Genomic DNA, 96,790 nt, shown 5'->3' on the forward strand with positions numbered 1-96,790 from the left:
GTCTTTTCGCTCGAGTAAGGCTTTGGTTGCCGAAAGCCTCATCTGTTCAATATGAGCGTTCACAGACGCATCTTTCTCGATGAACGTGTCCGTGGTTGGAACGTAGGCTTCAGGTTGGTAGTAATCGTAGTAAGAAACGAAATACTCAACGGCATTGTTTGGAAAGAAAGATTTCATCTCACCGTAAAGTTGAGCCGCCAATGTCTTATTAGGCGCTAACAGGATCGCAGGTCTTTGAGATTGGGAAATGACGTTGGCAAGAGTAAAGGTTTTACCAGAGCCTGTTACCCCTAATAAAGTTTGATGTGCCAAACCGGAATCTAGTCCGTCCAATAATTTGGTTATCGCAGTCGGCTGGTCACCGGACGGGCTGTAGTCCGATACCAAGTCAAAGAGTTTACTCATAGGTCGCCATTTCCATACTGTTTTTATAATCAGGTCATTGTCACTCTAGGAGGAGTGTCGTTGCAACTATTATCTAGAGAAACGCATCTTAAGATCTGATATCAGTTATAGCTTTTATTTTTATAACTTGGTATTATCCGTGCCCCTGCAAAGTTTCTTCAGCTATATTACTCTAATTTTAATCCACTACTTTTCCCCAAAAAATCTAAAAATACCGCTTGTTCTGCTGTTTTCTTTATAATCTAAAAAAGTTATACAACAGCGATATTTCAATACAAACTCTTTAAATACATTACTTTATTTGTATTTTTTACATTTTCAGATTTATCCCGATTATTGTTGTTAAGATTTCACACACACACTTATCCACAATTTTGGTGGATAACTAAAGCAAAGCTAAATCCGATAAGGTGTTCAAGAAAGTAAAGTTTTTTATCTTACTTTTTTCTGCTATTTTTTGTTGACAGAAAATCGGACTATTATTAAAATCCGCATCGCTAACAAGTAATTCCCCTTTAGTTCAGTTGGTAGAACGGCGGACTGTTAATCCGTATGTCGCAAGTTCAAGTCTTGCAAGGGGAGCCAAATTCAGAAAAGAGCCCAATCGAAAGATTGGGCTCTTTTCGTATATAACTGCGACTAACTTGTTCCAAGTTAATGTCACACCCGAATCGCCGGACCTTGCTACACGCCCGTTTACGAGCCTCAGAAAAGAGGCCAAACTTAAGAAGCCGCATCACTCGATGCGGCTTTTTGCGTTTTAGTTACAGCAGAACTCGGTGAACTCAGTATTAATAATTAACATCCATAAAAAACGCCTCACTAGGAGGCGTTGGAGCTTAGTGACTAAACTGAGTTTTATTCTAGATTAGACGTCGTTTAGCGGTTATGCTTCTGCAGTAATAACATTTACCGGAGTTTCTTTATCAGCTTGGTCTTTATCAAAACCTTCGTGTAGATGGTAGTAACGTTTATAAACAAGAGCACTTACCGTCATTAGAATCGCAGGGACTCCTACCATCATGAACTGTAAACCCATAATTGTACTGTCAGACTGTTCAACGTTTGGTACATAACCTACCACCGACAACCCCATACCAACAATAAAACCACCAGCCGCGCCTGCAAACTTAACAAGCATCGTTTGAACAGAGAAGATAACACTCTCACTGCGACGACCTGTTTTGTGCTCACCGTAATCCACGACATCGGCAAGCATTACAGTTTGCAGTGCGTTAGCGATACCGACACCAAACTTGATTGCAGCGCCTGCGATACCGATTAGAATCGCGCTACCTGGTGCGATAAAGCCCATGATAAGTAGCGTGATACAAGACAGCACTGGGAAGCCACAAGCAATAACCCATAAGTGCTTGCGTGGTAACACTGATGCAATACGAGGGAACAAGAAAACACCAGCGACTTCAGCGACACCTGCGACCATCATATATACTGGGAACAGGTCAGCATTGCCTAAGGCATAAGAAAAGTAGTAAATCGCAAAACCACCAACTAGCAAGTTTGCTATTTGGAACGACAATACGGTACCAATAAGTGCTTTTAGCTGGTCATTCTTACCAATGATAACCAGTACATCTTTAAAACTGAAGCGTTCTGCTGGTTTAGCATTCGCCGGTGCAGATTTTTCTTTCACGTTACGAGCAATCAAAAACGCACTCATCACGAACAATACCGCAATCAAAATAGCTACGTTGAAGAAGCCTTGCCCTTGGTCACCATCACCAAGCTTACCAACAATGTGTAAACCATAAGTACCAGTGACAAACCACGCTAAGCTAGCAAACAGTCTCGGCCACACAACAAGCTTTTCACGTTCTTGACGAGAGCTAGATAACGCAGGAATCATAGACCAGTATGGAATATCCATAATGGTGTACGTAAGCCCCCACAGAATATAAGCAGCGGCTGCATAAATGTATAACGTAGTGCCTTCAAACATATGCGTACTAAAAAGACCCACTAGCACTACAGCATTTAATAAGGTACCAATAACAATCCAAGGACGAAATTTACCAAATCTAGAGCGCGTGTTATCAACGATAACGCCCATCATTGGGTCGGTGACCGCATCGACAATGCGCGCGGCCAAAAAAATAGTACCCACAAATGCCGCTGACAACCCAGCAACGTCGGTAAAGTAAAACATTAAGAAAATGTAGATCGGAGCACAGGCAAAATCTTTACCTAAAGCCCCAAGTCCATAAGATAATTTGGTTTGTAGAGTAATTTGATCAGACATAGTATTTCCTTCAGGCGCGTAACTTCATCTCCTAACAGACGTTGAAACGCTTACCTTTTATTTATAATAATTTATCCACTCAAGTTCTGTTTTAGAGCCACTCTATGGTCGCTTCTTAAAACACTCAAGTATCAAGTCCGACGCTAATGTAACCATTCCAACGAACAGATACTGTGATCAACAACCATTCAAATGGAAACGTTTTCAGTCAACTATCTAAAGTGAGAGATCGAACAATAAAAAAAAACATTTTCTAGGAAATACCGGTAATTAAAACGCTAAAAACAGCTAACAAGGCAAGATTAAGCATGAGAACGATTACACTACGTCATATCAAATTGTGTATTACCTAGCCCCCCTTACGCTAGTAAGGTCGCTTTAAGCCTATTAGATAATTATTGATGACTTATTGAAGGCAATAAAAAACCGCGTAAGTGCACCTACGCGGTTCGTCAAATATAAAAGTCGAAGCTAAAACTTAGTCGATACGTTCAAACTTAATCAGCATCGCTGTTTCTGCATCAAGTATTGGCATCGTTAGACCAACCTCAGCACACCAAGCACCTGATAGCTCACAGCCAGCTTCTGTCCATGGTGGTTGATAATTCACAATATCGTCGTAGTTTAACGGTTTATCAATCACAGAAACTTTGTATAAGCTTTGTGGATCTAGCCCAGGTATGCGCAAATGACCGCTCAACGAATTAGTTGGCATTACCAGCTGTGCAATCATCACAACAGCTTCTGACACATCTTCGGAAACGACCGCATGGATTTGATGGGCACTATCGTCCGTTGGAACTCGCCAAGTTCTCCCGCTATGCAGTAACGGACGCAGCATCTTATGTAGCTTTATGTAGTGCTCAAAACCCTGTTTCTCTTCTTGAACTTCTTTTACAGGGTCTAATTCAATCCCCATATGACCAAACAGTGCTGTCAGGCCACGAAACTCAATACTATGACGACGACGGGTGCTGTGGCAGTGGCTCGCACCTATATGACTTCCCATTACCTCAGGAGGGAAGAAGTAGCCCATCCCGCGCTGAATAGTTTGCCTTTCTAATGCATCATTGTTATCTGAAGCCCAAAAACGTTGCGTACGCTTAAGAACCTCAAAATCGATACGACCACCTCCAGCCGCACAAGATTCAATATCAACCATAGGGTGCTTATCTCGGACTTTATCGACCAACTCATAATAGCGAGCGGTTTGTTGATGAGCTGCAGCCCTGCCTAAATGCGCAGGTTGTACAACTTCTCGGTTCATATCCCACTTAATGTAAGCAATGTTGTACTTACTTAAGAAATGATCAAGACGTTCAAACAGAAAGTCGAATGCTTGTTGATTCTGAAGATTGATAACATATTGATTGCGACCAGTTGGTTGGTCATAGCCGTCCACCGCGAGCAACCAGTCTGAGTGGGTTCGGTATAAGTCAGAATCCTTATTGATCATCTCAGGTTCAAACCACAATCCAAACTCCATACCTAATTGATTAACGTGTTCAACTATCGGCTCTAAACCACTTGGGTATTTTTTTTCATCTAAGAACCAATCCCCTAGTGCGGCCTTGTCTCCACAGCGCCCTTTGAACCAGCCATCATCAATGATAAAGCGCTCTACTCCCATATCCGCGGCTTGGCTAGCCATCGACATAATATAATCAGGATCATGGTCAAAATAGATGCCTTCCCATGTATTAAGATGGATAGGTCGAGGCTTTTGTACGAAAGACTCCGGCAAGATGGAACCTCTCACGTGGGAGTGGAATTGGTGGCTCATTCCATTTAGGCCTTCCGAGCTGAAACTGGCATATAACCAAGGTGTCGTTAAGCTTTCACCTTCATCCAATGCAATCTCGCCCGGTAGATAAATAACTTCCGCTTGCACGTAGCGACGACCGTCTGCTTTTACATCCGCGCGCAGTCTGTGATTACCACTCCAAGCGAAGTGAATACCCCACACATCACCTGCCATTTCATTAAAGTTAGCGGTACCAACAACCATCGCTGGATAATGTTCATGAGACGTTCGTCCGCGGCGATTTTCTTGTTGATAGCCCCCTTGCTGTAAGGGTTGACGCACCGTTTGGAACTCATGTACCCAGCGGCCGTAGTACGTCATCAACTCATTAGCTCTTGCTGGTAATGGTAATGTATTGGCGAGACGGCTCACCTGATAAAGGCCGGCTTTAACGTTGCTTAAGGTGTGACGAGATTTCACAACATCATGTTTATCAAGGCATAACTCGGTTGTTAAACGTAAGCCTGCACGTACATCTTCACTCTCAATGATTAAGTTAGATGGTGTTTGTTGAATATCCGTAATAGAGAACACAGGCGCCCAGTCCAATCCGTCTCGGTGTCCTTCTAATGCCGGACTGCTGAACACACCGCGCCCGAGTTCTGGGCTCAGCGACATAGCAACATCATTATCAAGGCGACCGTAAGGAACAGGCCTTTGAAGAGAAACACGAAAGTTTGCTAGATCGCCACGAACTGGAACTCCCCAATGCAGAATTTCCGCGAAATCACCAAGTTCAACGATCAGTTGCGAGTCTTTGCCCGTAATTTCTACTAGGGATTTATTCGTCATTTTATTTAACCTTAAGGCGTTTAATTACCCCGTATCATAATTATTGAGCTGAGAGTTTCTGTGATCAAACCCAAAATCATGAAAACGTTTCCATTAAATATTAATGGATTAATAGGTTCAAATAATACCTCCTAATTCAAAGATTTATACCAACAATCACCTCAACACATATACTCCAGATCCCAAAAAATAGGGGTATTCCACATTAAATAAAGCGTTATAATATTAAAATAAACAGGAGTTTAACAACAATCAAACCCATAAAATTCAATGGGTTATGATATAGCTGTAATTTGAAAATTAGCTCAGACACATTTCCTCTTGAACTCGCCACACCACACTCGTATTCTTAACCTTTAGAGTACAACTATGAAGTGTCTCCCTGGGTCCTAACTTTTACATTCCAGCTTGACGGTATAGAACTCAATGCCTGTAGCCTAGCTTCAGCATTGAATTTGATACTTGCTTCCTTGTCTCACATGCCCAGTTATCATTGACTGGGCTGCTTTTCCCCTCAAAAAATCCCCAAGACACTGATAGCCCTAGCCTCGCATCACTATTACCTACGTCCGAACACAACGAACAACTTCAGCTCTAACGCACGGTCAACCTCCACAACCCCTTAAATAGAAAACGATTCCACTAAAAATCCACAGAAATCTCTATAAAACCTCCACTACAAGCTCAATAATCAGATCAAAATCACACAAAATAGTCACAAACCCATCAATAGAGCAAAAATGCCAACCTCATCATGAAAACGTTTCCATTGTTTATTTACACTCTCGCTCGAGTTAGGACTCAAACATAAAAATATCCATAAAAAAATAATGGAGACACTTCATGAAACAAAAAATGCTAGTTAAAGCATTAGGATTCACTCTGGCCCTCACCCCATTAATCAGCTCCGCTGCAGTGGAAAACGTAACGTATTTTGGTTATGCGAAATGGGGCAACATCTACACCGACAATGACCAACATAACGATGGAAAAGGAGAACGAAGCGACGTTATTCGAGCAAGCCAAGGTTACGGTAACTATCGTTTAGGCAATGAATTGAACTGGTGGGAAGCCGGTGTTAAAGCGGATGTATGGCGCGACAATGACGCCTATTTTGATACCACTATCTACCTGGGTAGTGGAGATAGCTGGGGGGATGTCAGCACGATCCAACTTTGGTCGGCAGGTCATGGGCTTATAGACGGACAACCCAACGCAAAAATTTGGGCAGGTGAACGTTTTTACCGTCGCCACGAAGTCCACATGATAGATGTGAAGTACTGGGATACATCTAGTACCGGTGTTGGTATTGAAGATTGGGATCTCGGCTTTGCTGATGCTCACTTAGCCTGGATGGCACCAAATTCCAGTGACGATGGGCGTAGTCTTCATAACATTGATGCTCGCTTGAGCGGCATTGAATTGAGTGACACAGCAGATCTTACTCTTGGTTTGAACTACGTAACCACGCAGAACTCGAGCTACGACGATAAAGACATTACTACTTCTGGCGCAATGCTCTCTGCACTTTACCGTCAAGCTTGGAACTACGGTTCAAACACCTTGGCCTTCCAATATGGTACCGATGCGTTGGCAGGCGGATTAATGAGTGCTGAAGGTGGCTCAAACAGAAAATACAGCACGGGCGTTGAACACGATGGCTCTAGCTGGCGACTGTTTAACCACGGTGACTTGAATATCAGTGAAGATGTTCAAGTGATGTACTCCATCGCTTATCAAGACAAAAACCTAGATAACAACGATGGTGAGAAGTGGTTCAGTGTGGGTGCGCGCCCTCAATATGCTTGGACAGATTACATGTCGACAGCATTAGAGGTGGGTTACGAAACGGTAGAAGCTCAAAACGGAGCCGGCACCAACGATATGTATAAAGTGACCGTGGCTCAAATGTTCCAAGCTGGCAAAGGGGTATGGGCTCGCCCATCAATCCGTATCTTTGCAACTTACTCTGAATCAAATAACGAGTGGGATCGTGGTAACGAAGTGTATGGCACGGCGACGAGCATAAACGCAGAGACCGTCGATGAGATTACCTTTGGTTTCAACGTAGAAACTTGGTGGTAAACCACAACCTCCGAGCGTCTATTCAATTAACGAATTGACGCTCTACACTGGAATAGCAATTTAACGGGGAAAGCCGCTGTTTTCCCCCTTTACTAAGGTAGCAATCAGATGAAATTAAAATCATTGGTGACCATTGTCGCTGCACTCACCGTTAGCGCATGCAGCGGAATACCAGAAAATGAACTCAATACTGATTTCAATAACAGTGCATGCTGTTCTCAATTAAATGCGCTGCCAACGACTCAATTGCCTATTCCATTTCACCAACAAGTGATTATGGATGGTCATTTACCGACCCTCTCCTCTTCATTGTTAAACCAAAATACACAGGCAAGTAGGCAGCGCTTTCCAACTATCGCGTATCAAATCAGTAACACGACAGAATCGCTGTCTTTATTAATTCGCTCATACATTAAAGATGACGCGCTTTTCGCTCCGTCTGTTTATGTCTTTGACAAACAATGGCAACTGCTAGGTCATTACAACGCTAACGACTTCACTTACCACCCTACCTCTATGCAAGGCCTAGAAAGAATTGAGGTATCCATTTCACTTATGCCCCAACGAGACAATGCACAATATGTTGTTGTCAGTACCGATAGCACAAAATTAGACAGCACTATCAGCCGTATTCACCCGGAAGAATTGTATTCAGAATCTCAGCAAATCATAGGCAATAAGCAACTGCCTCTGACTGCCACGTTGAGCAGCGTAGGTGTCATTGATGTCACGGCGAGCAAATCAACAAACAACGCCGTTTTGACTCTATTGGCTGAGCTTGGCGTTTCATCCAACAATGAGCCCGATACCTTAGGTTCAAAGCAAGTTTCTCAACCATCAACTCAGGCAGTTGAAACCAATCAAAAGGCGCAATGGCTGAATATCCAAAAGGACATCGACCAAGCCCTAAACAACAATGACATCAAACAAGCCGCATTTATTGCTAATCAAGCGGCCGAACAGGGCATGCCCGAAGCAAAAGGTTATTTATTAAAACAGCTAGCTGAATAAGCCAACAGAACAATACGTAGAACCAACTATTTGATAACGGTCATCACGGTTTAAAAAACTGATGACTTAATAGAATTATTACCAATATTGAACACTTTAAGAGTAGGAATACCATGAAGGCATTTTCAAACATCATCCAAAGACGCGATTGGGAAAACCCGCAGTCTGTGAATATCCACTGCCTAAATGCGCACAGCCCATTATCAAGCTACCGCAATCTCGAACACGCCCGAGACGGCATTGAATCACGACGTAAATCTCTTAATGGACAATGGAAGTTCAAATACTTTGACACACCGGAAAACGTTAACGGTGAGTTCATCGAAACAAGTTTTGATGACTCACAATGGGACGAAATAACTGTTCCTGCTAACTGGCAACTTCAAGGCTACGATAAGCCGATTTACGCTAACGTAAAATACCCATTTGAAGTCAATCCACCGTTCGTTCCAGCAGACAACCCAACCGGTTGTTACCGTACTCAAGTTACATTAACGGAACAAGATTTAGAGAACACACAACGTATTATCTTTGATGGTGTAAATTCTGCTTTTCATCTTTGGTGTAACGGTGACTGGGTTGGCTACAGCCAAGATAGCCGCTTGCCTGCCGAGTTTGACCTAACTCAGTACCTAACAGTTGGCGAAAACACACTTTCAGTAATGGTGATGCGTTGGTGTGATGGTAGTTATCTTGAAGACCAAGATATGTGGTGGCTAAGCGGTATTTTCCGTGATGTAACCTTGCTAGCAAAACCAAAGCAGTGCATTGAAGATGTGTTCGTTACACCAGACTTAGACTCGTGCTACCGCGATGGTTCGCTATCTATCGTGACAAAAATTACTGCACCAGACATCTTCCAAGTTCAGGTTCAATTGTTTGAAGGCAACCACGCGGTGACCGAACCGATTATCGATCGCCCACACAATCGCCGCATTGATGAGCGTGGGACATACAATGATGTGGTATTCCAAACTCTTCATGTCCGAGAGCCAAAGAAGTGGAGCGCAGAAGTTCCTAATCTCTATCGAATTGTCGTTTCATTGCTTGATGAACAAGGTAAACACCTAGAAAGTGAAGCTTATCAAGTTGGTTTCCGAAAAATAGAAATGACCGACGGTCAGCTAAAGCTAAACGGCAAACCGCTATTGATTCGCGGCGTAAACCGTCATGAGCATCACCCAGAGTTGGGGCATGTGATGACGGAAGAAGATATGATCCGTGATATCTGTCTAATGAAGCAGTACAACTTCAACGCTGTACGCACAGCTCACTATCCTAACCACCCTAGATGGTATGAACTGTGTGATGAATACGGTTTATATGTGTGTGATGAAGCAAACATCGAGACACACGGCATGCAGCCTATGAACCGCTTGTCTGCCGACCCGCAATGGGCACACGCTTATATGAGTCGATACACACAAATGGTGATGCGTGATAAAAACCACGCTTCAATTATCATTTGGTCTTTGGGCAACGAGTCAGGGCACGGCAGCAGCCACAATGCGATGTATGCTTGGTCGAAACAGTACGACCCTTCTCGCCCTATACAGTACGAAGGCGGCGGTTCGAACACCACAGCAACTGACATCATTGCTCCAATGTACGCACGTGTTAACAGCACTATCGAAGACGATGCGGTTCCGAAGTGGTCTATCAAAAAATGGGTTTCTTTACCTAATGAGCAACGCCCGCTGATCCTTTGCGAATACGCGCACGCAATGGGTAACAGCTTAGGTAGCTTTAACGATTACTGGGATGCATTCAGAGACTACCCTCGCCTGCAAGGCGGCTTCATCTGGGATTGGGTTGACCAAGGCCTAAGCCAATGGGATGAAAACGGTGAACACTTCTGGGCATACGGTGGCGACTTCGGTGACACGATCAACGACCGTCAATTCTGCATCAATGGTTTGATCTTCCCAGATCGCAGCATACATCCAACCTTGGAAGAAGCGAAGTACTGCCAAAGAATGATCAGCGTGACATTGGATGATCAAACTGAAAACCAAGTCCGCCTAACGGTGACCAATGAAAACCTATTCCGTGCGACTGATAATGAAACACTGAACTGGCAATTGCTCGAAAACGGCATCGCGATTCAATCGGGCAAACAAATTTTAGCAATTGCGGCAGACAGCTCGCAAGCTCTTGAAATAGATCTGATGTTCGTACCAAAAACAGAGGCTCAATATCATCTCGACACAGATATCACTCTGACTCATTCAACCCAATGGGCGAAAGAAGGCCATGTTTGTGCAACGGAACAGTTTGCCTTGCGTAACCAAGCTGGATTACAAATTCCTGAGCCGAAGAACGCCCTCGCACCTCAAGTAAAACAAAACGACACTCACGTGATGGTGTCTAGCCTAGATGAAACACATCAATGGCAATGGGATACACAAAGCGGATTACTTACGAATTGGATTGTCGATGGACAACCTCAGGTACTCAAAGCACCAGAAGATAATTTCTATCGTGCGCCACTAGATAACGACATTGGCATCAGTGAAATAGACAACATCGACCCGAACGCATGGGCTTGTCGATGGGAACTTGCAGGTATTGGTCAATGGGAACGTCAGTGTACAAGTTGTATCGTGCAAGCACTCGCAGATTCAGTACAAGTGGCGTCAGTATTCGCCTACCAATTTAATGGCCAAATCCAAGCGATTACAAAATGGCAATACACCTTAAATAACCTAGGTGAAATGAATATCGCGGTTGATGTCACCTTAGCCGATCACTTACCACCGATGCCGCGTATTGGTCTTGAAATGGAGCTGCCTTTACCAATCGAAACCGCGAATAAAACACCGATTTCATGGCAAGGTTTAGGGCCGTTTGAAAACTACCCTGACCGCTTAGCCGCTGCGCGATTCGGTTTACACAAACAAACACTGGATCAGATGCACACGCCGTATATATTCCCAACCGATAGCGGGTTACGTTGTGGAACCAAAAACTTGAATGTGGGAAGTATCGGGATCGAAGGCGATTTTTCATTCAGTGTGAGTCAGTACAGCCAGCAACAATTAACGGATGCTAAGCATATCAATAACCTGACTCGTGAAGATAAAATCTATGTACGCGTTGATCACCAACATATGGGCGTTGGTGGTGATGATTCTTGGAGCCCAAGTGTTCACCAAGAGTTTCAACTCACCGACAATCAATATCGTTATCAGGTTACGCTAACAAGCACATCATAAGTAAAATTAAAGCCAACGGCTCGACCTTAAGCCGCTTGGTTTTGCGATGCTCTGACTAGCTTGATTCACACGCCAATGTGATTCCAAAGCCGAGCTCTTGACTAGAGCTTGGCTTTTTATTTTCAAACGAATAAGTCAATCAGAAATAAACCATTAAACCTCGTCATATTTGATGTTTAGCATTTGAATTGCCTAACTATCCGTTGTTAAATGTCCAACCATCAGCACACAGCATTATATTTAGAATAAGAGAGCGGAATGGCTACCATCAAAGATGTTGCGAAGGAAGCAGGCGTATCAATCGCGACCACCTCTCGAGTAATCAACAATGCACCTCACACAAGTGAAACCGCGATTGCAGCAGTAAAAGCCGCTATGGAAAAACTCGGCTATCGCCCAAATGCCAACGCCCGAGCATTAGTCAGCAAATCTTCAAATGCGATTGGTGTACTAGTTAATGATGTCTCTGCTCCGTTCTTTGGCTCGATGATCAAAGCCATTGATACCGTGGCAAGCGAGCAAGAAAAACAGTTATTGATTGGCAGTGGCTATCATGACGCCACCAAAGAGCGTAATGCCATTAATCTACTGATTAACAGCCGCTGCGAATCACTCGTTGTTCATAGTAAAGGCATTAATGATGAAGAATTAGTAAAACTGGCAAACGAAGTACCCGGAATGGTGTTGATCAATCGTATTGTGCCCGATATCGAAAACCGCTGTATTGCACTCGATAATCGCCGAGGCTCTTACATTGCAACCGAACACTTGATTAAAAATGGCCACAAACACATCGGCTACATTTGCTCGAGTCACAATATTGAAGATGCTCATGACCGTTTAGGTGGCTACTTAGACGCGCTCAAAGAATACGGCATTGAATCGAACGATGAATACATCGAGTATGGAGAACCTGATGAGCTCGGCGGCGAGCAAGCCATGGTTAACTTGATGGCAAAAAACACTGATATAACTGCCATTGCAACGTATAACGACTATATGGCGGCAGGCTGTTTGGCACTATTACAAGAAAATGGGGTTCATATTCCAGAAGATATGTCAGTTATTGGGTTTGACGACGGCCACATTGCACGTTTCATCTATCCTCGATTAACCACTATTCGCTATCCAATCCAAGTTATGGCAAACCAAGCAGTTAAGCTCTCTCTTCAACTCGCAAGTGACGAACCTAAAGAGCATCCGGAGCACAAATTATTTATGCCAATTTTGGTGCGTAGAGCCTCTGTCCGAAATATTAATTGAGAAAACTCAAACTTTTGAAGACTACGTAATTTTGCCCCTCAATACTGTTTACAAAAAATAGGATTGATTAGATGAGTTATCATTGAGTTAATCTTATTTTTTATTACGATCAAATACCCACCTATACTTAACCTGACCCATCTTAATTAAACGATTACCTGGTTATTTTTTCACCAAGCATCTAAATCCCTAGTGATCCTTGGTTGTTATTAGGCGAGCAAAGCAGGATAATATCGGGATCGGAATCTCAAGAATTAATCCATTATGACCGAATACCTTTTGTTGTTGGTTGGCACAGTGCTGGTCAATAACTTTGTGCTAGTGAAGTTTTTAGGGCTATGTCCTTTCATGGGAGTCTCCAAGAAACTGGAGACTGCGATTGGCATGGGCCTCGCGACGACTTTCGTTCTGACGTTAGCGTCGGTATCTGCATACCTAGTAGAAACCTACATCCTTACCCCTCTGGGTATTGAATACCTGCGTACCATGAGCTTCATTTTGGTTATCGCGGTGGTCGTTCAATTTACGGAAATGGTCGTTCACAAAACCAGCCCGACTCTTTATCGCCTATTGGGTATCTTCCTGCCTCTTATCACCACCAACTGTGCGGTATTAGGTGTGGCACTTTTGAACATCAATGAAAACCACAACTTCATTCAGTCGATCATCTATGGTTTTGGCGCTGCGGTGGGTTTCTCTCTTGTATTGATCCTATTTGCTGCGATGCGTGAACGTATTGCGGTTGCTGATGTTCCAATGCCCTTCAAAGGCGCATCGATTGCGATGATCACAGCAGGCTTAATGTCTCTGGCATTTATGGGCTTTACTGGGTTGGTGAAATAAGCATGAGTACCATTTTAATTGCGATCATTGCGCTAGCCGTTTTAGCCGCTGTTTTTGGCGCTATTTTGGGCTTTGCTTCTATCCGCTTTAAAGTTGAAGCCGATCCTATCGTCGATCAAATCGACACCATCTTACCGCAAACTCAATGTGGTCAATGTGGCTACCCAGGTTGTCGCCCATACGCAGAGGCGATCGCTAACGGAGACAAGATCAACAAATGTCCTCCGGGCGGCCAAGCAACTATTGAGAAGCTAGCAGACTTAATGGGCGTAGAAGTTGAAGACTCCGCTCATGATTTAGATAACAAAGTAAAAACCGTTGCCTTCATTCATGAAGATATGTGTATCGGCTGTACTAAGTGTATTCAAGCCTGCCCTGTTGACGCCATTGTTGGTGGTACCAAGGCACTACACACAGTAATTAAAGATGAATGTACAGGTTGTGATCTATGTGTCGCACCGTGCCCTACTGACTGTATCGAAATGATTCCAGTGGCAACAACGACTGAAAATTGGAAATGGCAGATGAACATCATTCCTGTTACTGATATCACTAACCAAGCCACTGATGCGACTGCATCAGAGCCGAAAGCATAGGGTTAGTTGGTATGATCTCTTTAATTGAACAAATTCGCACGGGCTCTATTTGGGATTTCCCGGGCGGCGTGCATCCTGCTGAAAACAAAAAACAGTCAAATACTACCGATATCACCCATGCAAGGCTTCCTGAAGAAATCGTTCTTCCAGTGAAACAGCACATCGGTAAGCCCGGTAACCTATTGGTTGCTGTTGGTGACACCGTACTAAAAGGTCAACAACTGACGGCCTTAGATACGGGTTTTACTTTGCCAGTACATGCACCAACTTCGGGTGTGATTACCGCTATTGAACCAAGAACCACCGCTCACCCTTCAGGTCTGAGCGAAATGTGCGTGGTTATTAAACCTGATGGCTTAGACACTTGGATTGAAAAAAATCCAGTTGAAGACTTTTCTAAAAAAACCTCTGACGAACTGCTGGATGTGATTCGCCAAGCCGGTATTTCAGGCATGGGCGGCGCGGGCTTCCCTACGGCTAAGAAGCTTCAATCAGGTTTAGGTCGTACCGACATTTTGATCGTCAACGCTGCTGAGTGTGAACCTTACATCACCTCAGATGACAAGTTGCTTCAAGAGCATGCCAACGAAGTTTTAAAAGGCATTGAAGTGGTTGAACATATCCTTCGACCAAAGCTGACCGTTATCGGTATTGAAGACAACAAACCTGATGCAATAAAAGCACTTGAGGTTGCAGCGAAAAACAAAGACATCGTCATTCGAGTTATCCCAACTAAATACCCTTCGGGTGGTGAGAAACAGCTCATCAAGATCCTCACCAATAAAGAGGTTCCAGCTGGTGGTATACCTGCAGATATTGGTGTTTTGGTTCAAAACGTCGGTTCTCTCTACTCTATTAAAAGAGCAGTGGTTGACGGCGAGCCCGTTATCAACCGTGTTGTGACTTTAACAGGGAAGACCTTTAAGCAACCTCGCAACGTATGGGCACTATTAGGTACACCAGTACACGAGTTACTGGAAGAGTTTGGCTACAAAGCGGATAAAAAGCTGCCGCGATTGATTTTGGGCGGCCCTATGATGGGCTTCACTTTACCACATGCTAATGTGCCAATTACCAAAACGTCCAACTGTATTTTAGCGCCGACACGCCGTGAAATTTCGCCAAGCACTTATGAAATGGAATGTATTCGATGCAGTGCTTGTGCCGAAGCATGTCCTGCGTCATTGCTCCCTCAACAACTGCAATGGCATGCGAAAGCCAACGAGTTGGATAAGTGTGAAGAACTAAATATTAAAGACTGCATTGAATGTGGTGCTTGTGCCTTTGTCTGCCCAAGTGAAATTCCTCTTGTTCAGTACTATCGCCAAGCGAAAGCAGAAATCAAAACAAGAAAAGACGAAGCAACAGCTGCAGAACGCGCCAAGATTCGTTTCGAAGAAAAAAACGCTCGCATGGAGCGTGACAAAGCAGAGCGTGAAAACCGCTTCAAGAAAGCCGCTGACAACCGTCGTAAAGACATGAAGTCTACGGATGGTGATGATGCGATTGCAGCTGCGATTGCTCGCGTTAAAGCGCAAAAAGCCGCGGCAGACCAAGCTCCTAATGCGGAACCGGCTGTAAAACCTGCGGTTGCAGCGGCTATTGCTAGAGCAAAAGCAAAACAAGCTGCGGCCCAGAAAGCAAATGACGCAGAACCAGATAACTCTGAAATGTCTAAGCTACGTGAAGAGCGTAAACGTCAAGCACGAGAACGTAAAGCACAGCAAGCTGCAACGGATAATCCAACAGAAAGCTCTGGTGACGGTAAGAAAGATGCTGTCGCTGCTGCAATAGCTCGCGCTAAAGCGAAGAAAACTCAAAAAACGGAATCTACTTCTGAAGCTCCAGCTGAAAGCTCTGGCGATGCTAAGAAAGATGCTGTCGCTGCTGCAATAGCTCGCGCTAAAGCGAAGAAAGCACAACAAACAGAGTCTGCTTCTGAAGCTCCGGTTGAAAAATCAGGTGACGCTAAGAAAGATGCGGTTGCTGCTGCAATAGCTCGCGCCAAAGCCAAGAAAGCGCAACAAGCTGAATCAGCTTCTGACGCTCCAAGTGAAAGTAGTGGCGATGCTAAGAAAGATGCTGTCGCTGCAGCGATTGCTCGAGCTAAAGCGAAGAAAGCACAGCAAGCTAAACAGGAAGAGACAACTGAAACTCCTGAGCCCGAGGCTCCAGAAGAATCTGTCGATCCTAAAAAAGCTGCCGTTGCCGCTGCAATAGCTCGCGCTAAAGCGAAGAAAGCACAACAAGCTAAACAGGAAGAGACAACTGAAACTCCTGAGCCCGAGGCTCCAGAAGAATCTGTCGATCCTAAAAAAGTTGCCGTTGCCGCTGCAATAGCTCGCGCTAAAGCCAAGAAAGCACAACAAACAGAGTCTGCTTCTGAAGCTCCAGTTGAAAAATCAGGTGACGCTAAGAAAGATGCGGTTGCTGCTGCAATAGCTCGCGCTAAAGCGAAGAAAGCACAACAAGCTAAGCAGATCGAAACAGAAGCAACGACTACTGAACCTGTAATTGAAATTGAAATTGAAGCTGATATTCAGTCAGAACCAATCGATCCTAAAAAAGCAGCAGTTGCTGCCGCAATAGCTCGCGCTAAAGCGAAGAAAGCACAACAAGCTAAGCAGATCGAAACAGAAGCAACGACTACTGAACCTGTAATTGAAATTGAAATTGAAATTGAAATTGAAGTGGAAGCTGATATTCAGTCAGAACCAATCGATCCTAAAAAAGCAGCAGTTGCTGCCGCAATAGCTCGTGCTAAAGCAAGAAAGGCGCAGCAAGAGCAAGACAAAAAGAATAATGAGGAGAAAGAGTAGTGGCCTTCTTTATCGCCAGCTCACCGCACGCGCACAATCGTAGAAGCACCCCTGATCTCATGAAATGGGTCGCTATTTGTGCGTTGCCAGGTCTACTAGCTCAAACCTACTTCTTTGGATGGGGTACGCTCATCCAATTAGTATTTGCTATTGCACTTGCTGTTACCTTTGAAACCGCTGTAATGTTGCTAAGAAAACGTCCGCCAGTGATGGCATTGCGTGATTACAGTGCGGTTGTTACCGCTTGGCTGCTGAGCGTCGCGATTCCCCCACACTCTCCATGGTGGATTCTAGTCATAGGTATGTTTTTCGCGATTGTTATTGCGAAACACCTCTACGGTGGTCTTGGGCAAAATCCGTTTAATCCCGCGATGGTGGCTTACGTTGTTTTGCTGATCTCATTCCCAGTTCAAATGACGAGTTGGAATGCGCCGACTAGCTTAACCGCTGAAACAACAAGCTTTGTTGACTCATTTTTGATGATCTTTACCGGTTTCAATAATGAAGGTTTGTCACTGCAACAAGCGCGCCTTGGTATTGATGGCACCACGATGGCAACGCCGCTCGATGCATTCAAAACCGCTTTAACGGCGGGTAACACAGCTTCTGAAGCTCTGTCTCAACCACAATTCAGCTGGTTAGCTGGCGTAGGTTGGGAATGGGTTAACCTTGCTTATTTAATAGGTGGCTTAGTGCTCATTAAACAACGTGTGATTCAATGGTATATTCCGGTCGCTTTTATCGGCAGCCTTACGTTGTTTAGTTTGGTCTTCTTGATCCTAACTCCGGGTGAAACCGCTTCTCCAACCATTCATCTATTGTCTGGCGCAACCATGCTTGGTGCTTTCTTCATAGCAACTGATCCGGTTTCAGCCTCGACGACAGTAAAAGGTCGCTTGGTATTTGGTGCTCTGATTGGCGGGTTAGTCTTTATTATTCGCAGTTGGGGTGGCTTCCCTGATGGTGTGGCGTTTGCTGTATTGTTAGCTAACATGTGTGTTCCACTAATTGACTACTACACCAAACCTCGTACATACGGCCACTAAGGAGCGGATACCATGCTAAATGCAATTAAAAAAAATGGCCTTGTACTCGCGGTTTTTGCTTGTGCTTCGACAGGATTAGTGGCGGTAACTCACTACCTCACCAAAGATCAGATTAAGCAACAAGAACAGGCTCAACTATTATCTGTGCTTAACCAGGTGATTCCGCACGACCTGCATGATAATGAACTATTTTCAGCCTGCACTCTGGTTCAAGCAGAAGAGTTGGGGACGCAACAAGCGATGCCTGCTTACATTGCTAAACTCAATGGTGAGCCAAGTGCGATTGCGATCGAAGCGATTGCACCCGATGGCTACAACGGGGCGATTAAGGTCATTGTTGGAATGAAAATCGACGGTACTATTTTAGGTACTCGCGTTCTTTCACACCAAGAAACTCCAGGTCTGGGTGATAAAATTGATTTACGAGTGACTGATTGGATACTCTCATTTTCGGGTAAACAAGTAACTGACTCTAACCTTGAGCGTTGGAAAGTTCGTAAAGATGGTGGCGATTTTGACCAATTTACCGGCGCAACCATTACACCGAGAGCCGTCGTAAAATCAGTGAAACAAGCGGTTCAGTACGTTAACCAAAACAACCAAGCATTGCTTGCTCAACCTCTAAATTGTGGCGGTGAATAATGAGTGACCATAAAACACTAATTAAAAATGGCATGTGGGCCAACAACCCTGCCCTAGTGCAACTTCTTGGGCTGTGTCCATTACTGGCTGTGTCGTCAACGGTGACCAACGCGCTTGGGTTAGGCATTGCTACATTGCTTGTATTAGTCGGTTCGAACGTCTGTGTATCTTTGGTTCGTCACCATGTACCAAAAGAAATTCGAATCCCAGTATTCGTGATGATCATTGCTTCACTGGTAACCTGTGTTCAACTTCTGATGAATGCTTACGCGTATGGCCTTTACCTATCTTTGGGTATCTTCATACCACTGATTGTAACCAACTGTATCATCATTGGCCGAGCGGAAGCCTTTGCTTCAAAAAATGCAGTTTTACCTGCTGCTCAAGATGGTTTTTGGATGGGTCTTGGCATGACATCGGTACTGGTTGTATTGGGTGCGATGCGTGAGGTTATTGGTAACGGAACCCTTTTTGATGGTGCAGACCTACTTCTTGGCGACTGGGCTTCAGTGTTACGAATCCAGATATTCCAATTTGATAACAGCTTCTTGCTAGCCCTGCTTCCACCAGGTGCCTTTATTGGTGTTGGTTTCTTGATTGCTTTGAAAAACATCATCGACAACCAAGTAAAATCTAGACAGCCAAAACAAGAAAAACCAGCCATTGAACGCGCTCGCGTTACCAATGCTTAATAAGTTACAGTAGCTTAAACCCTGCTGAGTAGCTCAACCGCTCAGCAGATAATTAGATTGACCAAGTACACATAATAATGACGCTCATAAGAGCGCGTAACCGATGATAAAGCCTGAGCATTTAGAGTTTATTGAATACCAACTCCGGAGCTCAAGCCCTAACTATTTGAAAGTAATGTCGCTATGAACAATGTAAAACGAGTAGAAATACTTGAGCGTTTAAGAGAAAACAATCCAAAGCCAGAAACCGAGCTTAACTGGAACAGCCCTTTCGAGTTGCTGATCGCCGTGCTCTTATCTGCGCAGGCAACTGATGTCAGCGTCAACAAAGCCACTGATAAGCTTTACCCAGTGGCTAATACTCCACAAGCTATTTTCGACCTAGGTGTCGATGGCTTAAAAGAGTACATCAAGACAATCGGCCTCTTTAATTCGAAAGCAGAAAACACCATTAAAACGTGTCGCATGCTGCTTGACCTACATAATGGTGAAGTACCGGAAGATCGCGCTGCATTAGAAGCCCTTCCTGGTGTTGGCCGTAAAACAGCCAACGTGGTATTGAATACTGCTTTCGGTTGGCCAACCATTGCCGTTGATACCCACATCTACCGCGTATCAAACCGCACTAAATTAGCGATGGGCAAAACGGTCGACGATGTTGAAGCTAAGCTGCTCAAAGTCATTCCCAAAGAATTCAAACTGGATGTCCACCATTGGCTCATTCTTCATGGACGTTATACCTGTGTCGCGCGTAAACCACGTTGTGGCAGCTGTATCATTGAGGATTTGTGTGAGTTCAAGGAAAAAACAGACGTCTAAGCTAAGAAGCTAAGAAGCTAAGAAGCTAAGAAGCTAAGAAGCTAAGAAGCTAAACCGTGCCGCACTTTTCTGGCGGCATAAAACAGAATTACAAAAAACGTAAACATAGTTAACGCTAGGAGCAAATCATGTCAAACGGTCGTATTTTACACACCATGCTACGAGTTGGTGATCTAGATAAATCTATCGAGTTCTACACCAACGTAATGGGCATGCAACTATTACGTAAGAACGAAAATAAAGAGTACGAATACACACTGGCTTTTGTTGGCTTTGGTGACGAATCTAAAGGTGCTGTTATTGAGTTAACTTACAATTGGGGCACAACTGAATACGACCTAGGCTCAGCTTTCGGTCACGTAGCGATCGGTGTTGATGATATCTACACTACGTGTGACGCGATTAAAGCCGCTGGCGGTAACGTGACTCGTGAAGCCGGCCCTGTAAAAGGCGGTTCTACTCACATTGCATTCGTAAAAGACCCTGACGGCTACATGATTGAGCTTATTCAGAACAAACAAGCAAGTGCAGGCCTCGAAGGTTAGTCACTAACCATTGCGATACTAGGCTTTGAAAGCAAAAGCTAAATTAATGCACAAGAGAAGCGAGCACTATGCTCGCTTCTTTTTTATCAATTCATTCATAATCAATATTCTTTACCCAGTATTATTCACAATCTAATCGATGAAACTTTACATGATAATGATTATTATTTAAATTAAACCCATCTTGATTAGTGAGGTTATACAATGATTAGCGAATGGGAAAAACACACGTTACTTGCCGATACTGCATTGCAACTCGACGATCCTGTACGAAGCATTCTTCACTATCAGCAGGCGTTGAATTTAAGCGAAGAAATTACTGAGCGTACTGATATTCAGGCCGATGAACGCTTACTGATTTCGGTCATCTCTTGCCACAACCTTGCTCAGTTTTGGCGATGGGCGGGCGATACAGAATATGAACTTAAGTACCTTCAGCTTGCCTCTGAAAAGGTCCTGACACTGATTCCTCAGTGCCCTAATACGCAATGCTCTAGCTTTATAGATTCTATTGGTTGTTGTAAAAAAGCCCTTATCGATTTCATGAAACGTCATCCAAATCCTAAAATAGCCTCTATGGTTGAAAAAATCGATACTGCGACCAACTGTGAAATGATTGCTCGGTTCCGCTTGAATTAATGGTTGCCTCGAATAATTAGAGCCAAATCGACATGTTATCCAAACAAAAAATGCCCATCACGTAGATAGGCATTTTTATCTTTATCTTTATCTTTATCTAGACAAGCTATTCAGTTTAAACCTGTGTACGGCCTAAAGAGATCACAACGCGTCGGTTTTTATCTTTACCAATTGGCGAGTTGTTGTCAGCAATCGGGCGACGCTTACCATATCCTTGAACTTGAATACGGTCTTCTGGCAAACCGAGTGACTTAAAGTACTCTCTTAGTGATTCAGCTCTTCGTTCTGAAAGGTTTTGGCTGATGCCTTTACTGTCAGCAGAATCGGTATACGTGGCCACTAGCACAAGATCAATATCTTGGTTGTAGCGAACGTAATCAGCAATCTGGCTTAGCCTGTTACGTGACGATTTGTTCAACTGGTCGCTGTTACGATCGTAGTGCAAAATGGTAAAAGAGATATCTTCAAAGCTATAAGGCAACAAATTGGCAATACAGTCACTAAACACATTGTACTTTTCTTGAAATAGCACTGACGATAAAGATACCTCAATCCGCTGATCTCGGCTCTGCCATTCTTGATAACTGAATGTCGGGTAGCGACCTTTCTCCAACTCGCTCAATATCCCCCAAGCTGTTTGACCACCTACATAGCCGTCAAATTGTTGGAAGAACTTGATGGTTGTCATGCGATCAGCACTCTCGCCCGGACGCCAAGGTGGCGGCATAGAAATCAAGCTAACATTACGTGTTGCTCCCATTGGACGACGCATTTTAAGTTCAAAGTCCAAAATAATTTTTTTGCTTGCACGAGATGAAAACTCAGCATCACCGAAATTGGGAATCGGATGAACTAAACGACATTCGAGTGGTGTATTGGCCACCATCTCCCATTCCGACTGTTGAGGAGATGCTCCGTAACGCTTTTCTTGTGCCAATACCGATGACGACATAAGTAGCGAAAATAACATTGAACCTGTTATGAGTTGTTTCTTCATAAAGTGGAGTATCTCTTAAGCAATTCGTTTAACAATGCAGCCAATTGCCGCATATTTCTATCGAGTTTAAATATGCAAATATCAAGCCGCAATAGAGTGGCTAATTTATTAATTATTGCCGTTCCCTAGTTTTTATCACTGCTATTATCTGCAATAATGTAGCCTTAATCACACTTATTTGGGCTAACATGACTGTAGAAAACGAAGCTCTGACCCTAAAAAACCGCTTTCGTGGCTATTTTCCCGTGGTCATCGACGTGGAAACCGCAGGGTTTAACGCAGAAACAGATGCATTATTAGAGATCTGTGCCATTACATTAAGAATGGATGAGAACGGAGATCTGCAACCTGCATCAACGCTTCATTTTCACATTGAGCCTTTTGAAGGCGCAAATATAGAGCAGGCAGCATTAGACTTTAACGGAATTAAAGACCCATTTAGCCCATTACGTGGTGCTGTGTCGGAGCAAGAAGCCCTTAAAGAAATCTACAAGCTAGTGAGAAAAGAACAAAAAGCTTCAGATTGCAGTCGCGCAATCATGGTCGCTCACAATGCTACATTCGATTTAAACTTCGTAAATGCAGCAAGTGAGCGTTGTAAGCTTAAACGCGTCCCTTTCCATCCATTTGCAACTTTTGATACTGCAGCTCTTAGTGGTCTTGCCTACGGTCAAACCGTTTTGGCTAAAGCTTGCCGCACTGCTGGGATGGAATTTGACAACAAAGAAGCACACTCTGCTTTGTATGATACGCAAAAAACCACAGAGTTATTTTGCGGCATTGTAAACAAATGGAAAGCCCTTGGTGGTTGGCCTCTTGTTGACGAACAACAAAAATAGAATCGGTAAACGTTCGTTCGTATTGCCTTCATAAAAAACACAACATCTCGAGAATAATATGAATCCTGTTGTAATTTCAGTTTGCATCATGCTTGTTTTAGCTTTGATGCGCGTAAATGTAGTTGTTGCTCTCACGTTCAGTGCAATTATCGGTGGCGTAGCCTCTGGTATGGGTCTGAACGATGCTGTAGCTGCTTTCGAAAGTGGATTAGGTGGCGGTGCAACTATCGCACTTAGCTACGCAATGCTTGGTACTTTTGCTGTTGCTATCTCTAGGTCTGGTATCACAGACCTACTAGCTCAAAGCGTAATCAAGCGTATTCACGGCAAAGAGAACAGCGCGGCATCTAATGGTCTTAAGTACGGTATCCTTGCGTCTTTGATCTTAGTGACCATGTCTTCACAAAACGTGATTCCTGTACATATCGCCTTTATCCCAATCTTAATCCCACCTCTATTAGGCGTATTCGCAAAAATGAACCTAGACCGTCGTCTAGTTGCGTGTGTACTTACTTTTGGTCTAATCACACCTTACATGGTGTTACCGATTGGTTTTGGCGGTATCTTCTTAAACAACATCCTACTAAAAAACCTTCATGACAACGGTCTTGAAAGCGTAGTAGCAAGCCAAGTACCAATGGCAATGTTGTTACCAGCAGCCGGCATGATCTTCGGCCTTCTAACGGCGGTATTCTTTACTTACCGTAAACCTCGCCAATACAAAGAAACGTCTCACACTGTTGTTTCAACAGAAGTAAAAGAGATCAACAAGAAGCACATCCTAGTAGCGGCAGCTGGTATCGTTGCTGCATTAACCGTTCAACTGTCGACGGGCTCTATGATCATCGGTGCTCTGGCTGGTTTCATGGTATTCACCTTCGGTGGCGTAATTGCTTGGAAAGAGACACACGATGTCTTCACTAAGGGTGTTCACATGATGGCAATGATCGGCTTTATCATGATTGCAGCAGCAGGTTTTGCAGCAGTGATGAAACAGACTGGTGGTGTTGAATCTCTAGTTGAAGCACTTTCAACAAGTATCGGTGACAACAAGCCTCTAGCAGCTCTGCTTATGCTGGTAGTCGGCTTATTAGTAACAATGGGTATTGGCTCTTCGTTCTCGACGATTCCAATCCTTGCAACTATCTACGTTCCTCTAGCGGCGGCATTTGGTTTCTCACCAATGGCCACTATCGCGCTAGTGGGTACAGCGGCAGCGCTAGGTGATGCTGGTTCTCCGGCTTCTGACTCAACATTAGGTCCAACATCTGGTCTAAATGCTGATGGTCAACACGAACACGTATGGGAAACCGTCGTACCAACATTCTTGCACTACAACATCCCACTGATCGTATTCGGTTGGATTGCAGCTATGGTTCTGTAATTAGGTTCTGTAGTAAAGAACCTAAGCTATTATTACAAAGACCGCCTCGTGCGGTCTTTTTTGTATCTGGGATATATCTTGCTCTTTTATTCTCTCTTACCCTTTACCACCTCAATAAACTCATTGCGCCAGATAAAAGAAAAGGCTTACTGTTGTAAGTAAGCCTTCAAAGTAGTGTGAACTAATTGAGAGTTAGAGCTCTCATTGAACTAAGCAGTAGGAGCGCTATTCACAAGTACTTCACGAATAGATTTAAGCGTCGTCTCCGACGAATGGTAATCCAACGCAACCTCAGTGAAGATACCGTTAACTTCAAGCATTAACGTTGGGTAAGAATGTACGCCTATCGCTTCTTTAAAGCCTAACTGGTCATCCAATTCACTTTCCAATAGTTTGCTAGAAAGATCATTTTCAAACTGTTGTACGTTCATACCCAACTCTTCAGCGAGTTGCAGATGAGTATCTTGGCTGTGTGGCAACATCGCACGCAAATAGTAAGCATGTTGAATCGCTTCAAGCATGGCTTCATAGTGGTCTTGAAAACCAGCAGCTATCACAGCGCGGCACGCTGGATAGGTGCTTCGCACAGGTTTGCACTCAGTCCAAAATTCGTGGTTAAACTCAGTACCCAGCTTAGCTTCGATCTGCTTCCAGATAGCCTGAAGCTTGCCTTTCATCTCCTCAGACATTGGCTCATCAGAATCAGGAGCTAAACCTCCAACTACGTAATTAAACTCAATGCTCGCAGGCAATTGTTGTTTCAATAACTCAAGTGTTGGCTTGTATCCCCAACACCAGCTGCACATTGGGTCATGTACATAATGAAGTTTCACGTCCATTGTTCATTCCTTATTGAGTCAATGACTCAATCAATTAAAACAAAAAAGGAGCCTAATTAAGGCCCCTCATTTTATCTATTCAAGCAAAAAAGCGAGAACTTACTCAGCGTCATCGCCAGCAACTTTAGCCGCTGCTTCTTTAACGATTGGCTGAAGTTCACCTTTTTGGAACATCTCAAGAATGATGTCACAACCACCGATTAGCTCACCTTCAACCCAAAGTTGTGGGAAAGTTGGCCATTGTGCGTAAGCTGGAAGCTCTGCACGGATATCAGGGTTTTGTAGAATGTCTACATATGCAAATTTTTCGCCACACGCCATTAGAGCTTGAGATGCTTGAGAAGAAAAACCACAGCTTGGCAGCTTAGGAGAACCTTTCATGTAAAGTAGAATGGTGTTTTCTTCAATTTGCTGTTTGATTTTATCGATAGTTTCCATTGCTTCCTCGTTAATGGATTACGGCTTTCATTGCCTTTATTCTACCCCAAACCAAAAGAATAAAAACCATATAAAAAAAATGGTTAACAAGTTAAGCTAACAATTCACACAAAAGTGATGAATTAAGCTTTTAATAAAGTAAAAACTTGCTAAACTATATCGCAAGTCAGCAAATTGACCATGGTTGTCAGTATAGCCAGCCATGAATAATAATATCACTGGAAGCAATCGAAAGAGTTAACTCTTTCATATCAATGGAGAATTGAGCAATGGCATTTGAACTACCGGCTCTTCCTTACGCGAAAGACGCGCTAGAACCACATATCTCAGCAGAAACGCTAGATTTCCACCACGGTAAGCACCACAACACTTACGTTGTTAAACTAAATGGTCTTATCCCAGGTACTGAGTTTGAAGGCAAAACACTAGAAGAAATCATTAAGACTTCTACTGGTGGTGTTTTCAATAACGCTGCTCAAATCTGGAACCACACGTTCTACTGGCACTGTCTTGCTCCTAAAGCAGGCGGCGAACCAACTGGCGCTGTTGCAGAAGCTATCAACACCGCATTCGGTTCTTTCGAAGAATTCAAAGCAAAATTCACTGATTCAGCAATCAACAACTTCGGTTCTTCTTGGACTTGGTTAGTAAAAAAAGCTGACGGTTCTCTAGACATCGTTAACACTTCTAACGCTGCAACTCCTCTAACAGAAGAAGGTGTTACTCCACTTCTAACTGTTGACCTATGGGAACACGCTTACTACATCGATTTCCGCAATGTTCGCCCAGACTACATGGCTGCATTCTGGAACCTAGTAAACTGGTCTTTCGTAGAAGAGAACCTAGCTAAGTAATTTTTACTTATGCTGCGCTATTAATAGCGAGTGACTTATTAAAAGCTCATGCCTCGGCGTGAGCTTTTTTGTATCCGTCGTATTTTCAGCTTGAACATGGAAGGTGAAATGAGTTAACAGAGCTTGTTTTATCACTGACTCCTTCAGTTACCCCTAATCGAAACTAAGCTCTTATCTGCTCTACATAGATTATGTATTTGTCTGTAATTAAACACTAAAGTTTGCCGACTCCGTGCCGTTAAAGGTGTATCAAATGAGAGGCAACATGCAAATACACACTTTAGACAAAGCAGGAATCATAAACGAACTAAAGTTCGGCATCGGGATCAGCCAAGCGGTTGAACAAGGTCGCCGTGCAGATTTCGCGTTGCTGCTATCCATGTTCTCTAATGATGTCCGCGATTGTACTCCTATAAATACTATCGAGGTAACCGAGACTAGCGAAGATCGCCTGCGCAAACAATTTGGTGTCGCTGAACCTCAACAATTGCGTTCTGATCAATCCTCATACGAAATTTCTGCACAACAGTCGAATTACTTTCATCAAGCAAGCCTTGCTAGTGCAAAACTAAGTCATTACTTAAAACCAGAAGCACTGGCTTTTATGCCTGAAGATACTGGCGATTTTCCCGAAGACGTCTACCAAAACCTTTCAGGTCACGACCGACGGAAACTTGCAAATAAGCACTTACCTGAATTACCTAATGCGACTCTTTACAACGATCTCTCTACCGCTCAACGTCAGTATCAAATTCAGGCCCAAGTATAGTCACAACAAACCTTACCTCACTGCCTGCTCATCAGCTCCTAAATTGTATCCCTTAAGCAATTGATGTGAGTGATATGAACCACTAGTCTTAGGCACACTCAAAATACAAATTGTGGGTTACGTCTTGAAGTTACTACAAAATGTGAGCTGCCACTAAGTTCATACAAACTTATCAATTGGTACGTCTTAGTTTGAACCAATTCACACCCGTTGTATGAAATTTAACCCATCCTTAAACGACATAGATTATTTTCTTAGGTGTTTGGATGGAAATAAAAAGCTCAATCATATTGGTGACATCAGCAGGCTCGCGCTTGGGAGGAACGATTGCGAACCACTTTGTTAACCTTGGAGCCACCGTTATCCTTTGTGATAAAGATCCTACAGCACTGCAAGAAACCTATACCCAATGCTCTCGACTCTCTGATTCGGTCTACCGCTATACGCTCGAAAGTAATCATAACCAAGCCATACTAGCGGTCTTCGATTTTGTCCAGCACACCTTCAATACGACACCTGATGTGTTAGTTAACAACTGGATCAGCGTTCCAATGCCAAGTTTGATTGGCGACCAACCCGTCAGTAGTTATATTGATGATTTGTCTTCGAAAGCCTCTACCCTTTTTGCATTTGGCCAGATAAGTGCTGAGCGATTACGAGAAGAAGATAAAGAAGGCGTGATCGTCAATGTGATCTCTCATGATGATTTCAGTGATGTATCAGGTTTAGAAAGTGCTAACTCAATGATTACCGGCTTTACCCATAGTTGGGCTAAGGAACTCACCCCATTCGGGATACGAGTTGGTGGGGTCGTTCCTGCCGTTCACAATGCAGACGGAAAACTCAACCGATGTCATTGGGCTCAACTACAAGATGAACTGACCAGAACAACCGAGTACATCATTTCTAATGACTACTTCAGCGGACGTGTCGTCGCTGCCGAAGTGTAGATCCTTTTTATTTTCTTACTTTTTATATTGTTAGTTTTAACCTAACCGACCACATAAAAAAGCCCCAGTCTCTCGACTGGGGCTTTGTTCTTTTCCCGATTAGATAAGGTTCGTGCTAGCGAAAACTTATCTCAAAACTAATGCTTACTTATTATGCGTTAGCTTTTTCTTTTTTAGCTTTTGGCGCTTTCGCGTCAGCTGGCTTTTGATCTGCTTTCTTAAGGATAACTGTAGTACCTTCGAAAGTTTCGCCTTCAACGTATGGTTGGCCGAAGTAAGAAGTTGTTAGAACTTCTTTTAGCTCAGTGATTAGAGGGTAACGTGGGTTAGCACCTGTACACTGGTCATCGAACGCTTCAACAGCTAGCTCGTCTAGTTTAGCGATGAAGTCAGACTCGTTAACACCCGCAGCTTGGATAGATAGTGGGATGTCTAGGTCAACTTTAAGCTCTTCTAACCAAGTCAGTAGACGTTCAATCTTCTGAGCAGTACGGTCACCAGCTTGGCTTAGGCCTAGGTGGTCAGCAACTTCAGCGTAACGACGACGTGCTTGTGGACGATCGTACTGAGAGAATGCAGTCTGCTTAGTTGGGTTATCGTTCGCGTTGTAACGTACAACGTTAGAGATAAGCAGTGCGTTAGCAAGACCGTGTGGTAGGTGGAACTCAGCACCAATTTTGTGAGCCATTGAGTGACACACACCTAGGAATGCGTTCGCAAATGCTACACCAGCGATAGTTGCTGCGTTGTGTACTTTCTCACGAGCGATTGGGTCAGCTGCACCATTTTTGTAGCTTGATGGTAGGTATTCTTTAAGCATCTTAAGAGCTTGAAGAGCTTGGCCGTCTGAGTATTCGTTCGCAAGAACAGATACGTAAGCTTCAAGAGCGTGAGTTACTGCATCGTAACCACCGAATGCTGTTAGAGACTTAGGCATGTTCATTACTAGGTTAGCATCAACAACAGCCATGTTTGGCGTAATTTCGTAATCAGCTAGTGGGTACTTAGCACCAGTCTTGTCGTCTGTAACAACCGCGAATGGAGTAACCTCTGAACCCGTACCAGAAGTCGTAGTGATACATACAAGCTCAGCTTTTTTACCCATTTTAGGGAACTTGTAGATACGTTTACGGATATCCATAAAGCGCATTGCTAGTTCCGCGAAGTGAGTTTCTGGGTGCTCGTACATAACCCACATGATCTTAGCAGCATCCATTGGAGAACCGCCACCTAGAGCAAGGATTACGTCAGGTTGGAAGCTCTTCATTGCTTCAGCGCCTTTCTCAACAACAGACAGTGTTGGATCCGCTTCTACATCGAAGAATACTTGAACTTCAATACCTTGTGCTTTAAGGATTTGTACTACGTCGTCTGCGTAACCGTTGTTGAATAGGAAACGGTCCGTTACTAGGAATGCGCGTTTCTTACCTTCTAGGTCGCTCATAGCGATTGGAAGGCTGCCACGACGGAAGTAGATAGACTTAGGTAGTTTGTGCCACAACATATTTTCAGCTCGCTTCGCTACAGTTTTCTTGTTGATAAGGTGCTTAGGACCTACGTTCTCAGAGATAGAGTTACCACCCCATGAACCACAACCAAGAGTTAGAGAAGGTGCAACGTTGAAGTTGTACAGGTCACCGATACCACCGTGAGTAGTAGGGATGTTGATTAAGATACGAGCCGTCTTCATCTTGTCACCGAAGTAACGAATGCGGTCTGCGTTAGTATCTTGGTTAGTGTAAAGACCAGATGTGTGACCGATACCACCGATTTCAACCATTGTTACAGCTTGAGCGACAGCATCTTCGAAATCGTCTGCGCGGAATAGACCTAGAGTCGGAGACAGTTTTTCATGAGCGAATTCGTCATCGTAAGAAACTTTACCAAGGCCTTCACCAACAAGTACTTTTGTATCAGCAGGAACTTTAACACCCGCCATTTCAGCGATTGCTGGAGCAGGTTGACCTACGATTTTAGCGTTTAGGTTGCCGTCGATAAGAAGAACTTTACGAACTTTATCTGCGTCAGTTTTAGATAGAACGTGAGCTTTGTGAGAAGCAAAACGCGCTTTAACTTCGTCATATACTTCGCTAACTACGATTGCAGCTTGCTCAGAAGCACATACAACACCGTTATCGAATGTTTTAGACATAAGGATAGATGCTACAGCACGTTTGATGTCAGCTGTTTCATCGATAACTACAGGAACGTTACCAGCACCAACACCGATCGCAGGCTTACCAGAAGAGTATGCTGCTTTAACCATGCCTGGACCACCAGTAGCAAGGATAAGTGCGATACCGTCATGCTTCATCAGCGCGTTAGAAAGCTCTACCGATGGTTGGTCGATCCAACCGATGATGTCTTTTGGAGCACCAGCTGCTACCGCTGCGTCTAAAACCAGTTTAGCTGCATCGTTTGTTGAATTCTTTGCACGTGGGTGTGGCGAGAAGATGATGCCGTTACGTGTCTTAAGAGAGATTAGAGATTTGAAGATTGCTGTTGAAGTTGGGTTCGTTGTTGGAACGATACCACAGATGATACCTACAGGCTCAGCGATAGTCATAGTGCCTAGGCTTTCATCTTCTTCTAAGATGCCACATGTTTTTTCGTCTTTGTATTTGTTGTAGATAAATTCTGAAGCGAAGTGGTTTTTGATAACTTTATCTTCAACAATACCCATTCCAGATTCAGCAACGGCTTGTTGAGCCAAAGGAATACGAGCATGGTTAGCAGCAAGAGAAGCTGCACGGAAGATTGCGTCTACTTTCTCTTGAGAGAATGTTGCGAACTCTTCTTGAGCTGCTTTAACGCGAGCTACTAGAGCATCAAGTTCCGCTAAGTTAGTTACAGGCATGGTGGATCTCCTAAAATAATAAATATTAAAAACTTTTTATTAATTTCACTGCTTGTCTTTAACCCTAATTCACAGCGTTCTTAGTAAATTGCTTTCAGGGCTGAGTATATTATTTCACAGTGTGAAAAAAATTGACCCAGATCAGTTACCCAAAAATAATTAACCAGAAAGTAGTAAGGCAATCGCAAAAACAAACTTAAGAGTCTGATTTATATAGATTAAAGTCACACTTTTCGTTAGCGCAAAAAACAAGCAAACAGACAAAGTTTTTTTACATAGAGTCATAACTTGTAAAAAACTTTCATTTTTAGTCCGTTAAATTACATGTATACAGCTGTATTCGTGCTACTGAGAGTATATCCATAGCGTTGCACGGGCTAGATTCTGACATATTTTTTATTAATTTCGTGCGACAGTTAACATTTACTCAATAAGATATTACAAAATGAAACACCAACGACTAGCTTGCAACAAGGCTAGTACAAAAGTGAGATTCAATTAGTTTTTCTAAGAAAAATCCCCTATTTCGCGTTAGTTTTTTTCATTCGTGAAATTTAGAATTGTCACTTACATTACGCGCTCTGACTATGTACAGATCAAACCCCTCAATCCTAAGAACGCTATCTGGAGATCGCTCTCATGCAAGGTTTAGAACTCGCAATTTTTATGCAATTCTTCCTTGGGCTTGTTGCTGCCGTAAACCCAATCGGCATAATGCCTGTTTTTGTTTCTCTTACTGCTCATATGCCCCCAGAAGAGAGGAATAGGACAGCCTTACAAGCCAACGTTGCTGTTGCCGTTATCTTGATTGTGTCGCTTGTCGCGGGACAATTGCTTTTAGACATGTTCAGCATCTCTCTCGACTCATTTCGAGTTGCAGGCGGCTTGCTATTATTGAGCATCGCATTTTCGATGATGAGCGGTAAGCTCGGTGAAGATAAGCAGAACAAGCAAGAGAAGTCTGAATACATTAGCAAAGAGCAAATTGGGGTCGTTCCTCTAGCGATGCCTTTAATGGCTGGCCCTGGTGCAATCAGTTCGACCATTGTTTATGGTTCTCGCTATCCAGCCGCGATTGATACAGTAGGAATCGGCCTTAGCATTATTGCTTTCGCGACTTGCTCTTGGCTTCTGTTCCGTTCTGCGCCAGTTATCGTTCGCTTTCTTGGTCAAACAGGAATTAATGTTATCACCCGTATCATGGGCTTGATTCTGGGAGCACTCGGCATCGAATTCATTGCAAACGGGTTACGTAACCTATTTCCAGGATTAGCATAACAATATCGGTATAACCCGCCGTTGTGGGGACTCAGCATTGATATTAACGAGGCGAGTAAAGTGGTTAGGCTTTCACTCGCCTCATGATTATGAAGCTTGTATAATCACAGTTAATACATTTAACAAAAGGTGAACTTCACCCTATGTCACGTCAGCCTCTTAAGCATCATTTGTACGTCATTATTTTTGGTACTCATACTCCAGCAGGACGTGCATTTGATATCTCTCTGATCATTGCGATCGTCGTTTCATTGATCGTGCTAATCTTAGAGTCAATCCCGAGCGTGATGACCGAATGGTCACAGCAGTTACGTTACATCGAATACAGCTTCACAGCACTATTCACACTAGAATACTTATTGAGGCTTTATTGCTCCCCAAAACCTAAGTCCTATGCCACCAGCTTCTATGGAGTGGTTGACCTACTCGCCATTCTTCCAACATACCTTGCAATCATCTTCCCAGGTGCTTCGTTCATGGGTGTGGTCAGGCTGTTACGTGTCATGCGCATATTCAGAATTCTTAAGCTGGTTCGTTATTTACAAGACTCCAATATCCTGCTGCGTTCGCTATTAATGGCAAGAAGAAAAATACTTATCTTTTTCAGCACTGTTGGCATCCTCGTCACTATCTTTGGGTCACTAATTTTTGTCATTGAGGGGCCTGAAAATGGCTTCACAAGTATCCCTCAAAGTATCTACTGGGCAATTGTGACAATCACGACGGTGGGTTACGGAGACATCACCCCACAAACCGCGTTTGGCAAAGCTATCGCATCACTGACCATGCTATTGGGTTACTCTATTTTAGCGGTGCCTACAGGGATAATTACCGCAGAACTCAGCAATGAAATGAACTCTCATAAAGAGTTGGTTAAGTGCCCTAACTGTAACCGTGCAGGCCATGATTCGGATGCCATGTATTGCAAGCACTGTGCAAGTGAGTTAGCAGATCCAGACAAACGAGTCGTCGCCAAAGATCCAGACTAAGCATCAGATACAAAAAAAGCGCCTTAAGGCGCTTCTTCTTTAATTATTATCAGAGATGAGGCAGTTACGCTTTCTCAGAAAGAATAATACGTAATGTACGACGTAGTGGTTCTGCAGCACCCCACAGCAGTTGGTCACCAACAGTGAATGCGTTCAGGAAGTCGTTACCCATAGACATCTTACGTAGACGACCTACTGGTACAGACATCGTGCCTGTTACTTTCGCTGGTGTTAGTTCCTGTGCCGTAATATCACGGTCATTAGGAATCACTTTAACCCAATCATTGTGTGTCGCGATTATCTCTTCAATCTCGTCCATTGGAACGTCTTGCTTAAGCTTGATTGTTAGTGCTTGAGCGTGACAACGCATTGCGCCGATTCGCACACAAGTACCGTCAATTGGGATTGGCTGACCATCTAAGCCGAGAATCTTATTCGCTTCAACGCCCGCTTTCCACTCTTCTTTACTTTGACCATTTTCACGTTTCACATCGATCCAAGGAATCAACGAGCCTGCAAGAGGTGCACCAAATTGATCAGTTGGGAATGAAGATGAACGAATGGTGTCTGCCACTTTTTTATCAATATCAAGAATTGAGCTTGAAGGGTTAGCTAACTCAGAGCTAACGCTATCGTTGATAACACCCATTTGCGAAATCAGTTCGCGCATGTTCTTAGCACCAGCGCCGGATGCCGCCTGGTACGTCATGGCACTCATCCACTCAACCATGCCTTTCTCATATAAACCACCCAAAGCCATAAGCATTAAGCTCACGGTACAGTTACCACCAACGAAAGTGTTAGTGCCACCGTGGATGCCTTGTTGGATTTGAGCCAAGTTAACAGGATCAAGAGTGATGATTGAATCAGCGTCCATACGTAAAGTAGAAGCTGCATCAATCCAGTAACCTTTCCAACCTGCTTGACGCAATGCTGGGTATACTTTTGATGTGTAATCGCCACCTTGACAGGTAATCACGGCATCAAGCTGTTTTAGGCTATCAATATCAAAAGCGTCTTGAAGTAGACCCGCATCTTTACCACCTAAAACAGGGGCAGGAATACCAATCTGAGATGTGCTGTAATAAACAGGCTCAATTAGGTCGAAATCTTTCTCTTCAACCATACGTTGCATCAGTACAGAACCAACCATACCGCGCCAACCAACTAGACCTACTCTCATCGCTCACTCTCCATGTATAAATTAAAAATTGCTCTCCCCCATCTATAAGTTTTTCAGAAACAGAACTCAAGTGCTTTTTGTCAAAAAGTGTAACTTTTTCGTTTCTTTTAAGTGAACGCGATGAATCACGCAGTTATCTCTTGTTGTTCATTCCGCCGCTTAGTCACTGATAAAACACCGACTATCACCAAACTTATGTGTTTATTGATATGAATTGTTCAATTTACGAGCAATTAGATCCTGCTTGCAACAGTAATTACCACTATTTAACAAAGGTTAACCAGAATAATATTTTACACAACGAAAACAACGTGCGACAGAATTCAACATGTAACAATCATGAATTTAACAAATTTTCAGACCATGAAACCACGAAACATTTATTTAGCAGTCAAATATCACAACTTAGACGCATTTTTTCGATATAATAAACTAATTACTGTAGTGTCCGTTTTGCACCACACACTATAACGAAGCACTATAAATGCTCGAAATAACAAGAGGCTTTTATGAAGCAGAGTAAAACTCGTCTACCGAACCTATTGCAGGTATTCATCGCGTTAGGACTATTTCTATCCCTTGCTTTTTCCTTTACAGCAAAGCTTGACCTACCAATCCAACTTGCCTTGTACATTGGCTGGTTCATTATCATGGTTTTGGGTATTCGTCTTGGACACCAATACAAAGACTTAGAAAAAGCAGCACTCAAAGGAATATCCAATGGCTTAGGCGCGGTTTTAATACTTTTAGCCGTTGGCGCTCTTGTTGGTACTTGGATCTCTGGCGGGATCGTACCCACTATCATTTACTATGGTCTGAAAGCTATCCACCCTTCTATCTTCCTTTTAGCGACCATGATCATCTGTTCTCTGACTGCACTGGCGACCGGCACGTCATGGGGCGCTGCAGGTACAGCAGGTATAGCGATGATGGGTATCGGCCAAGGTCTAGGTGTTCCAGCACCGATTACTGCCGGTGCAGTGCTGTCAGGTTGTTATTTCGGTGACAAAATGTCTCCGCTTTCTGATTCAGTGATTTTGGCTTCTTCAATGTCTGGTGTTGAAGTAGTTGAACACATCAAGGGCATGCTTCCAGTTGCGTTAATCAGCTACGTGATTACAGGCATCATGTTTACTGCGTTTGGTTTCCACTACGCGGGTAACGTTGACATGAGCCAAGTTGATTCTGTAATCAAAGCGATGGAAGTTCAGTTCTACATCACGCCTTACTCATTCGTTCCGGTACTTATTGTGCTTGGTTTGTTGGCTTTCCGCATGCCTTCATTCCCAGTCATCAGTTTTGGTTCTCTGCTGGGTATTATCTGGGCAGTCATGATCCAAGAGATCGACTTCCTAACGGCATTCAACACTGCTTGGGCACCTTTCTCCATCTCATCTGGCGTAGAGTTCATTGATTCGATTCTTAACCGTGGCGGTATGTCTTCCATGCTGGGTTCGGTTGCGGTCATCGTATTTGGTCTAGGTTTCGGCGGCTTGCTGGATAAAGTGGGCGTACTAGAGACAATTGCTAAAGTGTTCGAGCGCCGAGTAAACAGCGCTGGCTCACTAGCAACTAGCACAATTGGTACGGCTTTCATGGGTAACGTGTTCGGTTCAGCAATGTATGTATCACTCATCCTTACGCCAAAAATCTGTGCGAAAAACTACGACCGTTTAGGCTACAAACGTAAGAACTTATCTCGTAATGCTGAGTTTGGTGGCACGCTGACCTCTGGCATGGTGCCTTGGAGTGACAATGGTATCTACATGGCGAGTATTCTAGGTGTCGCGACACTATCTTACGCACCATTCATGTGGTTAAGCTTCATCTGTATCATCGTGACTATCGTGACTTCTTACATGGGTTGGTTCGTTGATAAGTGTGAACCAACGGCACCTGCGTTTGAAGCTGAAGAGGCGACAGAGTTAAGTAAGCAACAGGCTTAAGTTTATGAGCTAATGCTTTAGGGCATAACTCAAAACGTTAATAGAGAAATGCAAAAAGAGCGCCCTAGAGCGCTCTTTTTTAACCTTCTAATTCATCTATTTACATGTTTACTATTTATTTATGGTTCGCTTACCCAACCAGTAACCGATTCCTAAAGGTGCAAAGAACACGACTAAGATAAACAGGATGAAGTAGATAACCACACCTTTGATTAACTCCATCAGCTTATCAATTGCAAGCACAACCACATCTTGAGAAACACGGTCTAGATCTTGAGTGAACAACTCTCTTTCTGATGCCACAATACCAGCAATTTCAATCCGCTCTTTCGCAACCATCTCTATCAGAGCTTCTCTCTCTCGTGTCACCATATTTTCTAGTGCCACGCGTTCATCGCTTAGTCTCTCTAATTTTTGGTCTGTCTTATCGCTCAAGTCATTCAGTAGCGGCTGCATTTCTGTCGACATAATCGAAGCTAGCGTTTGCATGTACTCAGGGTTATTTTCAATAAAGTCCTGCATGCTTGCTGATGTTTGACGAAGGCTTGCGAGCGTCATAGACAGGTCTTCACCCGTTAGCGAGCTATTCAGAGCGACTAACTCTGCTTTCCACGACATCAATTTTGGTGTTTGATCCGCCATCAAGCTTAAACGGTCTGACGCATCGTTCATCGCCTCTGGCATCGTTCCTAAGCTCTGAACGATTTGCGACTCGTCTTTCCCTAGGTAACTCAGCCATTCACGGTAAGCGGGTGTGCTTCTGAATGTGAGGTCTTTAAATGGGTGGCTAGCAACAAACTGCGCAACGAAATCTTTGCTCTGATCGAAATCGCTCGAGCTCAATACGCCTTTTGCGAGTTTCTTTACTTCTTGATCAAGAAAAATAGCGGTTTCTACCGCATCATTTGTCTCGAACAAATCAGCCCCTTGACTTTGAGCATAGAATTGATTCATTTGCGCAGTAAATACCCAAGAATCAATCAACGCTGACATCGGTGAAGTTTGGTAAGCCGCTTGTTGTAAGCCCTGCTCCGCATGGATCTTCCAAAGCAAAACATAGGATTGATGTAGGGTGTCATCGTCAGAGTAAGATTGCGCGATCAAGTCCGCGGAGCCTTCTACTCGTGTAAAAAACATCTTGGCGTATTCACGCGTCATAATTCGAGCGTTTAGCTCTTGCTGAGTGAGAGGTGTCGACTGACTGTCTAACTTAACTTCTAATAGAGAACAACCACTTAACGCAATGCTAAGCAACAATACCATCCAACTTCGACTCAACACTAGTAACATATAAACCTCTGACAAAGACTAAGGGCGCGGATTGTATGAGCACTTCGTCAGAGTATTGTCAAAATTTCTATGAAAGTTAATTCCGACTATCTAAATAATCTACAGCGGCGTCAACAGAAGCTTTTATTGCCAATTCTAATTCTTCTAAATCGTGCTCACTGATGGCTCTAGATTGTTTCATTGTCATTTCAACGCTCGCTGCAATAATGGCTAATCTCGATGCTTTGATACTACCAGCCACACCTTTCAAGCTATGCACAACACGCGCGGCAGAAGTTTCATCATTAACCAATAAAGATTTGAACTTCGTGTAATCATCAGCATGGTCTTGTACAAAAACTCCAAGCAGCAATTCTACAGATTCAGCGTCACCATCGAGCGTTTCTAACATATCTTCGATATCAATCGCAGGTTTTGAATCGGTCACACTAGCGATATGTTTCCCGGCCATCGACACTTCTTCCAGATTTTGTGAGCTTGTAACACTTGCTGTTAATACATTTTTGTCTAAATTAACACTTGGAATTGTTGGATTAGCGCTTTGAACTTTTAGATTAGAGCTCTGTTGTGATTGCGGTTCTGAGTGTGGGTTAAGTGACGCTTTTCTCTTAGTGTGTGTGTTATTGTTAGATTGTTTGAGGCTCGGAGAAATCGCATTGTCTTTAGACTTTTGAAACACGTGCTCTTCTTCACCAGAAAGCGATATAAAGTCTTTGTTATCAGATTCGTCCTCAGTGTCTAGTCCCAAATTTTCCGCTGATTCTTGCACGACCATTTTTGAGCGAACACATAATAAGACTAGCGCTATCATAGCGACCAAACTCAAGCCTAACATCACAACCAAAAGGTTGAATTGACGATCATGAAATTCAGCTTCGAGTTTAATGATCTGCTCATTAACCGAGTTTTTCTTAATTTTATCGACCAAATAATGGAGCTTAGCGTAATCACCTAATAAGGCTGAAGCATCCACCAACAGTTGTTGGATTGCGTCTTGCTCTTCAGTTTTTAATGAGTAAGATTTTTTTAGAATAGAGTCAAAGGCTCGATAGGTGGCTGATGAGCTTTGACTATCGGAATACATAGCTTCAAAGACAACAACACCAAATTCGTTCATCAGAGGTTTTAATTCAGAAGAAAGATTATTATCTGCACGCATTGCTTTAACCGTATCAACAATATCTTGAACCTGACTTTCGATTGGAATGAACTCGTCAAACTTCTCTAAAAACTGATCGGCTACGTAAAGCAGTTGATTTACATCAGGGCGAAACAAGGCATGTTGGAAATCAGACTCAATCTGCAATCGGATCGAGTAAACAAGTTGTGCATCAAGTGCTAAATCATTAATTCGAGACACTCGCAGCGGTTCAGAGAAATAAAGCGATTGCCTCAATTCATTGACGCGAATACCAAGTTCTTCAATTTGAGCGAGAGAAGTAGTGTAAGAACGGCTTAAATTCAGAAGGGTCAATGAAGGCAATAGCCACAGAGCCAAGAGCACAACCAAGAAAGTGGTTGGTTTTTTAAAGCGACTGGGCTTTGCTACTGATTGTTCCATCTATATTCCTTGTGCGTGTCGTCGATAAGCCATTATCCTGGCTAAGAATACCAAGCACAAAACAAGCGACAGCATCCTGCTGTCGCTTTTCACCATTAACTCAGGACTATGACTTATTGCGAGTCAGTTGGTCACGTAAGTTAGGTGGTGTGCCTTTAATGGTTAGTGTGTCAGTCTCTGGATCGTAAAAGATACGTTCACCAAGAAGTAGACTATCAAAACTAACATTCAAACCGCCACCAGCACCAACAAATTTTGTTAGTTTACGCATAGTTGCGCGATCAGCTGGAAAACTTTCTTCTAACTCGTAGCCTTGCTCACTAGTATAGTCAAAGAAGCTTGTGCCATCAGTGCTCGCTGGCAGTTCTCCAGAAAGCTCACGAACTTGAACCTCATCACCCGCTTTTAGCTGTTCGTTACAGTAATCCGCAACTTGCTTTTTGTAGCTGATCGCCTCTTCTTTCTCTAACTTAGAGTCAGAAACAAAATCTTCTACCGCTTGCATCAATACCTGGTTTTGTTGCTTGGCGTCTAAACCCACTTCAGCTTGTAGAAAATCTAAGAAAAAATCTGCGACTTTACGACCAATACGCCCCTTTATATAAGTAAGGTAACGGTTTGACTCTTTGTCTGTATCGTATGTTGAAAGATCAAGGCGTGCCACGATGTCCATCTTTGAAATATCAAGATAGTCAGTCGCGCTAATGTCGAGACCTTCTGTGACTTTCAAACTTTGGTTCGAAGGCAGTAAGCCAATGAAAAGGTAGTCTGTTGCCAGTGATTGATATTCAGCTAACACCAACGTGCCTTCATCAGCAAATGGATACTTTGAAAGTTCATCTTTTAGACGTAGAGCACTTTTTTGAGAGAAATCATAGAAACTTTGCTCCCCAGCTCGAAATTCATGCAACGACTGCTGGAATTCGCTGTCGGATTTGAAAGAACCAAACCCTTTGCCTGCTTTTGAGTTGAACACGCGGTGAAGCTCAGCCACTAGGCTTTCAGATGAAGCATCGTTCTCTAGAGATTCAGCACGATAGTTAACAATCAGCTCTTCCTGATCGTTCTTGCTTAGTTGGTGTAAAATTACGTTGGAAAGGTGAAGGCTCATAGTGAAAATATTACCGTTCAGGTTTCAGTTGTCATGCATAGTAGGTTATCATAAGCCGCTTTTACTATCATTATTAGAGTCCTTATGCCGATTATATCTAAATACACAGATGCACAAGTTGAAAAAATCCTAGCTGAAGTGGGTGCTGTTCTATCTAAGCACAAAGCTTCACCAGAACTTTCACTGATGATCGCTGGAAATATCGCAACCAATGTCTTAAATCAGAACGTTGCTGCTTCACAACGCAAAGGAATTGCTGAAAAATTTGCCGAGGCTTTAATTTCTTCTCTTGAAGATAAAAAGTCTCACTAAATTTGATTGACGGATAAAAGAATTATAAATGGTAGACAGCGCAAACTCATATAGCGATCGTGTATCTCGACTGGTTGGTTGGGGTCATTGGTTTGCATTTTTCAACATCATTGCGGCGATGTTGATCGGTACTCGTTATATTACTCAATCGGCTTGGCCTGAAACCCTATTGGGTCAGTTTTATTTAGCTGCATCGTGGGTTGGTCATTTTGGCTTTTTAGTCTTCGCTCTCTATCTATTAGTGCTGTTCCCACTCACTTTTATTCTTCCGTCGAGGAAGTTACTACGTTTGGTTGCCGTTTGCTTCGCGACCATAGGTTTAACTGTCCTGTTAATTGATACCCAAACGTATCAAAATATAAACCTCCACCTGACACCTGTCGTGTGGGAGGTTTTATTCAGTGGCGAGGAATCTGCATTCACTTCTGATTTGCAGCACCTGTTCATTGTTATGCCGCTCATCTTCTTATTACAGCTAGGCCTATCTGAATGGGTTTGGCGTAAGCAACGTAAACTGTCTCATAAGCACATCGGCCGACCAATTACGGCAGTGTTCTTTTTGTGTTTCATCAGTAGCCACCTAACTTATATGTGGGCTGATGCGTTTTTCTATAATCCAATTACAAGCCAAAAAGCCAACTTCCCACTGTCTTACCCTATGACAGCGAAAAGCTTTATGGAAAAACATGGCCTACTAGACCGTGAAGAGTACCTCCAGCGCTTAGAAGAGAACAAAGAAAACGTAAATCTAGTTAGCTACCCGCTAGAAAAGATTCAATACAATCGACGCAGTGATGATCTCAACATCCTGATGGTCAGCGTAAATAACCTGCGTTCTGATGCGCTAAACGCTGCAGCAATGCCAAACAGCTACGCTTTCTCTCAACAAGCAATCAACTTTACTAACCATTACAGTTCTAGTAATGACATGTTTGGTATTTTTGGCTTGTTCTATGGGCTGCCAAGTAGCTACTCAAGCAGCATCCGAGCTCAAGGCTCAAATGCCGTACTGTTCGATGTTTTAGACAATCATAATTATAAGTTCGCAGCATTCAGTGGCGATAATTTCGACGATCCACTTTACTCGGAAATCATTTTCCGTGGTCGTGATGTTATGCCAGAGCAAGCAACTTATGATGACCAAAGTGCTATCCAAGCTTGGTCTGATTGGGTGCAATCACCAGACACTAAGGGTCCTTGGTTCAACTTTATTGAGCTAACGACACTCGACAACTTTTCGAATTACGATGCAAGCTCTGATCCTGCGTTAAGTACTGAAGAGCGCTTTGCGGCCGATTACAAAAAATCAGCACAAGCAGCCGATAGCCAGTTAGCGACTATTTACGCGGAATTAGAACGCCTAGAGCTTAGCGATAATACTGTAGTGGTCATCACTTCGAATCACGGTACTGAATTTAACGAAACCAAGACAAACAGCTGGGGTGCAAACTCGAACTACAGTCGCTATCAGTTGCAGGTTCCTTTAGTTATCAGCTGGCCAGGTAAGTCTCCCTCTGAGTACACACATCGTTCAAGTCACTTAGATGTGTCTGTCACATTGATGCAAGAACTACTGGGTGTGTCTTCAAACCCAACAGACTTCAGCAGCGGTCGCAGCCTGTTTGATGAGCGTAAGAGAAAATGGATACTAGCGGGCGATTCTCGTGAATTGGCGCTTGTTACCGACAAGCAAACAACAGTGCTCGACAAGTTTGGCAACTATAAACTGTACGACCAGGATTATAAGCGCTTAAAAGACGTAAGCCCGCGCTTACCAGTGTTGATGCAAGGCCTAACTGAGCTACAGCGTTTCTACACAAAAAATGACTAAATGATCATCAATTAAAAAAGGGAAGCCAACGGCTTCCCTTTTTTATTGCCATCAATGATTAGAAAACAAGCAACAAAACAAAATTATGTAAATTAAGGGTTTACAAGATCCTCCGCCCCTTATATTATTCACGCCACTGGAGGGATGGCTGAGTGGTCGAAAGCACCGGTCTTGAAAACCGGCAACCGTTAATAGCGGTTCTAGGGTTCAAATCCCTATCCCTCCACCACATTAAAGAAAGCCGCTGAGAAATCAGCGGCTTTTTTGCATCTGAAGTTTATGCCCAAACTTGCAAGCCTTCGCCCTAATCATTTTAAAATCTCAAGCTTCAAGTTCTCGCTATATTTATTCTCCTCCCCTAAGTTCCACCCATCGTGGTAAATAACTGATCACTCTAGCGAATGAAGAAACTCGATAACTGCGTTAGGGCTTTTGATTGCAAATACTCGCTTATCAGGAATAAACTGAACTTTTCATCGAAAATAACGCGCAAAAAATTACCAATAGAAATAAAAATATTAAAAAGCGTTCATAAAAAAAGCAGTCAGTTGGTAAGGGTATTTACAAGCGAAAGCCAGCCTTATATTATACGCGCCATTGGAGGGATGGCTGAGTGGTCGAAAGCACCGGTCTTGAAAACCGGCAACCGTTAATAGCGGTTCTAGGGTTCAAATCCCTATCCCTCCACCACATTAAAAAAAGCCGCTGAGAAATCAGCGGCTTTTTTGTATCTAAGGTTTATGTATCTAAGTTGAAGCTTATGCACTCAACTTATCAAGCCTGTGCATCAAGCAACTTTTCTGCTCACTTCAAAGCGTCCGATTAATTGATCCAATCGGCTTAACGCATTCCCCATTAAAGACACTCTACGTGCTAATTGTTTAGTAGAGAGTTGCAAGTCAGATATAGACCGTTGTGCCTTATCGGCAGTTTGCCCATTCTGCTGACTATTTTCATCTAGGTTAGACATCGTGGTAAAGAGCTCAGAAACCGCCGCTTGAATTTGTTCACTGCGAGCGTTTGAGTCTACTGTTAAGTTTCCTTTACTCACATTCTCAACGCCTTGCTCCATAGACTCAACAGCACTACGAGACTTACTATGTAGCTCTTTCATTAGGTCACTAATATGATTAGCGGCTTGGGATGTCCGGTCAGCCAGAGTTCTGACTTCAGATGCGACGACAGAGAATCCTCTCCCGTGTTCACCCGCTCTTGCCGACTCGATGGCCGCATTCAAGGCTAAAAGATTAGTCTGCGCGGTAATGTCAGTAATGATGTCTATAATGTCAGACACTTTGGACATTTCATTATTCACCTCATTAACACTGTTCGCTGAGCTTTCTACGATATTCCGAACAATCTCCATACCTTCGACAGACTGATTGTATTCCTCTTCCGCATTAAGAACAGCTTGCTTCATTACCACATCCATTTGCGTTGCCGATACAGTCGCATGGGTAATTTCACTCTGTTGATACTGACTCAATTGCAGCATATTACTTAACGCCTGTGATGCCTCGTCGCTAGTTTGGCTCATTACCACACTGCGGCGGAACATAGACTCTGAAACTTCTCTGACTTCATGACTAGCATGAACCAACTCACTAACCGTATTATCCAAATTATCGATAAAACTGTTGGTCCAACGCCCCAAATTACCAAGTTCATTATGACTGAATGTGGTTGGGTCGAGTCTCCGACTTAAATTGCCATCGCCTTCCGCTAAGGTTTGCATTACCCCTGTCATCTCATGAACTTTATCCGCTAACGGTTTGGCGCTGATCCATCTGAATAGGCCTAAGCTCACTATTGCGCAAGCGAACATAAGGCCACTTTGTAAGTAAGGCGAAAGTGAATAAAGGTTGGAGAGCAATAGCGGAATAAAGATGGGTAACGACATACACCCGATAAAATGCTTAGATAGGGTATAACTCAAGCTTCGGTCTCTATAGACTTCTTCCAAATCGGATTCACACATCATCCCAAAGGTGTCTGGAGATCCGTCCAGCTGAAATGTAAGCCCTTTTCCAATAACTGGTATATGACGGTAGTCTGAATAACCGGGGTATCCAACAAACAGGTTGCTCCCATTTTCAATGGTTTCCCTGACCCCCGGATGAAGTTGATTAGTGGCCGGATCGGTAAAGCGAATTTCGAACTCAGTGTGTTGTTGAATCTTGACCGTTCCCCAGTCAGTACTGATTCCTTGCTTTAAATTCTCACCATGAGAAAAAGTGTTATCTTCAAAACGAGAACGAGATAGTGCAACACCTGGTTGAATATGTGGATCATGAATCGAGTCCACCATAAAGATATAGTTATCACCCGACTCACTGTAGATATGCCCAGCTTCTCGTTGAATGATATCGCTAATCACATCATTGGGCACTCTGCCACACAAGAACTGCTGTGTGTTATCGTCTCGAGAGAACGGCACATAAAACATCAATGTGACTTGGTCATGAAACGAAGAGCTTGATGCTCCTACATTCAAAGTGCGCGAGTCCATATACGGCCCGTGTAGATAGCGCTGCTTTGCATTTGATATTGCTTTTTTATCTCCGATAGCAATACCGACATGCTCTTGAAAACTCGAAGCTTGTGCGATGCCTTTGCCATCAATGATCGCCAACTCAGAAAAATCCGAACTGCGTTTGAGCAGGCTCGCTAACGTATCCTCAGCTTGCTCTTCATTTCGACTCGCTAAATAAACAGCAGAGTCCTCTAGGAAATCCCATTGATTCTTGACCCAATTGTGAAGCAGTTTAACGCGAGTGTGAGCGATGCTTTCAAATGCTTGCTCAAGCTCTCTTGTTCTACTTCGATTTAGAAAACAGGCTCTTCGCATTGCCAGTTTACCTGTCACACCAAACCAATTAAGCCAACTGCGTTCCTTGTCCGTCAGGTTCATTTACATCCCTTGTATTTTTTATAGACACAGAGGATAAGCAATTTATAGACCATAAATAGTCGCAAAAATAAGTAACTATCTAATAAGAAAGTACTTTATTTAAGCCAAACTGGTGCAATTCCATGTCTTTTTTGGTGCAGGTGAGAACCATTATGGTGCAAGGGGTTTTTAGATAGCCGGTTTCTTTAATAGGTTTTTGGGGGACGTTTAACCATAAATTTCATAAGCTGCTTTCAATAATTGCATGTGAATAGGAACCAGATCTTGATGCTGAGTCCGATATCCACCACCAACCACACACGCCATAGGAATAGACTCTAATTTTGCGAGACTGACCATCAAACAGTCGCGCTCAAATATCCCTTGTGTCGAGACATTCAAATAGCCCAGCTCATCGTCTTGGTGAATATCAATGCCCGCATCATAAACGATCAGATCAGGTTGGTGATGAGCAATAGCCAACTTGGTAACTTGTTCGAAACAGCGCAGAAACTCTTCATCTCCGGTTTCACGGCTTAATGGCACATCCAAATCGGATAGCGGTTTACGTGCAGGAAAGTTTTTATCGCAATGGAACGATAGAGTAATAATATCGTCATTCTCTTGGCATAGAGTCGCTGTACCATCACCATGATGAACATCGCTGTCGACGATAAGCACTTTATCGATATGTTCAAAGGTCAGCGCATGTTTTGCCGCTAACACCAGATCGTTCAACAAACAAAAGCCGCTACCAAAATCATGGTGTGCGTGATGATAACCACCACTCAAATGAATCGCGAAACCACTCTCTATCGCCATTTCAGCGGCCAAGCAAGTTCCACCGCTTGAGTAGAGTGTTCTCTCAATAAGTTGTTCACTCCACGGGAAACCGATGCGTCTCATTTTCGCCGCGGGCAAATTACCTGAAATAAGCAAATCCACATACTCACTATCGTGAACCTGTTTTACCTGTTCAACCGAAACTGGCATTGGTTGGAAGACTTCAAACTGACTCTTCCATAGAGGATCGCTATCCATTAGTGCTTCAACAGCACCGTGTAACAACTGATATTTGTTGATTGGGTAGCGGTGCCCTTCTGGCAAAGGTAACTGCGAATAAATTGGGTGGTAAATTAAAGGAATCATAATCAGACTAATTGCGTATTTTTATCAAAATCATAACAGCATCAGACTTGGCGACAACCCCAAATAATGATAACAATTATCATTACCTAGAATTATATTCAAAGACCACTATGAAAAACGTAATACTCCTCTTTGGGGTGATCTGCAGGTCCATAGCATCAGTAATGATTTTGTGGAAATGATGATGGCCAGTTGGTGGACCGTTGCTTTTCTTGTGTTAAGCAATCAAACTTAACTAATTGAACTGAAAGGAATCACCATGAGCGTTATTTTTATTACTGGAGCGAACCGCGGCATTGGCTTAAGCCTGACTCAACAATACTTGAAAGGTAATCACAAGGTGTACGCAACTTACCGTGACGCCTCTTCAGCCAAAGGCCTGATCTCACTTGCAGACCACAACACCAACCTAACCTGCATTCAGTTAGAAATAACCGATTACCAAGCGGTGAGCCAACTTCCCTCTCAAATTCCTGCGATCGATATATTGATTAACAATGCTGGCTACTACGGGCCAAAAGGCTACGGTCTGGGCAATACCGATGTTGAAGAGTGGCGCCGTGTTTTTGAAGTCAACACCATTGCGCCATTGAAGCTTGTCGAAACGCTATTACCTGTTCTAGAAAACAGTGACGTGAAAAAGGTCGCTTGCTTGTCTTCTCGAGTGGGCAGCATGACAGAAAACACCTCTGGCGGCGGCTACATCTATCGTTCCTCTAAAGCCGCGCTAAACTCCGTGGTGAAGAGCTTAAGCAACGACTTAACCAATAACGGCTTCACTGTATTAGCACTGCATCCAGGCTGGGTACAGACAGAAATGGGCGGGCCGAATGCTCTGATCGACACTGACATTTCTGCTTCTGGCCTTATTGAAGTCATCGAGTCAGCGAATACCGAAGTCAGTGGTCACTTCTTCAATTTCGATGGCAGCGAAATCGACTGGTAACCCACAGATGAATGTAGGCCCTCTCTCAAACCTAGTAAAGCACTCAGCGCTGTTTTGTCTGACGGTAATACTAGCTGGCTGCTTCAGTGATGGCCCCGGAGACTTATTCGACGACTACCAAACCAAGATAGCCAGAGTACAAGATGTTGACGAGATAAAAGAGGAATGGGAATTTGAAAACCTACCGAGAAAAAGAGAACTGTTGATTGACGTGCCATCGCTTTCTATCGGTCTCATCGACAGTTACCAGCTTCGTCAGTGTGGATTGTTCAACCTGATTGCAGAAAGAAACTCCGTACTTGGAAAAGTAGCCGACGAGTTTCGCAATTATGATTATCAAGTCGCCCTACTTGCAGGTGTTGGGAAATGTTTATCCGGTAGAGAATTAGACTCTGAGGTCGTAGAACTACTCAAAGAAATCGAGCAGCAAAAACTCGCACAATTTCCACTGCACCAATGGAATCTCATCTATGCAAGCGATGCCATGCAATCACAAATGCGTGGTAGTCAGTGGTTACGTGCAGATGTCGGCGATCAGGTACGACAAACCAGTGATGCATTAGGACATATCAATCAAGCGTTAAACACATCGCTCGTTTCGGGCAAAACCATTGAGGTTCAAGAAGTATTAGAGAAGAGTTCGACCCTTGGGGATTTGTATTACTCACTCGCTCGTGCATCGGTTGAGCTTGATACCATCACCAAACAACTCACTACTTTCGATGACAGTATAATCTGTGGTAAACAACGAGACACCACTAAGTTTCGCTATCTCAACAATGTGTTCGAGCAGCAATATATAGGCAAAGTTCAGCCCTACATGGCGCAGCTGGATGGCTACTATCAGCAGTTAGCCCCGCAACTAGGGATGTTTGACGCGCAACCTGAACTGCACAATTATTACTTTCCCATTCAAGATGCACATCAGGCCTTTCGATCATCAACTCGTCGCCACGTGGACTATTGGCAGCAGCTGTTTAAGCGCTGCGGACGAAAGGTCGGGCGCTAATCCTAACCTCAATAAGTCTTAGCTTTTAGTGCCCTTCCTAGCGTAAGTCCCTTTTTTAGCATACGTACCTTTGTTAGCAGAAGACTTCGCACCACCGCCTTTGCGACGTTTAAAAGCCGGTCTTTCGACTTTAGGAAGATGACGCAGAGACTCAGGAACTTCGCCTGTTTTTACCTTGCCCATCAAACCATCAATCTTGCTTTCTAGCGCTTGCATGAAAGGTTGATACGCTTGATTTCGTTCAGCCATGCCTTGCAACTGATGCTCCCAGTGAGCTGTCATGTCGGGAAAGGTCGAGTCCTCAGGTAAAGCATGAATCAAACCTCTGCCCGCAGGGCTACTATGAATGCTCTTACCTTGGCGCGTTAGCAGTTGCCTTTTGAATAGAGTATCTAAAATGCCCGCACGGGTTGCTTCTGTGCCAAGGCCGTCGGTCTCTTTCAAAATGGCTTTAAGGTCTTTGTTCGCGACAAAGCGCGCGATACCTGTCATCGCTTGTAGCAAGGTCGCTTCCGTGAAGTGTTTTGGCGGCTCGGTTTTCTTATCGCCAATCACACCTTCACGACACGTCAACACAGAACCTTTATCTAGCGGTGGAACCGCATCAGTTCCATCCCCCTTCTCTTCGGTATCTGTTTTACCCATCAACGCCTTCCAACCAGGGTTAATAAGCTGACGCCCTTTCGCAATGAACACGCCACCAGCAATATCAAAGACTAACTTGGCATCGGCAAAAATAGCAGGTGGGTAGAATTGCATTAGATACTGACGAGCGATTTGCTGATAGATCTTCATCTCATTGGCAGATAGGCCGTTCACCGATGACTTTTTCGGAGTAGGAATTATCGCGTGGTGAGCGTCGACCTTGCTGTCGTTCCATGCTTTGGATTTAAGAGAAAGGTCCGCACCTTGAGCACCACTTTGCAGCTCTTTCGCATTGTTAGCGATAGCATCCACGACCGACTCTCGTTGTGAGTAGTGATCTTTCGGTAAATAGCGGCTATCAGAACGCGGGTAAGTGATGAGTTTGTGTTTCTCGTACAACGACTGACACGTATCTAACACCTGCTGAGCACTCATACCAAAACGCTTAGACGCATCAATCTGCAGTGCTGACAGCGAATAAGGCAGTGGGGCAGCTTGTTTACTTTGTTTTTGCTCTGATTCCGTTACCGTCGCGGGTTGATTCGCAATTCGGTTAGCCACGTTCTCAACCAGCTTTCGATTGAGCACTCGGCCTTCTTCATCTTGCCATGGTTTACATGCTTCGCTTGGTTTCCAACGCGCTCGAATATCAAAGCTCTGGCCGTTGTTTTGATAAGGGATCAAAGCGTGCAGAGTGAAGTAATCTTTAGGAATGAAATTCTCAATTTCTTCATCACGTCTTACAACCAAACCAAGTACTGGCGTTTGCACTCGCCCTACCGACAACACGCCTTGGTAACCCGCCTTTTGACCCAGCAAGGTGTAAGCTCGGGTCATGTTCATGCCATACAGCCAATCGGCTCTAGAGCGTGCTAAAGCAGAAATAGACAGTGGAATAAAGTCTCGGTTACTGCGCATTTGAGAGAGCGCACGCTTTACCGCTGGTAAGTTCAAATCGCTGATCAGCAGCCTGTCCATCGACTCTTTCTTGGCCTTGGATACCTTGCAATAGTCGATCACTTCATCGACTAGCAGTTGCCCTTCTCTATCTGGGTCACCCGCATGGACAATTTGTGTGGCGTCTTTCAATAGCTTTCGGATCACCGTAAGCTGTTTGCTTGAAGTCTTACGCGGTCTCAGTTGCCATTGCTCTGGCACAATAGGCAGATCAGCTAAGTTCCACTTCTTATAACGGTCATCATAAGCATCCGGTTCAACCTGTTCCAATAAGTGTCCAATGCACCAAGTCACCACGTCCCCATTTCCACATTTGATAAACCCTTGGTCTTTCTTCTGTGGATTCGGTAATGCGGCGGCAATCGCGCGGCCTAGGCTTGGTTTTTCAGCAATGATAAGACGAGACATGTTTTTCCAGGTGCTACAAACAATTAGGGCCACATTATCTAATGTGGCCCTAATAAATCAAGGAAAACTGGTTGTTTATACAGTTAGTATTCCACTATTCAGCTTCAACGTACTCTATAAGAACTCGACGAACTTTGAGAATTCACGCTCTGGCACTTTCATTGGCGTACAGCCCGGAGTACCCAAATATAAAAAACCAACAATTTCGTCATCACCTTCCATGCCAAATGCTTGGTGAACTTCTGGATGGAACATCCATTTCCCTGAACGCCAAAAACCTTGGAAACCTTGCGCGACAGCGGCCATTTGCATTGCTTGTGCAGCGCAACCCGCAGACAGGTGTTGTTCGAACGCTGGCACTTTTTCGTGCTCAGTTACCTTTGCGATGATTGTGATCACCATTGGAGCTCGAAACGGCGCTTTCTTTACTTTCTCAATCACCGCTTCTTCGCTTTGGTCAGCTTGTGCTGCACGAACTAAAATGTCAGAGAGTTTTTGTAAACCTGAACCTTGCGCGATAACAAAACGCCAAGGTGTCAATGCACCATGGTCTGGAGCTCGTAAGCCCGCTTTGATGATATTTTCTAACGCGGCACCTTCAGGTGCTGGATCAGAGAGTTTGGCGATTGAGCGTCTGTTGAGCAATAGATCCAAAGCATCCATTTGAAGTCCTTACTAATTCTTTATTATTTATATACTTGAACTGTAGCATAAAATGCAAACGATAATAAATCTCAACGACAGTCCATTTGAAATAATAGTTAGTGCTACTAGAAACAATAAAGGCTCCTAAATCTGTGACTTAGGAGCCTTATTTACCTTTCAATCTACAGCGAGTTGAGCAAAGTCATTCAACTGTTTTCTAAAGCTTAATAGCCAACTCTACACCTTGGCGAATTGCACGCACCGCGTCCAGTTCACCTGCATAATCAGCACCGCCTATCACGTGCAGTTTGCCGCCAAACTCTTGCCACATGTCTTCGAATGGACGAACAGAAACTTGCCCCGCACATACAATAACGGAATCGGCATCGAGTACCTGCTCTTTCTTACCAACGCTGATGTGCAGACCTTGGTCGTCAATCTTGCTGTAGCTCACGCCGCCAAGTAAGTTAACACCACGTTTTTCCAATGTGCGTTTATGAATCCAACCTGTAGTCTTACCCGGACCTTTACCGACACGACCTGCTTTACGTTGCATCACCCAAACGGTCTTATCGCTAAATGAATCAGGATAAGGGTAAAGCCCACCTGGGTGCTCCATATTCTTATCAATGCCCCACTCATGTAGCCAGTCGTCCAAGCTGTGAGAAGTCGGCTCGGTCAGCATAGTTGCCACATCAATACCAATACCACCGGCACCAACAATTGCAACTTTTTCGCCTACTGGTGTCTTTTCGCGAATCAAGGTTTGATAGTCGACTACGTTTTCTTGATCGATGCCTTCAATATCAAGCTTTCTTGGTTCAACACCAGCAGCCATCACAACTTCATCGTACTTCAACAGCATTTCAAACGTTGCTTCAGTATCAAGTTTCAGATTCACGCCTGATGCATCAATTTGGTTAGCAAAGTAACGAATGGTTTCTCTGAACTCTTCTTTACCCGGAATCTGCATTGCCAATCTGAATTGGCCGCCGATACGATCGTTTTTCTCAATCAAGTCAACCTTATGTCCACGTTGTGCCAAGGTCGTAGCACAAGCTAAACCAGCAGGCCCAGCACCAACAACAGCAATCGTTTTGGTCGCTTCGGCAGGCTGAACAATAATTTCAGTTTCATAACAAGCACGTGGGTTAACTAAACAACTCGCTCTTTTACCTTTAAACACGTTATCAAGGCAGGCTTGATTACAGCCGATACAAGTATTAATAAAACGCGCTTGATCTTGAGCGGCTTTATTGACGAAGTCTGGATCAGCCAAGAAAGGACGAGCCATGGAGACCATATCCGCCTGCCCGGAACTGAGAATGCGTTCTGCTTCTTCAGGCGTATTAATTCGGTTACAGGTAATCACCGGAATAGAAACGTGAGGTTTTACTTTTTCCGTCACCCAAGAGAATGCGCCTCTTGGCACTTGTGTCGCGATGGTCGGAATACGAGCTTCATGCCAACCGATGCCGGTGTTGATAATGGTGACACCCGCTTCTTCGAGTTTTTGAGCCAACAGCACAACATCTTCAAAGGTACTGCCTTGCTCAACCAAATCCAGCATCGACAGTCTAAAAATAATAATGAAATCATCACCAACCGCTTCACGAATCGATTTGACTACCTCTAACGGGAAGCGCATGCGTTTTTCATACGAGCCACCCCATTCATCGTAACGCATATTGGTACGCTTACAGATGAATTGGTTAATCAGGTACCCCTCAGAACCCATGATCTCAATGCCATCATAGCCAGCAACTTGCGCCAACTCAGCACTATTGGCAAAGGCACCAATGGTCTTTTTAATTTGGCGAGGGCTCATCTCACTCGGTGCAAACTTAGCGATCGGCGCTTTAATGCCAGAAGCACTCTGCGCGAAGGGGTGCATTGCATAGCGACCAGCATGCAACAACTGAAGAGCAATTTTACCACCATGCTTATGTACGGCTTCAGTAACAACTTGGTGCGCTCTAGCGTGCTTAACTTTACTAAATTCAGCACTGAATGGGGTTAATCTGCCACGTAAATTAGGAGAGAAACCACCGGTAACAATAAGGCCAACGCCTCCTTTTGCTCGCTCTTCATAAAATGCGGCGAGTTTGTGCAGGCCTTCTTTATTTTCTTCTAAACCTGTGTGCATTGATCCCATCAATACACGGTTACGTAACTGAGTAAATCCAAGATCGAGTGGTTCAAGTAAATGTGGGTACATGGCAGACATCACTTCTATTATTTTATCCTTGTGGTCTGACCACATTATAGTTCAATCACCAAAATTTCAAACAACCGTTTACATTTTTGTAACACCGATCATAATGCAGGCCGCATTAATCGTTCAACACCCCCTAATATGACTACACTTAATGAGAATATATATCGATTAACAATTCTTGGTGTAGTTTGAGCTAGGGAATTATCGTAGGATACTAAGCAGTTCATATTATTGAGATTAATAGTACTGCTGCTTGTTAAAGCGACGTGATCTCACTGCGGAGACAGAATGAAAAAAATATTCAAATTTATAGGCATGATCTTTAAAGGGATTTGGAAGCTCATCACGTTTGTGCGTCTTGCGCTTGTTAACCTCTTCTTTTTACTCAGTATCGCCATCATCTACTTTGTGTACTTTCACTCAGATACGACTCAACCGACAGTCCCACAACAATCGGCTCTAGTGCTTAACCTTTCTGGTCCGATTGTCGAACAAAGTCGCTACATTAACCCAATGGATTCCGTAACAGGTTCATTACTGGGTAAAGACCTTCCAAAAGAGAACGTCCTGTTTGATATCGTTAAAACGATTCGCTATGCCAAAGATGATGATAACGTCACCGGTATCGTTCTTGCGCTCAGAGAATTGCCAGAAACCAACCTAACTAAACTTCGTTACATTGCTAAAGCGCTAAATGAATTTAAGGCAACGGGTAAACCTATTTATGCAGTGGGTGATTTTTACAACCAAAGCCAATATTACTTAGCCAGCTACGCCGATAAGGTCTTCCTATCACCAGACGGTGGTGTGCTCCTTAAAGGTTACAGCGCTTACTCACTTTACTACAAAAGCTTATTAGAGAAGCTAGACGTGAACACACATGTGTTCCGTGTGGGTACTTATAAGTCTGCAATAGAACCTTTCATTCGCGACGATATGTCGGATGCTGCCAAAGAGTCCGCTTCTCGTTGGTTAAGCCAACTATGGGGAGCCTATGTTGATGACGTGAGCAACAACCGTCAGATCGATGCTAAAACGCTGAACCCAAGCATGGACTCTTTCTTAAAAGACCTTGAATCAGTAGATGGCGATATTGCAAAACTGGCAGAGAAGTTAGGGTTAGTCGACGAACTAGCAACTCGCCAGCAAGTTCGACTTGAGCTTGCTGATGTATTCGGTAGTGATGGTCAAGACAGCTACAACGCACTTGGCTACTACGAGTACCGAACAACCATGCTTCCTGATCTAACAAGCGAGTCACACGATGTTGCGGTGATTGTTGCCAGCGGCGCGATTATGGATGGTAAACAACCACGTGGTACGGTTGGTGGTGATACAACTGCAGCCCTACTTCGCCAAGCGCGCAACGACGATCAAGTGAAAGCGGTAGTACTTAGAGTAGATAGCCCAGGTGGCAGTGCATTTGCTTCAGAAGTGATCCGCAATGAAATAGAAGCGATCAAACAAGCAGGTAAGCCAGTCGTCGTTTCGATGTCTAGCCTTGCTGCTTCTGGTGGTTACTGGATCTCAATGGGCGCAGACAAGATCCTAGCTCAACCAACCACGCTGACCGGTTCGATTGGTATCTTCAGCGTCATCACAACTTTCGAGAAAGGCTTGAATGACATTGGCGTTTATACTGACGGTGTTGGAACTTCACCTTTCTCTGGCCTAGGTATAACCACCGGATTAAGCGACGGTGCGAAGGATGCATTCCAAATGGGTATTGAAAATGGTTACCGCCGTTTCATCAGCTTGGTTGGAGAAAATCGAGGTATAGAAGTTGATGCTGTCGACAAGATCGCTCAAGGCCGAGTATGGACAGGTCAAGATGCGATGCAAAAAGGACTCGTGGATGAAATCGGTGATTTTGACGATGCAATCGCGGCAGCAGCTTCACTAGCAGACCTTGAAACCTACAACATCTACTGGGTAGAAGAGCCACTCTCTGCCACTGAACAATTTATTCAAGAATTTATGAATCAAGTTCAGATGTCGATAGGCCTAGATATCCAATCGATGATACCGAGCAGTTTACGACCTGTTACTCAGCAGTTAGCCCAAGATAGCCAGTTGTTAGGCAACTTTAACGACCCACAAGGCCGATATGCTTTTTGCTTAAACTGCCAAGTTCAATAAGTTAAACCAATAACTCAATAATCAAGAGGCGCCTCTGTGTAAGGCGCCTCTTTTTATTGCATGATAATTCGCTATAATCGCCTCCCTGTTCCCTATATCACACTAAGTATTAATCGCCATGGAAAGAAAACACATCTATATCGCGTATACCGGCGGCACAATTGGCATGCAGAAGTCTATTGATCACGGCTATGTTCCTGTCGCTGGTTTTATGGATAAGCAGCTAGCAGGTATGCCAGAGTTTCATCGTCCAGAGATGCCTGAATACACCATTCATGAATACTCTCCATTGATGGATTCTTCCGATATGACGCCACTTGATTGGCAAACTATCGCTGATGATATTCGCGCGAACTACGATAAGTACGATGGTTTCGTTATCCTGCATGGTACAGACACTATGGCTTACACGGCTTCGGCGCTGTCTTTCATGCTTGAAAACCTAGGCAAACCTGTGATTGTTACGGGCTCTCAGATCCCACTAGCTGAGCTTCGTTCAGATGGACAAGCAAACCTGCTGAATGCGTTACACCTTGCAGCTAACTACCCTATCAATGAAGTAACCCTGTTCTTCAACAACAAGTTGATGCGCGGTAACCGCAGTACAAAATCACATGCAGATGGCTTCAATGCCTTTACGTCGCCAAACCTAAGCCCATTGCTTGAAGCAGGTATTAATATCCAGCTTAGCAATAACGTAAAAGTCAACGAACAACCTGAAGGAGCTTTCAAGGTTCATAACATTACGCCGCAACCCATCGGCGTAATCACTATGTATCCAGGCATCTCACATGAAGTAATCCGCAACACGCTGCTACAGCCTGTTAACGCGATGATCCTACTGACTTTTGGTGTCGGTAATGCACCACAAAATCCAGAGCTGCTTCAGCATCTGAAAGATGCGTCAGAGCGTGGTGTGATTGTGGTGAATCTAACGCAATGTTTGGCAGGTAAAGTCAACATGGGCGGTTACGCAACAGGATGTGCACTTGCAGAAGCTGGCGTAGTTAGTGGCTTTGATATGACGCCAGAAGCGGCGTTGGCTAAGCTACACTACTTATTAAGCCAAAACCTAAGCTATGAAGAAGTGAAGGCTCAGATGCTACAAGTGCTTCGTGGTGAGATGAGCTTATAAGCTTGTTTTGCTGTGGATTGAGCCAAGATCTTCGTGTTGGTAATAAGTTTCATGGTTAACAATAGGTTTCATGGTTAACAATAGGTTTCGTAGTCAATAGGAGCTTTCGTCGTTAACAGAAGCTTTCATCATACAAAGAAAGCTCCGCGAGAGCATGAACCTTCAATGGGTTCAAAAGTATTTAACGTGAGCTAAATCGTTTAACTGCTTATAAATAAGCGGCTTAAAATTAAAAGGGGTGGCACAGTGCCACCCCTTTGTTGTAATTTAGCTTAGTGATTCGGGTTGACCCTAACAATATCTTCTTGGTCTGACTTAAACTGTTTTTTCAGTTCAGACTTAGATTTAAAGCTAATTTCACCACCAGCTGCAATTGTCATATGTTGAGCTTCAGAGTTATGTTTAGATTGGTATAACATCACCGCCTGCATACACGAGTCGCGCTGTTCTTTTGAGAGCGCCGTACCTTCTGGCCATTTACCTGTTTCAACAGCGTAGGTTAAACGTTCGTAGACTTCGGGAGTCATTGCGCTAAGAAGTTGTTCTGCATCCATGGTAAAAAGCCTTAGTTTTAACAATTTTCACCAGAAAATAACCCGTAACGAAATTGAGTCAAGAACCTGACCGAAAATAAGTGTATTTGATCACAAGTGAAGGAATATGAAAATTATGAAATGGTTGGCGGTTGGCATATTGCCTTTCACTCTGGTTGGGTGCCTTGAAGGAAACAAAAACACGGATCAGCTATGCCAAAGTAACCCAACGTTACAATGTGAGCTGCTGAACATGAACGACGGACAATGTCGTGTTGCACGTACCGACCTCATATGGCATCGATTTGAAGTTCAAAAACAACCAACCGAAACCAATAAGATTAAAGAATTCGAGTTAGTCACTGCATATAAAAAGTGTTTAGAACTTGCCGCACAGATCGAGACCATTGACCAATCCCAACTTCAAGAACGTCGCTTTACGGCATTAATGCACAGTATTGAAGAGTCAGAACGAATCGTTAGTGAGCTATCTCAATCAGACACACCAGAAACACTCTACTTCTTGTGGTCACAAACTGGTGATACTAATGCAAGACGCAGCTTCTTACAGTTAGAAGGAACTGAAGCATTAAATACGGCGGAGATGCAATATGCTCTAGCGACTTTCTATACCACGAGAGATCATGCCAAGACATTGAAGCTACTCAATAATGCGCTAACCTTGTCGAATAACTCGGTTGTTAATACTGAGATATTTAAGTCCATGGCTAGCATCAATCACAGCTTAGGCCATAGAGAAAAGGCGTACGTATGGGCAATGGTAGCCAAAGAGTTTGATGTGCCGATTGCTTCTGAAGCGGAGTTGGCCGTTCTCTATAACTTCGACGCCCCAAGATACAAGCAGTTAAATAAAGACGCAGACAAAATTGTCGAAGCCATTGAAGATGGGGTTTACAGCCCTTCGGTCGTCCCTAATTACTGATCGAACACTTATTGATTTCTAACCTAGACTTCCTATTCATCAGCCTAAAAAAACAGCTACCTTTCTGGTAGCTGTTTTTATTTGTACTAGAATTAATTCTGAAATCTTGGGCAGTTCAGTATTCCTAAATCGGCAAATGCAATCTGTAAGGATTAAACAATAGTTACAAGTTATTTCGTAATTTTGTCATTTTTGTTGAAAATTAACGACACTGAATTAACACAGAAGCGCTCGCCAGTTGTCTGTGGGCCATCAGGGAAAACGTGACCTAAATGGCTATCACAAGCAGTACAACGGATCTCTACACGCTTCATTCCGTGACTTAGATCTTCTATATAGCGTACCGCTTCATCATTCACTGGGGCGTCAAAACTAGGCCATCCACACCCAGAGTCATATTTGTTATCCGACAGAAACAAAGGGCTTTCACAGCATGTGCAGCTATAGACACCCGTCTTCTGATTATGCAGTAACTTACCGCTATAAGGGGCTTCAGTTCCACGTAGACGACACACTTCAAATTCATCGTCTGATAGGCGTTCACGCCAGTATTCATCAGGCTTTAACATATTTCCTTCCTTTTGAATCACGTTAATATCTCTCCACATTCTCATTTATTATATTTACTTTTTACCATAAAGGCTTGCATATGAGTCGTTTTGTAGCACATACTTTCTCACCAGGAAACATTGTACATATACACTCATAAGTGAATCATCATTTAGGGGTATTTTACCCAACTGGAAGGGTACAGAGCCACTCGCAATGGTCAATTTTCAACCACTTACACCCAATTGTTAAGAAAAGCGTCGCTTTTTTTTGACATTAAACAAGTTAAGTCGGATTATCTATTGCAGATGTATACTGGATTCTGTAATTTTACTACCAGTTATCTTTAATCAGAAATTAAGTTGTGGAGCAACTACAATGACTATCAAAGTAGGTATTAACGGTTTTGGCCGTATCGGCCGTTTCGTATTCCGCGCAGCTCAAGAGCGTGCAGACATCGAAGTAGTAGGTATTAACGATCTAATCGACGTAGAGTACATGGCATACATGCTTAAGTACGACTCAACTCACGGCCGTTTCAACGGTACTGTTGAAGTTGAAGGCGGTAACCTAATCGTTAACGGTAAAACTGTACGTGTTACAGCTGAGCGTAACCCAGAAGACCTTAAGTGGGATGCTATCGAAGTAGACGTAGTTGCTGAAGCAACTGGTCTTTTCCTAACTGATGAGACTGCACGTAAGCACATCACTGCTGGCGCTAAGAAAGTAGTTCTTACTGGTCCTTCTAAAGATGCAACTCCAATGTTCGTAATGGGCGTTAACCAAGCATCTTACGCTGGTCAAGACATCGTTTCTAACGCTTCTTGTACTACTAACTGTCTTGCACCTATCGCTAAAGTACTTAACGATAAGTGGGGCATTGAGTCTGGTCTTATGACTACAGTTCACGCTACTACAGCAACTCAAAAAACTGTAGATGGTCCTTCTGCTAAAGACTGGCGCGGTGGCCGTGGTGCTTCTCAAAACATCATCCCATCTTCAACTGGTGCTGCTAAAGCTGTAGGCGTTGTTCTTCCAGAACTAAACGGCCTTCTAACTGGTATGGCTTTCCGTGTACCAACTGCTAACGTATCTGTAGTTGACCTAACTGTTAACCTAAAAGAAGCTGCATCTTACGAAGAAATTTGTGCTGCAATGAAAGAAGCTTCTGAAGGCGAAATGGCTGGCGTTCTTGGTTACACTGAAGACCAAGTAGTATCACAAGATTTCATCGGTGAAGTTCAAACTTCAGTATTCGATGCTAAAGCTGGTGTTGCTCTAACTGACAAATTCGTTAAAGTTGTATCTTGGTACGACAACGAAATCGGTTACTCAAACAAAGTTCTAGACCTAATCGCTCACATCTCTAAGTAATTTCTTTTTAGAAATCGCTTTAGATAAGCATTGGCGAAGACTTTCATTGAGAAAGACTTTGAAAAAGGCGACCTTAGTGTCGCCTTTTTAATACCTGCTATATTTTGAGCGTCTTTTGAATGAAGTTGATTAAAAAACAACGAAGTTCAATTCTAATACTGTCTGAGCTTGTTACTCGTCATATCACAAGCATCACTCTAGTCAGCATTTGAATTCAATTTCCTTAGAAGGATCATGTAATGGATTTATCTACTCTACCCACACTGACTGTACTTTCTGACAACGTGACTATCGTAGAACACGAAGGCGTAAAACTAGTTCGCGTTATCCACGATAAAGCAAACGCAGCCATTTCATTGTTTGGCGGCCATGTCGTGTCATTCCAACCACAAGGCCAAGAAGACCTAATTTGGATGAGTCAACAAGCTAAGTTTGATGGCAAAACGGCTCTACGTGGCGGTATTCCGGTATGTTGGCCTTGGTTTGGTCGCATTGCAGCACCTGCTCATGGTTTTGCACGTTCAAGCGAATGGCAATTAGTTGAGCACCGTGAAAGCGAAGCGGGTGTGATAGTAAGCTTAGGTCTAAAGCCAAACGAAGAGACGTTAACTGTCTGGCCTCATCAATTCGATGCTCGTTTGAATGTTGAAATCGGCGAGCAACTAAAAGTGACCTTGGATGTGAAGAACACTGATTCTCAGCCATGGACTTTCTCTGGTGCGCTGCACTCTTACCTAAACGTTGGAAATATTCACAACACAACCACGACAGGTATGGGCGCTGAATACATTGATAGCCTACAAGGTGGTAAGATCTGCCAAGGTGGTTCTGAGCTTGTCCTGACTGACACCATCGATCGTGTTTACACACAACCAGAAGCGCAAATTTTTGTTGCTGACAAAAAATTGGATCGCACTTTAACGGTTGAGAACCACGGTCATAACTCTGCTGTATTATGGAACCCGTGGGCTGAAGGCGCTGCGAGTATGGGCGATATGCAAGACGACGGTTACCTCACTATGATGTGTGTAGAATCAACGCTGCATGCACCAAGCCTAGAAGCAGGTAAAACGTTACAGCCAGGCGAGAGCCACCAACTGATTACGGTTATCTCTTCGAATTAAGCGTCTAGCTAATTCGAAGAAAAAACAATAAATGCAGCCTTCACAAGCTGCATTTTTTATTGTCTACAATCTCACCACTCCCCAGAGCAATGGCATGTATCCAATAAGGAGTAGCGTATATCCTGAAAAGTCATAGCGCATAGCCACAACAGCCTTCCTCGTATTGGTTCAAATCAACACCAGATCACCATTTATCAGTTTAATTTATAAAAATAACCATCAATTCATTAATTATTATCAATCCATGCCGATAAATAAGTTCTTATGATATAAAACTCAATAGTAAAACCAAATCTAACAACACCTAAATGAAGACAGGATAGTGAATTCATGTTCGATAAATACAAAAATCAAAGTGTTGGTTTCCAACTTAAGCTAGTGATTTTACTTTGCTTGCTGATCGCCTTTGGTTCAATTGCGACCCTCGTGTATCGAAATGCCTCACAGGTATTATTAGACAACACACTGAAAGAGCATCAGTCAAAAGTCGAAGCAATGGCCAAAACAATATCTGGTCAATTTGATGCCTACCTGCATACCGCCGAAGTTTTAGAATCAACTTTTCGTAACGGTTACCTAGCAGGTGTTTATGTTGAAAGTTATGACGTTGAGTTCAACGGCCATTCGATTCCTAACATGACGCAATATGGTGAAAGCCTGATCAACGACACCAAACTCGTTGATAGCTTTACTCGTGATACAGGCGCAGTAGCAACATTGTTTGCCCCATTCGGTGAGGACTTCATTCGTGTATCAACATCTCTTAAAAACCCTTCAGGTGATCGAGTAGTTGCTACTACGCTAGGACGAAACCACCCAGGCTATAACAAACTCAAAAGTGGCCAGCCTTATTACGCTCAAGTAAAACTATTCGGCCAGCGTTACATCACCTACTACGCTCCCTTAACCAATGCTCAAGGTAAAGTTAATGGTGTGTCTTTCATTGGCTTACCCGTTGAAGAAGCAACTCAGAGCTTATTTGAATCTTTGCGCTCGGTATCATGGGGAGACACCGGATACACCATCATTGTTGATAATGAAAAAGAACATCAAGGTCAGTACTTATTGCATCCTACCCTTGCTGGCGGTGGCAAATCGATTATTGATGTCGCCGATTACGATGGCAACAAACCTTTCTATCAACTCTTCGAACAATCATCAGGCCTGATCCTATACCCATATGAGTATCAAGGAACAGTAGGTGAAAAATATCTGGTATACACCGACGTTCCGGGTTGGGGATGGAAGCTACTTGGCGGCACGTTCATTAAGGAAGTGACCAAAGGCAGTGACGAGCTTCTGAAGCTTATCGCTATCATTGCGACCTTGATTGCCGCCGCTACAATCGTAGTGTTAACTTTCGTTTTGAACCATACACTAACACCGCTAACAACCTTAAACGAATACATGATGCGTTTAGGGAAAGGCGAAGTCAGCCTACATATTCCAAACTCAGGTAAGCAAACAAAGAATGAAATCAGTAACCTAAATACAGGGGTTGCAACCATGGCTGCCCAGTTGAATACATTAGTGGGTGAAATTCGCGCGACCAGTGATCAAGTTCAAAATAGCTCAAGCAGTGTTTCTCAAGATGCAAGCCACAACTTAACGCAATCTGACCGTCAACAGGCGCAAGTAGAACAAGTAGTAACAGCAATAGAAGAGATGGCGACGTCGGCTGAATCCGTAGCTCAACAAGTCAACAGCATTGCTGAAAACGTCCGTCTGGCAAATGACGATAGTCAGCAAGGCTTAGAGGTTGTTGAAGGTGTGTGTATTGATGTTGCTCAGCTCAACGATCAGCTAGATAAATCAGCATCAGCGATTGAGCAAGTAAGCGCTGATAGCGAAAGCATCCAAACTGTTACCAAAATGATTGATGACATCGCAGAACAAACCAACTTACTTGCGTTGAATGCTGCGATTGAAGCTGCACGTGCTGGAGAACAAGGCCGTGGCTTTGCCGTTGTTGCTGACGAAGTGAGAACGCTGGCTCATCGTACTCAAACCTCAGTACAAGACGTGGTAAGCATTATTGAGAAACTAAAAGCTTCCACTAATAATGCCGTAAATCTAATGACGCAGAGCCAATCGAATGCCAACCAAGTACTCGATAAAGCGCAAGAAGCCGGTACAGCACTAGAATCCATTGCTTCTCAGGTTGAGTCTATTGCTTCTCAAGCTGAAACTATTGCTGCAACATCTGAAGAGCAAGCTCAAGTTTCTCAAGAAATAGCAGCGAACGCGCATGCGATCAGCGATTTGAACCAACAAAGCCGTGAAACCAGCGCTAAGACTTCTCACAGTGCTGATGAACTTCAAAAACAAGCTGAGTCGTTAAAGAACCAAGTTAACTTCTTTAGCTAGAAGCCGAGTTCACTGTTTCTATCAGTGACCGGCTCATAACCAATAGAGCCAGCCATACGTTGGCTCTATCTCTTCACTGACTGGCTCTACCTATTTACGGATGCCGTTAGCCAAGACAGCTGCGTTTATTCTAGCGCCCCACTATGCTTCCTGTTAAAATTTCGCCCTTAAGATATCTACCTCGAGTTCGCAATGACTTACCAATGCCCTTTGTGTCACCAACCTTTATCTCAAAACGATCGTACGTTTAAGTGTGAAAAGAACCATCAGTTCGACCTAGCGAAAGAAGGCTATGTCAATTTGATGCCAGCACACCACAAACGCTCAAAAGATCCAGGTGACAACAAAGAGATGATGCAGGCTCGTCGCCGCTTCCTTGAAGGCAACCACTATGACCCAATGCGCCAAGCGGTGGTGACATTGTGTTCTCATTATCTACCAGCAGAGGCACCTGCCCTATTGGATATTGGTTGTGGCGAAGGTTATTACACCAACGAAATTGCGGTAAACCTAAAAGAAAAGAATGGTGCTACTTTTGGCCTAGACATTTCTAAGATCGCTATCAAATACGCGGCTAAACGCTACCCTGCAGTCGACTTCTCGGTTGCATCAAGCCATCGCCTACCCTTTGCTGAAAACAGCTTAGACGGCATTCTACGCATTTACGCGCCTTGCAAGGCTGAAGAGCTGCAACGCACCATCAAAGATAATGGTGTGGTGATCACCGTGACACCCGCTAACCGACACCTGTATCAACTGCGTGATGCAATTTATGATGGCGTTCGCTTACATGACGAAGATCCAGAAGTGATCGAAGGTTTTACGCTTGAACACCAAGAACAACTAAACTATATGATGGAACTATCGGGGTCAGATGCATTCGACCTGCTACAGATGACGCCATTTGCTTGGAAAGCGAGTGAAGAGTTTAAACGACAACTCACCGATGCAGAGCAATTCAACTGTGAAGCTGACTTTATGTTGAGAGTGTACCGCAAACAAATTTAATTGATATTGATTATCGTTTGCATTGAAATCTCATCTTGCCTCCTTTAGTATGCGTGTTCTTCAAGGAGGCATTTCATGCAACGTATTATTCTTATCGGATTAGCTACCCTGCTTACAGCTTGTGCTACTCAACCTTCAAACAACACTTCTCAAACAGTGGCTAACACGCAAACAAAAACCGTTTTCACATTTTATGATTACCAGTTTGCTTCCCCACAAGGTAAAACACTTTCCCTCGATGCGTTACCCAAGCAACTGACAGAAGCTGACGTCGTTCTTATTGGAGAATGGCACACTCACTCTGCTATCCATCGCTTCCAAACCCATTTCCTAAAAGTGCGTCGAAACGCAACGCCAAACATTGCGTTATCAATGGAACAATTCACTCGAGAGCATCAAGACACATTAAACCAATATCTAAACGGTGAGATTGGCGAACAAGTTCTTATGTCTCAAGCCGCTGCTTGGCCAAATTACGAAAGTGATTATCGTGCGCTGGTTGAATTCGCAAAAGCCAACGATGTCGATATCATTGCGGCAAACGCACCAAAACCCTTTGTACAGTGTATCGGCCGTAAAGGATTATCCTATCTAGATCAGCTAACGACGGAACAACGCCAATGGATTGCTTCAGAAGTCGATACTGGCGATAGCCCTTACAAAGAAAAGTTCATGGCTTCAATGCATCACGGCACACCAGAGCAAACAGAAAAGCAATTTTCCGCTCAGGTAACCTGGGACGAAACTATGGCTGAATCGATTGTGGATTACCTAGCATCAAACCCTGAACAACAGGTGATCCATGTGGCTGGTAAATTCCACACCGAAGGTGGTTTAGGCACTGCAGCGTCGATTCTACGTCGTAACCCTGATTTGAAAATTGCCATCATCAGTCCAGTTGAAGAAATCTCATCGAATAGCAGTGACTACCAACTAAAAGTGCTTTCTCCACCGGCTCGTTTTGTTAAGAAAGAGAACCGAATGAAGGCATACAAGCACCTATCTCAGCGCGGATCCGATCTCAAGTGCGACTAAACTCGCTATCCAGACTTAATCTTATCCAAGTTTAGGTCTGGCATGCTACAAGTCTGGCAAACTAAAAGCTTGTTCAATCGCGCCCTAAGATAAATATTGATATCGGCATAGGAATTGCTTAATTACCAAGCAGTTTTGATTAAGCAGATGAAAATGTAATGTGCGAATAAAAAAACATCACCATGGTGATTAAATGCACAAGTTTTTCACACCTCTGCCGATACTATATTTAAGGATAGGTAAGGAGAGCTATATGACGCCGGTAGGAACGAGTAATACCCAGCTATATTCACCTTCGCAAATGAACTCACAGAGTAAAAACAGTGAAGCTGAAAAGCCCGCGCCTCTTAAGGTTGAACAAAACACTGTTAAGCTTTCTAATGAAGGCAAAGCGCTCTTATCTGCCCTGAAAGAAATCGATAAAGAAGCAAAAAAAATTGAAGCAGAGAATGAAACCGTTACCGATAAGGTTGAATCATTTGCTCATGGCGCTCTAGGTATGGATCACCCAGACAAGATCGAAGAAGAAGACGACGGTTCGTATTCAGCTGGGCAATATTTGTCCGCAGCGGCAACCGTTGGTGGAATCCTTCTCGCTCTGGTCTAACACTTTATCGTTCTCCACTGTATCCCATCCCTTACGCTGCATCTCTTGCATTTCCCCTTTGCATAGAGTCTTTTCTATTGTAAAAAGTGATTTGTCGTCACGACAACAGACCTGATTTGTCCTAAAAAACGAGTTCACTCCATAATTCCGCTCTCATTTTAATGGAATAATACTCGTGAAAAACACTTTTGAGCTTATTGACAAGCCGACCTTTTTTGGTGCGATAGCACTCCTACTCACGATCGTCTTCCCGCTGATTATGTTCCCTACTCAAGGAGCAGACTGGATTGCGGTAGCTAAAACTTTTATGACCGATCAACTCGGCTTTCTATATTTAGCGCTTGGCCTAGCAGCGTGTGCGTTCATGGTTTATGTTGTCTTCAGCGATATGGGACAAATCAAACTTGGCGAAGCGGACGAAGAGCCAGAATTTAAAACAGCATCATGGGCAGCAATGCTGTTCTGTGGTGGTATCGGTGCAAGTATCTTGTACTGGGGCTGTATTGAGTGGGCTTATTACTATCAATCACCTCCTTTCCAACTGGAGCCAGGCAGTGAGGAAGCCGTTCGTTGGGCAGCGACTTATGGTCTGTTCCACTGGGGACCAATCGCATGGTCTATCTACTTGATCCCTGCGATTCCTATTGCTTACTTCTTCTATGTTCGTAAACAACCTGTTCTAAAAATCTCTAGCGCTCTAATGCCCGTTCTTGGTGAACACCGTAGTAAGGGCGTACCGGGAAAGATCGTCGATATCCTATTCATTTTCGGTCTATTAGGCGGCGCAGCCACAACTTTAGGTTTAGCAGCTCCTCTTATCACTGAAGGCCTTAACCACCTATTCGGTCTGCCTAAAAACAACCTAACTCAAGTGATGGTACTTCTGGTTTGTACTGCTATTTTTGCGTACTCATCTTATGCGGGTTTAGAAAAAGGCATCAAGATCCTCAGCAACATCAACTTCTGGGGTGCGATGGGGCTATTGGCTTTCGTTCTGATTGCTGGCCCTACGATTTTCATGCTGGAAACAGGCCTAGATTCAATTGGTCGCCTACTGTCTAACTTTTTCGTGATGGCAACATGGGCGGAACCATTTGGTGGTTACGGAACCTTTGAAAACACGCACTTCCCACAAGATTGGACCATTTTCTATTGGGCATGGTGGCTAGTTTTCGCACCGAGTATGGGCCTATTTGTTGCACGAATCTCTCGTGGCAGAACCATTAAACAAATGGTGTCAGGCTCAATCTTCTTTGGTTCATTAGGCTGTTTCTTATTCTTCATGATCTTAGGTAACTACGGTTTATCTCTACAGTTGTCTGGTGAGCTCGATGTCGTTGCTATCTTGAACGAAGAAGGCGCAACTAAAGCGATCTTCTCGATGCTGGCACAACTGCCAATGAGCACATTGGTGATCGCAGTATTCACACTGCTATGTATCATTTTCACTGCGACAACCTTTGATTCTATCTCTTATATTCTGGCTTCTGTAGTTCAGAACAACGTGACAGAAGAGCCGATGCGTTGGAACCGTATGTTCTGGGCATTTACACTTTCGTTCTTACCAACAATCCTGATGTTCTTGGGGGGGTTAAGTACACTACAAACCGCAGCAATCGTAGGTGGTTTACCACTACTAGCGATCTCTGTGATGTTGATGATTTCAGCCGTTCGAGCCACTAGCCTAGATCTACGTCATCAAGACGCGTACATCGAACCAACGATTAACATCGAAGAACTACCAGACATGGATCCATGGTCGGCAGAAGGTATGGCATTAGCACAGTTTGAAAAAGAGAAAGATGCCGCACAAGAGGCAGCTGAACATGAACGTGAAGCTTACAAAGCGCTAGCGGATGTTAAGAAAGAAATTCGTGCTTATGTTCTTGAACAAGGTGCGCAAATGGAAACACATGAACTTCCAGAAAATCTACAACAAGCTCTTGAGCAGGCTGAAAACGACTTAAGTACAGCTCAAGCGAAGAAAGTAGAGTTATCTGAGCAAGCTCAAAAAGCTCGAGTCGCGTTCAACCAGGTGGTTGCAGAACTGCCGCTTGCTTGACATTAGCCATGACATCGTCCGTTAATCTGGACGCTCCTAAATAAGACCAAGGCTCACAGAAATGTGAGCCTTTTTTTATGTTTTTCTAAAAACTTGAGTTATTGCTCACTTTCATGTTGATGAAACAAATATGAAACGACTTTGACATAAATCGGTGTTCTAATCATCCCGCTTATATAAAAAGGGATAACTAATGAAGCACTTTATGAAACCAATTGTTACCGCAGTGGTAACCTCTACACTCTCATTCAACGTACTTTCAGCAGAAATCAAAAATGTCATTCTGATGATCGGCGACGGCATGGGTCCTCAGCAAGTTGGCTTATTGGAAACCTACGCAAACCAAGCGCCAAATTCCATCTATAAAGGGAACAAAACGGCCATTTATCAACTTGCTCAAGAAGGGGTTATTGGTTCATCCCTAACGCATCCGAAAGACGCAATCGTAGTGGATTCAGCTTGCTCTGCGACCATGCTTGCAACGGGTATCTACAGCGGTTCAGAAGTGATCGGTATCGATTCACAGGGTAACCATGTTGAGACCGTACTTGAGAAAGCGAAAAAAGCAGGCAAAGCGACCGGCTTAGTGTCCGACACACGCTTAACTCACGCGACCCCGGCTTCTTTCGCCGCTCACCAACCTCACCGTTCTTTAGAGAATCAAATTGCATCTGATATGTTAGCAACGGGCGCTGATGTGATGCTCTCTGGAGGGCTACGTCATTGGATTCCTAAATCGACCAACGACAAAGGTGAAACCTATAAGCAACTTGAGAAACTGACTCAAGGTGATGTTTATCTCAAATCGAAGCGTAAAGACGACCGTAACCTGCTGACTGAAGCAGAGAAAGACGGCTACCAACTGGTGTTTAATCGCAACATGCTAGACGACGCTAAGGGCGATAAACTACTTGGCCTATTCGCCTACTCAGGCATGGATGATGGCATCGCTTACAGCAACAAGAAAAAGAGTAGCGAACGAACTCAGCCAAGCCTGAAAGAGATGACAAAAAAAGCGCTCAACATCCTATCCAAAGATGAAGATGGCTTTTTCCTAATGGTTGAAGGTGGCCAAATCGATTGGGCGGGTCACAGTAACGATGCCGGCACGATGCTGCATGAACTGCTCAAGTTTGATGAAGCGATCCAAACTGTGTATGAATGGGCAAAAGATCGTGAAGACACGATCGTGATTGTGACCGCAGACCACGAAACAGGATCTTTCGGTTTCAGCTACTCTTCTAACGACTTACCAAAACCACAGAAACGTTCTGGCGAAGCCTTCGCTGATCGCGACTATGCACCCAACTTTAACTTTGGCGCATTCGATATTCTTGATGGTCTATACAATCAGAAGCAAAGCTACTACGGCATGATCAGCGAATTTCAAAAGCTAGATAAAGCACAGCAAACATCTGAAAAACTGGCCGAAATAGTCAACAAAAACAGTGAGTTCCCTATTACAGCGGAACAAGCGAAAAACGTATTAGCCAGTAAGCCGAACCCATACCGATTGGCTCAGCACAAATACTTGTCAGCAGAAGAAGTACCTGCTATCAACGATTTCGATGCATTCTTCCCATATAACGACCGTGGCAACCTGCTTGCTCGTGAACAAGCAACGGGTCAAAACATTGTTTGGGGTACAGGTACACATACTCACACACCTGTGAACGTGTTTGCTTGGGGCCCTGCTGAGAAAATACTGCCGGTTTCGAAAATCATGCACCACTCAGAATTGGGTGAGTACATTAAACAACAAGTAAACTAGCCTGAATCTTTTTTGCTCGTTTAACTTTAGCGCCCTCCGGGGCGTTTTTTGTTTTAAGCCTTTAAGTTAAGTAATTAAGTAAGTTTTAAATTTAGGCGACGCAAAACAGCCGCTCAAAAGCGGCTGTTTTTAGAATAACTAACGGTTCGGGTGGTTTAAAATGTGGTCTTCCCAATCGACAACATCAATTTCATACACCACTTTATTACGAACACTTTCGCCTGCTGCATGCATCTCTGTTTTTGATCCCGTGATCAATGGGTGCCATTCAGGAATAGGCTTAGATTCTGATAAAAGGCGATAAGCACAAGTATCTGGTAGCCAGTGAAACTCGTCGATCTTGTCACGAGTCAGCTTCAAGCACTCTTCACCAGAAGTGAAACGGTTCGGGTAGTCTTTACACGAACATGTTTTGTCGTTTAACCAGCTACACGCCACATTGGTGTAGTAAACTTCATCGCTATCTTCATCCATTAGTTTATGCAGGCAACACTTACCACAACCATCACACAGTGATTCCCACTCTTGCTCTGTCATCTGTTCTAGTGTTTTTTCTTGCCAAAATGGATTCGTCATAGGATTACTTCTTACTCATTTACTGGGGTGCGTGTTATACCGCTAGCCCATAAAAAGTTCAAGGATAATCATTGTTCATTCTTTGATTCAATCAACAGCTGTCACTCTCATCATTTTTTGCTACTATCGCGCCCCCTGCTATTTAGTGAGTTTAATTTGATGGAATGTCGTTTAGGTTGTGGAGCATGTTGTGTCGCTCCAAGTATTACATCAGCTATTCCTGGAATGCCCAATGGCAAGCCTGCGGGCGTGCGATGCATTCAATTAAATGAGCAAAATCTTTGTAAGCTGTTTGGTCTATCTTCGCGCCCTAAGGTGTGCCACCAATTCAAAGCCTGCCCTGTCATTTGTGGCAAGACCGACCAAGAAGCCCTTGATAACCTGATCGAATTAGAAGCGATTACCTAAGCGCATCTGCCCTTTTCTGCCTTCTATATGCTCAAGATTTCACAAAGTTACGAAATCTAAACTATCTTGTTGATACTGGTACAGATTAATAAGGATCGTTATGAATAGGTATATCGCAGAAATGTTTGGTACGTTTTGGTTGGTGTTGGGCGGTTGTGGTAGTGCCGTCTTAGCCGCGGCTTTCCCTGATGTGGGAATTGGCCTACTCGGAGTTTCCCTTGCCTTTGGTTTAACCGTACTCACTATGGCTTTCGCTATTGGTCATATATCCGGTTGCCACCTCAACCCTGCTGTCACCATCGGCCTATGGAGTGGTGGTCGCTTTGATGGCAAAGATGTTGCGCCTTATATTATTGCCCAAGTGATTGGCGGTATTATCGCGGGCGGCGTGCTATTTGTGATTGCTTCTGGCCAAGCAGGTTTTGACGTTGTCTCATCAGGCTTTGCTTCGAATGGTTACGGTGAACACTCACCGGGTGACTATTCGCTAACCGCAGCACTCGTGTGTGAAGTGGTCATGACCATGGTGTTCCTATTCGTGATCATGGGGGCAACCGATTCAAAAGCACCGGCTGGATTTGCACCTATCGCGATTGGTCTTTGTTTAACCTTGATCCACCTTATCAGTATCCCCGTCACTAATACCTCTGTGAATCCTGCTCGAAGTACTGGTGTAGCCGTATTTGTTGGAGACTGGGCTGTTTCGCAATTATGGCTATTCTGGATTGCACCGATTATTGGTGCCGTGATTGGCGCTGCGATTTACAAAGCCGTGCGCGGCTCTGATTAATCGTTTGAAAGGTTTTAGAATAGACACGTTCAAGGACAAAGCTTTATAACAAAAGAAGAAAAAGCCGCTTAGTGATTATTCACCAAGCGGCTTTTTTATATCTTATGACGACCGAGTAAGGAGTGCGAAAGCGTGGTGCCATCCACCAGCTCTAGCTCACCACCAACGGGAACACCATGGGCGATTCGACTTGCGTTCACTTCATGGGCATTGCATAGCTCAGCAATGTAATGGGCCGTTGCTTCGCCTTCAACCGTTGGGTTGGTCGCGAGAATAACCTCTGTGATATCACCACGACGTAAGCGGTAATCCAAAACATCGAGGCCAATATCACTTGGACCAATCCCATCAAGTGGCGAAAGGTGGCCCATCAACACAAAGTAACGGCCTGAATATTGGCCAGTTGCTTCAATTGCTGCAATGTCTGCAGGGCTCTCTACTACACAGATTTGACCATTTTCCTGACGTTTAGGGTTGGTACAAATATGGCAGGTATCTTCTTCAGTAAAAGTACGGCACTCATTACAATGACCAATTTCTGTCATTGCCTGGCTAAGAGCATCAGCCAACTGTAGGCCGCCTTTTCTATCGCGCTGTAACAAATGAAAGGCCATACGCTGCGCCGACTTGGGACCAACCCCAGGTAGACAACGTAAGGCCTCCATCAAATGCTCCAGCATATGACTGGTACGCATAGTTAACCGTTCTGATTTTCAAACGGTGACTTGTTCAACACAAACCACCACTTGAATTAACTTTAAAGAATAAGTTACTTAGAAAGGCATCTTCATACCTGGTGGAAGTTGCATCCCACCAGTTACGCCAGCCATTTTCTCTTTTTGAGTCTCTTCAACACGACGAGCCGCGTCGTTGAAAGCAGCAGCGATAAGATCTTCAAGCATCTCTTTATCGTCTTCCATTAGGCTTTCATCGATATCAACACGGCGAACGCTGTGGCTACCAGTGATGGTTACTTTTACAAGGCCAGCACCTGACTCACCTGTAACTTCCATATTCGCGATTTCTTCTTGAAGCTTTTGCATGCGCTCTTGCATTTGCTGGGCTTGCTTCATCATGTTGCCCATACCGCCTTTACCAAACATGTTAATACTCTCTGGTCTAATTGGTTTATTAAAATTTATTAAGCTTTGGTGCTTAAATGGGGGTTAAACCACAGTGATTCAACCCCTCGAGGTTCAGTTCTCAGATTTGCTTATCTAGGATGATACGCAGGTCACTAAACGTGAAAAAGCTCTATATAGGGCGAACACTGTCTCTGTCGAGCTCAGCAGCAAAACGCCTCTCAATAAACTGTACATTGGCATCGTTTTCCAAAGCGGTAAACGCGTCTTTCAACTTACCTTGGTACAATCTTTCTCTTAATTCGAGAGGTGTTTCTCCACCGTCACCGATTTCCACACTCAAATGACACTCTTCTCCGAGCACGGTATTGAGAGACTGTAACAACTCACTCTGTGCTCGATCCGTATTCAGGTGAGCTTGGCTCGATCTTAACGTTAAGGTGATTGATGTGCCATTTTTAGCAAACACTGAGTTCAATGCTAACTGTTCAACAAGCTTTGCTGTTTCCAGCTTTTGAATCGTGGCGGACCATTCATCTTGAGCAATAGATTCTTGCAGCAATTTATCAACCATTTCTGGTGTCTTAATGTGCTCTAACGCGCGCTTGATCTGAGTGGGTGTAAGCTCTTTACTCACCTCTTTCACTACAGGTTTAGACGGTTTCCAGCGATAAGGTTCATTATCATTGGCAACATTTTCTGTAGAAGAGGCTGATAAAGAAGCTGGCGACACCCGCTCAGAACCACCGTGTTGCTGAGCAACTCGGTCAAGAACTGAAGTTTTAGCTGGTGTCGCTTTAGCCTTTTTTGGCGCTGAACCTTTGTTATCTGTTGCTGCACCACCTCTACGTTGAGAACGCAATTGGTGACGTAAACCACTCACAGGCGAAGTTGCACGCGCTGGTTGCTCTTGCGAAGCTGGTGAAAAAGAAGGTGCAACGGGAGCAACATTTGGCTGCTCTTGATTCTGGTAATTCGTTTGCTGAGTCATGGGACTCATCGCCTGCTCCGCACCGTAGCTAGGACGTTCATCATAAGCAGGTGGAGCGTCATACTGACTGTGCGGGTAATCCTGTTCTGGATAACCTTGGTTGCCTGAATGATCAGCGTAACCTTGCGAATCTGAATATTGGTTCTGATTCTGCGGCGGTTGTTGTTGCACCGGCTGCTGAATAGGAGCTTGCTGAGGCACTTGAGGCTGTGAAACCGCTGGAGCCTGAGCTGACTGTCTCGGAGCTGCCATTGGCGCAGCTTGACTCACTGGCTGAGCAACACTCTGAACCGGATTCTGAGCTGCAGGAGCAGGCGCTGGGCTAGTCGACTCAGTCGAGATAGCCGTAGCAACAGTTTGTTCAGCAGGTCTGAATGCCAACATACGCAGAACCACCATCTCAATACCAACACGAGCGGTTGGCGATAATGGCAAGTCTTCACGACCTTTCAGCACTATTTGGTAGTAGAGTTGGATGTCTTGAGGGCTTAACGCTTTGCTCAGCAGTTCCAGCCTTTCGGCATCAGGCTGAGCCTTATCTAAAGTAGACGGCAGAGCTTGATACATCGCCAAACGGTGTAGTTGAGTCGCAAGTTGACTCAGCAATCCATCCCACTCAACGCCATTTTCAGCAAGAGCTTGAATGCAAGCCATCGCTAATTGTGGCTGTTTACTGCTAATCGCTTCAAGAAGATGAATCGCTTGGTCGGTATCAAGTGTCCCGAGCATATGAGCAACAGTGTCTGTCACTACATTGCCATTGCCTAATGCAATCGCTTGATCTGTTAGACTAAGAGCGTCACGCATACTGCCATCGGCCGCATGCGCAATCATTCCAAGCGCACGAGACTCAGAAGTTACGCTCTCTTGCTCTAGAATATGATCAAGCTGCTCATGAATGTTATCCACGCTGATCGGCTTAAGGTGGAATTGCAGACAACGCGACAAAATAGTCACTGGAAGCTTCTGTGGATCTGTCGTTGCGAGCAAGAATTTCACATATTCAGGCGGTTCTTCTAAAGTTTTTAGAAGTGCGTTGAAACTGTGCCTAGAAAGCATGTGTACTTCATCGATAAGGTAAACCTTGAAGCGACCACGTGCAGGCTTGTACTGAACATTGTCCAGAAGCTCGCGGGTATCTTCTACCTTTGTTCGTGATGCCGCATCAATCTCGAGCAGGTCAACAAAACGACCTTCATCGATCTCTTTACAGGTTGGGCATTCACCACAAGGTGTTGAGGTAATGCCTGTTTCACAGTTGAGGCCCTTAGCAAACAAACGACCGATGGTTGTCTTACCGACACCTCGTGTACCGCTGAACAAGTACGCATGGTGCAACCTATTCTGGCTAAGGGCATTCTCTAATGCTGTTAAAACATGGGCTTGACCAACCACTTCTTTAAATTTGGTTGGTCGCCATTTTCGCGCTAACGCAAGATAGCTCATGAATAATTCCGAAAAGGATTAATGACCGTCGAATTCGCAGATGCTAAACACTTCTAGACCTAGGCCTTTTAAGCGCTTGTCACCACCGATTTCTGGAAGGTTAATTACAAATGCAGCATGCTCTACCACACCACCAAGCTGACGAATCAACTTTGTTGTTGCTTCAATCGTACCGCCAGTTGCAAGCAAGTCATCGACCATCAGTACTTTATCGCCTTCAACGATAGCGTCGGTATGGATTTCTAATGTATCTGTGCCGTACTCTAGCTCATAAGATTGTGCCACTGTTTCGCGAGGCAGTTTACCCGGTTTACGAACAGGGATAAAACCAACACCAAGCTCAAGTGCCAAAGGCGCACCAAATAGGAAACCACGAGCTTCAGTACCAACAATCTTAGTAAAGCCCATATCCTTGTATGTTTCCGCCAGCAGGTCGATAGTCGCTTTGTAAGCTGCAGGATCTTCCATCAAGCTTGTCACGTCACGGAACAAAATACCTGCTTTAGGGTAATCAGGGATACTTTTGATGCTAGCTTTGATCAGAGAGATTTTTTCTGTGTTCATAATCTTATGCACTTCATTAGGCCACTTTCCAAACTCTCGTTAACGAATCAAACAAGTTAACGCACGAAACCAAGGAAAGGTACGATTGGTATTCATTGCAACGAGAGTCATAACTTTCATTGCTGAAATAATAAACGCCCGCTAAATAAGCAGGCACACTGGCTTAATGGTAGTGATTTTCTTTGCTGTCAGCAACCAACTCATGAGTTGGAAGTCGCATAAACCATGTGAGAAGAATAACAAGTACGCAAATTAGGAAAGCCTTGACCCAAATGATAGGAGCAAAGTAGATGGATAACGCAAAACTCAACAAGATAAAGAATACGCCACGCGTTTTAACTTGTTTGGTAACGGCACCGTATTGATACCAATTGTTCAGTAAAGGGCCCAGCGTTTTGTGCTCATGCATCCATTTATGAACTTTCGGATTGCTTCGCATGAAGCAGGCGCTGGCAAGAAGGAGAAAAGGAGTGGTTGGCAGAACGGGCAAAACTATCCCTAGAACTGCGAGAAATATACAAAGGCCACCAGCAATATTGAGGCTTAAAACTCGAACGCTAATTGTGGCCTCCTTGAGTTAACTATATTAGTTTATCTAAGATAGCTTCACTAGAATGTTGCGTAACCATTGAATACTCGAATCAACGTAAGGGTTGCTGGTAATAATGGGATCGCTAAAAATGCGGCTAAAAATCCTAGAAAGTAGAATACATTAAACGGGTCTTGAAAGTCTTTGTTATCTGCCATGATTACTTCTTGTTTTTGTTAGTAAAGGTAAGTGTGTGGCGAACCAAACCCTCTTTGCTAAATCAACATTTAACAAAAAAGGCATAGCCACACCATTTGCGCAACTATACCTTAATCAATTATTCACAAAAACCGAGGAAATATAGGGTTAATCAGTAGACCCTTGGTGTATGTCTAAGCTAAAACTTGCCGATCCCAGTAAGCTCATTGACAACTGGCACCCTTTTTCAATCGGCAGATCCCTTGTAATAAAATTCTTCTTACAGTTTTCACCTAAACGCTCACCTGCAGCAATGTGTTGATTCACCTCACCGTTTGACCACCGCCCATCTAAACCCGCAGGTAAGATAGAGATAGTCCCTTCAGCAAGATTAGCCACACCAAACAAAGCATCAACTGGCGTAGCGCACTTAGAGCAATGAATCCCTTTCTCCAAAACCTCAGCAATATCTTTGAGGTCAACATTAAAATCTTTTCTATTCCTGATGTAATCGTGGAATAGAGCTCTCACCAGTAAGGTCGTCGCGGAGCCTCCATTATCAGAAGAAGACGAATCAACGAGATAAAAAGCAAACTGCCCGTTCATCAGCCACGCGTAATCAAACACAAGTGGCATCATTTCTGTTGATTGCAACAATCGATAACTACAGCGCCACGCTCCTTGTCGTGTATCTTTTTCCGGAAGTAGCGCATGCAATAGATCTTTTGCTGCACTAGGGTTGTCTTGCAAGTAATTCAAGTGCCAATGTAATTCTTGATCTTCAGGGATTTCTCCTCCGTCATCTACCGAAAACCATTGGCTCGAAAAGTCTCGTTGGTCTGAAATATTGTCAAACGAGTCTTTGAGTGTATTAGCTATCGCGCTACCTAAATGGGCGTGATCCTCTAACGGTTTAGCTAAAAAGTCTTTAATGCCAAATCGCAATGCTTTAGCGACATCTGACATGTCGTCTGTCGCTGACACAACAATCATAGGCAATGATGGATACTCTAAGCTGAGCTCTTCTACAAGCTCGATGCCATCCAAAATTGGCATTGATAAGTCACACACAATTAAATCTGGTGCTGAATCCCTAAGCTTTTGCAAAGCATCCAGTCCATTCTCAGCCTCAACCACTTTATAACCAATCGCATCTAAATACGCGCTGGTTATACGGCGAAAAATGGGGTCATCATCAACCAACATGACACATTTTTGGTTGATCATCTCCTGAGCCGAGGTCATTACTGGCTGACTGTAAGTTTTGTACATAATCTTTAACCTCACAAAACTAAGTCGAATTATTATTGTTATCTGTTCCAAGAACTAATATAAAACTTAGTAATAAAATGCTAAATACACAAATTTGCACTCTTTACTGGTAATTCGTGACGAGGGTTGGAATACTTGTAAATAGTGCAACGAGTTGACGTAACGCAAACATTGATCTCACTGTTACGTATAAATTAGATGAGATTGTAAACAAATGTGTCTGGATTTATGAAATTAGATGATTTAAACCTCTTTCGACTTGTCGTTGAAAATGGAAGCTACACCGCAACATCACGCAAAACTATGATTCCGGTTGCGACCATCACACGACGCATCCAAGCCTTAGAAGACTCTTTAAACCTAAGGCTTCTCAATAGACACGCGCGTAAACTCTCTTTGACAGAGGCTGGCGAACGTTTTTTCAATGAGTGCTCTCCGTTACTGCAACGTCTGTCTTCTACTGCAGAAGAGCTCACTGATGTGTGTAAAGGTGCTTCAGGGAAGATCCGTATTACCGCTCCCTCCAACCTGACTAAGCGCATGATGATGCCGATGTTCAGTGAATTCATGACTCAATACCCTGATATCAATATTGAGCTGATGATGAACAACCAAGCCGATCAGCTTGACCCAACGGAGTGGGACGTAATTTTCAGAGTCGGTCCGCAACGTGACTCAAGCTTAATCGCGAGAAAAATCAGCGAAGTGAAAGATATTCTTATCGCAAGCCCTGATTACTTGGCTAAGAACCCTGCACCAAGTCACGCTGAAGAGTTGGCAAACCATTCGTTGCTCAAAGGCTACCCATTGATTAAGTGGCAGCTGAGTAATTCGAATGAAGAGACCGTCGTTAATAGCGAGAAAGGTCGTTTCAACGCCAATGCATTGAATGTTGTCAGACAAGCGTGTTCTGAAGGCCTAGGTATCACCCTAATGCCTGATGTCATGATCCGTGAATACATTGAAGACGGCAGCTTAGTACAAGTCTTAGAAGACTGGAGCGCTAACCCTCGTGATATTTACATGCTTTATAACCACAAAGACCATTTACCTGAGAAGGTTAGATTGTTTATTGATTTTGTGATCGCATACCACATTCATTAATACTAATCCCATTCCCCGCAAACAAAAAAACCAGAGCTGATGCTCTGGTTTTTCTTTTTAGCCCGCTAACAACACTGTGGTTCGTTATTAGTGAAAACACTTGATTGTTAGCGAACACACTTTATTAATAATGGAATCGCTTTACTGCTTACGAAAGTGCTTTACCACTAACAAAAGTGATCTGTTGCTAACGAGAAACTAAGCGCCTTCGTTATGCAGCTCTAAGTTCGCTAAGTCTTGCTGGATTTCACGTTGAACCTTTGAGTCGTCATTACGCAAAGAATCTAGGAAGTCTAGGTACGCTTGGTCAATATCGCCCGTAACATACTCACCGTTGAATACTGAAGTATCGAAACGAGAGATGTCTTGATTACCCATGCCGACTGCAGAAATAAGGTCTGGTAGTGTTTGGAAAATCAAAGCGTCTGCGCCAATCTGCTTACAAATCGTTTCATTATCACGACCATGAGCAATCAGCTCTGTCGCGCTTGGCATATCGATGCCGTAAACGTTAGGGAAGCGTACTTCTGGAGCGGCTGAAACCATGTAAACTTTGTTTGCGCCTGAATCACGAGCCATCTCAATGATCTGCTCTGATGTCGTACCACGAACAATAGAATCATCAACCAGTAGAACGTTCTTATCTTTGAACTCAGAACGAATAGCGTTGAGCTTACGACGAACTGACTTCTTACGCTGTTGCTGACCAGGCATGATGAACGTGCGGCCAACGTAGCGGTTTTTCACGAAACCTTGACGGTATGGCTTGTTAATCGCTTGAGCGATTCGCAACGCGATATCATTCGATGTTTCTGGAATTGGAATTACCACGTCAATGTCTAGGTCTGCGTACTCTTCCTTAATACGTTTACCTAGCATCTCACCCATCTCAACGCGCGCGCTGTAAACTGAGATTTTATCGATGAACGAGTCAGGACGAGCAAAGTAAACAAACTCAAAGATACATGGATTTAACTGTGGGTTATCTGCACATTGCTTAGTGAAAAGATCACCGTCGAATGTTGCGTAGATAGCTTCACCAGGAGCAACGTCACGCATAAAGTCAAAACCAACAGCGTCTAACGCTACTGACTCAGACGCAACCATATACTCTGTTTTACCATTAACTTCACGCTTACCAAGACACAGCGGACGGATGCCATGTGGGTCACGGAATGCGATCATGCCGTGGCCGATAATCATTGCCGTTACGGCGTAAGCACCACGAATAGTGCGGTGCACGTTCGCTACTGCGCGGAAAACGTCTTCTGAAGTCACGTTACCTTTAACGGTATCGATCTCATGAGCTAATACATTCAGTAGAACTTCAGAATCAGAGGTTGTATTCACATGACGACGGTCTTTCTCGAATAATTTCGCACGAACTTCATTTGCGTTCGTTAGGTTACCGTTGTGCGCCAACGTGATGCCAAAAGGAGAGTTTACGTAGAAAGGCTGAGCTTCAGAAGCACTTGAACTGCCCGCTGTAGGATAGCGAACGTGACCAATACCCACTTCACCTTGTAAGCGCTGCATGTGTTTTGCTTCAAAAACATCTTTTACTAAACCGTTCGCCTTACGCAGACGGAAACGATTGCTTTCTATGGTACAAATACCAGCGGCATCTTGGCCACGATGCTGCAATACCGTTAAAGCGTCATAAATAGACTGGTTTACAGGTGTTGAACCCACGATTCCAACAATACCACACATGTCCTAATCCTCGATTTTCGACATTAACTGGCGCTAAAGCGCGCCAGATAAGAAACTAGATGTTGCTTGTAAATGCTCGAAGAACGGCGCAATGATTCGACTAAACTCCGGAACCAATTGCGAATTCTTCCACCACTCAGAACTTGGGAATGCAGTAAACGCATCCATGAAAAACAACACTGCAGAAACAATCAAAACACCACGTAAGCCACCAAAGACGACACCGAGGATTCTGTCTGTACCCGACAGGCCTGTTTTCTGAACTAGTTGACCGATGACATAGTTAACTAAGGCACCAACAACTAACGTCGCAACAAACAATGCTGCTATCGCAGTTCCGTTTCGAAACATCTCATCTTCGATATTGGTGAAGTACATGGCTAATTTAGCGTAGTACTGGCTAGCAATAAAAAATGCTCCAAACCAAATAACAAGTGACAACGCTTCTTTAGCGAAACCGCGAACTAAACTGATCACGGCAGAGAAGCCGATCACGCCTAAAATGACAAAATCTAACCAATTCATGAATTCTTCATCTTAAGTTGGCGCGCATTTTAACAGAAAAAATGCTGACGCAAACGTTTTCTTATGGATTTAACGGTTTAAATTTGAGCAATTGGCCTTTTGAACCCGTAATTTTTTCTAATTCCTTAATTTGTCGCTCAAGTTTGGATTTAGAGACATCCGGGCCAATAATTACTCGCGTAAAAGTTTTTTCTTGTTTGGTGTGAGCCTGGTAACCACGCTTTTGTAAATCCTTAACAACATTTTTTGCGTTGTCAGCATTCTTCAAAGCCATTAATTGAATAAGCCAAGCACTGTCTTGGTATTCATTTTTTTCTGGTACAGGTTTCACCACGACTGCCACTTTGTCTGCTTCTTTATTGTTTGAAGTCGACGCCATTTGCGTATCGGATTTATCAGCACCGCCACTTTCAACCACTTGCTCAACCGGAGAATCCGGTAATGCAATCTGATCTTCAACAGGGTCGAGCACTTCAAAAACCTCAACATTACTATCAAGCTCAGGTTTAATCGGAATGCTTGCAAACTCTTCTTTGTAGTGGAGCTTCTTACCATCAAGCACATCGGGCAATACAATCACGCCAATGGCCACTAAAATGATGGTGCCGACTAATCGGCTTTGGAATTTACTTGCCATTTAGTTTCCTTTTTTCTGCCAGTGCTCCAACACTTCACCAACGGTATGGAAAGAACCGACCACCAACACAACATCATCACCTTGAGCCGAAGCTAAAGCCGCTTCAAACGCCGCAACAGGAGTTGTATGCTGCTTTATACCTTCAGGTAAGCTTTGACACAATTCCGCCGCCGTTGCAGCTCGTGGGCCTTGCAGTGAAGCTGGGTACCAATGTGTTGTCATCGGCGCTAATACTTCCAATGTCGCGGGGATATCTTTGTCATGAAGCATAGCGACAACAACGTGTAAGTTTTTTCCTGCGTACGTCTTCTCAACTTGCTGTGCAAAATATTCGGCCGAATGCGGATTATGCGCGACATCAAGCACAATCACGGGGTGTTCACTAATTTGCTGCATGCGTCCCGGGAGCTGAGCATTCTTCAAACCGTTCACCACGTTAACATCGCTAATAGTCAGATCTGAAGTACCTAGTGCCATTAATGCTGTTGCTGCATTAGGTAATGGTAGGCTTGGAATAGGCAGTGATTCCAATTGAAATGCACCACTGCGCCAATTCCACACATCACCATCTACATCATAAGCATATTGAATACCCACTTGATAGAACTCAGCCTTAATGTCATCAGCGTGCGCAGCAACCGTCGCAGGTGGCTTGGGTTGACCACAAATAGCAGGTTTACCACTACGATAGATACCCGCTTTTTCAAAGCCAATCACATTGATGTCGTCACCCAACCAATCAACATGGTCGACAGCCAAACTGGTAATCACAGAAACATCATGTTCAACGATATTGGTCGCATCTAGACGCCCGCCTAGACCCACTTCCAATAACACAACATCAACCGTTTCTGTTTGAAAAGCGCGTAACGCCGCCAACGTACCATATTCGAAAAAGCTAAGGCTGATTTCGCCACGCTCTTTCTCAATGAAATCGAAAGACTGAACCATCTTTTCGTTGGATAGATCTTGGCCGTTAATACGAACACGCTCGTTATAGCGAATTAAGTGAGGAGAACTGTAGACACCAACTGAGTAACCAGCGTCCAACAGAATCGCTTCCATCAGAGCACACGTTGAGCCTTTGCCATTGGTTCCAGCAACGGTAATAACGTGTTGAGCAGGTTTGGTGAGCTTTGCCTTAGAGGCGACGGCTTGAACTCGGTCTAAACCAAGATCAATAGCACTTGTGTGGATGTTTGATAAATAATCAAGCCACATCTCCAAAGAGGATGTGGCTTGAGGAATAGGTTGTTGACTCATCTAACTCATAACCATGATTAAGTAGGTTTGTTAGATGGTACTTTACCCTTTTTCTGGCGCTTCTGGTACTTCATAAGTAGCTTCATTCGGTGAATCGTTCACAGAAACTACCAATGGTGAAGGCTGGTTGGTCATTTTAGCAACAAGGCTTGCAACACGCTGACGCATTTCACGACGGTCAACGATCATGTCGATAGCACCGTGGTCTAGTAAGAACTCACTGCGTTGGAAACCTTCAGGAAGGTCTTCACGTACCGTTTGCTCAATTACACGACGTCCAGCAAAACCGATAAGCGCTTTTGGCTCACCAATATTGATATCACCAAGCATGGCCAAACTTGCAGAAACACCCCCCATTGTTGGATCAGTCATTACTGAAACAAACGGTAAGCCTTTCGCAGATAAGCGCTCAAGAGCAGCACTGGTTTTCGCCATTTGCATTAGAGACATAAGCGCCTCTTGCATACGAGCACCACCACTTGCAGAGAAACACACTAAGCCGCAATTGTTTTCGATAGCTGCATCAACAGCTTTCACAAAACGTGCACCTACCACAGAGCCCATTGAACCACCCATAAATGAGAATTCAAACGCACATGCTACGATAGGTAAACCAAGTAGTTCGCCTTTCATTGCCACTAATGCATCTGTCTCACCGCTGTTTTTCTGTGCAGCAGAGATACGTTCTTTGTAGCGCTTAGAGTCTTTAAACTTAAGTTTATCTTGTGGCTCAAGATCAGTGCCCAGTTCAACACGCTCACCTTTGTCTAGGAATGTATCCAGACGGCGACGTGCCTTCATGCGCATGTGATGGTCACATTTTGGACATACTTCTAGGTTACGCTCTAGTTCAGCATGGTAAAGAACCTGCTCACAAGAAGTACATTTAGTCCAAACCCCTTCAGGGATAGACGCTTTACGAGATGTTACGATGTTGCTTTTTTCTAAAATCTTTTCAAGCCAACTCATGGAAGACCTTTTTGTTTCGATTCTTCCGCTTGATTGCGAAAGAAATAAATTTGGGAATTATGCGTGGGAATTAAAGCACATAAAACAGCGACTGTAGATAAAAAACTGGTTGTACCTATTTTCTGTGACTATTTTACGCACGAAACCGTAATATTTTTTGAACCTAAGTCTCACATTTAGTTCAAATCATCCGGTAAAAATAGAGGGCCAATTGGCTCTCTTGGTAGATCAAAATGTTCAGGATAATCAACATCTACCAGATACAAGCCTTCCGCTTTTGCGGTCGCACCTGCAACTTTTCGATCTTTTGCTTCTAAAAGCCATTGGATCCACTCTGGTTTCTGCTCACCTTTACCTACCGCAATTAAGCTACCAGTGATATTCCTCACCATATGATGGACAAACGCATTCGCTTTAATATCGATCACGATGTAGTGTCCATGACGAGTCACGTTTAAGTGAATCATGTTTCGCCATGGACTGCGAGATTGGCAATGTGTTGCTCTAAACGACGTAAAGTCATTTTCACCAAGCAAGTACTGACCCGCTTCGTGCATTTTTTTCTCATCAAGGTGACCATGATAATGACTCACTCCTGAATTTAAAATGCCAGGGCGTAATGCGTGGTTAAAGATAATGTAACGATAGCGACGAGCTGTTGCTGAGAAACGAGCATGAAAATCTTCATTCACTTCTGTAGCCCAACGAACCGCAATATCTTTTGGCATATTGGCATTCGCGCCCATTGTCCACGCTACCATTTTGCGATCGACATTTGTTTCAAAGTGAACGACTTGCCCCGTACCGTGAACACCAGCATCGGTTCGACCTGCGCACATAACTTCTACCGGGTGATTCGCGACAACTGAAAGAGCCTTTTCCAATTCTTCTTGGACACTTTTCACGTCTCGTTGGCGCTGCCAACCAAAGTAGTGGGTACCGTTATATTCAATACCTAAAGCAATTTTCATGTTCTTGTTCTCTTTGAAAATGGGCCGAGAAGTATATACGGAAATGAGTGTTAGCCCAAATGAGATGGAGTTAAAACTGCAATAAACAATCACCAGCGCCCTAAAGTAAAGGGTAGCCAACGCTACCCTTTATGTTTGATTTAATTTATCGGCCGTTTAACGTATCGATGAGGTTCTTTGCCTCTCGGCGAATATCATCGCTGCCGTCTACTATCGCCTCTTCCAAGAGCTTAATAGCTCCATGAGGATCACTCATCTCGATATAGATTTTAGCCAAATCAAGCTTACCAGCAGCTTCAGCGTTGCTGTCCACATCAAAATTACCAATATCACCAATGACATCAGGGAATTCATTTAGGCCAACGTCCAATTTTAACTCTTCATCGTCTGGATTAATGACTTCTTCACCTTCTTGCTCTACTTGAGCCATTAGTTCATCAATCGTCATGTACTGCTTATCACGACTGTTGCCTGATTCGGTTAGGTTGTCTTGTTGAGCCCAATTCTCTTCTTTGATCTTCGGTTCAGCTTGCTGTTCAGCCGACGCCCAAATCTCTTGTTGATCATCAGGCACATCATTATGCATGCTCGATTGTTGCTCTGGCGCTAGGTTAAAGCCTTTCCAATCTTCACCGCCAACTTCAAGCATGGCATCAATATCAAGTCCTGCACTATCAATTGAGGTCGCATCCAGTGGTTTGTTGAACATGTTGTCGACAGAGTCTTGAACATCTTCAGAAAGCAATTCAGCTAATGCAGTTTCATCAAAATCATCAAAGCCTTCAAGTGGCTCGTCTTGAGTCAACGCTGTGTTTAAGTCTTGTCTTGGTGCTTCACCCGCAGAAGTCATCGGTTGAGTAAAGTCTTCAACTTCAGGTTCTTCTGTATCAGAGAAATCATCAGCTTGACTAAAGCTTTGTGGATTAGAGAACAAGTCATGCAATGCGTCTTGCTCTTCACCTTGCGGGCTAAAAGAAGTTAACGGCGTTGGTTTTTCAGCAAAGGCATCTGATATAGCTTCATCTTCACCGTATTCCGGCAAATCAAATTCATCTAATTCTACGCCTTGTTCTTCAGCGACTGGCTCGTCACTACTTTGTTCAATGTCATCAAGAACAGAATCCGCTTTGGCACTCTCTTCATCGTACTCAGGAAGGTCAAGGTCATCGAACTCGAACGTCTCTGTACCATCAGATAAGTCTTGCTCTAACTGTGCTTCGTCCGGTTCACTAACTGCTTCCGCCAACGCATCTTCTTCACCAAACTCTGGAAGTTCAAAATCATCAAACGAAAACTCTTTTTCGCTATCTGATCTCGCCATTTCAGTTTGAGGTTCTGCGGTTGGTTGTGAATCAGTAACAGGTGCTGTTGGTTCTGGTGTTATTTCAGTGTTAGCTTCCGCTAATGCATCTTCTTCGCCAAACTCAGGAAGCTCAAAATCATCAAAAGAGAACTCTTCTTCGCTGTCTGATGGTGTAGCTTCTATTTGAGGTGCAGATTCAATTTGCGGTGCAGCGTCTAGTTGCAATTCAGTATCGAGTTGAGAGTCAACAACAGGAGCTTCGAATTCTGGTGTGACTTCAGCATCAGCTTCCGCCAATGCATCTTCTTCACCGAACTCAGGCAATTCGAAATCATCAAAAGAGAACTCATCTTCGCTGTCTGAGGAAGTAGTTTCAGTTTGAGGTACAGATTCAACTTGTGGTGTGGTTTCCGTTTGAGGCACAGCACCGCTTTCAGGTGCAGCGTCGAGTTGAGAGTCAGCAACAGGAGCTTCTGATTCCGATGTTACTTCCGCGTCAGATTCCGTCAATGCACCTTCGTTAATTGTATCCTCTCCAATCAGCCAATCGTCATCCTCTGGTACACCAAATTCATTGGGAATGATCTCTGGCATATTCGCAGCACGAACTGGCTCTGGCTCTGGCTCTGGCTCTGGCTCTGGCTCTGGCTCTGGCTCTGGCATGGATTCAACAACATTCTCTAGCTCATCGCTACCTTCAATTTTCGGTTCAAAGTTAAAATCAGAGTCAATGTTCTCTGGAGATTCGACATCGTCGATCGCTTCTGCTAGCCAATCTTCAACCGTCTCTTCATCGTCTTCAGAAATATCATTCAAAGAAGGCGGAGCAACGTGGTTTTCAAGACTAGGCGCGGTGTCTTCACTACTGTCTTGTGCGGCTGACTCGCCTTGTTCAGTTCTGTGTTGACTAGGTTCTTCCTGCTTTAGCTCATCATAAACTGGTGCTTCGAGATCAGAGTTTTCAGATAGCAGTGAATCTATATCCAGTTCGTCATCTTCAACAGACGACACGCTCTCTTCTGGTAAGGTTTCAGTAGCATCCGGAAGAGACGTTTGTTCTGGCTCTGAAATATTATCAATGAGATCTTCAATTGGCTCTTCAACCGCTTCCTGTAAAGCACTGTCATCAGACGTCATCAACTCATCAACCAACTCTTCGTCAGTTGTTTCTAGTGCATCATCTAGCAATGCATCCGTTGCAGGCGCTACGCCAAACAAATCATCGATAAAGTCATCACTGTTAAACGCTTTTTCACTTTCAGCCGGAACATCAACATCGTTTTCAGCAATTTCCGAATCTAATGATTCATCGTTGGTTGAAGGTTGTTCAGGCTGCAGTGTTTCACTTGTATCGGTTGTTTGTGCTAACTCAGCTTCTGAGGACTCAAGTTCAGTTGGTTGATCGGTTATCTGTTCAGGCTCAACGTCTGAATCGGTAAGAAGGTCATCACTGGTTTTGTCTAAATCAAACGCGGTGTCCAACTCTTTATCAAACGTCAATTCTTCTGATTCAAGCTCGTCTTCAATACCACTGGTTAGTAAGTCATCAAACGGGTCTAAAGATTCAGTGACCGGCTTATCTGTTCCATCGGTTGAAAGATCGTCAGCTAATAATTCGCTATCAAGAAAATCATCAAGTAAATCTGTACTCTCAGCATCAAGCTCAAAGTCATCACCATCAGAATCACTGATCAATTCATCCAAGGTTTCTATACTGTCTTCTGCGATGTTTAGTTCATCATCGGTTGATAGACCAGAAAGCTCCTCCAGTTCAGATAAAGCATCAAAGCCCAAAGGTTCGCCAGAATCCTCATCTGATTCATCTTCTAGCATTTCGTCAAGCAGGTCAGTTGAGTTACTTAGATCAACATCATTTCTTGATAATTGTTCATCCAGTAGGTCAACACTGTCTGGTTCTTCTTCACTTTCTAATGGTTGATCAAACTGAGCCAGAATATTTTCAATATCATCATCAGACGCTAAACCGCTGTTAAGATCAGAAGCAATCTCATCATCGCTATCTAGGTCAAAAGGATCATTAGCTCCATTGTTCTGCGCTGCGACTTGAGCAAAGATGTCATCAATATCATCTTCTACACTAGGAACCGCAGGTTGTGAGGTCTGCTGTTCAGAAATCAAAGCATCGATATCAAATTCATCGTTGCTCACATCGGCTGGTTTAGCATCGCTCTGTTGCTCTGAAATAAGCGCATCAATGTCGAAGTCATCAGTTGCTGGCATGTTTGTGCTAGAAGCCGAATCATTTTGCTCTTCTGAAATCAACGCATCGATATCGAAACTGTCATCATCTTCATCATCAAGCGCAAACAGATCATCAAGTAGAGATTGGTCTAGCTCATTTGAGCCTAAATCTTCTGTTGCGGATTCTTGAGATAGTAACGCCTCAATGTCATCAGCAGACATTGTATTGTCATCCGAAAGGTCAAAATCACCATCATCCGAATCAAGTGCGCTTTCTGCCGTTTTATCAAGCGCACGTTCCATCTCTTCAAGGCCAAGTGCTTTTTCTTCAGCGTTGACACTGATGCCGTTACTGCTGTCTAAGTCCAGCTCGTCGAAGTTGGTATCTAAGTCACCGTTATCACCGATGCTGGCAAATGGGTCATCATCTTCACCGTCAAGGTTGAAGTCGAGATCAGACTCTTCTAAACCCGCAAATACATCGTCTTCTTCTGCAAGTGCTTGGTCATCAAACAACTTATTGGCGTCATCTTCAGTACCAAACAACTCATCATCTAGAGATAGATCGTTGTCAAAGTCATCCATTTCATCGCTAAGAGCGATAGGCGCTGCGCTGCTTGGCTCTGGCTGAATAGGTTGATCTTGAGAGGTTTGTTGCTGTTCATCATTTTTAGAACGACGACCTAACAACATCACAATAATCAAACCAAGTAAAAGACCCGGAATAATCGCAAGGGCCGCAACTAACCAACCATTAGATAACAGTTCGTCCATCGCACTCGGTGCCATTTTTTCGATTTCAGCGTTCTTTCTACGCTCTTCATCAAGTAGCTTTTCGACTTCGCTGCGAATGCGGTCTTCATCACTGAGTTCTGTTTTTAGTTCATCGACTTCCGATTGGACATTCGACAACATCAAACGAAGTTGGTGGTTTTTCTCTTCAAGTGACAACAACTCTGTTTCTGAAAGCTCTAACTGTTTCTCTAGCTTGTTCATCTCCTGGGTTGGAGCTGAGTTGGCTAGAGAGGACTGGGTTGGAGACAATGGCTTTTTAACGGTTTCTGCAGCGCTGACTTGTTTGGCTGGGGCAACATTGTTTGCGCTTTCAGGAATCGGCGCCTTTGGCTTCGAAGCTGCAGGCTTAGTCACAGGAGCGTCAAGCTTAGCAAGGTGCGAGTTCATGATGTTGATAGCTTGCTGCGTCGAGCTAGCACGTGTTTGCTCTAAAGAAGGAACACGTAAATTACTGGCAGGCAACAAGCTATGGATATTCTGATTTTCAAACGCTTGCGGGTTTAAGCGATAAATAGCCAACAAGGTTTGTTGAACTGAAACAGAGTTATCAGGGCGTAGCTTTGAGGCAATAGACCACAAAGTTTCTGAGCCACGAGTTGGACCATAGAAACGAGAAGGCTCAGCGCTATTCGACTGCGCTCTTTGAAGAGGTTCTGAAAACGTAGGCGCTGATTGTATCTGACCATTAGGCCCTACAACTCGAATGGAATCTGCACGAACAACGGAAATCTGAGTCGCAATGATAAAGGCAAAAGGCATTAACCACGGCTTGAAAATTTGAAACATAAAAGGCTCAGCTAGGTGCTTAAATTCGGAAAAGTGATGATCTATTAAATATATCGGATAAATGACGTAAAACTATAGAGATGAAAACAAAAAATGTGTTGCAGCAACAATATTCGCAGCAATTTCACACAATTTGACTAACAATATTTTCAATCGATTAAAAAAGCCTCACTAAAGAGTGAGGCTTGTTTATCAAAGCAATGAAGCTTAGAAGTAATCGCGAATCAGAACTTCAGCGATTTGTACTGCGTTTGTCGCCGCACCTTTACGAACGTTATCAGCAACCACCCACATGTTCACGCCGCTGTGGTGGCTGATGTCGTTACGAATACGACCAACCATAACGTGGTCTTTACCACCAGCATCACGAACCTGAGTTGGGAAGTCGAGCGCTTGGAATACTTCAACACCTTCTGTGTTCTCTAGAAGCTGAACCACTTGTTCTGCACCGATTGGCGCGCGAGTTTCAATGTGTAGAGATTCAGCGTGACCGTAGAATACAGGTACGCGAACACACGTTGGGTTCACTGTGATTGAAGAATCAGCAAAGATCTTTTGAGTTTCCCAAACCATCTTCATCTCTTCACGCGTGTAGCCGTTCTCAGTAAACTCATCGATTTGAGGAATACAGTTGAACGCGATCTGCTGTGAGAACGCTGAATTTTCAGCTGGCATGCCGTTAAGAAGCTTAGCCGTTTGACCTGCTAGCTCATCGATACCCGGCTTACCTGCACCAGACACAGATTGGTAAGTTGAAACGTTAATACGCTCAAGACCGACTTCATCGTGAATTGGTTTTAGTGCTACAACCATTTGGATAGTAGAACAGTTAGGGTTCGCAATGATGTTACGGTTACGGAACTCAGCAATCGCTTCAGGGTTCACTTCTGGCACAACCAGAGGAACATCGTATTCGTAACGAAAGCGTGATGTGTTATCGATAACAACCACACCTTCATCCGCAGCAATTGGAGCCCAACGCTCAGAAAGCTCGCTACCAGCAGAGAAAAACGCAATATGTACTTGAGACCAATCGAAGTCTTCTACGTTTTGTACTTGTATTGTTTTGCCGTTAAAACGGGAAGTTTTGCCTTCACTACGTTCACTTGCTAGTAAGTGCAGTTCACCGACAGGGAATTTACGCTCTTTAAGTACTTCAAGAATGGTTTCACCAACCGCACCAGTCGCACCTAAAATAGCAATATTAAATTCTTGGCTCATTGTTTCTCTCTTTTATAAAGTTGGCTTTACCATAAAACCGAGTTTAGATAACGGCGTTAAATTACAAGATTCGTCGCCCGTTAACTCGACTGCACTGTACTCTCTACGGTCCCAATATTCTTTACGCATCTTATCAAAAGAACCCGGCGTAGAGATATTGCGACGGAATAAGGCGTCGTCTTTGCGCACATCATAGATCAACTGAGTCAAATTGTGCAGTGTTGCTTCATCCCAAGCTCTATCTAATTTCATTTGAGGCACTGGGGCTATCGGCAGAAGATCGCTTGCATAAGCACGTTGTTCAGTACCTAAAAATTCACAATAACTGTTGAAGATCATCGTAGTACCGCGCGCTTTGCCCTCTAAACCGTAGCCCGCTACGTGAGGTGTTGCAAAAGCTAATAATGGAAGAAGCTCAAAGTCGACTTCAGGCTCAAACTCAAATACATCCAGAACCGCAGTAAAACCGTCAGCTTTTTGCAGACGAGCTTTTAGCGCTTGGTTGTCGACAATCGGGCCACGCGCAGCATTAATTAGGATCTGATCAGCGCGGAAGTTATTCAGCACTTTTTCGTTAATCATGTGGTGCGTTGGAAATTCGCCCGTCTTGGTGATAGGTGTATGCAAAGTAATTACATCAGATTGTTCTAACAACGTTTCAAGGTCGGTGAACTCACGAGTATCACCCTCTTGCTGTTTTAGAGGGTCGTTCAGCAAGACTTTAATGCCAATACCTTCTAAGCACTTCGCTAAGTAGCTACCTACCTGACCACAACCGATAATACCGACCGTTTTGTCAAATACAGAGAAGCCTTGTTGCTGCGCAAGCACCATCATCGCGCTGAAGGCATACTCAGCAACACCCACCTTGTTACAGCCAGGCGCTGCAGTAAAGAAAATACCACGCTCTTTCATCAATTCTTGGTCGACGTGATCCATACCAGCTGTTGCAGTTCCAACAAACTTAAGCTTGTTCGCTTTGCTGATCAGCACTTCATTGACCTTAGTCACCGAGCGAATCATCAGAGCATCTACGTCAACAAGATCGTCAGCGGTTAGCGTTCGACCGGACTTCATTGTCACTTCACCTAGCTGGCTAAAAAGCGCTTCAGCATAAGGCATATTTTCATCGATTAAGATTTTCATTGGGAAGGTACTTTCGTTGGGGTCTGTCGACCTTAAATGTGAATTGAAATGATTGTGCAAAATTCCACACTCGGTGTCGAGTCGCAATTGGAATACATTATAAATAAAGGGCTGAATCGCCTAGTCTGCACAAACAAGAACAGAAATAAGAACCAATACCTAAAATCAAAAAGTAAAAGTCAGAAGACTAAAACGAAAAATGCCCGATTGAATAAACAATCGGGCAAACATCCAGAACAAAAGGATCCTATCTCGCTCTCCAGGAGACAGAGTCTTGCGTCTGTTCAACCAGTACTAACCAAAGTCACTACTGGTCAAGCTCTGGAAACCTTTCAACTTCTAAATCTTGATTTAAAAAGCCATTTTCTAAAGCGAAGCTTACAAAGCTAAGGTTAAAAAACACGCTTAAAACCCTATTTATAAAAGCTATGTTCTGATGGTCATGATTACTGAGTGGCCTGTGCGTGTTGAATCTGCACTCACGTCACCCATTAACGATTAACCTTTTATTAATTTAACCTTGGCTTCAGTTAGCCTTGGTATTTTTTGATTACTAGCGTTGCGTTCGTACCACCGAAACCAAAGCTGTTAGACATAACCGTTGTTAGCTCTTGCTCACGAGCTTCCGTTACGATGTCTAGGCCTGCGCCTGCTTCGTCTAGGTTTGCAACGTTAATGCTTGGAGCGATAAAGCCGTTATCAAGCATTAGTGTTGAGTAAATTGCTTCGTGTACACCAGCTGCACCTAGAGCGTGACCTGTCATCGCTTTAGTTGCTGAGATTGCTGGGCTGTTGCCGCCAAATACTTCTTGGATTGCGCCAAGTTCTTTAACGTCACCAACAGGAGTTGAAGTACCGTGAGTGTTCACGTAGTCAACACCATCAACGTTTTGCATTGCCATCTTCATACAACGAACCGCGCCTTCACCAGAAGGAGCAACCATGTCGTAGCCATCTGAAGTTGCGCCGTAACCCACGATCTCGCCGTAGATTTTTGCGCCACGAGCAACTGCGTGCTCAAGCTCTTCGATTACTAGCATGCCGCCGCCACCAGAGATAACGAAACCGTCACGGTCTGCATCGTAGGTACGAGAAGCCAATTCTGGCGTGTCGTTATATTTAGTAGAAAGAGCGCCCATTGCGTCGAACATCATAGTCAGAGACCAATCCAGTTCTTCACCGCCACCAGCGAATACAACGTCTTGTTTACCCAGTTGGATAAGCTCCATTGCGTGACCAATACAGTGTGCAGATGTCGCACATGCAGAGCTCATAGAGTAGTTCACGCCACGGATTTTGAATGGTGTAGCAAGACAAGCCGAAACCGTCGAAGCCATTGTACGTGGAACCATGTATGGACCAACGCGCTTAACGCCTTTTTCACGGATGATGTCTACAGCGTTAACTTGGTTTAGAGATGAAGCACCACCTGAACCCGCAACGATACCTGTGCGGTCATTAGATACTTGATCTTCAGTTAAACCAGAGTCAGCAATTGCTTGCTCCATTGAAAGATAAGCGAATGCCGCTGCATCACCCATAAAGCGCATTTTTTTGCGATCGATATGGTCAGCAGGGTTCATTTTCAGGTTACCCCAAACTTGAGAGCGCAAGCCATTTTCCTTGAACTGCTCTGAAGCGGTAATACCTGATTTACCCTCTTTCAGTGATGCTAAAACTTCTTCGACGTTGTTACCGATACTTGAAACAATACCCATACCGGTGATTACGACTCGTTTCATGTGACATTCCTATAATTCTAAATTCAGCTAGATGATAACTAAGAAGCCTAACAAAAGTGGTCAGCTTTCCTAGAAATTCGTACAATCCCTACCAACATATCGCTTCAAATCACAAAATGATAGATTTTATGACTTCAATTACTAATGCAGAACTGGAATGGAATGAGTCTGGCACGCCAGTTTCAGACCAATTTGACGACGTTTACTTCTCTAATGTTAACGGTTTAGAAGAAACTCGCTACGTCTTTTTAAAACAAAACCACCTTCCAGAGCGTTGGGTTGAACATCAACAACGCCGTTTTGTGATTGCTGAAACCGGTTTTGGTACAGGTTTAAACTTTCTCGCAGTCTGGCAATGGTTCGATGCTTTTCTTAAAGATAACCCACAAGCGATGACCAAAGAGTTACATTTCATCAGTTTTGAAAAATATCCTTTGAATAAAGATGATCTGATCAAAGCGCACCAATCTTGGCCTGAACTAGCCCAGTATGCGACGCAACTCCAAGAACACTATCCGATTGCTCTGCCGGAATGTCACCGCATTGTGTTGGGCGATGGCGCGATCACACTCGATTTATGGTTTGGTGATATTAAAGATTGTATGCCAAACGTGCCGACCCCGCAGGAAGGTTTGGTTGACGCTTGGTTCTTAGATGGTTTTGCGCCAAGTAAGAACCCTGAAATGTGGAATCAAAACCTATTCAACGGCATGGCCAAACTGGCAAAACAAGATTGCAGCTGTGCAACGTTTACCGCTGCCGGCTTTGTTCGCCGCGGTTTAATCGAAGCCGGCTTTGTAATGAAAAAAGTTAAAGGCTTTGGTACTAAGCGTGAAATGATTGCAGGCCGCCTTGACGAAAAGCACGCTCATACCAACATCAAACCTTGGTATGGCCTAGCTCAACACAGTGGTTCACAAGATATCGCCATTATCGGTGGTGGTGTTGCCAGCGCTGCATTAGCCAAAACGCTAAGCCGCCGTGATAAAAACATCACCCTTTACTGTGAACACCCACAAGCAGCGGGCAATGCCTCAGGCAATAACCAAGGTGCGATTTATCCATTATTGAGCGAAGCGACCTCGAACGTGTCTCGCATTTTTGGCCCTGGGTTACTGTTTGCTCGTCAATTTATTAATCAAGCAGCTCAGTCTATTCAATTTGACCACAGCTGGTGTGGCGTAAATATTCTGATGTGGGATGAAGGTTCAACCAAAAAGCTCAATCGCATGTTGGAAGGCAACTTCCACACCGACCTAATTCAGCGTTTGTCGCCAGAACAAGCGAATGAAAAGATTGGCTTACCGGTTGATAAAGAGAGTGTTTACTTTCCATTGGGTGGGTGGCTAAGCCCTCTTCAGCTTACTCGAGGTTTGATTAGCAAGTTAGAAGAAACCAACCAAGTGAGTGCGCACTATCAACATCAAGTAACTCAACTTGAGTGGCTCGAAGTTGAACAACAATGGCAACTCACCATTAATACACCACAAGGTACGATTCAAACTAAACATGACCAAGTAGTCGTTGCGAACGGCCACAAGTTCACCCAGTTTGAGCAGACTCAACCCGTACCTCTTACTCCGGTTAAAGGCCAAGTAAGCCATATTCCGACCACGGAAAACTTAACCAAGCTAAAAACCGTGTTGTGCTTTGATGGTTACCTAACGCCGCAAAATCCAAATAACGGTCACCACTGTATTGGCGCGAACTACGACAAAACCAATATCGACCAAGAGTTTGATATTGAGGTTCAGAAACATAATGGTGAGCGCCTGAACGGATCGCTGCCAGACCAAGAGTGGACAAAAGATGTCGACACCAGTGACAACTTAGCGCGCCAAGGTATCCGAAGCGTAAGCCGAGATCACCTACCATTTGTCGGCAATGTGGGCAATTTCGAATCGATCAAAGAGCAATACCAAGGCCTGCACAACTTCAACCCTCAACAAGATTCGGTTGAGGATGTTCAAACGGTAACGAGCTTCCCTAACCTTTATTGCTTTATTGGACTAGGCTCACGCGGCTTAAGCTCTGCGCCATTATTAGCTGAAGTGTTAGCAGCACAAATGTGTGGCAATCCGCTGCCTTTGCCTGTTGATGTGCTTGAGGCTATTCACCCAAGCAGAATGTGGGTTCGTA

Annotated in this window: 76 protein-coding genes, 3 tRNA genes and 2 pseudogenes (1 of these 81 running past the window's edge); 44 read left to right on the forward strand and 37 right to left on the reverse strand. The window is 43.9% G+C overall.

From position 1 onward, the window contains the following. Positions 1-405, reverse strand: the beginning of a protein-coding gene (uvrB, locus tag ACFI6G_RS15075) for an excinuclease ABC subunit UvrB (protein WP_016767675.1). It extends 1,626 nt beyond the left edge of the window; 405 of the gene's 2,031 nt are visible here — the first part of the coding sequence; the start codon lies at positions 403-405; its stop codon lies off the left edge, out of view. A 509-nt stretch (positions 406-914) separates the two neighbouring features. Here uvrB and ACFI6G_RS15080 point away from each other — a divergent pair. Then, positions 915-990, forward strand: a tRNA-Asn gene (locus tag ACFI6G_RS15080). A 301-nt stretch (positions 991-1,291) separates the two neighbouring features. Here the strand turns inward: ACFI6G_RS15080 and melB are convergent. Then, positions 1,292-2,665, reverse strand: a complete 1,374-nt coding sequence (gene melB / locus ACFI6G_RS15085; RefSeq protein ID WP_010437169.1) for a melibiose:sodium transporter MelB — start codon at positions 2,663-2,665, stop codon at positions 1,292-1,294. 478 nt (positions 2,666-3,143) lie between these two features. Continuing rightward, positions 3,144-5,261, reverse strand: a complete 2,118-nt coding sequence (locus tag ACFI6G_RS15090; RefSeq protein WP_462710345.1) for an alpha-galactosidase — start codon at positions 5,259-5,261, stop codon at positions 3,144-3,146. 843 nt (positions 5,262-6,104) lie between these two features. Between ACFI6G_RS15090 and ACFI6G_RS15095 the strand changes: the two genes are divergently transcribed. From ACFI6G_RS15095 to ACFI6G_RS15155, 13 genes are all read left to right on the forward strand, one after another. Next, complete coding sequence (locus ACFI6G_RS15095; RefSeq protein ID WP_016792666.1) at positions 6,105-7,346, forward strand: carbohydrate porin; 1,242 nt, start codon at positions 6,105-6,107, stop codon at positions 7,344-7,346. 108 nt (positions 7,347-7,454) lie between these two features. Beyond that, the gene (locus tag ACFI6G_RS15100; protein WP_016792667.1) at positions 7,455-8,357 is read left to right on the forward strand and encodes a MalM family protein; all 903 of its coding nucleotides are present in this window, start codon (positions 7,455-7,457) and stop codon (positions 8,355-8,357) included. A 113-nt stretch (positions 8,358-8,470) separates the two neighbouring features. Then, positions 8,471-11,572 carry a beta-galactosidase gene (locus tag ACFI6G_RS15105; RefSeq protein ID WP_016792668.1) on the forward strand — a complete coding sequence of 1,034 codons (3,102 nt, stop codon included), beginning with the start codon at positions 8,471-8,473 and terminating at the stop codon, positions 11,570-11,572. A 258-nt stretch (positions 11,573-11,830) separates the two neighbouring features. Continuing rightward, a complete protein-coding gene (locus ACFI6G_RS15110; protein ID WP_010437150.1) occupies positions 11,831-12,835 on the forward strand; it encodes a substrate-binding domain-containing protein in 1,005 nt (334 codons plus the stop codon). A 264-nt stretch (positions 12,836-13,099) separates the two neighbouring features. Next, positions 13,100-13,678 (forward strand): electron transport complex subunit RsxA, encoded by a 579-nt coding sequence (gene rsxA, locus ACFI6G_RS15115; RefSeq protein WP_004734039.1) that lies wholly within the window; start codon positions 13,100-13,102, stop codon positions 13,676-13,678. 2 nt (positions 13,679-13,680) lie between these two features. Continuing rightward, positions 13,681-14,274, forward strand: a complete 594-nt coding sequence (gene rsxB / locus ACFI6G_RS15120) for an electron transport complex subunit RsxB (RefSeq protein WP_004734040.1) — start codon at positions 13,681-13,683, stop codon at positions 14,272-14,274. A gap of 11 nt (positions 14,275-14,285) precedes the next feature. Continuing rightward, positions 14,286-17,093, forward strand: a complete 2,808-nt coding sequence (gene rsxC, locus ACFI6G_RS15125) for an electron transport complex subunit RsxC (RefSeq protein ID WP_462710346.1) — start codon at positions 14,286-14,288, stop codon at positions 17,091-17,093. Then, positions 17,093-18,139 carry an electron transport complex subunit RsxD gene (rsxD, locus tag ACFI6G_RS15130; RefSeq protein ID WP_016767677.1) on the forward strand — a complete coding sequence of 349 codons (1,047 nt, stop codon included), beginning with the start codon at positions 17,093-17,095 and terminating at the stop codon, positions 18,137-18,139. The genes rsxC and rsxD overlap by 1 nt, the downstream gene beginning before the upstream one ends. 12 nt (positions 18,140-18,151) lie before the next feature. Beyond that, a complete protein-coding gene (gene rsxG, locus ACFI6G_RS15135) occupies positions 18,152-18,781 on the forward strand; it encodes an electron transport complex subunit RsxG (RefSeq protein WP_010437142.1) in 630 nt (209 codons plus the stop codon). Continuing rightward, the gene (locus ACFI6G_RS15140) at positions 18,781-19,473 is read left to right on the forward strand and encodes an electron transport complex subunit E (protein ID WP_010437140.1); all 693 of its coding nucleotides are present in this window, start codon (positions 18,781-18,783) and stop codon (positions 19,471-19,473) included. Before rsxG ends, ACFI6G_RS15140 begins: the two co-directional genes overlap by 1 nt. A gap of 183 nt (positions 19,474-19,656) precedes the next feature. Next, the gene (nth, locus tag ACFI6G_RS15145; protein ID WP_010437137.1) at positions 19,657-20,292 is read left to right on the forward strand and encodes an endonuclease III; all 636 of its coding nucleotides are present in this window, start codon (positions 19,657-19,659) and stop codon (positions 20,290-20,292) included. Between the two features lie 128 nt (positions 20,293-20,420). Continuing rightward, positions 20,421-20,837, forward strand: coding sequence for a lactoylglutathione lyase (gene gloA / locus ACFI6G_RS15150; RefSeq protein ID WP_016790351.1), 417 nt, complete (start codon positions 20,421-20,423; stop codon positions 20,835-20,837). Positions 20,838-21,041: 204 nt separating this feature from the next. Next, the gene (locus ACFI6G_RS15155; RefSeq protein ID WP_004734047.1) at positions 21,042-21,476 is read left to right on the forward strand and encodes a DUF2753 domain-containing protein; all 435 of its coding nucleotides are present in this window, start codon (positions 21,042-21,044) and stop codon (positions 21,474-21,476) included. Between the two features lie 115 nt (positions 21,477-21,591). Here the strand turns inward: ACFI6G_RS15155 and motY are convergent, their stop codons facing one another. Next, positions 21,592-22,473, reverse strand: coding sequence for a flagellar protein MotY (gene motY / locus ACFI6G_RS15160; RefSeq protein WP_010437120.1), 882 nt, complete (start codon positions 22,471-22,473; stop codon positions 21,592-21,594). 188 nt (positions 22,474-22,661) lie between these two features. On the opposite strand from motY, the gene rnt reads away from it, so the two are divergent. Together rnt and ACFI6G_RS15170 are read left to right on the forward strand one after the other, a co-directional pair. Then, positions 22,662-23,312, forward strand: a complete 651-nt coding sequence (rnt, locus tag ACFI6G_RS15165) for a ribonuclease T (protein WP_010437118.1) — start codon at positions 22,662-22,664, stop codon at positions 23,310-23,312. A gap of 58 nt (positions 23,313-23,370) precedes the next feature. Next, positions 23,371-24,696, forward strand: coding sequence for a Na+/H+ antiporter family protein (locus tag ACFI6G_RS15170; RefSeq protein ID WP_010437117.1), 1,326 nt, complete (start codon positions 23,371-23,373; stop codon positions 24,694-24,696). 209 nt (positions 24,697-24,905) lie between these two features. Here ACFI6G_RS15170 and ACFI6G_RS15175 read toward each other — a convergent pair whose 3' ends face one another. Together ACFI6G_RS15175 and ACFI6G_RS15180 are read right to left on the reverse strand one after the other, a co-directional pair. Continuing rightward, positions 24,906-25,535 carry a DsbA family protein gene (locus tag ACFI6G_RS15175; RefSeq protein WP_010437114.1) on the reverse strand — a complete coding sequence of 210 codons (630 nt, stop codon included), beginning with the start codon at positions 25,533-25,535 and terminating at the stop codon, positions 24,906-24,908. A gap of 99 nt (positions 25,536-25,634) precedes the next feature. Then, entirely contained in the window at positions 25,635-25,973 is a 339-nt protein-coding gene (locus ACFI6G_RS15180; protein WP_009848715.1) for a Grx4 family monothiol glutaredoxin, read from the reverse strand. 269 nt (positions 25,974-26,242) lie between these two features. On the opposite strand from ACFI6G_RS15180, the gene sodB reads away from it, so the two are divergent. From sodB to ACFI6G_RS15195, 3 genes are all read left to right on the forward strand, one after another. Further along, positions 26,243-26,827, forward strand: coding sequence for a superoxide dismutase [Fe] (gene sodB / locus ACFI6G_RS15185; RefSeq protein WP_016792783.1), 585 nt, complete (start codon positions 26,243-26,245; stop codon positions 26,825-26,827). 265 nt (positions 26,828-27,092) lie between these two features. Next, positions 27,093-27,596, forward strand: a complete 504-nt coding sequence (locus ACFI6G_RS15190; protein ID WP_261382782.1) for a VC2046/SO_2500 family protein — start codon at positions 27,093-27,095, stop codon at positions 27,594-27,596. 266 nt (positions 27,597-27,862) lie between these two features. Next, positions 27,863-28,546: an SDR family oxidoreductase gene (locus tag ACFI6G_RS15195; RefSeq protein WP_016769061.1), complete on the forward strand. Its 684-nt coding sequence runs from the start codon at positions 27,863-27,865 to the stop codon at positions 28,544-28,546. A 151-nt stretch (positions 28,547-28,697) separates the two neighbouring features. Here ACFI6G_RS15195 and adhE read toward each other — a convergent pair whose 3' ends face one another. Beyond that, a complete protein-coding gene (gene adhE, locus ACFI6G_RS15200) occupies positions 28,698-31,403 on the reverse strand; it encodes a bifunctional acetaldehyde-CoA/alcohol dehydrogenase (protein ID WP_016769062.1) in 2,706 nt (901 codons plus the stop codon). Positions 31,404-32,042: 639 nt separating this feature from the next. Between adhE and ACFI6G_RS15205 the strand changes: the two genes are divergently transcribed. Further along, entirely contained in the window at positions 32,043-32,681 is a 639-nt protein-coding gene (locus ACFI6G_RS15205) for a YchE family NAAT transporter (RefSeq protein ID WP_010437104.1), read from the forward strand. Positions 32,682-32,824: 143 nt separating this feature from the next. Continuing rightward, positions 32,825-33,670: an ion transporter gene (locus tag ACFI6G_RS15210; RefSeq protein WP_010437102.1), complete on the forward strand. Its 846-nt coding sequence runs from the start codon at positions 32,825-32,827 to the stop codon at positions 33,668-33,670. A gap of 64 nt (positions 33,671-33,734) precedes the next feature. On the opposite strand, the gene asd is transcribed toward ACFI6G_RS15210, so the two are convergent. Then, entirely contained in the window at positions 33,735-34,853 is a 1,119-nt protein-coding gene (gene asd, locus ACFI6G_RS15215) for an aspartate-semialdehyde dehydrogenase (protein WP_016792781.1), read from the reverse strand. 509 nt (positions 34,854-35,362) lie between these two features. Here asd and nhaC point away from each other — a divergent pair. After that, entirely contained in the window at positions 35,363-36,799 is a 1,437-nt protein-coding gene (gene nhaC, locus ACFI6G_RS15220) for a Na+/H+ antiporter NhaC (RefSeq protein WP_016769064.1), read from the forward strand. 111 nt (positions 36,800-36,910) lie between these two features. Here the strand turns inward: nhaC and ACFI6G_RS15225 are convergent, their stop codons facing one another. From ACFI6G_RS15225 to yejK, 4 genes and pseudogenes are all read right to left on the reverse strand, one after another. After that, a complete protein-coding gene (locus ACFI6G_RS15225; RefSeq protein ID WP_010437093.1) occupies positions 36,911-38,089 on the reverse strand; it encodes a DHH family phosphoesterase in 1,179 nt (392 codons plus the stop codon). 76 nt (positions 38,090-38,165) lie between these two features. Next, positions 38,166-38,537, reverse strand: a pseudogene (locus ACFI6G_RS15230) (Hpt domain-containing protein); the annotation flags it as partial. A gap of 326 nt (positions 38,538-38,863) precedes the next feature. After that, positions 38,864-39,650: pseudogene (locus tag ACFI6G_RS15235) on the reverse strand (Hpt domain-containing protein); the annotation flags it as partial. A 106-nt stretch (positions 39,651-39,756) separates the two neighbouring features. Next, positions 39,757-40,761 (reverse strand): nucleoid-associated protein YejK, encoded by a 1,005-nt coding sequence (yejK, locus tag ACFI6G_RS15240; RefSeq protein WP_016792779.1) that lies wholly within the window; start codon positions 40,759-40,761, stop codon positions 39,757-39,759. Positions 40,762-40,845: 84 nt separating this feature from the next. On the opposite strand from yejK, the gene ACFI6G_RS15245 reads away from it, so the two are divergent. From ACFI6G_RS15245 to ACFI6G_RS15260, 4 genes are all read left to right on the forward strand, one after another. Continuing rightward, positions 40,846-41,073: a YejL family protein gene (locus ACFI6G_RS15245; protein WP_010437090.1), complete on the forward strand. Its 228-nt coding sequence runs from the start codon at positions 40,846-40,848 to the stop codon at positions 41,071-41,073. 28 nt (positions 41,074-41,101) lie between these two features. Continuing rightward, positions 41,102-42,904, forward strand: coding sequence for a DUF3413 domain-containing protein (locus tag ACFI6G_RS15250; RefSeq protein ID WP_010437089.1), 1,803 nt, complete (start codon positions 41,102-41,104; stop codon positions 42,902-42,904). A gap of 138 nt (positions 42,905-43,042) precedes the next feature. Beyond that, positions 43,043-43,133: transfer RNA gene (locus ACFI6G_RS15255), tRNA-Ser, on the forward strand. Between the two features lie 370 nt (positions 43,134-43,503). Continuing rightward, positions 43,504-43,594 (forward strand) — tRNA-Ser (locus tag ACFI6G_RS15260). 97 nt (positions 43,595-43,691) lie between these two features. Here the strand turns inward: ACFI6G_RS15260 and ACFI6G_RS15265 are convergent. Together ACFI6G_RS15265 and ACFI6G_RS15270 are read right to left on the reverse strand one after the other, a co-directional pair. Beyond that, positions 43,692-45,815, reverse strand: a complete 2,124-nt coding sequence (locus ACFI6G_RS15265) for a methyl-accepting chemotaxis protein (RefSeq protein ID WP_010437088.1) — start codon at positions 45,813-45,815, stop codon at positions 43,692-43,694. 207 nt (positions 45,816-46,022) lie between these two features. Next, on the reverse strand, positions 46,023-46,943 hold the full coding sequence (locus ACFI6G_RS15270) for a histone deacetylase family protein (protein WP_010437086.1): 921 nt from the start codon (positions 46,941-46,943) through the stop codon (positions 46,023-46,025). Between the two features lie 259 nt (positions 46,944-47,202). Here ACFI6G_RS15270 and ACFI6G_RS15275 point away from each other — a divergent pair, with 259 nt between their 5' ends. Further along, the gene (locus tag ACFI6G_RS15275; protein ID WP_016792778.1) at positions 47,203-47,889 is read left to right on the forward strand and encodes an SDR family oxidoreductase; all 687 of its coding nucleotides are present in this window, start codon (positions 47,203-47,205) and stop codon (positions 47,887-47,889) included. Then, positions 47,867-48,898 carry a DUF3080 domain-containing protein gene (locus tag ACFI6G_RS15280; RefSeq protein ID WP_016792777.1) on the forward strand — a complete coding sequence of 344 codons (1,032 nt, stop codon included), beginning with the start codon at positions 47,867-47,869 and terminating at the stop codon, positions 48,896-48,898. Before ACFI6G_RS15275 ends, ACFI6G_RS15280 begins: the two co-directional genes overlap by 23 nt. Positions 48,899-48,916: 18 nt before the next feature. Here ACFI6G_RS15280 and ACFI6G_RS15285 read toward each other — a convergent pair whose 3' ends face one another. The 3 genes from ACFI6G_RS15285 to ACFI6G_RS15295 form a co-directional block, all read right to left on the reverse strand. Beyond that, positions 48,917-50,908 carry a DNA topoisomerase III gene (locus ACFI6G_RS15285; RefSeq protein WP_016792776.1) on the reverse strand — a complete coding sequence of 664 codons (1,992 nt, stop codon included), beginning with the start codon at positions 50,906-50,908 and terminating at the stop codon, positions 48,917-48,919. A gap of 114 nt (positions 50,909-51,022) precedes the next feature. Next, positions 51,023-51,571, reverse strand: coding sequence for an NAD(P)H nitroreductase (locus ACFI6G_RS15290; RefSeq protein WP_016769080.1), 549 nt, complete (start codon positions 51,569-51,571; stop codon positions 51,023-51,025). 199 nt (positions 51,572-51,770) lie between these two features. Beyond that, a complete protein-coding gene (locus ACFI6G_RS15295; RefSeq protein WP_016769081.1) occupies positions 51,771-53,780 on the reverse strand; it encodes an NADPH-dependent 2,4-dienoyl-CoA reductase in 2,010 nt (669 codons plus the stop codon). Between the two features lie 279 nt (positions 53,781-54,059). Here ACFI6G_RS15295 and sppA point away from each other — a divergent pair, with 279 nt between their 5' ends. Together sppA and ansA are read left to right on the forward strand one after the other, a co-directional pair. Beyond that, on the forward strand, positions 54,060-55,910 hold the full coding sequence (sppA, locus tag ACFI6G_RS15300; protein ID WP_010437076.1) for a signal peptide peptidase SppA: 1,851 nt from the start codon (positions 54,060-54,062) through the stop codon (positions 55,908-55,910). A gap of 118 nt (positions 55,911-56,028) precedes the next feature. Beyond that, entirely contained in the window at positions 56,029-57,045 is a 1,017-nt protein-coding gene (ansA, locus tag ACFI6G_RS15305; RefSeq protein WP_010437068.1) for an asparaginase, read from the forward strand. Positions 57,046-57,317: 272 nt separating this feature from the next. Here ansA and ACFI6G_RS15310 read toward each other — a convergent pair whose 3' ends face one another. Then, positions 57,318-57,599 (reverse strand): YeaC family protein, encoded by a 282-nt coding sequence (locus ACFI6G_RS15310; protein ID WP_010437067.1) that lies wholly within the window; start codon positions 57,597-57,599, stop codon positions 57,318-57,320. A 115-nt stretch (positions 57,600-57,714) separates the two neighbouring features. Between ACFI6G_RS15310 and ACFI6G_RS15315 the strand changes: the two genes are divergently transcribed. After that, positions 57,715-58,521 (forward strand): DUF2989 domain-containing protein, encoded by an 807-nt coding sequence (locus ACFI6G_RS15315; protein ID WP_010437066.1) that lies wholly within the window; start codon positions 57,715-57,717, stop codon positions 58,519-58,521. A 170-nt stretch (positions 58,522-58,691) separates the two neighbouring features. On the opposite strand, the gene msrB is transcribed toward ACFI6G_RS15315, so the two are convergent. Further along, on the reverse strand, positions 58,692-59,090 hold the full coding sequence (msrB, locus tag ACFI6G_RS15320) for a peptide-methionine (R)-S-oxide reductase MsrB (RefSeq protein WP_010437061.1): 399 nt from the start codon (positions 59,088-59,090) through the stop codon (positions 58,692-58,694). 358 nt (positions 59,091-59,448) lie between these two features. Between msrB and gap the strand changes: the two genes are divergently transcribed. The 8 genes from gap to ACFI6G_RS15360 all read left to right on the forward strand — a co-directional run bounded on the left by gap (position 59,449) and on the right by ACFI6G_RS15360 (position 70,418). Beyond that, entirely contained in the window at positions 59,449-60,444 is a 996-nt protein-coding gene (gap, locus tag ACFI6G_RS15325; RefSeq protein WP_009848658.1) for a type I glyceraldehyde-3-phosphate dehydrogenase, read from the forward strand. 239 nt (positions 60,445-60,683) lie between these two features. Then, positions 60,684-61,568: a D-hexose-6-phosphate mutarotase gene (locus ACFI6G_RS15330; protein WP_016769082.1), complete on the forward strand. Its 885-nt coding sequence runs from the start codon at positions 60,684-60,686 to the stop codon at positions 61,566-61,568. A gap of 330 nt (positions 61,569-61,898) precedes the next feature. After that, the gene (locus ACFI6G_RS15335; RefSeq protein WP_016792775.1) at positions 61,899-63,935 is read left to right on the forward strand and encodes a methyl-accepting chemotaxis protein; all 2,037 of its coding nucleotides are present in this window, start codon (positions 61,899-61,901) and stop codon (positions 63,933-63,935) included. A 192-nt stretch (positions 63,936-64,127) separates the two neighbouring features. Further along, positions 64,128-64,943, forward strand: coding sequence for a 23S rRNA (guanine(745)-N(1))-methyltransferase (gene rlmA, locus ACFI6G_RS15340; RefSeq protein ID WP_010437055.1), 816 nt, complete (start codon positions 64,128-64,130; stop codon positions 64,941-64,943). A gap of 75 nt (positions 64,944-65,018) precedes the next feature. Continuing rightward, positions 65,019-65,978 carry a ChaN family lipoprotein gene (locus ACFI6G_RS15345; protein ID WP_016792774.1) on the forward strand — a complete coding sequence of 320 codons (960 nt, stop codon included), beginning with the start codon at positions 65,019-65,021 and terminating at the stop codon, positions 65,976-65,978. Positions 65,979-66,231: 253 nt separating this feature from the next. Then, a complete protein-coding gene (locus ACFI6G_RS15350) occupies positions 66,232-66,585 on the forward strand; it encodes a hypothetical protein (RefSeq protein ID WP_010437053.1) in 354 nt (117 codons plus the stop codon). A gap of 175 nt (positions 66,586-66,760) precedes the next feature. Beyond that, on the forward strand, positions 66,761-68,647 hold the full coding sequence (locus ACFI6G_RS15355; RefSeq protein ID WP_010437049.1) for a BCCT family transporter: 1,887 nt from the start codon (positions 66,761-66,763) through the stop codon (positions 68,645-68,647). Between the two features lie 193 nt (positions 68,648-68,840). After that, positions 68,841-70,418: an alkaline phosphatase gene (locus ACFI6G_RS15360; RefSeq protein WP_016792773.1), complete on the forward strand. Its 1,578-nt coding sequence runs from the start codon at positions 68,841-68,843 to the stop codon at positions 70,416-70,418. A gap of 138 nt (positions 70,419-70,556) precedes the next feature. Here ACFI6G_RS15360 and ACFI6G_RS15365 read toward each other — a convergent pair whose 3' ends face one another. Then, complete coding sequence (locus tag ACFI6G_RS15365) at positions 70,557-70,994, reverse strand: YcgN family cysteine cluster protein (protein ID WP_016767514.1); 438 nt, start codon at positions 70,992-70,994, stop codon at positions 70,557-70,559. A 159-nt stretch (positions 70,995-71,153) separates the two neighbouring features. Between ACFI6G_RS15365 and ACFI6G_RS15370 the strand changes: the two genes are divergently transcribed. Further along, positions 71,154-71,402, forward strand: a complete 249-nt coding sequence (locus ACFI6G_RS15370) for a YkgJ family cysteine cluster protein (RefSeq protein ID WP_010436940.1) — start codon at positions 71,154-71,156, stop codon at positions 71,400-71,402. A gap of 100 nt (positions 71,403-71,502) precedes the next feature. After that, positions 71,503-72,192, forward strand: coding sequence for an aquaporin Z (gene aqpZ / locus ACFI6G_RS15375; protein WP_016767513.1), 690 nt, complete (start codon positions 71,503-71,505; stop codon positions 72,190-72,192). Between the two features lie 95 nt (positions 72,193-72,287). Here the strand turns inward: aqpZ and recR are convergent, their stop codons facing one another. The 7 genes from recR to ACFI6G_RS15410 all read right to left on the reverse strand — a co-directional run bounded on the left by recR (position 72,288) and on the right by ACFI6G_RS15410 (position 78,274). Continuing rightward, the gene (recR, locus tag ACFI6G_RS15380) at positions 72,288-72,887 is read right to left on the reverse strand and encodes a recombination mediator RecR (protein WP_010436925.1); all 600 of its coding nucleotides are present in this window, start codon (positions 72,885-72,887) and stop codon (positions 72,288-72,290) included. 78 nt (positions 72,888-72,965) lie between these two features. After that, positions 72,966-73,295, reverse strand: coding sequence for a YbaB/EbfC family nucleoid-associated protein (locus ACFI6G_RS15385; protein WP_009848672.1), 330 nt, complete (start codon positions 73,293-73,295; stop codon positions 72,966-72,968). Between the two features lie 151 nt (positions 73,296-73,446). Then, entirely contained in the window at positions 73,447-75,711 is a 2,265-nt protein-coding gene (gene dnaX, locus ACFI6G_RS15390; RefSeq protein WP_016792772.1) for a DNA polymerase III subunit gamma/tau, read from the reverse strand. 18 nt (positions 75,712-75,729) lie between these two features. Continuing rightward, positions 75,730-76,275, reverse strand: a complete 546-nt coding sequence (gene apt, locus ACFI6G_RS15395) for an adenine phosphoribosyltransferase (RefSeq protein ID WP_010436920.1) — start codon at positions 76,273-76,275, stop codon at positions 75,730-75,732. Between the two features lie 163 nt (positions 76,276-76,438). Then, positions 76,439-76,810 (reverse strand): YbaN family protein, encoded by a 372-nt coding sequence (locus ACFI6G_RS15400; RefSeq protein WP_029189203.1) that lies wholly within the window; start codon positions 76,808-76,810, stop codon positions 76,439-76,441. Between the two features lie 74 nt (positions 76,811-76,884). Beyond that, positions 76,885-77,022, reverse strand: a complete 138-nt coding sequence (locus ACFI6G_RS15405; protein WP_004734169.1) for a hypothetical protein — start codon at positions 77,020-77,022, stop codon at positions 76,885-76,887. Positions 77,023-77,170: 148 nt separating this feature from the next. Continuing rightward, positions 77,171-78,274: a response regulator gene (locus ACFI6G_RS15410; protein ID WP_010436916.1), complete on the reverse strand. Its 1,104-nt coding sequence runs from the start codon at positions 78,272-78,274 to the stop codon at positions 77,171-77,173. 228 nt (positions 78,275-78,502) lie between these two features. On the opposite strand from ACFI6G_RS15410, the gene ACFI6G_RS15415 reads away from it, so the two are divergent. Beyond that, positions 78,503-79,378 carry a LysR family transcriptional regulator gene (locus tag ACFI6G_RS15415; RefSeq protein ID WP_004734167.1) on the forward strand — a complete coding sequence of 292 codons (876 nt, stop codon included), beginning with the start codon at positions 78,503-78,505 and terminating at the stop codon, positions 79,376-79,378. A gap of 198 nt (positions 79,379-79,576) precedes the next feature. On the opposite strand, the gene purF is transcribed toward ACFI6G_RS15415, so the two are convergent. The 9 genes from purF to ACFI6G_RS15460 form a co-directional block, all read right to left on the reverse strand. Further along, complete coding sequence (gene purF / locus ACFI6G_RS15420) at positions 79,577-81,091, reverse strand: amidophosphoribosyltransferase (protein WP_010436912.1); 1,515 nt, start codon at positions 81,089-81,091, stop codon at positions 79,577-79,579. Positions 81,092-81,124: 33 nt separating this feature from the next. Further along, positions 81,125-81,616 (reverse strand): CvpA family protein, encoded by a 492-nt coding sequence (locus ACFI6G_RS15425; RefSeq protein ID WP_009848678.1) that lies wholly within the window; start codon positions 81,614-81,616, stop codon positions 81,125-81,127. A 61-nt stretch (positions 81,617-81,677) separates the two neighbouring features. Next, positions 81,678-82,253, reverse strand: a complete 576-nt coding sequence (locus tag ACFI6G_RS15430; protein ID WP_010436902.1) for an SPOR domain-containing protein — start codon at positions 82,251-82,253, stop codon at positions 81,678-81,680. Continuing rightward, positions 82,254-83,516 carry a bifunctional tetrahydrofolate synthase/dihydrofolate synthase gene (gene folC / locus ACFI6G_RS15435; protein WP_016767511.1) on the reverse strand — a complete coding sequence of 421 codons (1,263 nt, stop codon included), beginning with the start codon at positions 83,514-83,516 and terminating at the stop codon, positions 82,254-82,256. Between the two features lie 42 nt (positions 83,517-83,558). Then, positions 83,559-84,485: an acetyl-CoA carboxylase, carboxyltransferase subunit beta gene (gene accD / locus ACFI6G_RS15440; protein WP_010436898.1), complete on the reverse strand. Its 927-nt coding sequence runs from the start codon at positions 84,483-84,485 to the stop codon at positions 83,559-83,561. Between the two features lie 176 nt (positions 84,486-84,661). Then, positions 84,662-85,456, reverse strand: a complete 795-nt coding sequence (gene truA / locus ACFI6G_RS15445; RefSeq protein WP_010436895.1) for a tRNA pseudouridine(38-40) synthase TruA — start codon at positions 85,454-85,456, stop codon at positions 84,662-84,664. Positions 85,457-85,601: 145 nt separating this feature from the next. Further along, complete coding sequence (locus tag ACFI6G_RS15450; protein ID WP_146531790.1) at positions 85,602-90,542, reverse strand: FimV/HubP family polar landmark protein; 4,941 nt, start codon at positions 90,540-90,542, stop codon at positions 85,602-85,604. 207 nt (positions 90,543-90,749) lie between these two features. Then, positions 90,750-91,763 (reverse strand): aspartate-semialdehyde dehydrogenase, encoded by a 1,014-nt coding sequence (locus tag ACFI6G_RS15455; protein WP_010436890.1) that lies wholly within the window; start codon positions 91,761-91,763, stop codon positions 90,750-90,752. A gap of 12 nt (positions 91,764-91,775) precedes the next feature. Next, a complete protein-coding gene (locus tag ACFI6G_RS15460; RefSeq protein WP_462710347.1) occupies positions 91,776-92,909 on the reverse strand; it encodes a 4-phosphoerythronate dehydrogenase in 1,134 nt (377 codons plus the stop codon). Between the two features lie 48 nt (positions 92,910-92,957). Here ACFI6G_RS15460 and ACFI6G_RS15465 point away from each other — a divergent pair, with 48 nt between their 5' ends. Beyond that, the gene (locus tag ACFI6G_RS15465) at positions 92,958-93,299 is read left to right on the forward strand and encodes a hypothetical protein (RefSeq protein WP_010436885.1); all 342 of its coding nucleotides are present in this window, start codon (positions 92,958-92,960) and stop codon (positions 93,297-93,299) included. A 140-nt stretch (positions 93,300-93,439) separates the two neighbouring features. Here the strand turns inward: ACFI6G_RS15465 and fabB are convergent, their stop codons facing one another. Continuing rightward, positions 93,440-94,651, reverse strand: coding sequence for a beta-ketoacyl-ACP synthase I (gene fabB, locus ACFI6G_RS15470; RefSeq protein ID WP_010436883.1), 1,212 nt, complete (start codon positions 94,649-94,651; stop codon positions 93,440-93,442). Between the two features lie 128 nt (positions 94,652-94,779). Between fabB and mnmC the strand changes: the two genes are divergently transcribed. After that, on the forward strand, positions 94,780-96,790 hold a 2,011-nt coding region (gene mnmC / locus ACFI6G_RS15475), incomplete at its 3' end, for a bifunctional tRNA (5-methylaminomethyl-2-thiouridine)(34)-methyltransferase MnmC2/FAD-dependent 5-carboxymethylaminomethyl-2-thiouridine(34) oxidoreductase MnmC1 (protein ID WP_462710348.1).

Source organism: Vibrio sp. PSi01, from assembly GCF_054960695.1.

Bases quoted from the DNA above. Each gene is read 5' to 3' on its own strand.
- melB (WP_010437169.1), bottom strand. From the start codon at position 2,665: ATGTCTGATCAAATTACTCTACAAACCAAATTATCTTATGGACTTGGG.
- ACFI6G_RS15090 (WP_462710345.1), bottom strand. From the start codon at position 5,261: ATGACGAATAAATCCCTAGTAGAAATTACGGGCAAAGACTCGCAACTG.
- ACFI6G_RS15095 (WP_016792666.1), top strand. From the start codon at position 6,105: ATGAAACAAAAAATGCTAGTTAAAGCATTAGGATTCACTCTGGCCCTC.
- ACFI6G_RS15100 (WP_016792667.1), top strand. From the start codon at position 7,455: ATGAAATTAAAATCATTGGTGACCATTGTCGCTGCACTCACCGTTAGC.
- ACFI6G_RS15105 (WP_016792668.1), top strand. From the start codon at position 8,471: ATGAAGGCATTTTCAAACATCATCCAAAGACGCGATTGGGAAAACCCG.
- ACFI6G_RS15110 (WP_010437150.1), top strand. From the start codon at position 11,831: ATGGCTACCATCAAAGATGTTGCGAAGGAAGCAGGCGTATCAATCGCG.
- rsxA (WP_004734039.1), top strand. From the start codon at position 13,100: ATGACCGAATACCTTTTGTTGTTGGTTGGCACAGTGCTGGTCAATAAC.
- rsxB (WP_004734040.1), top strand. From the start codon at position 13,681: ATGAGTACCATTTTAATTGCGATCATTGCGCTAGCCGTTTTAGCCGCT.
- rsxC (WP_462710346.1), top strand. From the start codon at position 14,286: ATGATCTCTTTAATTGAACAAATTCGCACGGGCTCTATTTGGGATTTC.
- rsxG (WP_010437142.1), top strand. From the start codon at position 18,152: ATGCTAAATGCAATTAAAAAAAATGGCCTTGTACTCGCGGTTTTTGCT.
- ACFI6G_RS15140 (WP_010437140.1), top strand. From the start codon at position 18,781: ATGAGTGACCATAAAACACTAATTAAAAATGGCATGTGGGCCAACAAC.
- nth (WP_010437137.1), top strand. From the start codon at position 19,657: ATGAACAATGTAAAACGAGTAGAAATACTTGAGCGTTTAAGAGAAAAC.
- gloA (WP_016790351.1), top strand. From the start codon at position 20,421: ATGTCAAACGGTCGTATTTTACACACCATGCTACGAGTTGGTGATCTA.
- ACFI6G_RS15155 (WP_004734047.1), top strand. From the start codon at position 21,042: ATGATTAGCGAATGGGAAAAACACACGTTACTTGCCGATACTGCATTG.
- motY (WP_010437120.1), bottom strand. From the start codon at position 22,473: ATGAAGAAACAACTCATAACAGGTTCAATGTTATTTTCGCTACTTATG.
- rnt (WP_010437118.1), top strand. From the start codon at position 22,662: ATGACTGTAGAAAACGAAGCTCTGACCCTAAAAAACCGCTTTCGTGGC.
- ACFI6G_RS15170 (WP_010437117.1), top strand. From the start codon at position 23,371: ATGAATCCTGTTGTAATTTCAGTTTGCATCATGCTTGTTTTAGCTTTG.
- ACFI6G_RS15175 (WP_010437114.1), bottom strand. From the start codon at position 25,535: ATGGACGTGAAACTTCATTATGTACATGACCCAATGTGCAGCTGGTGT.
- ACFI6G_RS15180 (WP_009848715.1), bottom strand. From the start codon at position 25,973: ATGGAAACTATCGATAAAATCAAACAGCAAATTGAAGAAAACACCATT.
- sodB (WP_016792783.1), top strand. From the start codon at position 26,243: ATGGCATTTGAACTACCGGCTCTTCCTTACGCGAAAGACGCGCTAGAA.
- ACFI6G_RS15190 (WP_261382782.1), top strand. From the start codon at position 27,093: ATGCAAATACACACTTTAGACAAAGCAGGAATCATAAACGAACTAAAG.
- ACFI6G_RS15195 (WP_016769061.1), top strand. From the start codon at position 27,863: ATGGAAATAAAAAGCTCAATCATATTGGTGACATCAGCAGGCTCGCGC.
- adhE (WP_016769062.1), bottom strand. From the start codon at position 31,403: ATGCCTGTAACTAACTTAGCGGAACTTGATGCTCTAGTAGCTCGCGTT.
- ACFI6G_RS15205 (WP_010437104.1), top strand. From the start codon at position 32,043: ATGCAAGGTTTAGAACTCGCAATTTTTATGCAATTCTTCCTTGGGCTT.
- ACFI6G_RS15210 (WP_010437102.1), top strand. From the start codon at position 32,825: ATGTCACGTCAGCCTCTTAAGCATCATTTGTACGTCATTATTTTTGGT.
- asd (WP_016792781.1), bottom strand. From the start codon at position 34,853: ATGAGAGTAGGTCTAGTTGGTTGGCGCGGTATGGTTGGTTCTGTACTG.
- nhaC (WP_016769064.1), top strand. From the start codon at position 35,363: ATGAAGCAGAGTAAAACTCGTCTACCGAACCTATTGCAGGTATTCATC.
- ACFI6G_RS15225 (WP_010437093.1), bottom strand. From the start codon at position 38,089: ATGTTACTAGTGTTGAGTCGAAGTTGGATGGTATTGTTGCTTAGCATT.
- yejK (WP_016792779.1), bottom strand. From the start codon at position 40,761: ATGAGCCTTCACCTTTCCAACGTAATTTTACACCAACTAAGCAAGAAC.
- ACFI6G_RS15245 (WP_010437090.1), top strand. From the start codon at position 40,846: ATGCCGATTATATCTAAATACACAGATGCACAAGTTGAAAAAATCCTA.
- ACFI6G_RS15250 (WP_010437089.1), top strand. From the start codon at position 41,102: ATGGTAGACAGCGCAAACTCATATAGCGATCGTGTATCTCGACTGGTT.
- ACFI6G_RS15265 (WP_010437088.1), bottom strand. From the start codon at position 45,815: ATGAACCTGACGGACAAGGAACGCAGTTGGCTTAATTGGTTTGGTGTG.
- ACFI6G_RS15270 (WP_010437086.1), bottom strand. From the start codon at position 46,943: ATGATTCCTTTAATTTACCACCCAATTTATTCGCAGTTACCTTTGCCA.
- ACFI6G_RS15275 (WP_016792778.1), top strand. From the start codon at position 47,203: ATGAGCGTTATTTTTATTACTGGAGCGAACCGCGGCATTGGCTTAAGC.
- ACFI6G_RS15280 (WP_016792777.1), top strand. From the start codon at position 47,867: ATGGCAGCGAAATCGACTGGTAACCCACAGATGAATGTAGGCCCTCTC.
- ACFI6G_RS15285 (WP_016792776.1), bottom strand. From the start codon at position 50,908: ATGTCTCGTCTTATCATTGCTGAAAAACCAAGCCTAGGCCGCGCGATT.
- ACFI6G_RS15290 (WP_016769080.1), bottom strand. From the start codon at position 51,571: ATGGATGCTTTGGATCTATTGCTCAACAGACGCTCAATCGCCAAACTC.
- ACFI6G_RS15295 (WP_016769081.1), bottom strand. From the start codon at position 53,780: ATGTCTGCCATGTACCCACATTTACTTGAACCACTCGATCTTGGATTT.
- sppA (WP_010437076.1), top strand. From the start codon at position 54,060: ATGAAAAAAATATTCAAATTTATAGGCATGATCTTTAAAGGGATTTGG.
- ansA (WP_010437068.1), top strand. From the start codon at position 56,029: ATGGAAAGAAAACACATCTATATCGCGTATACCGGCGGCACAATTGGC.
- ACFI6G_RS15310 (WP_010437067.1), bottom strand. From the start codon at position 57,599: ATGGATGCAGAACAACTTCTTAGCGCAATGACTCCCGAAGTCTACGAA.
- ACFI6G_RS15315 (WP_010437066.1), top strand. From the start codon at position 57,715: ATGAAATGGTTGGCGGTTGGCATATTGCCTTTCACTCTGGTTGGGTGC.
- msrB (WP_010437061.1), bottom strand. From the start codon at position 59,090: ATGTTAAAGCCTGATGAATACTGGCGTGAACGCCTATCAGACGATGAA.
- gap (WP_009848658.1), top strand. From the start codon at position 59,449: ATGACTATCAAAGTAGGTATTAACGGTTTTGGCCGTATCGGCCGTTTC.
- ACFI6G_RS15330 (WP_016769082.1), top strand. From the start codon at position 60,684: ATGGATTTATCTACTCTACCCACACTGACTGTACTTTCTGACAACGTG.
- ACFI6G_RS15335 (WP_016792775.1), top strand. From the start codon at position 61,899: ATGTTCGATAAATACAAAAATCAAAGTGTTGGTTTCCAACTTAAGCTA.
- rlmA (WP_010437055.1), top strand. From the start codon at position 64,128: ATGACTTACCAATGCCCTTTGTGTCACCAACCTTTATCTCAAAACGAT.
- ACFI6G_RS15345 (WP_016792774.1), top strand. From the start codon at position 65,019: ATGCAACGTATTATTCTTATCGGATTAGCTACCCTGCTTACAGCTTGT.
- ACFI6G_RS15350 (WP_010437053.1), top strand. From the start codon at position 66,232: ATGACGCCGGTAGGAACGAGTAATACCCAGCTATATTCACCTTCGCAA.
- ACFI6G_RS15360 (WP_016792773.1), top strand. From the start codon at position 68,841: ATGAAGCACTTTATGAAACCAATTGTTACCGCAGTGGTAACCTCTACA.
- ACFI6G_RS15365 (WP_016767514.1), bottom strand. From the start codon at position 70,994: ATGACGAATCCATTTTGGCAAGAAAAAACACTAGAACAGATGACAGAG.
- ACFI6G_RS15370 (WP_010436940.1), top strand. From the start codon at position 71,154: ATGGAATGTCGTTTAGGTTGTGGAGCATGTTGTGTCGCTCCAAGTATT.
- aqpZ (WP_016767513.1), top strand. From the start codon at position 71,503: ATGAATAGGTATATCGCAGAAATGTTTGGTACGTTTTGGTTGGTGTTG.
- recR (WP_010436925.1), bottom strand. From the start codon at position 72,887: ATGCGTACCAGTCATATGCTGGAGCATTTGATGGAGGCCTTACGTTGT.
- ACFI6G_RS15385 (WP_009848672.1), bottom strand. From the start codon at position 73,295: ATGTTTGGTAAAGGCGGTATGGGCAACATGATGAAGCAAGCCCAGCAA.
- dnaX (WP_016792772.1), bottom strand. From the start codon at position 75,711: ATGAGCTATCTTGCGTTAGCGCGAAAATGGCGACCAACCAAATTTAAA.
- apt (WP_010436920.1), bottom strand. From the start codon at position 76,275: ATGAACACAGAAAAAATCTCTCTGATCAAAGCTAGCATCAAAAGTATC.
- ACFI6G_RS15405 (WP_004734169.1), bottom strand. From the start codon at position 77,022: ATGGCAGATAACAAAGACTTTCAAGACCCGTTTAATGTATTCTACTTT.
- ACFI6G_RS15410 (WP_010436916.1), bottom strand. From the start codon at position 78,274: ATGTACAAAACTTACAGTCAGCCAGTAATGACCTCGGCTCAGGAGATG.
- ACFI6G_RS15415 (WP_004734167.1), top strand. From the start codon at position 78,503: ATGAAATTAGATGATTTAAACCTCTTTCGACTTGTCGTTGAAAATGGA.
- purF (WP_010436912.1), bottom strand. From the start codon at position 81,091: ATGTGTGGTATTGTTGGAATCGTGGGTTCAACACCTGTAAACCAGTCT.
- ACFI6G_RS15425 (WP_009848678.1), bottom strand. From the start codon at position 81,616: ATGAATTGGTTAGATTTTGTCATTTTAGGCGTGATCGGCTTCTCTGCC.
- ACFI6G_RS15430 (WP_010436902.1), bottom strand. From the start codon at position 82,253: ATGGCAAGTAAATTCCAAAGCCGATTAGTCGGCACCATCATTTTAGTG.
- folC (WP_016767511.1), bottom strand. From the start codon at position 83,516: ATGAGTCAACAACCTATTCCTCAAGCCACATCCTCTTTGGAGATGTGG.
- accD (WP_010436898.1), bottom strand. From the start codon at position 84,485: ATGAGTTGGCTTGAAAAGATTTTAGAAAAAAGCAACATCGTAACATCT.
- truA (WP_010436895.1), bottom strand. From the start codon at position 85,456: ATGAAAATTGCTTTAGGTATTGAATATAACGGTACCCACTACTTTGGT.
- ACFI6G_RS15450 (WP_146531790.1), bottom strand. From the start codon at position 90,542: ATGTTTCAAATTTTCAAGCCGTGGTTAATGCCTTTTGCCTTTATCATT.
- ACFI6G_RS15455 (WP_010436890.1), bottom strand. From the start codon at position 91,763: ATGAGCCAAGAATTTAATATTGCTATTTTAGGTGCGACTGGTGCGGTT.
- ACFI6G_RS15460 (WP_462710347.1), bottom strand. From the start codon at position 92,909: ATGAAAATCTTAATCGATGAAAATATGCCTTATGCTGAAGCGCTTTTT.
- ACFI6G_RS15465 (WP_010436885.1), top strand. From the start codon at position 92,958: ATGATTGTGCAAAATTCCACACTCGGTGTCGAGTCGCAATTGGAATAC.
- fabB (WP_010436883.1), bottom strand. From the start codon at position 94,651: ATGAAACGAGTCGTAATCACCGGTATGGGTATTGTTTCAAGTATCGGT.